This window comes from Rhizobium sp. BK098 (assembly GCF_014193155.1).
In the GTDB taxonomy this organism is placed as follows: Bacteria; Pseudomonadota; Alphaproteobacteria; order Rhizobiales; family Rhizobiaceae; genus Rhizobium.
The window spans coordinates 343,658-456,608 of sequence record NZ_JACHYY010000003.1 but is presented as its reverse complement, the minus strand read 5'-3'; the positions used below and the strand labels follow the sequence as shown (position 1 = coordinate 456,608).

General features: G+C 59.4%; 110 protein-coding genes and 3 pseudogenes (1 of these 113 only partly in view). 49 read left to right on the top strand and 64 right to left on the bottom strand.

The annotated features are described in order from the left end of the window. The 5 genes from FHT73_RS11445 to FHT73_RS11425 form a co-directional block, all read right to left on the bottom strand. Positions 1-149, bottom strand: partial view of an alpha/beta hydrolase gene (locus tag FHT73_RS11445; RefSeq protein WP_112337773.1) — the start only. It extends 715 nt beyond the left edge of the window; the window shows 149 of its 864 coding nt (coding positions 1-149); it begins with the start codon at positions 147-149; the stop codon falls past the left edge of the window. A 309-nt stretch (positions 150-458) separates the two neighbouring features. Continuing rightward, positions 459-1,289, bottom strand: coding sequence for a tryptophan 2,3-dioxygenase (gene kynA, locus FHT73_RS11440; RefSeq protein ID WP_112608942.1), 831 nt, complete (start codon positions 1,287-1,289; stop codon positions 459-461). 383 nt (positions 1,290-1,672) lie between these two features. Beyond that, positions 1,673-1,960 (bottom strand): hypothetical protein, encoded by a 288-nt coding sequence (locus FHT73_RS11435; protein ID WP_183711676.1) that lies wholly within the window; start codon positions 1,958-1,960, stop codon positions 1,673-1,675. A 104-nt stretch (positions 1,961-2,064) separates the two neighbouring features. Further along, entirely contained in the window at positions 2,065-3,450 is a 1,386-nt protein-coding gene (locus FHT73_RS11430) for an MFS transporter (protein ID WP_183711674.1), read from the bottom strand. 236 nt (positions 3,451-3,686) lie between these two features. Beyond that, positions 3,687-4,634: a dihydrodipicolinate synthase family protein gene (locus tag FHT73_RS11425; RefSeq protein WP_162711712.1), complete on the bottom strand. Its 948-nt coding sequence runs from the start codon at positions 4,632-4,634 to the stop codon at positions 3,687-3,689. 162 nt (positions 4,635-4,796) lie between these two features. Between FHT73_RS11425 and FHT73_RS11420 the strand changes: the two genes are divergently transcribed. From FHT73_RS11420 to FHT73_RS11400, 5 genes and pseudogenes are all read left to right on the top strand, one after another. After that, on the top strand, positions 4,797-5,828 hold the full coding sequence (locus tag FHT73_RS11420; protein ID WP_112608936.1) for a LacI family DNA-binding transcriptional regulator: 1,032 nt from the start codon (positions 4,797-4,799) through the stop codon (positions 5,826-5,828). A 126-nt stretch (positions 5,829-5,954) separates the two neighbouring features. Then, positions 5,955-6,449 (top strand): annotated as a pseudogene (locus FHT73_RS11415) (ABC transporter ATP-binding protein); the annotation flags it as partial. 231 nt (positions 6,450-6,680) lie between these two features. Further along, entirely contained in the window at positions 6,681-6,890 is a 210-nt protein-coding gene (locus FHT73_RS11410; RefSeq protein ID WP_112338766.1) for a cold-shock protein, read from the top strand. Between the two features lie 787 nt (positions 6,891-7,677). Further along, complete coding sequence (locus tag FHT73_RS11405; RefSeq protein ID WP_183711672.1) at positions 7,678-7,815, top strand: hypothetical protein; 138 nt, start codon at positions 7,678-7,680, stop codon at positions 7,813-7,815. 258 nt (positions 7,816-8,073) lie between these two features. Continuing rightward, positions 8,074-8,319, top strand: a complete 246-nt coding sequence (locus FHT73_RS11400) for a hypothetical protein (RefSeq protein WP_112337785.1) — start codon at positions 8,074-8,076, stop codon at positions 8,317-8,319. A 192-nt stretch (positions 8,320-8,511) separates the two neighbouring features. On the opposite strand, the gene FHT73_RS11395 is transcribed toward FHT73_RS11400, so the two are convergent. The 6 genes from FHT73_RS11395 to FHT73_RS11375 all read right to left on the bottom strand — a co-directional run bounded on the left by FHT73_RS11395 (position 8,512) and on the right by FHT73_RS11375 (position 10,508). Next, entirely contained in the window at positions 8,512-8,817 is a 306-nt protein-coding gene (locus tag FHT73_RS11395) for a YkgJ family cysteine cluster protein (protein WP_112609153.1), read from the bottom strand. A gap of 23 nt (positions 8,818-8,840) precedes the next feature. Beyond that, positions 8,841-9,128, bottom strand: a complete 288-nt coding sequence (locus tag FHT73_RS11390) for a hypothetical protein (RefSeq protein ID WP_181476323.1) — start codon at positions 9,126-9,128, stop codon at positions 8,841-8,843. Between the two features lie 117 nt (positions 9,129-9,245). Beyond that, positions 9,246-9,521, bottom strand: coding sequence for a hypothetical protein (locus FHT73_RS11385; protein WP_112337786.1), 276 nt, complete (start codon positions 9,519-9,521; stop codon positions 9,246-9,248). 93 nt (positions 9,522-9,614) lie between these two features. Continuing rightward, the gene (locus tag FHT73_RS29465; RefSeq protein ID WP_112608932.1) at positions 9,615-9,920 is read right to left on the bottom strand and encodes a DUF6481 family protein; all 306 of its coding nucleotides are present in this window, start codon (positions 9,918-9,920) and stop codon (positions 9,615-9,617) included. Between the two features lie 32 nt (positions 9,921-9,952). Further along, entirely contained in the window at positions 9,953-10,177 is a 225-nt protein-coding gene (locus FHT73_RS11380) for a hypothetical protein (RefSeq protein WP_112608930.1), read from the bottom strand. A gap of 121 nt (positions 10,178-10,298) precedes the next feature. Continuing rightward, positions 10,299-10,508 carry a cold-shock protein gene (locus FHT73_RS11375; RefSeq protein WP_025662430.1) on the bottom strand — a complete coding sequence of 70 codons (210 nt, stop codon included), beginning with the start codon at positions 10,506-10,508 and terminating at the stop codon, positions 10,299-10,301. Positions 10,509-11,153: 645 nt separating this feature from the next. Between FHT73_RS11375 and FHT73_RS11370 the strand changes: the two genes are divergently transcribed. Beyond that, positions 11,154-11,966: a tetratricopeptide repeat protein gene (locus tag FHT73_RS11370; RefSeq protein ID WP_183711670.1), complete on the top strand. Its 813-nt coding sequence runs from the start codon at positions 11,154-11,156 to the stop codon at positions 11,964-11,966. 13 nt (positions 11,967-11,979) lie between these two features. Here FHT73_RS11370 and FHT73_RS11365 read toward each other — a convergent pair whose 3' ends face one another. Further along, a complete protein-coding gene (locus tag FHT73_RS11365) occupies positions 11,980-12,699 on the bottom strand; it encodes a hypothetical protein (RefSeq protein ID WP_183711668.1) in 720 nt (239 codons plus the stop codon). Between the two features lie 182 nt (positions 12,700-12,881). Here FHT73_RS11365 and FHT73_RS11360 point away from each other — a divergent pair. Next, positions 12,882-13,264 (top strand): annotated as a pseudogene (locus FHT73_RS11360) (DDE-type integrase/transposase/recombinase); the annotation flags it as partial. Between the two features lie 523 nt (positions 13,265-13,787). Here FHT73_RS11360 and FHT73_RS11355 read toward each other — a convergent pair. Further along, complete coding sequence (locus FHT73_RS11355; protein WP_183711666.1) at positions 13,788-14,699, bottom strand: LysR family transcriptional regulator; 912 nt, start codon at positions 14,697-14,699, stop codon at positions 13,788-13,790. Positions 14,700-14,811: 112 nt separating this feature from the next. Between FHT73_RS11355 and FHT73_RS11350 the strand changes: the two genes are divergently transcribed. From FHT73_RS11350 to FHT73_RS11340, 3 genes are all read left to right on the top strand, one after another. Beyond that, entirely contained in the window at positions 14,812-16,158 is a 1,347-nt protein-coding gene (locus FHT73_RS11350; protein ID WP_112608922.1) for an amidohydrolase family protein, read from the top strand. Between the two features lie 62 nt (positions 16,159-16,220). Beyond that, on the top strand, positions 16,221-17,420 hold the full coding sequence (locus FHT73_RS11345) for an MFS transporter (RefSeq protein ID WP_183711664.1): 1,200 nt from the start codon (positions 16,221-16,223) through the stop codon (positions 17,418-17,420). Positions 17,421-17,477: 57 nt separating this feature from the next. After that, entirely contained in the window at positions 17,478-18,248 is a 771-nt protein-coding gene (locus FHT73_RS11340) for an SDR family NAD(P)-dependent oxidoreductase (protein ID WP_112608918.1), read from the top strand. Between the two features lie 127 nt (positions 18,249-18,375). Here FHT73_RS11340 and FHT73_RS29460 read toward each other — a convergent pair whose 3' ends face one another. The 11 genes and pseudogenes from FHT73_RS29460 to FHT73_RS11285 all read right to left on the bottom strand — a co-directional run bounded on the left by FHT73_RS29460 (position 18,376) and on the right by FHT73_RS11285 (position 26,817). Further along, positions 18,376-18,666, bottom strand: a complete 291-nt coding sequence (locus tag FHT73_RS29460) for a rhomboid family intramembrane serine protease (protein ID WP_246699012.1) — start codon at positions 18,664-18,666, stop codon at positions 18,376-18,378. 40 nt (positions 18,667-18,706) lie between these two features. After that, positions 18,707-19,039 (bottom strand): cytochrome C oxidase subunit IV family protein, encoded by a 333-nt coding sequence (locus FHT73_RS11330; protein WP_112339706.1) that lies wholly within the window; start codon positions 19,037-19,039, stop codon positions 18,707-18,709. A gap of 10 nt (positions 19,040-19,049) precedes the next feature. Continuing rightward, positions 19,050-19,772 (bottom strand): heme-copper oxidase subunit III family protein, encoded by a 723-nt coding sequence (locus FHT73_RS11325; RefSeq protein WP_112339712.1) that lies wholly within the window; start codon positions 19,770-19,772, stop codon positions 19,050-19,052. 12 nt (positions 19,773-19,784) lie between these two features. Further along, complete coding sequence (locus FHT73_RS11320) at positions 19,785-20,489, bottom strand: cytochrome c oxidase subunit 3 (protein WP_183711662.1); 705 nt, start codon at positions 20,487-20,489, stop codon at positions 19,785-19,787. Further along, a complete protein-coding gene (locus tag FHT73_RS11315; protein ID WP_112413021.1) occupies positions 20,486-22,264 on the bottom strand; it encodes a cytochrome c oxidase subunit I in 1,779 nt (592 codons plus the stop codon). Before FHT73_RS11315 ends, FHT73_RS11320 begins: the two co-directional genes overlap by 4 nt. A 55-nt stretch (positions 22,265-22,319) precedes the next feature. After that, positions 22,320-23,135 (bottom strand): cytochrome c oxidase subunit II, encoded by an 816-nt coding sequence (locus tag FHT73_RS11310; protein ID WP_112339703.1) that lies wholly within the window; start codon positions 23,133-23,135, stop codon positions 22,320-22,322. Positions 23,136-23,371: 236 nt separating this feature from the next. Next, a complete protein-coding gene (locus FHT73_RS11305) occupies positions 23,372-23,758 on the bottom strand; it encodes a cytochrome c family protein (protein ID WP_112608910.1) in 387 nt (128 codons plus the stop codon). 102 nt (positions 23,759-23,860) lie between these two features. Next, a complete protein-coding gene (locus FHT73_RS11300) occupies positions 23,861-24,673 on the bottom strand; it encodes a DUF2189 domain-containing protein (RefSeq protein WP_183711660.1) in 813 nt (270 codons plus the stop codon). Between the two features lie 383 nt (positions 24,674-25,056). Then, positions 25,057-25,759 (bottom strand): annotated as a pseudogene (locus tag FHT73_RS11295) (IS6 family transposase). Between the two features lie 12 nt (positions 25,760-25,771). Then, the gene (locus FHT73_RS11290) at positions 25,772-25,951 is read right to left on the bottom strand and encodes a DUF4102 domain-containing protein (protein ID WP_183711658.1); all 180 of its coding nucleotides are present in this window, start codon (positions 25,949-25,951) and stop codon (positions 25,772-25,774) included. Between the two features lie 137 nt (positions 25,952-26,088). Continuing rightward, the gene (locus FHT73_RS11285) at positions 26,089-26,817 is read right to left on the bottom strand and encodes a GntR family transcriptional regulator (protein ID WP_183711656.1); all 729 of its coding nucleotides are present in this window, start codon (positions 26,815-26,817) and stop codon (positions 26,089-26,091) included. Between the two features lie 183 nt (positions 26,818-27,000). On the opposite strand from FHT73_RS11285, the gene FHT73_RS11280 reads away from it, so the two are divergent. The 5 genes from FHT73_RS11280 (at position 27,001) to FHT73_RS11260 (ending at position 31,922) form a co-directional block, all read left to right on the top strand. Beyond that, positions 27,001-27,987 (top strand): ABC transporter substrate-binding protein, encoded by a 987-nt coding sequence (locus FHT73_RS11280; protein ID WP_112608904.1) that lies wholly within the window; start codon positions 27,001-27,003, stop codon positions 27,985-27,987. An 89-nt stretch (positions 27,988-28,076) separates the two neighbouring features. Further along, positions 28,077-28,856 carry an ABC transporter ATP-binding protein gene (locus tag FHT73_RS11275; RefSeq protein ID WP_112608902.1) on the top strand — a complete coding sequence of 260 codons (780 nt, stop codon included), beginning with the start codon at positions 28,077-28,079 and terminating at the stop codon, positions 28,854-28,856. A 7-nt stretch (positions 28,857-28,863) separates the two neighbouring features. Further along, positions 28,864-29,787, top strand: a complete 924-nt coding sequence (locus tag FHT73_RS11270; RefSeq protein ID WP_112608900.1) for an ABC transporter permease — start codon at positions 28,864-28,866, stop codon at positions 29,785-29,787. Between the two features lie 19 nt (positions 29,788-29,806). Beyond that, complete coding sequence (kynU, locus tag FHT73_RS11265) at positions 29,807-31,054, top strand: kynureninase (RefSeq protein ID WP_112608898.1); 1,248 nt, start codon at positions 29,807-29,809, stop codon at positions 31,052-31,054. Positions 31,055-31,091: 37 nt separating this feature from the next. Further along, positions 31,092-31,922, top strand: coding sequence for an alpha/beta hydrolase (locus FHT73_RS11260; protein WP_112608896.1), 831 nt, complete (start codon positions 31,092-31,094; stop codon positions 31,920-31,922). 62 nt (positions 31,923-31,984) lie between these two features. Here the strand turns inward: FHT73_RS11260 and FHT73_RS11255 are convergent, their stop codons facing one another. From FHT73_RS11255 to uxuA, 3 genes are all read right to left on the bottom strand, one after another. Beyond that, complete coding sequence (locus tag FHT73_RS11255) at positions 31,985-32,416, bottom strand: glyoxalase/bleomycin resistance/extradiol dioxygenase family protein (protein ID WP_112608894.1); 432 nt, start codon at positions 32,414-32,416, stop codon at positions 31,985-31,987. A gap of 156 nt (positions 32,417-32,572) precedes the next feature. After that, positions 32,573-34,645: a bifunctional diguanylate cyclase/phosphodiesterase gene (locus FHT73_RS11250; protein WP_112608892.1), complete on the bottom strand. Its 2,073-nt coding sequence runs from the start codon at positions 34,643-34,645 to the stop codon at positions 32,573-32,575. A gap of 186 nt (positions 34,646-34,831) precedes the next feature. After that, positions 34,832-36,010: a mannonate dehydratase gene (gene uxuA / locus FHT73_RS11245; protein WP_183711654.1), complete on the bottom strand. Its 1,179-nt coding sequence runs from the start codon at positions 36,008-36,010 to the stop codon at positions 34,832-34,834. Between the two features lie 115 nt (positions 36,011-36,125). Here uxuA and FHT73_RS11240 point away from each other — a divergent pair, with 115 nt between their 5' ends. The 9 genes from FHT73_RS11240 to FHT73_RS11200 all read left to right on the top strand — a co-directional run bounded on the left by FHT73_RS11240 (position 36,126) and on the right by FHT73_RS11200 (position 49,965). After that, positions 36,126-36,827, top strand: coding sequence for an FCD domain-containing protein (locus FHT73_RS11240; protein WP_183711652.1), 702 nt, complete (start codon positions 36,126-36,128; stop codon positions 36,825-36,827). Positions 36,828-36,855: 28 nt separating this feature from the next. Continuing rightward, positions 36,856-39,324, top strand: a complete 2,469-nt coding sequence (locus FHT73_RS11235; protein WP_183711650.1) for a glycoside hydrolase family 2 protein — start codon at positions 36,856-36,858, stop codon at positions 39,322-39,324. 175 nt (positions 39,325-39,499) lie between these two features. After that, the gene (locus FHT73_RS11230; protein ID WP_183711648.1) at positions 39,500-42,760 is read left to right on the top strand and encodes a cellobiose phosphorylase; all 3,261 of its coding nucleotides are present in this window, start codon (positions 39,500-39,502) and stop codon (positions 42,758-42,760) included. Between the two features lie 153 nt (positions 42,761-42,913). Further along, positions 42,914-43,570, top strand: a complete 657-nt coding sequence (locus FHT73_RS11225) for a DUF2161 family putative PD-(D/E)XK-type phosphodiesterase (RefSeq protein WP_183711646.1) — start codon at positions 42,914-42,916, stop codon at positions 43,568-43,570. Between the two features lie 262 nt (positions 43,571-43,832). Beyond that, positions 43,833-45,335 carry a DegQ family serine endoprotease gene (locus FHT73_RS11220; RefSeq protein WP_183711644.1) on the top strand — a complete coding sequence of 501 codons (1,503 nt, stop codon included), beginning with the start codon at positions 43,833-43,835 and terminating at the stop codon, positions 45,333-45,335. Positions 45,336-45,613: 278 nt separating this feature from the next. Next, positions 45,614-46,243 carry a DnaJ domain-containing protein gene (locus tag FHT73_RS11215; RefSeq protein WP_183711642.1) on the top strand — a complete coding sequence of 210 codons (630 nt, stop codon included), beginning with the start codon at positions 45,614-45,616 and terminating at the stop codon, positions 46,241-46,243. Between the two features lie 227 nt (positions 46,244-46,470). Beyond that, complete coding sequence (locus FHT73_RS11210; RefSeq protein ID WP_183711634.1) at positions 46,471-47,967, top strand: lipopolysaccharide biosynthesis protein; 1,497 nt, start codon at positions 46,471-46,473, stop codon at positions 47,965-47,967. Between the two features lie 72 nt (positions 47,968-48,039). After that, complete coding sequence (locus tag FHT73_RS11205; RefSeq protein WP_183711632.1) at positions 48,040-48,855, top strand: galactosyl transferase; 816 nt, start codon at positions 48,040-48,042, stop codon at positions 48,853-48,855. A 39-nt stretch (positions 48,856-48,894) separates the two neighbouring features. After that, complete coding sequence (locus FHT73_RS11200) at positions 48,895-49,965, top strand: acyltransferase (RefSeq protein WP_183711630.1); 1,071 nt, start codon at positions 48,895-48,897, stop codon at positions 49,963-49,965. A gap of 13 nt (positions 49,966-49,978) precedes the next feature. Here the strand turns inward: FHT73_RS11200 and FHT73_RS11195 are convergent, their stop codons facing one another. Continuing rightward, positions 49,979-51,307, bottom strand: a complete 1,329-nt coding sequence (locus FHT73_RS11195) for a PLP-dependent aminotransferase family protein (RefSeq protein WP_183711628.1) — start codon at positions 51,305-51,307, stop codon at positions 49,979-49,981. A gap of 101 nt (positions 51,308-51,408) precedes the next feature. Here FHT73_RS11195 and FHT73_RS11190 point away from each other — a divergent pair, with 101 nt between their 5' ends. From FHT73_RS11190 to FHT73_RS11170, 5 genes are all read left to right on the top strand, one after another. Further along, a complete protein-coding gene (locus FHT73_RS11190) occupies positions 51,409-52,386 on the top strand; it encodes a nitrate ABC transporter substrate-binding protein (protein ID WP_183711627.1) in 978 nt (325 codons plus the stop codon). 46 nt (positions 52,387-52,432) lie between these two features. Then, positions 52,433-53,323, top strand: a complete 891-nt coding sequence (locus FHT73_RS11185) for an ABC transporter substrate-binding protein (protein WP_183711625.1) — start codon at positions 52,433-52,435, stop codon at positions 53,321-53,323. Next, positions 53,320-54,264: an amino acid ABC transporter permease gene (locus FHT73_RS11180; RefSeq protein ID WP_183711623.1), complete on the top strand. Its 945-nt coding sequence runs from the start codon at positions 53,320-53,322 to the stop codon at positions 54,262-54,264. Before FHT73_RS11185 ends, FHT73_RS11180 begins: the two co-directional genes overlap by 4 nt. Before the next feature lie 8 nt (positions 54,265-54,272). Continuing rightward, complete coding sequence (locus tag FHT73_RS11175; RefSeq protein WP_183711841.1) at positions 54,273-55,052, top strand: amino acid ABC transporter ATP-binding protein; 780 nt, start codon at positions 54,273-54,275, stop codon at positions 55,050-55,052. A 75-nt stretch (positions 55,053-55,127) separates the two neighbouring features. Then, entirely contained in the window at positions 55,128-56,309 is a 1,182-nt protein-coding gene (locus FHT73_RS11170) for a M20 aminoacylase family protein (protein WP_183711621.1), read from the top strand. 173 nt (positions 56,310-56,482) lie between these two features. On the opposite strand, the gene FHT73_RS11165 is transcribed toward FHT73_RS11170, so the two are convergent. Both FHT73_RS11165 and FHT73_RS11160 read right to left on the bottom strand, forming a co-directional pair. Then, the gene (locus tag FHT73_RS11165; RefSeq protein WP_015343350.1) at positions 56,483-56,659 is read right to left on the bottom strand and encodes a hypothetical protein; all 177 of its coding nucleotides are present in this window, start codon (positions 56,657-56,659) and stop codon (positions 56,483-56,485) included. 155 nt (positions 56,660-56,814) lie between these two features. Continuing rightward, positions 56,815-57,825 carry a LysR substrate-binding domain-containing protein gene (locus FHT73_RS11160; RefSeq protein WP_112608872.1) on the bottom strand — a complete coding sequence of 337 codons (1,011 nt, stop codon included), beginning with the start codon at positions 57,823-57,825 and terminating at the stop codon, positions 56,815-56,817. A gap of 341 nt (positions 57,826-58,166) precedes the next feature. Here FHT73_RS11160 and katG point away from each other — a divergent pair, with 341 nt between their 5' ends. Continuing rightward, positions 58,167-60,365, top strand: coding sequence for a catalase/peroxidase HPI (katG, locus tag FHT73_RS11155; RefSeq protein ID WP_112608870.1), 2,199 nt, complete (start codon positions 58,167-58,169; stop codon positions 60,363-60,365). Between the two features lie 43 nt (positions 60,366-60,408). Here katG and FHT73_RS11150 read toward each other — a convergent pair whose 3' ends face one another. The 4 genes from FHT73_RS11150 to FHT73_RS11135 form a co-directional block, all read right to left on the bottom strand. Further along, positions 60,409-61,434 (bottom strand): acyltransferase, encoded by a 1,026-nt coding sequence (locus tag FHT73_RS11150; RefSeq protein ID WP_183711619.1) that lies wholly within the window; start codon positions 61,432-61,434, stop codon positions 60,409-60,411. Positions 61,435-61,729: 295 nt separating this feature from the next. Then, positions 61,730-62,737, bottom strand: a complete 1,008-nt coding sequence (locus tag FHT73_RS11145) for an aldo/keto reductase (protein ID WP_183711617.1) — start codon at positions 62,735-62,737, stop codon at positions 61,730-61,732. Between the two features lie 181 nt (positions 62,738-62,918). Further along, on the bottom strand, positions 62,919-63,224 hold the full coding sequence (locus FHT73_RS11140) for a zinc ribbon domain-containing protein YjdM (protein ID WP_183711615.1): 306 nt from the start codon (positions 63,222-63,224) through the stop codon (positions 62,919-62,921). Between the two features lie 164 nt (positions 63,225-63,388). Next, the gene (locus FHT73_RS11135) at positions 63,389-64,306 is read right to left on the bottom strand and encodes an alpha/beta hydrolase (protein ID WP_183711614.1); all 918 of its coding nucleotides are present in this window, start codon (positions 64,304-64,306) and stop codon (positions 63,389-63,391) included. 61 nt (positions 64,307-64,367) lie between these two features. Between FHT73_RS11135 and FHT73_RS11130 the strand changes: the two genes are divergently transcribed. After that, a complete protein-coding gene (locus FHT73_RS11130) occupies positions 64,368-65,006 on the top strand; it encodes a TetR/AcrR family transcriptional regulator (RefSeq protein WP_183711612.1) in 639 nt (212 codons plus the stop codon). Here the strand turns inward: FHT73_RS11130 and FHT73_RS11125 are convergent. The 6 genes from FHT73_RS11125 to FHT73_RS11100 form a co-directional block, all read right to left on the bottom strand. Next, positions 64,982-65,560: a hypothetical protein gene (locus tag FHT73_RS11125; RefSeq protein ID WP_183711610.1), complete on the bottom strand. Its 579-nt coding sequence runs from the start codon at positions 65,558-65,560 to the stop codon at positions 64,982-64,984. The two genes, FHT73_RS11130 and FHT73_RS11125, sit on opposite strands and share 25 nt — an antisense overlap. A 247-nt stretch (positions 65,561-65,807) precedes the next feature. Then, complete coding sequence (locus FHT73_RS11120) at positions 65,808-66,158, bottom strand: ribbon-helix-helix domain-containing protein (protein WP_183711603.1); 351 nt, start codon at positions 66,156-66,158, stop codon at positions 65,808-65,810. Between the two features lie 20 nt (positions 66,159-66,178). After that, positions 66,179-66,775 (bottom strand): DJ-1/PfpI family protein, encoded by a 597-nt coding sequence (locus tag FHT73_RS11115; RefSeq protein ID WP_183711601.1) that lies wholly within the window; start codon positions 66,773-66,775, stop codon positions 66,179-66,181. Positions 66,776-66,870: 95 nt separating this feature from the next. Then, positions 66,871-67,263, bottom strand: a complete 393-nt coding sequence (locus tag FHT73_RS11110) for a DUF779 domain-containing protein (RefSeq protein ID WP_112399541.1) — start codon at positions 67,261-67,263, stop codon at positions 66,871-66,873. An 80-nt stretch (positions 67,264-67,343) separates the two neighbouring features. After that, entirely contained in the window at positions 67,344-68,852 is a 1,509-nt protein-coding gene (gene adh, locus FHT73_RS11105) for an aldehyde dehydrogenase (protein WP_183711599.1), read from the bottom strand. 154 nt (positions 68,853-69,006) lie between these two features. Beyond that, complete coding sequence (locus tag FHT73_RS11100; RefSeq protein ID WP_183711597.1) at positions 69,007-69,960, bottom strand: GAF domain-containing protein; 954 nt, start codon at positions 69,958-69,960, stop codon at positions 69,007-69,009. 358 nt (positions 69,961-70,318) lie between these two features. Here FHT73_RS11100 and FHT73_RS11095 point away from each other — a divergent pair, with 358 nt between their 5' ends. The 4 genes from FHT73_RS11095 (at position 70,319) to FHT73_RS11080 (ending at position 73,964) form a co-directional block, all read left to right on the top strand. Then, positions 70,319-71,260 carry a phosphatase PAP2 family protein gene (locus tag FHT73_RS11095; RefSeq protein ID WP_183711595.1) on the top strand — a complete coding sequence of 314 codons (942 nt, stop codon included), beginning with the start codon at positions 70,319-70,321 and terminating at the stop codon, positions 71,258-71,260. Positions 71,261-71,437: 177 nt separating this feature from the next. Further along, complete coding sequence (locus FHT73_RS11090) at positions 71,438-71,692, top strand: hypothetical protein (protein ID WP_112335769.1); 255 nt, start codon at positions 71,438-71,440, stop codon at positions 71,690-71,692. 230 nt (positions 71,693-71,922) lie between these two features. Further along, a complete protein-coding gene (locus tag FHT73_RS11085; RefSeq protein ID WP_183711585.1) occupies positions 71,923-72,342 on the top strand; it encodes a thiol-disulfide oxidoreductase DCC family protein in 420 nt (139 codons plus the stop codon). After that, positions 72,339-73,964 (top strand): SDR family oxidoreductase, encoded by a 1,626-nt coding sequence (locus FHT73_RS11080; protein WP_246712087.1) that lies wholly within the window; start codon positions 72,339-72,341, stop codon positions 73,962-73,964. Before FHT73_RS11085 ends, FHT73_RS11080 begins: the two co-directional genes overlap by 4 nt. Before the next feature lie 108 nt (positions 73,965-74,072). Here FHT73_RS11080 and FHT73_RS11075 read toward each other — a convergent pair whose 3' ends face one another. Further along, the gene (locus FHT73_RS11075; protein WP_183711581.1) at positions 74,073-74,567 is read right to left on the bottom strand and encodes a GNAT family protein; all 495 of its coding nucleotides are present in this window, start codon (positions 74,565-74,567) and stop codon (positions 74,073-74,075) included. A 2-nt stretch (positions 74,568-74,569) separates the two neighbouring features. Beyond that, positions 74,570-75,643, bottom strand: coding sequence for a serine hydrolase (locus tag FHT73_RS11070; protein ID WP_183711579.1), 1,074 nt, complete (start codon positions 75,641-75,643; stop codon positions 74,570-74,572). Between the two features lie 687 nt (positions 75,644-76,330). On the opposite strand from FHT73_RS11070, the gene FHT73_RS11065 reads away from it, so the two are divergent. Genes FHT73_RS11065 through FHT73_RS11055 form a run of 3 tightly spaced genes read left to right on the top strand, consistent with a single transcriptional unit; the run spans position 76,331 to position 79,575 of the window. Next, complete coding sequence (locus tag FHT73_RS11065; RefSeq protein ID WP_183711577.1) at positions 76,331-77,812, top strand: DUF4173 domain-containing protein; 1,482 nt, start codon at positions 76,331-76,333, stop codon at positions 77,810-77,812. A 45-nt stretch (positions 77,813-77,857) separates the two neighbouring features. After that, on the top strand, positions 77,858-78,562 hold the full coding sequence (locus FHT73_RS11060) for a response regulator transcription factor (protein WP_183711576.1): 705 nt from the start codon (positions 77,858-77,860) through the stop codon (positions 78,560-78,562). After that, positions 78,562-79,575: a HAMP domain-containing sensor histidine kinase gene (locus FHT73_RS11055; RefSeq protein ID WP_183711574.1), complete on the top strand. Its 1,014-nt coding sequence runs from the start codon at positions 78,562-78,564 to the stop codon at positions 79,573-79,575. The genes FHT73_RS11060 and FHT73_RS11055 overlap by 1 nt, the downstream gene beginning before the upstream one ends. A 90-nt stretch (positions 79,576-79,665) precedes the next feature. On the opposite strand, the gene FHT73_RS11050 is transcribed toward FHT73_RS11055, so the two are convergent. The 3 genes from FHT73_RS11050 to FHT73_RS11040 all read right to left on the bottom strand — a co-directional run bounded on the left by FHT73_RS11050 (position 79,666) and on the right by FHT73_RS11040 (position 84,166). Further along, positions 79,666-83,061 (bottom strand): acyl-[ACP]--phospholipid O-acyltransferase, encoded by a 3,396-nt coding sequence (locus tag FHT73_RS11050; RefSeq protein ID WP_183711572.1) that lies wholly within the window; start codon positions 83,059-83,061, stop codon positions 79,666-79,668. 90 nt (positions 83,062-83,151) lie between these two features. Then, on the bottom strand, positions 83,152-83,433 hold the full coding sequence (locus FHT73_RS11045; protein WP_112335778.1) for a YiaA/YiaB family inner membrane protein: 282 nt from the start codon (positions 83,431-83,433) through the stop codon (positions 83,152-83,154). Positions 83,434-83,476: 43 nt separating this feature from the next. Further along, the gene (locus FHT73_RS11040) at positions 83,477-84,166 is read right to left on the bottom strand and encodes a PspA/IM30 family protein (protein WP_183711570.1); all 690 of its coding nucleotides are present in this window, start codon (positions 84,164-84,166) and stop codon (positions 83,477-83,479) included. A gap of 111 nt (positions 84,167-84,277) precedes the next feature. On the opposite strand from FHT73_RS11040, the gene FHT73_RS11035 reads away from it, so the two are divergent. After that, a complete protein-coding gene (locus FHT73_RS11035) occupies positions 84,278-84,886 on the top strand; it encodes a TetR-like C-terminal domain-containing protein (protein WP_112608826.1) in 609 nt (202 codons plus the stop codon). A 15-nt stretch (positions 84,887-84,901) separates the two neighbouring features. On the opposite strand, the gene FHT73_RS11030 is transcribed toward FHT73_RS11035, so the two are convergent. The 5 genes from FHT73_RS11030 to FHT73_RS11010 all read right to left on the bottom strand — a co-directional run bounded on the left by FHT73_RS11030 (position 84,902) and on the right by FHT73_RS11010 (position 88,551). Further along, positions 84,902-85,648: a polysaccharide deacetylase family protein gene (locus FHT73_RS11030; protein WP_246699008.1), complete on the bottom strand. Its 747-nt coding sequence runs from the start codon at positions 85,646-85,648 to the stop codon at positions 84,902-84,904. 339 nt (positions 85,649-85,987) lie between these two features. Then, on the bottom strand, positions 85,988-86,248 hold the full coding sequence (gene minE, locus FHT73_RS11025; protein ID WP_015343376.1) for a cell division topological specificity factor MinE: 261 nt from the start codon (positions 86,246-86,248) through the stop codon (positions 85,988-85,990). Further along, positions 86,245-87,060 carry a septum site-determining protein MinD gene (gene minD, locus FHT73_RS11020; protein ID WP_095437032.1) on the bottom strand — a complete coding sequence of 272 codons (816 nt, stop codon included), beginning with the start codon at positions 87,058-87,060 and terminating at the stop codon, positions 86,245-86,247. Before minD ends, minE begins: the two co-directional genes overlap by 4 nt. A 29-nt stretch (positions 87,061-87,089) precedes the next feature. Then, on the bottom strand, positions 87,090-87,821 hold the full coding sequence (minC, locus tag FHT73_RS11015; protein ID WP_183711568.1) for a septum site-determining protein MinC: 732 nt from the start codon (positions 87,819-87,821) through the stop codon (positions 87,090-87,092). A 313-nt stretch (positions 87,822-88,134) separates the two neighbouring features. Next, entirely contained in the window at positions 88,135-88,551 is a 417-nt protein-coding gene (locus tag FHT73_RS11010; protein ID WP_183711566.1) for an organic hydroperoxide resistance protein, read from the bottom strand. A gap of 217 nt (positions 88,552-88,768) precedes the next feature. Between FHT73_RS11010 and FHT73_RS11005 the strand changes: the two genes are divergently transcribed. Further along, entirely contained in the window at positions 88,769-88,957 is a 189-nt protein-coding gene (locus FHT73_RS11005) for a hypothetical protein (protein WP_183711564.1), read from the top strand. A gap of 51 nt (positions 88,958-89,008) precedes the next feature. Here FHT73_RS11005 and FHT73_RS11000 read toward each other — a convergent pair whose 3' ends face one another. From FHT73_RS11000 to FHT73_RS10990, 3 genes are all read right to left on the bottom strand, one after another. After that, positions 89,009-90,331: a HAMP domain-containing sensor histidine kinase gene (locus tag FHT73_RS11000; protein WP_183711562.1), complete on the bottom strand. Its 1,323-nt coding sequence runs from the start codon at positions 90,329-90,331 to the stop codon at positions 89,009-89,011. Next, the gene (locus FHT73_RS10995; RefSeq protein ID WP_183711560.1) at positions 90,328-91,068 is read right to left on the bottom strand and encodes a response regulator; all 741 of its coding nucleotides are present in this window, start codon (positions 91,066-91,068) and stop codon (positions 90,328-90,330) included. Before FHT73_RS10995 ends, FHT73_RS11000 begins: the two co-directional genes overlap by 4 nt. Positions 91,069-91,181: 113 nt before the next feature. Beyond that, positions 91,182-92,234, bottom strand: a complete 1,053-nt coding sequence (locus FHT73_RS10990; protein ID WP_112608816.1) for an alpha/beta hydrolase — start codon at positions 92,232-92,234, stop codon at positions 91,182-91,184. Between the two features lie 359 nt (positions 92,235-92,593). Between FHT73_RS10990 and FHT73_RS10985 the strand changes: the two genes are divergently transcribed. The 3 genes from FHT73_RS10985 to FHT73_RS10975 all read left to right on the top strand — a co-directional run bounded on the left by FHT73_RS10985 (position 92,594) and on the right by FHT73_RS10975 (position 95,885). Continuing rightward, positions 92,594-94,366, top strand: coding sequence for a cytochrome c biogenesis protein DipZ (locus FHT73_RS10985; protein ID WP_183711558.1), 1,773 nt, complete (start codon positions 92,594-92,596; stop codon positions 94,364-94,366). A gap of 49 nt (positions 94,367-94,415) precedes the next feature. After that, positions 94,416-95,174: an alpha/beta hydrolase gene (locus FHT73_RS10980; protein ID WP_183711556.1), complete on the top strand. Its 759-nt coding sequence runs from the start codon at positions 94,416-94,418 to the stop codon at positions 95,172-95,174. Positions 95,175-95,390: 216 nt separating this feature from the next. Beyond that, positions 95,391-95,885, top strand: coding sequence for a cytochrome b/b6 domain-containing protein (locus tag FHT73_RS10975; RefSeq protein WP_112608810.1), 495 nt, complete (start codon positions 95,391-95,393; stop codon positions 95,883-95,885). Between the two features lie 20 nt (positions 95,886-95,905). Here the strand turns inward: FHT73_RS10975 and solA are convergent, their stop codons facing one another. The 6 genes from solA to FHT73_RS10945 form a co-directional block, all read right to left on the bottom strand. Next, positions 95,906-97,054 carry an N-methyl-L-tryptophan oxidase gene (gene solA, locus FHT73_RS10970; protein ID WP_183711554.1) on the bottom strand — a complete coding sequence of 383 codons (1,149 nt, stop codon included), beginning with the start codon at positions 97,052-97,054 and terminating at the stop codon, positions 95,906-95,908. 1 nt (position 97,055) lies between these two features. Continuing rightward, the gene (gene hutH, locus FHT73_RS10965) at positions 97,056-98,561 is read right to left on the bottom strand and encodes a histidine ammonia-lyase (protein ID WP_183711552.1); all 1,506 of its coding nucleotides are present in this window, start codon (positions 98,559-98,561) and stop codon (positions 97,056-97,058) included. After that, on the bottom strand, positions 98,558-99,334 hold the full coding sequence (locus tag FHT73_RS10960) for an ATP-binding cassette domain-containing protein (protein WP_015343389.1): 777 nt from the start codon (positions 99,332-99,334) through the stop codon (positions 98,558-98,560). The genes hutH and FHT73_RS10960 overlap by 4 nt, the downstream gene beginning before the upstream one ends. 22 nt (positions 99,335-99,356) lie before the next feature. Further along, positions 99,357-100,061, bottom strand: coding sequence for an ABC transporter permease subunit (locus tag FHT73_RS10955; protein ID WP_015343390.1), 705 nt, complete (start codon positions 100,059-100,061; stop codon positions 99,357-99,359). 10 nt (positions 100,062-100,071) lie between these two features. Then, the gene (locus FHT73_RS10950; RefSeq protein WP_041678241.1) at positions 100,072-100,797 is read right to left on the bottom strand and encodes an ABC transporter permease subunit; all 726 of its coding nucleotides are present in this window, start codon (positions 100,795-100,797) and stop codon (positions 100,072-100,074) included. Positions 100,798-100,897: 100 nt separating this feature from the next. Continuing rightward, positions 100,898-101,737 (bottom strand): transporter substrate-binding domain-containing protein, encoded by an 840-nt coding sequence (locus FHT73_RS10945; protein ID WP_183711550.1) that lies wholly within the window; start codon positions 101,735-101,737, stop codon positions 100,898-100,900. Positions 101,738-101,930: 193 nt separating this feature from the next. On the opposite strand from FHT73_RS10945, the gene hutC reads away from it, so the two are divergent. Further along, positions 101,931-102,686: a histidine utilization repressor gene (gene hutC / locus FHT73_RS10940; RefSeq protein ID WP_183711548.1), complete on the top strand. Its 756-nt coding sequence runs from the start codon at positions 101,931-101,933 to the stop codon at positions 102,684-102,686. A gap of 87 nt (positions 102,687-102,773) precedes the next feature. Here the strand turns inward: hutC and FHT73_RS10935 are convergent, their stop codons facing one another. Beyond that, positions 102,774-103,121, bottom strand: a complete 348-nt coding sequence (locus FHT73_RS10935) for a hypothetical protein (RefSeq protein ID WP_183711546.1) — start codon at positions 103,119-103,121, stop codon at positions 102,774-102,776. Between the two features lie 186 nt (positions 103,122-103,307). Then, a complete protein-coding gene (locus tag FHT73_RS10930; protein WP_015343394.1) occupies positions 103,308-103,745 on the bottom strand; it encodes an Lrp/AsnC family transcriptional regulator in 438 nt (145 codons plus the stop codon). A 141-nt stretch (positions 103,746-103,886) separates the two neighbouring features. On the opposite strand from FHT73_RS10930, the gene FHT73_RS10925 reads away from it, so the two are divergent. Further along, positions 103,887-104,936 carry an ornithine cyclodeaminase gene (locus tag FHT73_RS10925; protein WP_015343395.1) on the top strand — a complete coding sequence of 350 codons (1,050 nt, stop codon included), beginning with the start codon at positions 103,887-103,889 and terminating at the stop codon, positions 104,934-104,936. A gap of 69 nt (positions 104,937-105,005) precedes the next feature. Here FHT73_RS10925 and FHT73_RS10920 read toward each other — a convergent pair whose 3' ends face one another. Continuing rightward, positions 105,006-105,314 carry a hypothetical protein gene (locus tag FHT73_RS10920; protein WP_183711544.1) on the bottom strand — a complete coding sequence of 103 codons (309 nt, stop codon included), beginning with the start codon at positions 105,312-105,314 and terminating at the stop codon, positions 105,006-105,008. A gap of 178 nt (positions 105,315-105,492) precedes the next feature. Here FHT73_RS10920 and FHT73_RS10915 point away from each other — a divergent pair, with 178 nt between their 5' ends. Beyond that, the gene (locus tag FHT73_RS10915; RefSeq protein WP_183711542.1) at positions 105,493-107,289 is read left to right on the top strand and encodes a PAS domain S-box protein; all 1,797 of its coding nucleotides are present in this window, start codon (positions 105,493-105,495) and stop codon (positions 107,287-107,289) included. A 29-nt stretch (positions 107,290-107,318) separates the two neighbouring features. Here FHT73_RS10915 and FHT73_RS10910 read toward each other — a convergent pair whose 3' ends face one another. After that, entirely contained in the window at positions 107,319-107,783 is a 465-nt protein-coding gene (locus FHT73_RS10910; protein WP_015343397.1) for an Lrp/AsnC family transcriptional regulator, read from the bottom strand. A 126-nt stretch (positions 107,784-107,909) separates the two neighbouring features. On the opposite strand from FHT73_RS10910, the gene alr reads away from it, so the two are divergent. Together alr and FHT73_RS10900 are read left to right on the top strand one after the other, a co-directional pair. Beyond that, a complete protein-coding gene (gene alr / locus FHT73_RS10905; RefSeq protein ID WP_183711540.1) occupies positions 107,910-109,043 on the top strand; it encodes an alanine racemase in 1,134 nt (377 codons plus the stop codon). A 31-nt stretch (positions 109,044-109,074) separates the two neighbouring features. Continuing rightward, positions 109,075-110,325, top strand: a complete 1,251-nt coding sequence (locus tag FHT73_RS10900) for a D-amino acid dehydrogenase (RefSeq protein ID WP_183711538.1) — start codon at positions 109,075-109,077, stop codon at positions 110,323-110,325. A 467-nt stretch (positions 110,326-110,792) separates the two neighbouring features. On the opposite strand, the gene FHT73_RS10895 is transcribed toward FHT73_RS10900, so the two are convergent. Next, on the bottom strand, positions 110,793-111,989 hold the full coding sequence (locus FHT73_RS10895) for an MFS transporter (protein ID WP_112608796.1): 1,197 nt from the start codon (positions 111,987-111,989) through the stop codon (positions 110,793-110,795). 119 nt (positions 111,990-112,108) lie between these two features. Between FHT73_RS10895 and FHT73_RS10890 the strand changes: the two genes are divergently transcribed. Then, positions 112,109-112,945 (top strand): helix-turn-helix transcriptional regulator, encoded by an 837-nt coding sequence (locus tag FHT73_RS10890; protein ID WP_112608794.1) that lies wholly within the window; start codon positions 112,109-112,111, stop codon positions 112,943-112,945. The last annotated feature ends 6 nt before the right edge of the window (positions 112,946-112,951 follow it).

The window sequence follows — 112,951 nt, the reverse complement described above, 5'->3', positions numbered from 1 at the left end:
GGAGACAAGAGGTCTGCGACATGGCCCCAAGTCATATGCGTTCGCGGATGGCCGTGCAGCAACAGCAATGGCGGCCCGTTGCCGCCGTAGCGGACGCGTAAAAGGCCGGGGCCGACGTCGATATAATCCAGTGTCATTCCGCTGAACAAATCCCGCCTCCCTCGAATATTCGCTCCTTGCTCCTTACGTTTGCGGCATCGGATTGTTCCAACTTTACCCGTTACGCCGATTTTCCGCGGAAAACTCCGATTCGGTCGAACGGCGACCTTTCATATCAAGGCGAGGCTCGCACAATTAATTCTACTTTAATTTGTCAATAGAAGTAGACACATCACGACCTCAGCTTTCTGCTTACCTTTTGAAAATTGGGCGATGGTCGCAGACCGCGTGCATAGACGATAACCATGCACGACGTGAAGCTGCACGTTTCGACAACGCCGGCCAGGCTTCCAGCCACGCTAAAGTTCAGTGCGCACGCGCCACAATTCCGGGAAGAGTTCCACCTCCAGCATCCGCTTCAGATACGAGGTCCCGGCTGTTCCGCCTGTCCCGCGCTTGAAACCGATCACGCGCTCGACCGTGGTAACATGGTTGAAGCGCCAGCGCCGGAAATAGTCTTCGAAGTCGACCAGCTTCTCGCCGACTTCGTAGGCTTCCCAGTATCGCGACGGGTCGCGATAGACCGTCACCCAAACGGCCATAACACCCTCGTCGAATTGCCATGCCTGACGCAAGTCCCGCTTCAGCACCTCCTGCGGCATGGGCAGGCCGGTACGCGCCAGCCGGCGCAACACTTCATCATAGAGCGAGGGACGCGCAAGTTCGGCTTCCAGCATCTCCAGAATATCAGGCCGATGTTCGTGCGGCTTCAGCATTGCGAGATTCCGGTTTCCGGCCGCATATTCGATCAACCGGTATTGCCATGACTGGAAGCCGGACGACTGGCCGAGATCGTCGCGGAAGCGCGTATATTCCGATGGCGTCATGGTCCTCAAGACATCCCATGCGGAATTCAACTGCTCGAAAATCCGAGCCACACGGGATAGCATTTTCAACGCTTCCTGCGTTTGATCGGCTGCGATCATCTTCCTGGCTGCCTGGATCTCGTATAGTGCAAGTTTCATCCACAATTCGGACGTCTGATGCTGGATGATGAAGAGCATTTCATCATGCGCCGATGAGAGCGGGAGCTGTGCCGTCAGAATCCGATCGATCTGCAAATAGTCGCCGTAGGACATGCGCTGCCGGAAATCCATCTCGGCGCCATCTTTCGAAGGATCATAGGTCATTCTGGCTTTCCTCCTCCCGGACATGAAATTCGGGAGGACCTCCCGATATGAAGCGAAGCGTCGTCGCCGGTGCCATTGTACAATTTTGTTCGTGAATCGGCAGGCGCGACGTTGCTTTTAGCATATGCGCGGCGAACACCGCGCAGCTTTTGCGAGGTGTTTGAGGTTACCCTTGCCCGCAGTCTGAACTCCGGCTTGTACCCGCCCGGCAGCCAACCATCAGACTTTGCAAATCCATACGACAAGGGCGCCTGCTGTCGCAGACGCCGTCATGCCTTCGAACTGCGGTGCCTTTCAGAGCCGGTTCAGGCGATATCGCCGGTGCTCGGCTTTAGGTTGCGCGACGGTTTGGTCATGAGACTACCACTCCCGTCGAGCTGCGATCACCAGCGATAGTAGCGGTGATGGCGATGGTGGTGACGATGCTTGTACCAACCGTGATGATGGCCGCGCCAGTAGTGGCTCCGGTAGCTGCGGTGCGATTTCCAGTGGTGATGCCGGGGATGTCGCGACCCGTGCCAGTGGCGACGATGATCATAACGGACCGTTTGAACAGATGATTGGACCTCTGGCTTCGTCATGTTCATCATCGGTGCAGCCGACGCGGCACCCGCACCGATCAACAGGCCGACAGCCAGAAATGCGGCAAGCAGATTGTTAAAGATTTTCATAGCGAACCTCCATCAGTGCCATCATCCTGAAGTCAAGCGGCTGAACGGAGCATGAATGCCTGCAGCTCCCGCGTTCATCAGAAGGAACAGGTAATGCAGCGGGATTAGGGAGAGAGTTCTTCCAGCGTCCGGCCTTTGGTTTCCACGGCGAATACGGCGGTGACAAGTGCGCCGAGCAGCAAAATTGCAGCGAATGTCATAAATACGTACTGGATACCCATCGACGAGAGCAGGAAACCCGTCACGATCGGGCCTGCCGAGGATCCTAGGCGAAGCCACGCACTTCCGGCACCCGTCCCGATTGCCCGCAGGCGCGTAGGATAGATTTCTGCGGAGTAAAGATACAGCGAGAAGGTGACCGTCTGGACGATCGCATAGGCAAGACCTGCCAGCACCAATACCTGTATGGCGGATGTCGCTCCGAGCCATGCGAGGATGGCAAGCGGGACGGGAGCGATGAGCAATGCTCCCGTATACCAGCGCTTGCGGCCTACCCTATCGATGAGCAGCGCGCAGATAACCGCTGCAACAACGCCACCCACCGATGTCGCGAACCCATAGAATATGCTGGTTTCAAGCGGCAGGTTGAAGGTCTGACGATAAAGGGTGGGCAACCAGCTAATTGTGCCGTTGGCGACCAGATAGGCGCTGAACCACATGGCCCAGATGGATAGCGTGCGCTTGAGATAGATGCCTTGGAAAAGTTCCCGCCAGTCGGATGGCTTGCGCACAGGCACTGCGGCATGTTTCGGCTCGGGAAGCGTCTTGCCTGCGGCACGGGCGCTGTCTTCGAGCTTGGTGACGATGCGATCGGCTTCCTCGTAACGCCCGTTGGCAACGAGCCAGCGGGGTGACTCGGTGAGGAGCCAGCGCAGCGGGATCATCAATACAGCCGGGATCAGGCCGACGACGAACATGGCCTTCCAACCATAGAGCGGCACCATGAAATAGCCGATCAGGCCCGCACCGACGAGGCCGAGCAGGAACATCACTTCGTAGAGAAGAAAGAAACGCCCGCGGCCCTTCGAGCCGATCAGCTCATTGATGTAGGCGCTGGCGACCGGAACTTCGCCACCGGTGCCCACACCCTGAACGAAGCGAAACGCCATCATCGTCGCCGCGCCGGCTGCAAAGAGACAGGCGATGTCCATGCTGACGAAAAGCAGGATAGTGAAGAGAAGAACCTTCAATCGACCGATCTTTTCGGCTAGCCAGCCGAACAGGACGGCGCCAATCAGTTGCCCCAGATATCCCATCGACAGGATCATGCCCGTCTGGCCGGGTGTCAGGCCCCATTCGTGCACGAGTACCGGCATGGCGTAGGCAATGGCGATAACGGTGTAACCGTCGAAGAATGTCGCGGCGCCGACGATATTGCGAGCCCAGAACACTTCTCGGGTGACGGGCAACCGCTCCAACCGCGCACTTATGTCGGCTTGCGGATCGATGACATGCGCAACCGGCGCCGTCATTCGCTGTTCGATATTCATTTCATCCTCCCTCTGCCCGGTCTCCGGCTCCCCGACCAGGCATTGACCTACGTATTGAACATCTTGCCTCGGCTGCCGCTCAGCCCGCAGGCGGTGATCCGAAGCTGCGGTCCTCTACGGGCGAAGCAACTTTCTGGCGCATCACAACCGCCGCCTTTAGAGAGCGTCGCTCCCCGACGCATCTGCAGTCTCCCCCTCGAATACGCCTCCGCCGATTGACGGCAGAGGCGTGTTTTTTATTCGGCCGCCAAAAGCTGCCCGACACGACCGATGCCCGCCGCGTCGAAAGCGGCGAAGATTTCAGCCTCGGCCTTTTCCCCGAGGTTCTTCAGCGGCTCGCGGATCGTGGCATGATCGAGCACGCCGCGATGGACGAGGCCAAGCTTGAGGGCGACGGTGCCTTCCATATGCGAACCCCGGTGATAAACGGCGCGGGTAACCGGCAGCAGGCGCTCGAAGATCTTGCGGGCTTCCGGATAATCCTGCGCCTTGCCCGCCCGAATGAGATCTATGAGCAGCTCCGGTGCGATGTTGCCGTAGCCGACGAGCAGGCCGTCGACGTCGAACATGGTCGGCAAGAGCCATTCGTCGTGGCAGCTCAGGATCTGCAAGTTCGGATTGGCCTTCTTCAATTCTGGAATTTCCACATACCAGCGCTTCATGTTGCGAACGCCGTTCTTGGTCGCAACGACCCCCTCCTGGGTCGCAATTGCGAGCTGCGTATCCAGATCGTAGGAGGCCTTGGTGGCATCCGGATATTGGAACAGGATGCACTGCAGACCGGACTCTTGCCAGATCGCCTTATAGCGATCCTGCGGCGCGCCCTTCTGGAAGCCAAAACGCAGCCAGCCATGGTTTGGATAGACAAGAGCCCCCGTGGCGCCCGCGGCCTTGCATTTCTTTGCCTCTTCGGCGGCAACCTTGGTGCCCTCGCCCGTAATGCCGGCGATGATCGGAATTTCGCCGTTCACGGCCTCGACGTAGGTACGGATCAGCTTGAGGCGTTCCTCTTCGGTCAGGAATGTGCCTTCGCCGGCGTGGCCGAGGATGACGAGGCTCTTTATGCCGTCCATCGATGCAAGCCACTTCGCAATCCGAGCGTTCGCCGCATAGTCGACTTCACCGTCGCGGGTGAATGCGGTCACCGGTGCGGGGCTCAAGCCCCTGAGGTCCATTGGGTGCATGGGTAGTCTCCTCCTTGTCGTCGCTGTCCGGTTCACAATCAGCAACGGGATCGTTAATGGGAACGTTCCCACTATCGTTTCCGATTTCTCTGGAGTCAACAGGATTTTTCAGGCATCATCAGATCCATACGTAGATCACACTCGCCGGCACGGAAATTCCGAATGAATTCAATAGTGGAAGACAACGCTCGCCAGTCGCGCATAACGATTCTCGACGTCGCGGCGGCGGCCGGCGTTTCGAAGTCGACAGTGTCGCGAATTTTGGATGAACGCCTGCCGCGCTCGGACAGCGAAACAGCCAGGCGCGTCAGAAAGATTGCCGAGGAACTCGGTTACGTCAGAGATGTTTCTGCAGCCAGTCTTCGTCGCGGCAACACCATGACGGTCGGTATTATCGTACCGAGGCTCACGGACACCGTTATGGCGATGCTCTACGAATCCCTTGCAAAAGCCTGCAGCAGGACCGGGCGGTTCGCCATCGTCGCGACTACGGACGACAGAGCGAAAGCAGATCGCCTCGCTGCGGAGTCACTTCTGAAGCGAGGCGTCGATGGACTCATTTTATCGACGGCGCGCGACGACGATGACTTTCCCGACATATTAGCCGCAAGGGGGGTGCCGACGGTTTTGGCACTTAGAACCGATGGCCATAGTCTTTCGTCGATCGGCGACGACCGGCTTGGGGGATATCTCGCCACGCGGCACCTGCTCGATCTTGGTCATCGGAGGATCGGAGTCATTGCGGGTCCCTCCTATGCCTCCAGCGCGCGGACCCGTGTGGAAGGCTATCGCCAGGCCATGACTGAAATGGGACTGGCGATCGATCCACCCCTGATCGTCCCGTCGACCTTCGGAATTGAATCCGGAGCGGAAGCCGCCGAGAAAATCATGCACCTGCCGCAGGCGCCGACGGCAATATTTGCGGTAAACGACAACACAGCCATCGGTGCATTATCGGGCCTGATGCGTATGGGTCTGTCGGTCCCGGGCGACGTCTCGCTGGTCGGCTACAACGATATTCCGATCGTCAGCCACCTTTCTACGCCGCTGACCACCTTGCGAGTGCCCTTCGAGCAGATTGCTGCAAATGCGCTCGATTTGTTGGGAGGCGAGGCTATACCGCCGGATGATCGCATTCGGGTGTCGGCCCCGACACTCATCCCCAGGAAGTCGACGCGATCCATCGTTCTCTAGCAGTTGATAGGGTTAGAACCAACGCCCATGAAGCAGCAAGGATGAACTCGCAATGGCTGTCGGACATACCCCGCCCGCCTCTTCGCAAGAACTTGCACCCGTCCAGCGCGGGCAGCCATCATCAGTCAGGGCGCCTTGCCGCCGCTGACCGAGGTGCTGCATTCGGCGCTTTTCCTTGCTATCGTCGTCACCGCCTGGACCTTCGACGTTAGCTTTCCGATCATCGTGGCCTTCGTCGTCTTGCTATACAGGCTGCAGCCACATGTGCGCGCCTTGCAGCAGGCACGGAGCCAGATGCAAGGCTGGAGCGGGTCGCTCGAGCAAGTCCGCTGGCTGCTTGACGCCTCCGACAAACCGCAGCCACCGGCCGGGGATCTGCCGGCTCCCAGACTGAACCGCGAAATAAAATTCGATAAGGTAAGCTTTCGCTATCCTGGCTCCAACGCGCGGCCTGTGGTGCTGCGATCCGCCAGTTTCGAGATTGGCCATGGCCGCTCCACTGCCCTGATCGGCCGATCGGGAGCGGGAAAGACGACGATCGTGAACCTCCTTTGCCGTTTTGTCGAACCTGACGAAGGCGAGATCCTGATCGATGGATTGCCGCTCAGCCGCATCGATCCCAGCGGCGACCATTTCTGGTCTGGGGGAAATAGCACGTGGCTTGGATGCGCACCGTCGATTTCCGCATTATCCATTGTAAAATCAAAAATTGAGCGTATATATAGGGCATCGACCATTGCTTGTGACGTCGTTCAAGAGCCCCGCGCTCCCGTCGGATCTCCTCTCAAATAATCGATCTTAGCCCGCAAAGCATCGCGGGCGCCACAACGATTGCTTTGAAAGGACATCGTTATGAATACTGGTACTGTGAAGTGGTTTAATTCCGTCAAGGGCTTCGGCTTCATTCAGCCTGATAACGGCAGCACGGACGTGTTTGTCCATATCTCTGCTGTCGAGCGTGCGGGAATGCGCTCGCTTTCGGACGGCCAGAAGATCAGCTACGACATCGTGCAGGACCGCAAGTCCGGCAAGAGCTCCGCTGACAACCTTCAGGCGGCATGAATTCGTCATTCGCTCCGCTGACCACGGATGTACTGGCAGCTGAGCCGAATGACTGTGAAAGGTCGGGTCCATGCCCGGCCTTTTGTTTTTCTGGGAATTGAGCTTGGAATGGTATTTGCCATAGCTCCGATGACAGGATCGTTTTCGAGATCTTGTAATGCGATAACGCGATAACATCGAACTGCAAGATACGAGGTTCCGCCTTAGCGCTGGAAGCTCGCGGCACCGCATCCTACAGTTTGCGCTTATACAGTGCGAATTTCTACACGTCAGTGAAGACAATATCGATGTCACGACTTCGACTGCGCCTAGATCCGGCGCAATGAGCATTGCAGCCGGTGCGATCGGTTCGCACCGCGCAGTAGAAGGGCAGCAGCCTGTCCAAGCGGCGAGACAGGCGCGTCCTAGACGTGAACAGCCGTGTCATAGGAATCGCCGCCCCGGTGGGCGGCCTTGCCCAAACAAAAGGAGGACGCGATGTCTTCCAACGAATATTCCGCATGCGTTTCACGAAACCTGGTTCGAACGAGTGCGTTCGGATATCGTGATCACGCGGATCTTTGCATGCTCCTGGAAACTGCCGTCGGCCGAGGCGCCGAGCGAAAGCTGCCTTTAGCAAGCATGACGGTGTTTCCCAATTTCGGCACCGTTTGGAAAATCTGCACGCCAACGGCCCGGCAGGACGTTATCTCCTCCCGCGTGAGTTAAGCGGTATCAGAAGAAACGCCAATCCAAATTTAAGCAGTTAAGCAGCGCCGATACTTATTCGAGCGCCGAGGAGAAAACGATGGCTAAGGGCCAAATGCGCAGCAACCGCGAGATCCGCAAGCCCAAGAAAGACAAAACACCAGAAGTGGCACCCGCCCCATCTGGCGCACAAGTTAAACTTGCAAGCCGCGCCCCAGCAAATCTGAACAAGAAATAGCACGCTGGCGCGCCATTAAGCGGGCGCGCTGTCGTACACAATATTTGAGGAACCAATGATAAATCATACCCCCAGACAATCTGCGGAAAAGCTTTTTCGCGTGCCCCGCGCCGAAGCAGGATCAAACGCCGAAAAGCTAATGAACCTTCGAGAGAGAATGCAGCGCCGCAGACGCGAGCTCAGAGAGACCGAGCGCGACATCAGAGACGCTGCGCGGGTAGAAGGTCAGCCCCCTTACCGAACCCGGAGGACAACGACGTGATCAGTTTCGATTACACGGACGGAGCGGGGGTTTATGCGGGCAAAGCGACACGCGGACGCAGCGGACTTCGTTACAGACGTTTCGAAACGGCAGCCGAAGCGCTCCGCTTCGCGGTCGAAGACATGCCTGGCGCGCAGCAGCGAGGATCTCTGTTGGAAGTAAATGAGGCGCGTTTCGACCACAATCAAATCCGGGCGCTCTACGACGCGCCAGATTACCCGCTTTCCCGGCGAAGCAAATGAAAAAGGCAGCATCCTAACTTTTCGGCTGGTGAAGTCAGGCCTTCCGAATGGATCTACCGGAGCCTGGAAAGGCCCGTAGCCTACTGATTTTCAATGAGAGACGGGCCACCCCCGTCGCGCTTGGCGGCGGCTAAGCGAGCCTGAGCCAGCTCCGTCACGAATACACGCACCAGTTCGGTCTACCATCATACGCTAGAAGCCGACTTTTGCGCGCGCTATCGTGCATGCTTCATCACCCGGAACACAAGCTCGACAAACGTCTGGCCGCACCTCGTACACGAGACAGGATGTGTTGATCCCGACCTCACCCGACAGTGCCGAACATCGCGAGCCCTCGCAACGCATGCCGCGCTGATCAGCTTCAACATAGTGGGGGGGTATCAAAGCCAGGTCATCGTCAGCTTCCGTCGTGAACCTTGGCCATTCAGATGAAAAGGAGCAGCATGCTCCGCAGGTTTGGCAATCAATCTCAGCGGTGGATGGTACGCCTGCCGTCAGGTCGCAGGGCGAATTTACCTGGGTCACTTGTGCTTGAGAAGCCAGAGCTTTCCCGCCATGGTGATCGCGCGTGGCGAATGTGCCTCTCCATCCGTTCCGTCGAGATTCCTGAGCAGGTCGAGTTCCGTAAGCCGCTCCACCGTTGTCGTGGTGGCCGACTTCACTTTGATCGGACGCTCTTCAAATCGATCCGACCTTGCGTAGGTAACGACGGCGTTAAGATGAGTCCAAGACCTGCCATCCGTAGAATGCAGGTCTCCACTTCTCGCGAGCTTCAGGGCTTGCACCTGAGACGGCGTCAGCGATGCCACAATGGCTCGTGAATTGGCCTCGACTTTATCTTTAGGACTCAGAAGCGATCTCCTTTGGTCGGCCGACATGATTTTCTCCTTCAATATCACAAAAACGAAGCCCTTTTCGCCGCCTGATCAAGCCCGGTCGTAGGTGAAGGAGGTCAGAAGGGTCGTCACAAAGTTGCTGGCTCGTTCCTTGACCAGCACTTCCGTCCATTCATCAGTGCCGCGGAGCCTTAGATCCGTATAGATGCTATCGACGGCCGCTTCTTCGATGCGCTTGATGTGCGTGTTGAACGCTGCTTCACCCTCGGTGCGATACATGTCACGGATGACCATGCGCAGGATTTCCTGGATCGCGATTTGCCAGGCCGTGTTGATCGCCTGCAGCTCTTTTGTATCAGTGGTCACAGTCGCTCCTAAAGCATAAGTGATTTCGACGCGGATGCATCAGTCCTACGTAGGCGATAAAGACCGTTGATCGGACGGAAGGCGCCTGAGGGCCTATGCTTGCCTGGCTTTACGATTGGCATAGCGCCTGTCTCGCTCGGCCTTGCGAGCGGCGTCGGCGACCGCCTGCTCGTTTGCTGCCTCGGCCTCTAGCTGACTACGCTCCACAAGTTTTAGACGGTCCCGTTCAATACGGCGGCCTTCACGAGCTTTGACAAGCAAGACCCGCTCGGCCTGCCTTGCAAGTCGAGAAGGCTCGGCTGCCGTTTTCGCGGCCCGGTAAGCTTGGAGAAGGGATGCTTTGGCGCCGGCGGCAGCTGACCGTCGGTCGGCGAGTTCGTTGTTTCTGTGGTATGTCAAATCCGTATCCTAAGGGCAGCAGGCGGTGATGATCAGCCTGCCTTTGCTCGTTTGGCGACCAGGGTGGATGTTGCCGACGCCTGCTCGGCTTGTTCCTTCGCGAGGCGCGCTTCTCGAAGCCGCAAGGTCTTGGCATTGCGTGCTTGCGCAGCCGACTCGAGCTCCTCCAGCGCGCTATTCTTGGCAAAAAACTCCCCCTGGACATTGCCGAAGGCGATCTCGGCCTGCTGGCGAGATTTACTGTATGTCTCTGTCATTGGGTTCCTCGATGTCGGCAACGGGCCGAAATGAAAAGGCCAGGCGAACTGCCTGGCCTCAGATGATAGCGTGCTTCCGGCAATGCCAGTACATCCGTGGTCAAAGAGAAGCCGATATCACTTAAGCAGCCTGAAGATTGGTGGCCGACATCTTGCCCGACTTCATGTCGCGCTCAAGCTCGAAGCCGATCTTCTGGCCTTCGACGAGTTCGCGCATTCCGGCGCGCTCGACTGCCGAGATGTGAACGAAGGCGTCAGCGCCGCCGTTGTCAGGCTGAATGAAGCCGAAGCCCTTGGTGGAGTTGAACCATTTTACTGTGCCAGTGGTCATGATGAACCCTTTCAAAGCATAGAGTAAGGAACTGCGGAGCGGATGCCACGCAGTCAAAGACCGACTATTTTTGAAAGAAAAGTTCGCTTAGAGCACGGGGGCGATCGTGCGGTAGACAAAGCTCGGCAAGCAAAAGATCGATAATCATTCTATACGGGCTTAGGGGTACGACGTCAACGTTTAGTTTTTTCCGGATGAACATTACCTGCTTTGGTTGTATTGTATCAGGCATAGCCACTCGGCACCAAACGATCGCTCCCTTGTTATAGGCATGCCCTCGCCCTTAGAGCGTCGTGGTGTCCTGGGTGATGTCGACGTGCCGGTTGTAGACGCCGATCGACCAGTCGAGCACGCCCGGCACCTTCCAGCGAGGATAGCCTGAGGCAGGCGATGTTCATGTTGACAACATGGGATCTGGAACGACTGGCCGAGGCAGTCCGACCGGAAGCGGTCGACGCCATGCTCATGACGCATATTCACGCCGAACAGACCGGCCATCAGAGAAATTACCGATCTCGAAAAATGGTCGGAATCTTAGCGTTAAGTCCCAAGCGACAGAATTTGTGTGGCGCGCCGTTTAGTCTGCACTTATGACTGCGATATCGGCCGCTTTTCCGGGCGGCAGCGGATAAAGGCGAGCGGGGCATGCGTACTGCGACGGTCGAAAATCAGGTGCGGCAAATCGTGGCTGATTTCAATGCAGGTCGTTTCAGCCAAGCGAAGTCCTTGTGTGAGACAGGCTTGCAGAAGGATCGGAGCGACCCGACCCTTAACCACCTTTTCGCGGCGATTTTGTTCGCCACCGGCGATGCTGCAAGGGCGAACATCCACGTTGAAATTAGTTTGGCGGGCATGCCTGATAACGCACCCGGCCAACTGCTTGCCGGCCGTATCGCGCGATCGTTGGGAGATTTCAACCGAGCTATATTTCACCTTGGTCGCGCCGCCATATTATCTGCGAATGTCGAAATCCTTCTTGAGCAGGCTCGCACCTTCGATGCCGCAGGAGATCGAAGCCGGGCAGTCGGCGCTTGGAGGGCATTAAATCGTGCCAACCCTGCTTCTCCGGAGGCTGCCGCACGCCTCGGTCGGATACTTTTTGAAGACGGATCGCCCGATGACGCGGCTGCAGTCTTGGAGGGTGTAGCGGCAATCGACAGGTCTCCCTCGATGTGGTTTGACTTGGGCTTGGTGCGGCAAGACTTGCACGACTTGGCGGGCGCCGCTGAAGCTTATCGCAAAGCGCTGGAACAGCGGCCTGACGACGCCGAGGCAGCCGTCAATCTAGGCATCGTGTTGCAGGACATGGGCGATATGGACGACGCGATCGCGGCTTATCGGACGGCCTACAGCCTGAGGCCCGATACATTGGGCGCAATCGCCATGTCGCTAACTTCGGCACCGCGAGGCCAGCTATGGTTGGATCGACAGGCGTTGCAGCGAACGCTCAAATCTTAGATGCAGCTCACATTCAAGCCGATTCTGGCGCTACGCGCGGGCGCTTTACGCGAAAGCGCTTTCGGTAGACTCCGGGATTGGCGAGAACCTCGGCGACGGTATTCTCGTAGGCAGTCTTATGCGTCCCATCGAAATATTCAAAGATCAGATCGGGAGCTGCGCGCGGGACCGGAAAGCATTGTGCAATCGGGGTGCCCTTTGGCAGGACGCCTGAAAAATGAGGATCGGTCCAGATTGCCGGGAAGTTGATTCCCGCATCATAAAAGCGATCCGAATCCACGACACCCGTCAACAAACGGAAGGGAAGCTCGTTGCGATTGGCCGGGTGCATGGCAAAAAGTGACCAGCCCTCCTCCAGTTCGATCGTCCAAAAGCTGTTGAATTTCACCGCTGCCAACCCGTTGGAAAACGGCGCGCCAGCAAGCTGCTCAGCAACATGAAAGCTGAGTGGTGATCGCGGATGACCTTCCGTCGAGGGTTCTGGGATACCCCAATCCCATGCGAACACATCGCTTCGAACGGTTACGTCGCACGGGAGCAGAATCATAAAACCATGGGACATGGCGTCAACAAACGGAGGGCACTGCTTTACGGTTCGAATTTCCCGGCCATGAATCTCGGAATGCGCCTTCGCGGGCATGGCACGGAGCCAGTCCGGCAGAATGCTGCGAGCTGGAACGGGGCGAGGCAGATGGTCGACAAGCGCAGGATCACAGCGAAACACGACACGCATTGGATTGCCTCGAGACGTTAACGAAGAAGTTCTGCTCAAATGTCGAAAAACTCAACGATAACAGAACCTAGAACTGCCTGTCATGCAAGTGGGTTTGGAAGGAGAACTCGCAGTCCTCGCAACCGATCGAAACGGCATCGTAACGTTAACCTGTCGGCGATTGGCCGGTACGATTTTGCGGCATGCGCCAACGCTCTCGTGATCTCCCTTATCGCCGCCACCGTTTCCCAGCTGAAGTGATTGGCCACGCCGTCAGGCTCTATTTTCGGTTCTCGCTCAGTCTGCGCATGGTCGAGGATTTGCTGGCGGCACGTAGGATCATTGTCTCGCATCAGACTGTGCGCCTGTGGACGGAGAAATTCGGTCGGCACCTTGCCGACGAAATCCGCAGGCGATCCGCCAGTCGGCTTGGCGAAAATGATACCTCGATGAAGTTGTGATTGCGATCGGCGGAAAGAAAAGCTGGCGTTGCCGGGCTGTCGATCAGGATGGTTTCGTTCTCGACGTGCTGATGCAGAGCCGCTGCAATACCAAGGCCAACAAGCGGCTGATGCGAAAGCTTCTTAACCATCAATCGGGTACGTGAGGATCGTGTTTGGGTTCGAGGATATATGATACGCGGAACGATAGGCTTGTATCGGGTGCCCCCTCGGCGGGGGACATACAAATTACCCAAAGTCAAAGCCATTCGCTTGCGCAAGGCGTACCTTGCTCAATCGGCATGTCGGTCAAAATTCAGGAAGATTCACCACAGGGTGGCGTAGCCGATCATGGGCCTGATCCGCTCAATAGCAGATTTCTAAAAAAGTACAGCAAAAAGTAGCAAGAATATGGGCGACCCACACGCTCGTTTTCAGATATGCGTGTAAAATCTGCAACACCAACGTTAAGCAATTGAATAAAATTGTTTCGCCTTGAAGGGATTCGAACCCGTGGCCTGCTGACGTAGCTGCCTAATTATGGAATGAGGATGAGTGTGAGGAAGCGATTTTCGCGCACAGCCGCATTTTGACGATCAGTTGCCAAAGGAGGTAGTCCTCCACCTGGTATTCAGGTTCAGAAACCGATTGGCGATATAGGCTATCTGCCTAATGCTCAAGTTCGTTAGTGATGTCGACGCAGAAATCGACAAATGCGCGCACCTTTGCTGGTGGATGCTTGCGCGCTGGATGGAAAGCGAAAAGCGGGAAGCGCTCACCATGCCAGTCAGGAAAGAGATCAATCAGCGATCCTCTCGCCAACGCCTGCCTAATGCCCCAGCCGATCACCTGAGCAATACCGGTTCCCGCGAGGCATTCATCGAGCATCGTCTTCGGGTCGGTGAACGTCAGCGGTCCTGTCGTCGAAACATCGATGGTCTCGCTTCTCCGGATGAATTCCCATTCGAACGGCTTCCTGGTATAGGGGTCAAGAAACTGCAGGCATCGATGAGTGATAAGGTCCCGGGGATGCTCTGGATGGCCGTAGCGCTCCAGGTAGCCAGGCGAGGCCACAGTCAGGATCGGCGCTTCTATCAGTTTGCGCGCAATCAAAGTGGCAAAACGCGGCTGCCCGAACCGGATTGCAAGGTCGATCCCCTCGGCAACAAGATCGCCGACATGCTCTCTGGTTACGAACTCGATCGAAAGGTCCGGGTGACGTTCGCAAAAGGTACCAAGGCGGCCTGCAAGAACGAGTGGCAGAAAGAAGGGATCGATGTCCACTTTAAGCCGACCGCGTACCGCTGATGCCGAGCCGGAGGCGATCAGTGCGGCATCTTCAATCGCATTGAGGTGCGGCTTGACCTCTTCGTAAAACCGCTGGCCCTCGTCGGTTAACGTCACCGAGCGCGTCGTTCGATCGAGCAGCCTTACCCCAAGGCGCCCTTCCAGGCGACTGATTGCCCGACTGACGCCGGAATCGGTGATGCCGATCAGTTCGGCAGCTCTCACGAAGCTGCCGCCCTCGACGACGGCGGCCAGTACGCTAACCCCCGACAGGATGCGCGTATCGAACGGCATATCATCACTCCTGATTATTTGTCAGGAAGTATCTGACATAAGCGCACTTCATTCAAGGATGCCTCGGGGCGATAACGGTCCTGCCAGATTAGAATCTTGAAAGGACCAAATCATGCGTAACCCTAAACACCGCACCCTCTTCAAAGGGGGCACCATCCTGACGATGGACAAGAAGGCTCCCCATTTTGGAATCGGCGATTTGCTTGTCGACGGCGACAGAATAGCAGCCATCGGAGCGAACATCGCCGTGGATGATGCGGCTGTCATAGACGCTTCGAACAGTATCGTCATGCCCGGTTTGGTCGACGCCCATCACCACATGTGGCTCGGCGTCATGCGCCGCATGATGCCCAATGTGGACGACCTGTTTGCCTATATTGATTTCATCGCGGAAGGGCTGGGCGCCCATCATCGTCCGCTCGATATGTATCTCAGCACCAGGCTCACGGCGCTTGCCTGCCTCGACGCTGGCATCACGACCGTCATCGACGCGTGCCATTCCTCGCGTAGCCCGGAGCACACCGACGCAGCCCTCGATGCCCTCAGGGACAGCGGCATCCGCGCCTTGCACATGGTGGGTGCTGCTATGGACAAGAAGGCCTCGTCTGCGCACTTGCCGGAGGATCTGAAACGGCTGGCAGGCAAGTGGAACCAAGGCGGCAGCCTTGTGCATGTCGGGCTATTCGGCCAACTCAATCTCGACTGGTGGAAAGTGGCCCATAGCCTCGACATGCGCATCCTGACCGAGTTCATCGGCGATTTGGCCAAGCTCGGACCGGAATTCGCGGAGAAGGGCGTGCTTGGTCCACACAACATCTTCAATCATTGCACACGAATCCCGCAAGAAACGTGGCGTCTGTTTGCTGACGCGGGCGTCAACGTCACCATCAATCCGCGCTCGGATGCGCTGTTCGGCTTCGATGACGATAGTTTTGCCTATCAACAAGCCATCGATCATGGACTAACCCCGGCCATCGGCATCGACCTCGACACTGCATTCGGCAGCGACATGTTCGGTGAGATGCACGCCCTCTTCACGCAGCAGCGATCGGCCATGCGCTATCGCAAGTTCCGCGGTGAAGACAATGTGCCGTCGCCGATCACTGTCGAACGCGTCCTTGAGGCGGCAACCGTCAACGGCGCCGGCGCCGCCGGGCTCGACGGTGTGGTCGGTTCACTGGCACCCGGAAAGCAAGCCGACATCATCATGGTGCGCGCCGACAGTGTCGCCGTCCTACCGGTCAACAATGTCGTCGGTACGGTGGTCCAGGCGGTGGAGCGGTCGGATATCGACACGGTCATGGTCGCAGGCGAGATCCGCAAACGAAGCGGAAAGCTTATCGGCACCGATCTCATCAAACTGGCGGCGGACGTCACTGCCTCGCGCGACTACCTGCTGGAAAAGAGCGGCCATCGCCTGGACCAGATCGGCGCATCCATCCCGACAAAAGTGGCTTGAGCCGGAGCCGCCGCTTCAGGGCCGCGGCCTTCACCCACACATTATCCAGAATGGAGGCTGTCATGCCAGCATCTCTCTTCAACGGTGCGGCCGAACCCAAGGCTGACACCACATACCTTTCCCGCCCCGCCCCCGGCATTATCGGTGCGCTCTTCTGTGGCTATCTCGCAGTTGGGCTACCGCTTCCGGTTATCCCCCTCTTTATCCACGACAAGATCGACTTCAACAGTCTCGTCGTTGGCGTGGTCATCGGCATTCAATTCCTGGCGACTGTACTTAGCCGCGGCTACGCGGGACACCTGACCGACCTCCACGGCGGCAAGCATTCGGCATTGCGGGGTGCTGCGATCAGCGCAACCGCGGGCGCGCTCTATCTGGCAGCCGCTATGCCTGTGCTTTCGGCTAATATCAGCCTTGCACTTATCTTTGTCGGCCGGCTGATCGCAGGTCTGGGGGAGAGCCTCTTTGTCACCGGCTGTGTCTCATGGTCAATTGCTTCAGTAGGGCCGCAGCGTGCAGGCATGTCGATGTCCTGGACCGGCATCGCAATGCTTGCGGCTCTGGCTATCGGCGCGCCGATCGGTATGGGGCTTTATCGGGCCTGGGGTCTGGAGACCGCGATGATGGCGTGCGTTCTGGCGCCAGCGGTCGCCGGTGTCATCGCCCTCCGCGAGCATCCTTATGCTACCCCTCCCGGCCCTCGCCTGCCCTTCCACAAGGTGATCAGTCAAATCTGGCGCGAAGGAGCCGGGCTGATGCTGCAGGGTGTGGGTCTCTCCGGGCTGACCGCTTTCGCATCACTCTATTTCGCTGCCCGCCACTGGGACAATGCGGGATTCGTGATGACTGCATTCGGTGTCGGCTTCATCTTCGTACGGGTTGTCTTCGGCTCACTGCCCGACAAGGTGAGTGGGTATCGCGTCGCACTCTGGTCTTTGGTGATCGAGGCAACCGGCCAATTGATCATATGGACAGCGTCAAGTGAGACAGCGGCGCTTGCCGGCGCGCTGATTACGGGTCTCGGTTGCGCCCTGATCTTTCCGGCTCTTGGTGTGGAAGCCTTGAAGCGGGTGCCTCCTGCTAACAGAGGCAGTGCCATGGGCGCTTTCGTGGCTTTTCTCGACATCGCCTATGGCGTCTCAGGCCCTGTCAGCGGTGCCATTGCAGCAGAATTTGGTTATGCATCTGTCTACTTGTTCGGCGCAACCTGCGCTATCATTGGCGCTGTGCTCGTTCGCACCGCCCGCTTTTCGAAAGCCTAACCATCGTTCAATATTTCCGGCGAGAGAAATTCGCCGTTCACATAAAGGAGGCTGGTCATGTCCCGCATCTTTGTTACCGGTTCGTCCACCGGCCTTGGCCTCATGGCGGCTGGGCTTTTAGCCGAGCAAGGTCATCAAGTTGTGCTGCATGCCCGAAACACCGCACGTGCCGAAGATGCCCGCCGCGCCCTGCCCCAGGCTGAAACTGTCGTCATCGGCGATCTCGAGACTGTCGCGGGCGCAAAGGAAGTCGCGGCGAGCGTCAACGCGCTTGGCCGGTTCGACGCGGTCATCCACAACGCCGCTGTCGGATACCGGGAGGCCCACCATCTCACCACCGAGGGCCTGCCGCATGTCTTCGCCATCAATACGCTGTCAGCCTATATTTTTACTGCACTGATCGACCGCCCCAAGCGGCTCGTCTACCTGTCTTCCGGCATGCACCATCATGCAGACGCCAACCTCAACGACATTCTCTGGAAAAAGCGTCGGTGGAATGGATCTGAGGCCTACGCGGAAAGCAAGCTGCATGACGCGATGCTTGCCTTTGCTGTCGCGCGCCGCTGGAAGGACGTGTTCTCGAATGCGCTGGAGCCGGGGTGGGTGCCAACCAAGATGGGAGGCGCTGGCGCGCCCGACGACATGGCGCAGGCGCATCTGACCCAGGCTTGGTTGGCAGCCGGTGAGGACCCAAGAGCGGATGTCACGGGAGAATACTTCTATCATCTGAAGCGTCGAACCGCGAACCCGCAGGCTCATGATCCAGCGCTTCAAGACCGCCTCATCGCAATCTGCGAGGAGATCTCAGGCGTGACTCTGCCGAAATAATTCATCGTCGGTCTTTTAGATCTTCTAAAATCTATCGGAACTCGCATGCCGCGCCTCACTGCGGGAGGGACCACCGCATCTTCCTCGCTCCCAACTGCGCCGCCGAGATGAGCCGCATAATCGATATTCATGCCACCGGCGGTCTGGCCGGCGCGGCAGGATGGAAGTACGAGATCCGTATCGCGCCTATCCGCAAGGCCTCAGGCAGCGGCCCCGACGGAAAATGAAAGTTTGCCACGATGACGGCCGCAAACAGGCCGATAATCCCGCCCGATGCCCCGACGCCGAGCATGTTGTCTGGGTTGATCAGAAGCGATGCCGCCGAGCCGCCAATCGCGCTCACGCAAAATAGAACGGCAAACCGGCGCCAGCCGATCAGGCGCTCAAGCAGAATCCCGGCCCGCCATAAGGCGAGCATTTGATGCCCTGTTTCAGGGATGGCTGGATGGTGCCAGAGCTTACGGACCAGGCCCCAAAAAGGCAAGTCGGGTGAGGACCGTGTAGTGCGATTCCGACACCATCAAAGCAGTGAAGACAAGCACGAAGACCGGGGGAAGCAAGATGGCGTAGATCAATGCCAGCCGCTCCCAAGCCATATGCATGAAAATGGCAACGATCAAACCCGCTTTCAGGATCATGAACAAAAGGATCAGGAACCATCTGAGATAGCTCTGAATGCCGAGATAATCGACGAGATAGGAGAAGGTACTGAGGACGAAAAGCAGTCCCCAGACGACCATGTAAAGCTTTATTGGATGCTGCTGTCCGGAATGTGCTTGTCCCTGCGCCATGATGCCATCCTCACCACAGATAGAAGAATGCAAAGATGAATACCCAGACCAGATCGACGAAGTGCCAGTATAGTCCCATGATCTCGACGATCTCGTAATTGCCTTTGCGGCTGGTGAAGAACCCGCGCCTTTCTTGGTCGAAGTCTCCTCGCCACACCTTGCGTGCGATGATCAGAAGGAAAAGCACCCCGATCGAGACGTGGGTGCCGTGAAAGCCCGTGATCATGAAAAAGGATGAGCCGAACTGCGCCGCACCCCACGGGTTTCCCCAGGGCCGCACCCCTTCCGTGATCAGTTTGGTCCATTCGAATGCCTGCATTCCGACGAATGTCGTTCCGAAGGCCGCCGTCGCCAACATCAGCGCGGCGGTTTTGCGACGATCGTGGCGGTAACCGAAGTTGACGGCCATGGCCATCGTGCCGCTGCTGCTGATGAGGACGAACGTCATGATGGCGATCAGGATCAGTGGAATTTGCGTGCCTCCGATCGTCAGGGCGAAAACCTCGCTGGGATTAGGCCAGGGGACGATGGTCGACATGCGCGCCGTCATATAGGCCAGCAGAAAGCAGCCAAAGATGAAGGTGTCGCTCAGGAGGAAGATCCACATCATCGCCTTGCCCCAGGAGACGTTTTTGAACGCCCGCTGGTCCGACGACAGATCAGCCGCCACGCCGCGCAGTCCCATGGGCTGCAGAAGTGGATCGTTTGCCGGTCGTTCTATGGATTCGGTCATCATCGAAGCTCCTCAAGTGACCAATTGACGGCAGAGATCGACAAAACTATTTGCCCAGCCCGCGAAGAGCGCAAAAAGGATCAGCCAGACAACGAGCATGAAATGCCAATAGATGGCGCAGAGATCCACGCTCAGGCTGACTTTTGCCCGCACACGGCTGGTCCGGGCGCGGATTGTCGTCCGTCCGAGCACGAAAAGTCCGCCCAGAATGTGGAGGCCATGCAATCCTGTAATCATATAGAAGAAGCTGTTTGATGGGTTGTCCGCGAGCACATAGCCTGCCGACACCAGTTGCCGCCACGCCAGAACCTGTCCGCCGAGAAAGAGGACAGCCAACACGAACGCCACGGCAAGCGCCGTGTTCAGCACGTCGCCGCGGTCAAGACGGGCTTCGGTTTTTGCCCATTGCAGCGCGACGCTACTGGCGGCAAGGGTGGCGGTATTGACCCAAAGCACGCGCGGGATTGGAATACTCCACCAGTCGGAGCCGCTGAGACGGATAAGATAGGCGCTGACAAGGAGCGTGAACAAGGCGCCGACGACAGCAAGAAAGATGCCGAGACCGACTTTCGCCGCAGTCGCCGGTGATCCGCGCATCTCCGGCGCATCGCCCGCCAGCCCTGCTTCCAGCCAGGGTTTCGAGGTCAGCCGCTGCCCTGCCATCCACCAGATGATGATGCCGGCGATGCCGGCCATGAAGATGAGAATGGCGCTCATGACGACGCCCCTTCGGACAATCCGCCCGAAGCCGGCTGGTTCTGCGGCAGGAAGTCCTGACTTGCTCCGGGGACACTGTAATCATAAGGCCAGCGGTAGACGATCGGCAACTCCTTACCCCAATTGCCATGAACGGGCGGCGTTTGCGGTGTCTGCCATTCCAACGTCGTCGCGCGCCATGGATTGCCGCCCGCTTGCCTGCCCCAGCGAAGGCTCCAGGCGAGATTAAACAGGAACACAAGCTGCGCAGCCCCCACGATCAACGCAGCAACGGTGATGAACATGTTCAGCGTGTGCGCCGACGGCGGAATGAAAGCCGTTTCGCCAAGCTCGTAATAGCGGCGCGGAACGCCCATCAGGCCGAGATAGTGCATCGGGAAGAAGATTGCATAGGCGCCGAGAAAGGTTATCCAGAAGTGGATATGCCCCATCGTCACGTTAAGCATGCGCCCCGTGATTTTCGGATACCAATGGTGGATTGCACCGAAGATCACCAGGATCGGCGCTACCCCCATCACCATGTGGAAATGGGCAACGACGAACATGGTATCGGACAGCGGTACGTCGACGACGACATTGCCAAGAAAGAGACCTGTCAACCCACCATTGATGAATGTGACGATGAAGGCGAGGGCAAACAGCATCGGCAATGTCAGATGGATATTGCCGCGCCAAAGCGTCAATACCCAGTTATAGACCTTGATGGCGGTCGGGATGGCGATAATCAACGTCGTGGTCGCGAAAAAGAACCCGAAGTTCGGGTTCATGCCGCTGACATACATATGATGTGCCCATACGACAAAGCTTAGCGCTGCGATGATGACGATCGCCCAGACCATCATCCGGTAGCCGAAAATGTTCTTGCGCGCATGCGTGCTGATCAGGTCCGAGACGATACCGAAGGCCGGAAGCGCGACGATATAGACTTCGGGGTGACCGAAGAACCAGAATAGATGCTGGAAAAGGATAGGGCTGCCACCCCCTTGCTTCAACTGTTCGCCCATCTCGACGATAGCGGGCATGAAGAAACTCGTGCCGAGCAAGCGGTCAAACAGCATCATGACGGCGGCGACGAAGAGCGCAGGGAAGGCGAGCAGCGCCATGACGGTGGCGGTGAATATACCCCATACCGTCAAGGGCATTCGCATCAGCGTCATGCCACGGGCGCGACCCTGCAGCACCGTGACTACATAGTTGAGCCCACCCATCGTAAAGCCGATGATGAACAGGATCAACGATGACAACATCAAGATGATGCCCCAATCGCGCCCTCCTGGCGTCCCAGATAGAAGTGCCTGCGGCGGATATAGCGTCCAGCCGGCACCCGTTGGTCCGCCGGGCGCGAAAAAGCCGATGACCAGCACGATGACCGCGAGCAGATAAAGCCAGTAGCTCAGCATGTTCGCATAGGGGAATACCATGTCACGTGCACCGAGCATCAAGGGGATCAGATAGTTTCCGAAGCCGCCGAGGAACAGAGCCGTCAGCAGATAGATCACCATGATCATGCCGTGCATGGTGATGAACTGATAATAATGCTCTGAGTCGATGAAAGAAAAATAGCCAGGAAACCCGAGCTGCAGCCGCATCAACCAGGACAGCACCAGCGCCACCATGCCGATCGAGATGGCGGTTAGCCCGTACTGAATGGCGATGATCTTGGCATCCTGACTGAAGACGTATCTCGTCCACCAGCTTTTCGGGTGATAAAGCTCCACATCCTCGACTTCAGCGGGCCGGATGACCTGCTCGGTGCCGGATCCAATATCGACCATATCACATCCTCCCTATTCCCTCCGATACAGCTTTTCCCTTCAAGCATGCACGGCATTACTTGACCGCCGGCTTTTCCGCCGATGCCAGCGATTGCGAGAAAGTCTGCTGTTGCTGCAGCCAGGCTTGATAGGCGACCTCGGTTTCGACAACGACCGTGCCGCGCATCTGCGGATGGCCGACGCCGCAAAGTTCCGAGCAGAGAACTTCAAATGTTCCAGTCCGTGTCGGCGTGAACCAGTAGTAGGTGACCGTGCCCGGGATCATGTCCATCTTGCCGCGGAACTGCGGCACGTAGAAATCGTGAATGACGTCGATCGAGCGCAGGAGCAATTTGACCGGCTTTCCGACGGGTAGGTGCAACTCGCCACCTTGGATGATGACATCGTCCATTCCCGCGGGATCGTTCTTGTCCAAACCGAGCGGGTTGTCAGCACTAACGTTGCGCGTATCAGCCCGCCCGAGGCGGCCGTTCGCGCCCGGCAGCCGGAAACTCCATTGCCATTGCTGCCCGACGACTTCGACTGCGCTGGCCTCGGCTGGGACCGTCACGAACTGTTTCCAAACGATCAGGCCCGGCGCGAGCATCGCAGCCACGCCAATTGCGGTTCCCCCGGCAAGCCACCATTCCAACCGCTTGTTTTCCGGTTGATATGCCGCTTGGTTTCCGGGGCGATGTCTGAAACGGAGGATGCAATAAGCAATAAACAACACCACCGCCGCGAAAACGAAGCCGGTGATCCAGAAGGTGATGACCATCGTATTGTCGATGTAGCTCCAGTTCGACGCTATCGGCGTCCACCACCAAGGGCTCAGCAGATGGAACGTGATTGATCCCACCACCAGCAGAACGAGAACCACGACGACAGCCATTGTCGCCTCCCTGACCCGGCCGCGAATATTTCCATAATCCCATCGCGAGACATTTTAGTATTATCTCATGAAGAGGTCAGGTGGGCAATTGCGGCAACGACAGCGGTTAATCTTGGCAAACCGTATCAGGCCCAAAGACGCCGCGCGAACAGATCGGCGGGTGTCAAATCGCGGAATCGAATTTCGCCGATCCAACCGGCGACGCAGAAGACAACTCGTCCACACTTGGCATCTGGTTATTTGGAATATTGCTTCAGATAGGCGATCAGATTAGTAATCTCGGTATCGTCCTTAAGCCCGATGAAGGTCATTTTCGTGCCTTTGACCTTCACTTTGGGATCGTGCAAATAGTCGCGGAGCGATGTCTCGCTCCAAACGAGGCCGTCTTTACCTGCCTGCTGCATTGCCGGCGAATACGCGAAATTCGGATGTGTTCCGGCCGTTCTGCCGAACAGGCCATTCAGCGAAGGTCCGATCTTGTTCTGGTCCGTTTCAACTATATGGCAAATGGCGCATTTCTTGAAAACAATAGCTCCTGCCGTCGCATCGCCCTCCTGCGCGAGAGCGCCAAGCGGGGCGGCAATGGCAAGAAGCAGACAGATCGGAAGAAAACGCCAAGACATGGTAATCCTCACTCTCTTCATCGCTATTCCAAACGACGCGACTCCCATCGGATAGGTCGTAATGGCTTGGAAGATGATCCGGGGGAAGTTTCCTTTGTGAATTCAAGACATGCGGTTCGGATAGGCGGCAATCAATTTCCGATACAGGTGCCAAGTTGAATGCCCGAGGATGGGCATGACGACCGCAAGGCCGACAAAAATCGGGATCGTGCCGACGACGAGCAGCGCCGCGACGATCAATCCCCAAAGCGCAACAGGTCCTGGATTGGCAAGCGTGGCGCGTATGCTCGCATTTACGGCTGCGGTTGCGCCGACATCCCGGTCGAGCAGCAGCGGAAAGGTCACCACAGTCGTCGCTAACGCAATTATTGCGAAAACGAAACCGGCCAAGTTTCCCCAAAATATAAGGGAGAGACCTCGAGACGTGGTCAGCACATCTAGCAGGAAGCCGGAGACCGAGGTCAGACCGGCGTTGCCGAAGGTCAGGGTGTAGATGTGCTGCGCGACAAATAACCAAGCGATGAAAAGCGCGAACAGCATAAAGCCCACGGCAATGATCGATGGCAGTGCCGGAGAGCGGCCGACCTCCAGCGCGTGATACCATGAACTATCCAGTCCCTGTTCGCGGCGTCGACTGATTTCATAAAGGCCAAGGGCCGCAATCGGGCCAACCAGCGCAAAGCCGGACATCAAGGGATAAAGCAACGGCATCAGGTTAGCGCCGGAGCTCCTCATGATCAGGAAAACGCCTGTGATCGGATATATAAGACAGAGAAAAACGTAATGTGAGGGCTTTTCTCTGAAATCATTAAACCCCAATCTCAGCGCATCGATAAGATCCCCGATCCTTATCTTCCGCACTTCCGGACGCGCAAATTCGCCGCTCGCACCGGCCATGACGTGAAATGCCACCATAACATCTCTCCTCCTGCACCACATACCGGCTGGCGCTGCAAAGACGTCCGGCGAATTTTATCTACAATCAAACCGCAACCGGCTAACGTAAGTTTATCAAATCTTATCGCTTTTGTCGCCTATTCTTTAAATTATGAAATTAGATACTATTCATTCATGATGCCAAATGATCGACGATTTTGAACTTCAGTACATGGAAGACAATATTCGCCTGCGGCTGTCAGATATCGCCCTTTGTCCGTCCGGTAATCGGCTCCTCCTATTCACCGACGTAACCGGGTAAGCAACCTGTTGAGCAAAGCAGGCGTCTCACCGCACGCCTTGGCCAACGCGCGGTGAGCCAGGTTAAATCCGCGAGATAGTCCCTTTGCGAAATACCTGTATCAGGCTGCAGCGCCGGTAACGGCCTTCCAATGTGCAATAGCCCTGAGGCGATGCAGATGGCTGGCGAGGGCTGAGTGTTTCGAGTGAGGCGGAACGAAGAGATTTCGGACCGCCGAAAAGACGGACAGGAATCTTTGCAACTCGCCCGGCGACCGAAATCCCTGCATGACCGCTCTCGTTTTCGCAAAGGTAGATGCGAGTTCTCGGCGCGATCGTTCAGGCCTTGTGCGATCGATGCTCGACTGTCGGCATAACCTGGCGTCGTGCTGCACCATAGGAGCGCAGCTTGTCAGTGACCATGCGCTTTGGAGGGCATCCCTGCTTTTTCATCAACCGGACAAGAAGACGCTTGGCAGCCTTGGTGTTATGTCGGCTCTGGACGATCTCGTCGAGATCGTAGCCATCCTGATCGACGGCGCGCCACAGCCAGTGTTTTCTCCCGCCAATCGTCACGACGACTTCGTCGAGACACCACACATCGCTGGCGCTCGGCGATTTCCGCCGGAAACGGCCGGCATAGTCCGGGCCGAACTTTCTCGCCCAGCATCAAACCGTCTCATAAGAAACGACGATGCCGCGCTCCAGCAGCGTCTCTTCCACCAGCCGCAGGCTCAGCGGAAATCGCGCGTATAGCCAGACTGCATGGCCAATCACAGCGGGCGGAAAACGATGACGCTTATAACTGACACTGGCTTGGATCATGGCTGCCGATTATCAGCCAAGGGCTTCAGCTACCGTTAACCTCGCATCACCGATGAATATCTTAACGCCGGTGGGAGCGATGCGAAGACCGAAGCCGGAAAGCTCGCTATCCCAAACGTGGTAGCGTTCATGATCGGGTCGAGCCGCGTCAACGATGCGCTTGGTCAAAAGCACGGTGCCGCGCCTGCCCATTTAGCGCCCTCCAAGACTTTGAACAGGATACCACCGTGGCCGAAAACTGCAGGATATTGGTAGCGCCCAATCGGCGAACGTGTCAAGCTAACCAATTGATATGGTAGTTCTATTTAGTGGAATTTGATATAATGGAGTTACCCGTCCTTATCCTCCGAGCGGATATAAACCTGCAGCGTATAGCCGATATGCTCGGTCATCAGAGCGCGTGCACGCTCGATATCGCGGTCGAGGGCGGCGTCCATCAGGGCCGTATGATGCTCGATCGCCATGGCGTCCTGCAGGGCGGCGGCGGCTTGTTCGTAGCCGATGGAGAGGCCGGCGGCCGCGCGCTGCGTCGGTGCCAGACCGAGAAAACGATGGTGGCGGCGAAGCTGATCCGCGATGGTGGACCGGAAGCGCTGAAGCCAGTTCGATGTCGCAGCACTGACAAGTGCTGCATGAAAGGCATTGTGCTTCTCGTCCCATTCGTCCGCCATTTCGTCGGAGGAGGCCCCGAGCACGATCTTGCAGCGTGACAGGCGGTAATGCGCCGTCACAACAGCCGATTCCCAATCCGGCCCGCCCTTCTCGATCGATTCCATGAAAAGCGGCAGTTCCACGATCATACGTGCCCGCGTCAGATCCTCCAGTTCGGCACGTGATACGGGGGCGACCGCAAAGCCGCGATTGCTGACCGCGGTAACCAGCTTTTCAGCTTCCAGCCGCGACAGCGCCTCGCGCAGCGGCGTCCAGCCGACGCCGTAGGTGTCCCGAAGCATGCTCAACCTTAACGATGCACCCGGCCTTAACCTGGTATTGAGGATGTCGCGCCGCAACAGCCAGTAAGCCGCCTCCGTCTTGCTTAGGGCATCCGTGTCTTGCATGATCCTCGTCCCAGTCCCCTTAGGCTCGGATTATATATAAAATCATTTTCTGCCGAAATTATATATAAAACCTCTCTATCGTGAATATCATATATCGTAAATTGACAGTCTTGCGGCAGTCGCTATGATCCCTCGTCAAGAGAGCCGATGGAACACGGCTCCTTGTCTATCCGGGAGGAAAATATGCTGAGATCTACATCTAAATGGCTCTCCGGCCTCGTCGTTGCCGGCGCGTTCGTTGCCAGTGTTGCGACGGCATCGGCCGAACCGATCAAGATCGCAATCGCCAATTTTGGCGAACATCCGCAGCTCAATGCTTCGATCGCCGGCTTCAAGAAGGCACTCGCCGACAACGGCTTCGTCGAAGGCAAGGATGTCGTCTACTCCGAGAGCAATACGAGCTTCGACGCCTCGCTCGTTCCGCAAATGATCGCCAAGCTGCAGTCCGAACATCCGAAGCTGATATACACGGTCACGACGCCAGTGTCGCAGATCGCCAAGAAGGCGCTCGCCGGCTCCGGCATTCCGATCGTCTTTACTGCCGTCACCGATCCCGTCGCCGCCAAGCTCGTACCGTCCTGGGATGCAGGCGACGTCGGCATCACCGGCTCAAGCGATTTGCAGGACATCTCCGCGATCCTGACCTTTACCAAGAAGCTGCTTCCGAATGCCAAGCGTATCGGCATTCCCTACAATCCGGGCGAAGCCAACGACGTGGCGCTGCTCGACAAGGTCAAAGCGGCCGCTCCGGCAGCCGGCTTCGAAGTGGTTCCCGTCGGTGTCGACAATGTCAATGACATCCAGCAGCGCATCGCATCGCTCGCGGGCAAGGCGGATGTCATCTACACGCCCGCTTCCAACCTGTTGCAGCCGGCAATCCCCGCCGTTGCCGCCGCCGCCCGCCAGGCACAGATCCCGATCGTCAACTCCGACGACGCGGCTGTTCGCAACGGCGTCGTTCCGGCAAGCTTTGCTGTCAACTACGAGCAGGTTGGCGAAAACGCTGGCAAGATCGCCGCGCAAATCCTCAAGGGTGCCGATCCGAAGACGATCAAGCCCTCCGTCCCAGCGTATAAGGACCACGCGCCGCTGATCAACAAGAGCGTGTTGAAAGCCTTCGGTGCCGAGGTTCCGGCTTCGCTTGCCGATTGCAATTGCTTCACGAAGTGATAGGCGGCATCCTCTACTGCATAATTCCTTTCCATGGCGGCGTCAGGGATGCCGCCATTTCATAACCCTATACTGCAGGGGAGGCACGGATGCTGGATATCAAATCCGCGCGCAAGGTTTTCTATAAAGGCCAGCCCGACGAGAAGGTCGCGCTCAATGGCCTGACGCTCTCCCTCAAGACAGGCGAATTCGGCGTCGTGATCGGCTCCAACGGCGCCGGCAAGAGCAGCATGCTGAATGCGATTTCGGGCGCTCTCAGCCTCGATTCCGGTCAGATCCTCATCAACGGCAACGACGTCACCGGCATGCCGGTCCACAAGCGCGCCGCGCGGCTTGCGCGCGTGTTCCAGGACCCGATGAAGGGCACCGCCGCCAGCATGACGGTCGGCGAGAACATGCTTCTCGCGGAACTGCGCGGCAAGAGCAGAGGATTTCGTCCCGGCCTGAATGCCGCCCGCCTCGCCGCCTACAAGGAGCGCCTGGCCGTGCTTGGTCTCGGCCTCGAAAACCGGCTGGACACCAAGGTCGAGCTGCTTTCGGGCGGCCAGCGCCAATCGCTATCCCTCATCATGGCAGTCGGCGGTTCGCCCGACGTGCTTTTGCTGGATGAACATACGGCAGCACTCGATCCGCGCACCGCCGATATCGTCATGCAGGCAACGGTGCGCACGGTCGAGGCGCTCAAGCTGACGACATTGATGGTGACGCACAACATGCAGCACGCCGTCGATTTCGGCGACAGCATCATCATGCTCGATGCCGGCCGCGTCCATCTCGAAATTACCGGGGATGGCAAGCGACGCATCACAGTACCCGAGCTGATCGGCCACTTTGCCGTCAAGACCGACCGCATGCTGCTGGTGAGCTGAGATCATGATGGACTTCATTCAGACAACCGTTTCGAGCTTCGTCTCGCTCATCCCGGTCACACTAGCCCAGAGCTTCATCCTGAGCTTCGTCGTCCTCGGCATCATGATCCCGTTCCGGATGCTGAGCTTTCCGGATCTGACCAGTGAAGGCGCGTTTCCGCTCGGCGGCTGTGTCTGCGGTATTCTGCTTGCTGCGGGCGTCACACCGCCGCTGGCGATCGCCGTTGCTTTCGTCGTCGGCCTTGCCGCCGGCTGCTGCACGGCCTTCATTCACCTGCGCTTCCGCATTCATACGCTGCTCGCCGGCATCCTGATGTCGACGATGCTTTATAGCGTCAATCTCGGGATCATGGGCAAATCGAACCTCTCCGTCTTCGGCTCGCCGACTGTGTTCGACTGGGTACCTTTCACGACGCCGGGCTTTCCCGCAAGCAAGATCGTCATCGCCGGCCTGCTGGCCATTATCGTGTTGATCGCCCTCAATCTCTATTTCAAGACGGAAAAGGGCACAGCCATGCGTGCCGTTGGCTCCAATCCCGACATGGCCGAGGCGCAGGGCATCAATGTCTGGGCGGCCACCATCGGCGGCGTCGGCATCGCCAGCGCCTTTTCAGCCGCAAGCGGTGCACTGATGGTCCAGTCGCAGGGCTTTGCCGATGTCAACATGGGTATCGGCATCCTGATCAACGGTCTTGCCGCGCTCATGATCGGCGAAGCCTTTACCGGCAAGCAGACCGTGTTGCGTCAGCTACTGGCGCCGTTCGTCGGCTCCATCATCTACTATCAGCTGGTGTCGCTGTGCCTTGCCGCCGGCATGCCGCCGCCGAACCTGAAGCTCGCAACCGGCCTGTTCGTGCTGATCATGCTGGCGCTGCCGAGCATCCGCCGCAGCCGCGGCGGAGCTGCCGCCCGAGAAACCATTCGCGAATAGATTACGAGGCAACGACATCATGGATAGCCTTCCCGATCTCGCCGCCGTCGAGGCCATGGACGAGGCCGACCCGCTGCGCGTCTTCCGCAGCCGCTTTGCCCTGCCCGCCGGCGTCATCTATCTCGACGGCAATTCGCTCGGTGCAGCCTCGCACGAGGTCTTTGCCGAAGTGCGCCAGGCCGCCATGGAAGAATGGGGCAACGGCCTGATCCGTAGCTGGAACAGCGCCGGATGGTTTCATCTGCCGCTGGAGCTCGGCGACCGCGTCGGCCGGCTGATCGGCGCCGCCGAAGGCCAGACCGTGGTCACCGACTCCACCTCGATCAATATCTACAAAACGCTTCATGCGGCGCTCGCAATGCGACCAGGCCGCAACGTGATCGTGGCAGAGGGCGACAGTTTCCCGACCGATATCTACATGGCCGAAGGCGTCCTTTCGACGCGCCCCGGCATCACGCTCCGCCTTGAGGGCCGTGATGCCAGCACCATCGAGGAGCTGATCGACGACAGCGTCGCCGTCGTGCTCGTCAATCACGTCAACTACAAGAGCGGCGAGCTGCGCGACATGGTGGCGCTGACGAAGCGCATCCAGGCGGCGGGTGCGCTCGTCATCTGGGATCTGTGCCACAGCGCCGGCGCTCTGCCGGTCGATCTCGACGGTGCGAATGCCGATTTTGCCGTCGGCTGCACTTACAAATATCTGAATGGCGGCCCGGGGGCGCCGGCCTTCATCTATGCGGCGAAGCGTCATCACGCATCGATCGTTCAGCCGCTCAGCGGCTGGTGGAGCCACGCTCGCCCCTTTGCCTTCGAACAGAACTTCGACGGCGATGCCGGCATCAAGCGTTTCCTCTGCGGCACCCAGCCAATCCTGTCGCTTCGGGCTCTAAAAGGGGCGCTCTCCATCTGGGACGAGGTGGACATGGAAGTCTTGCGCCGGAAGAGCATAGCGCTGACCGATCTCTTCATCCGCTTGGTCGAAACCAAATGCGGCCAATATGGTGTCGAGCTCGAGACGACGCGCGACAGCGAAAAGCGCGGCAGTCAGGTGTCCTTCATCCATAGCAACGCCTATGAAGTCATGCAGGCGCTGATCGAGCGCGGCGTTATCGGCGACTTCCGCGCCCCGTCGACATTGCGCTTCGGCTTCACGCCGCTCTATGTCTCATATCGCGACGTATGGCGTGCTGTGACGGTGCTCGAGGAAATCCTGAGCAGCGGATCATGGAAGGACGCACGCTTTGCGGTGCGCGCGGCCGTAACCTGATCTATAGGCGTCGTTAGCTGGAGAGAGGAAGCTGAACATGAGCTATTTCCGGGTCACCGATTGGGACGCCGCCTATACCAACGGCGCTTATATCGTCGACGGCGATCAATGGCCGGCCGCCTGGGTCGAACCGGCTAAGTCTTTCCGCGACAGGCTAACAACCGCGGGACGCGCAAAACTCGATCTGGCCTATGGTCCTGCGGAGCGCAATCGCTTCGATCTCTTTCTGCCCGAAGGCCAGCCGCAGGGATTGGTGGTTTTCGTCCATGGCGGTTACTGGCTGCAACTGGACAAAAGCTACTGGTCGCACCTGGCGGCCGGCTCGATTGCCAGAGGATACGCGGTCGCGATCCCGTCTTACACGCTTTGCCCGGAAAATCGCATCGCCGGGATCGGCAAGGAGATTGCCGCCGCGATCACGAAAGCAGCCGAGCTCGTCGGTGGCCCTATCGTTTTGACTGGCCACTCGGCCGGCGGTCAGCTCGTTGCCCGCATGATGACGACGACATCGCCGCTCGGTGAGACAATCCGCAAACGCATTCGCCACATCCTTGCCATTTCCGGGCTTCACGACCTGCGGCCGATCATGAGGCGCAGCATGAACGAGCAGCTTCGCATCGATGATGCGGAGGCAAAGGCCGAAAGCCCGGCGCTTCTGGAGCCGGTCGAAACCGTCCGCCTCACCTGCTGGGTTGGAGGTGCCGAACGCGCCGAATTCGTCCGCCAGAATGCGCTGCTTGCCAATATCTGGACAGGACTTGGCGCTGCCGCTGAGGTGGTGGTGGAGCCCGACAAGCATCACTATTCAATTCTGGATGGCCTGATGGAGGCCGAACATCCGCTGACGCGGGCCTTGCTCGCCGAATAACGTCTTCGCAGCCGGACAAAAGAGGTGCCCTCGGCGCCACAAACACCGAGGGCATCATGTCGTCAGCCGTTGACCGGTGCATTCATCGCCCAGGCGACGCCGAAGGGATCACGGAGCTGGCCCCAGCGATCGCCCCAGAACATCACCTGCGGTTCGACGACCACTTCGGCGCCGGCATCGACGGCACGCTGCCACCAGAAATCGAGGTCATCGACGACGAGCTGCATCGTGAAGGACTGCGGCTTTTCCAGCGCATGGCCATATTCCGGAAAAGCGTCGCCGAGCATGACCGAACTGCCGTTGATATAGAGATGGATGTGCATGGTCCGGCCCTTTTCATCGACCGGATACATGAAGGCCTGTTCGGCACCGAAAGCGCGCTTGTAGAATTCGGCGGCCTTCACAGCGCCGTCGACAGTCAGATAGGCTACGACGCCGCCGCGAACCGGCACGCGTGGCTGCTGGGACTGCGTCTGATCTGCTGCATCGGTCATGTTCGTCTCCTTGGGAACGGTTCTAGGTGTCATGCCCTTTCGATGGGCTGTTCCAAGGACGTTGGCCGATCATCCTTCCCGACAACCGGCGCCGAATTTTTTCGATTATTCTCGCGCGCCCGTCCCAGACTTCCGCGACCATCCATACGCTGGCATTCAGGCGCGCATAAGCCGGGCGGGACGGGCTTCGTTTAAAATTCGCGCCAAGGCATCCTCGCGTGACATTGGTCGCCCGAGCAGGAAACCCTGCACTTCGTGATAGCCTTCGGCCCGCAATTTCGCCAATTGCGCCTCCGTCTCGATGCCTTCGGCCAAGGTCACCGCATTGAAGCCGGAGGCAATACCGACAACAGCCCGCACGATGGCAAGATTGCCGGGATCGGCATCCATGCCGGCGACGAAACTGCGGTCGAGCTTGATCTTGTCGAAAGAGAAGGAGCGCAGATAGCTGAGCGAGGAATAGCCCGTGCCGAAATCGTCGATCGCGATGCGAATGCCAAGCTCTTTGAGGGCACGCAGCAGCGACAGGCTTTGCTCGACCTCGGAAAGCAGGATGGATTCCGTGACCTCGATCTCCAGGCGTCCGGGGCAGAGACCTGTTTCGCTCAACGCCGAGACGACCGTGGCCAGCAGGCTCGCATGCCGGAACTGATAGACGGACAGGTTGATGGCCGCTTTCAGATGTTCCGGCCACTCCATGGCGGTCCGGCAAGCTTCCCGCAGCACCCAGTCTCCGATCGGAACGATCATCCCCGTTTCCTCGGCGACGGGGATGAATTCCGCCGGCGCGATGAGCCCCCGCTTGGGATGGCGCCAGCGGATCAGAGCTTCGAAGCCGGAAAGAGCGTCTCCGTCCAGCCGGATGATCGGCTGGTAATGGAGCTCGAATTCGTCGTTCTGCAACGCCTCACGAAGCTCCAGCGTGAGCTGATGGCGCCGTTCAGCTTCAAGCCGCATCTCCGTCTGGTAGAAGCGATAGGTTGAGCGGCCACTTGCCTTGGCGGCATAGAGCGCCAGATCTGCGTCCCGCATCAGCACATCAGCATCGTTGCCGTGCTCCGGCGCCATGGCAATACCGATGCTGCAGGTCACATGTTCCCGGACGCCATCGAGATCGAAGGGTGCCGAGAGCGATTGCAACAGCAGATCGGCGAAGCGCCGGGCTCGCCCGGCATCCGTCATCCGCAAAACCAGCGCGAACTCGTCGCCGCCCAGGCGCGCGACCAGATCGCTCCTCTCGGCAAGCTGCTGGAGGCGTTCGGCAACCTGGCGCAGGAGCATGTCACCGGCGGCATGGCCCTTGCTGTCGTTGATATGCTTGAAATGATCGACATCGATGTAGAGCAGCGCGATTGGCTTTTCCGGCCTCGCAGCCGCCACCTGCCGCACGATGCTCTCGGAAAAGAATGCTCTGTTCGGAAGGCCGGTCAGGGAATCATGCATGGCAAGATGCGCAAGCCGCGCCTCGACGCTGCGCTCCTCGGTCACATCCTGGGAAATGCCGAGAACATAGCGCGGCGCTTGCCCTGACGGGGCGGGAAGCGCCCGCTTCGCTGTCTTCAGAATACGCAACATGCCATCCACAGTGTGAATGGTTTCCTCGAAGTAGACGGTTTCGGCGGTTTCGAAGGCAAGCTTGTCCTGCTCCCGGAAAAGCGCCGTCTGTTCATCGGAGAATATCGCCCGATCCGACTTGCCGATCACATCTTGTGCTGCGTGCCCAGCGATAGCGCCGCACGCCTCATTGAAGAGAATATAACGGCCGTCCCGCTCCATATCCTTGACGAAGACGCCGACGGGGAGATTGTCGACGATGCTGTCGAGCAGCGACTGGGTGGCATCGACCTGCCGCCGTGCCGCATTAACCTCGGTACGGTCCTGCACGATCGCCAGGATTGCTATCTTGCCGTCGAAGCGGATCTCCCGCCCATAGGTAAGAACCTCGAATGTATCGCCATCCGCCTTCAGATGCGTCCAGCGCTGCGCCGTCTCGATGTCGGTGCGGTGGTGCACGGCATCCAGCATCCGCTCGCGCTCCATAGATGGCCTGATATCGAGCACGGTCATGACCGCGAAATCCGCGTCGCCATAGCCATAGAGGTCGCGGGCCGCATCGTTGACGATCAGAAACTTCAACGTCTGCGGATCATAGACCCACATCGGCGACGGATGTGTCTTGAAAAGCGACCGAAAATCGTCGTTCGGGGCGTCGGGCCAAACGGAATTCATAGGAAGGTCGACCTTGCCAATTCGAGTTTGAAGATTAGCGAATTGGACATTGATAGACGAAAAAACTAAATAAAATCAAAATAGTAACGAGATTAAACTTTAGGCAAAAGCCTATCGAATATGCAACGACAGGCTTTACTCCCTTCGCCCCGTTTCATCGATATGGGACCGCAAATGCCGTGAGGTTCAAAGCCCCGCCTTATCGATCGCATGGATGACGCCGTGCAGCTCGCCAAGACCTTTCAGGCGGCCGATGAGGGAATAGCCGGGATTGGTCGGCTTATCGATATCATCGCCGATCAGATGTCCGTGGTCTGGCCGCATCGGGATCACATGATCCTCCCGGCCTTCTTTGCGGCGCCGCGCCTCCTCCGTGAGCAATGTACGCAGGATGGCATAGATATCGCTGCGCCCCTCCAGATGCGAAGCCTCCACGAAGGAGCCATCCTCTTCGATCGCAACGTCGCGCAGATGCGCGAAATTGATGCGGGAGGCAAATTCGCGCGCGATCGCCAGCACATCATTGTCGGCACGAGAGCCGAGAGAACCGACGCAGAGCGTCAAACCATTGGCGTCATGATCGACATTGCCGAGGATGCGGCGCAGATCCGCTGCCGTTGAGACGACGCGCGGCAGGCCGAAGAGCGAAATCGGCGGATCGTCGGGATGAATGGCGAGCCGGGCGCCGAATTCGGCTGCAACCGGCACGACCTCTTGCAGAAAAGCGTCGAGATTGGCCTGGAGATCTTCTGCCGTCATTCCGTTGAAGAGGGTGATGGCGGAACGGATGGCTTCGCGGCCATAGCTGTCCTCGCCGCCGGGAAGACCGGCGATAATGTTATTCTCCAGCCGTTGCACGGCCTCCGGCGAGAGCCCCTTCAGCCGCTCCTCGGCACGCCGCAGCAGGTCCGGCGTATAATTTTCTTCCGCACCCTTCCTGCGCAGGACGAACGCGTCATAGGCAACGAACTCCGCCATGTCGAAACGCAATGCGAGCGCTGTGGTCGGCATCTCGAAGCGCAGATCCGTACGCGTCCAGTCGACAACCGGCATGAAATTGTAGCAGATCGTCTTGATGCCAGAGCGCGCCAGATTGGCGAGACTATCTTTCCAGACACTAATCGCGGCCTTTGCCCTTGCCCCGCCGAGCTTGATGGCGCTTGGAACCGGGATCGATTCACAGACGCTCCAGCGCAGCCCGGCGGCTTCCACCAGCGCCTTTCGCGCCTCGATTTCGGCCGGCGCCCAGACGCGCGAATGCGAGACCTCATGAAGTGCCGTGACGATGCCTGTGGCGCCAGCCTGGCGCGCGTGCAAGAGCGGAACGAGATCCTTCGGACCGAACCAACGCCAGCAGCTTTCCATATGACATCTCCTCTATTTGTCGGTCAAAATACCGCTGAAAGGCGAAATGTCCACCATATCATGCCGCTTGACACCCATTATTGACCAACAATATGCTTTCAACAATGGAGGAGAAATGGTGGTGGATACCGCTGATATCGAGGATAGAGGTTCGGCGGTCGATCAGATCGTCGACGCACTGCGGCGGCTGATGCGCGAGCGCAATCTCGGTCTCGGAGACGCTCTGCCCTCGGAGGCGGAACTTGCTTCCATGTTCAATGCCAGCCGCAATACGGTGCGCGAAGCGATCCGCATCCTGAAGGCCTATGGCATTGTCGAAAGCCGCCAGAAGGTCGGCGCGGTGATTACGGACCGCCGCCAGCAGGCGCTTATGGACCTCTTCTCCTTCGCTATCGACATCTCGGCAGAAAGCTTTCTCGATATCCAGGGCTTTCGTCGCCTCATCGAGGTCAATCTCAGCGATCTTCTGTTCGAAACTCTCGACGAAACCGCCATCGACAGGCTGCGCTCCATCAACGACGCGATGAAGGCCGCATCGACATTGGCCGCGGCGGCGGAACTTGATTTCAGATTTCATGCCGCCCTTGTCGGCTTCGCCGGCAATCAAACCCTGTCACAAGTCTATGGCATTCTGCAGCCATTGTTGCAGCGGCTGATGGAGGCCGGAAAGCGCTCACGCGAGGCGGTCGACAACGCCTATCACGAGCATCGCGCCATCATCGAAGCGTTGGAACAACGGGATCGAATCGCCTACGCCTATCACATGAACCGCCACCTGCAGGCGGGCCTGCAATTCATCGCGCCAAAGGCTGTTTGAGGCATCCCTTTCATCACGGACATATGACATGAAAAGACAGACGCTCGACACCGGCTGGACCATCTCGCGCCTTCGCGCGCCATCCAGTGCACCGGCCCTGCCCAATTCGATCCCCGCGACGGTGCCGGGCAACGTGCATCTCGACTTGATGGCAGCGCAGCTGATCACCGACCCCTATCTCGACGTCAACGAGATCTCGCAGGATTGGATCGGTCGCGCCGCCTGGCGTTACCGGCTGGCCTTTGATTGGAATGGCGAGGACGCCGAGCGCATCGATCTTTCCTGCCTTGGCCTCGACACCGCAGCACGCCTGGAACTGAACGGCAGTTTGCTCGGCGAAACCCGGAACATGCATCGCAGCTACCGCTTCGACATAGGCGATCACCTGAAAAGCGGCCGCAACGAGTTGATCGTCGATTTCCAATCCGCCTATGAACATGGCGAGGAGGTCCGCAAACAGCTCGGCAGCGCCGCCGATATTCCCCAGAATTATCCCGGTCCGAGCAATCTCATCCGCAAGATGGCCTGCAATTTCGGCTGGGACTGGGGTCCGACGATCGTCACCGCGGGCATCTGGAAACCAATCGTTATCGAGAGCTGGTCGAAGGCCCGTCTCCGCAGCATCCGGCCAGAAATCACCCTGCAAGGCAGCCAGGGCGTCGCGCGCCTGCATGTCGAGATCGAATGGGCCGACAAGGGCACGGACAGCGTGGCACTCGTGCTCTCCATCGGCGGCAAGCGCGCGGAAGTGCGTGTCGCGCAAGGCGAGACCCACGCGCTGATCGAGTGCCGGATCGACAACCCGCAGGTCTGGTGGCCGCATGGCATGGGCGGTCAGCCGCTTTACGATCTCGACCTACAGCTGCTCGGCTCGGACGGTGCGGCGCTCGACGGCTGGAAGCGGCGCGTCGGCTTCCGCTCCGCGCGGCTGGATACGACACCGGACGAGATTGGCTCCGCCTTCACGCTCGTCGTCAACGACGTCCCGGTCTTTGCGCGCGGCGCCAACTGGATCCCCGATGATTGCTTCCTGCCGCGCGTGACGCGCGAGCGCTATCGCGAGCGGATCGCCCAGGCCCGCGATGCCAATATGAACATGCTGCGCGTCTGGGGCGGCGGCATCTATGAGACCGATACGTTCTACGAGGAATGCGATGCCGCCGGCATCATGGTCTGGCAGGATTTCCTCTTTGCCTGCGCCACCTATCCCGAAGAAGAGCCGGTCTACAGCGAGATCGAGGCGGAAGCGCGCGAGGCGATCGCAAGGCTCATGCCCTACGCCTCTCTGGTGATCTGGAACGGCAATAACGAGAATATCTGGGGCTATTTCGACTGGGGCTGGCAAGACGTGCTCGGCAACCGCCCCTGGGGCGCCGGCTACTATCTCGACCTCCTGCCGAAGCTGGTGGCCGAGATCGATCCCACCCGACCCTATTGGCCGGGCAGCCCCTATTCCGGCTCCATGGAGATCGCGCCGAACGCGGACGAACATGGCTGCAAGCACATCTGGGATGTCTGGAACGAGGTGGGCTACGCGACCTACCGCAACTATATCCCGCGCTTCTGCTCCGAATTCGGCTGGCAGGCTCCGCCGACATTCGCAACCCTTGCCCAATCCGTTCGCGAGAAGGATCGCGCACCGGCTTCTCCTGCCGTCCTGCATCACCAAAAGGCAACCGGCGGCAATGACAAGCTTCTACAAGGGTTGGAAGGCTGGTTTCCCCGGCCACAAAATTTCGACGATTGGCTCTTCGTCACGCAGCTGAACCAGGCGCGCGCGATCAGCTTCGGCATCGACCATATGCGCTCGCATCGGCCAACCTGTATGGGCACCATCGTCTGGCAGCTTAACGATTGCTGGCCGGTCACCTCCTGGGCGGCAAACGATGGCGCTGGCCGGAAGAAACCGCTCTGGTATGCCTTGAAGCATAGCTATGCGCCGCATCTCCTTACCATCCAGCCGCGCGGTGATGGCTTGGCTGCGGTCGCCGTCAATGACGCAACGCTGTTCTGGCGCGTGCCCTTCACAGTCGAGCGCTTCGATTTCACCGGCAAGCTGCTCGCCCGTCATCACGTCTGGCGCATCCTGTGCGATCGTTTCGAAAATACGGATATCGAGATCCCGGCCGAGGTCGCGACCCCAAGCGATCCGCGCCGCGAATATCTGCGCGCCCGCCTCGGCGATGCCGAAGCGTGGTGGTTCTTCGAGAAGGACATGGAGCTGCAATATCCGCAGCCGCGCTTTGACGTCGAGACCGTCCAGACGACGGACAGTGTTGCAGTCACCATCACGGCGCAGTCGTTCCTGCGGGATGTCTGCCTGTTCGTCGATCGCATCAATCCGAATGCCGAGGTCGACGACATGCTCGTCAATCTCGCGCCCGGCGAAAGCAGGACGTTCCAGACCAAAGGCATTTCCAAGGAAGCCTTCGACGATGCCGATCTTTCGTCAATCCTTCGCACGGCCAACCAGGTTGCGGAGCTTCCACATCACTGAAACCGCGCCTCCGTACGCGAAAAGATCCGGCGCGTTGCGCCGGATCTAGGCCTATATTTTCCGTATGCCGTCACAAAAGATTGCGCTGGTGAATGGCGAATTGCCTCCTATGATCGGACGGCGCCTTGTGATCTAGTGCTCCTCATCCGATCCATGAATCAGCGAGATCACGCTTATGTCCTCGGACACCAATCGCAGCTTTCAGACGCCCCGCCGCGAAGAACTTGGCCTCATCACCCTCAACAATACCGCCGGTCTTTCGGCTTCGGCCCTGCCGAACGGCACGCTGTTTTCGATCGACTTTGCCGACCAGCAGGGCGGCGTCATGATCAATCAGGTCCTCGGTTCGCCCGTCTATGGCGGTATCGGACGGCTCTATCTGCGCATCGGCGGTGCGAAGCCGGCGACTGCGGAAATCGTCGGGCCAAAGGCTGCCGTGCAATTCGGCCATGGCAGAAACGGTTTTTCCTGGAGCGGCGAGACGGCCGGTGTGAAGCATACGGTCAGCCTGCGGCTGCACCCGAATAAGACCGCATGGTTCTGGCAGGTTTCGCTGGAAAACAGCACCAATGCGACGCTTTCGGCCGACCTCGTTCTCGTTCAGGATGTCGGCCTCGGCGATCGCGGCTTCCTGATGAACAGCGAAGCCTATGCCTCGCAATATATCGATCACCACATTGCCGATCATAGCGCCTTCGGCCCTGTCATCATGGTCAGGCAGAACCTCAAGCAGGGCGGCGGGCGAAATCCTTGGCTGGCGCAGGGCTGCCTCGAAGGTGCGGCGGCCTACGCGACCGATGCAATCCAGCTCCTCGTGCCGTCCAAGGGCAATGATGGCGTCATGGTGCCGGACTTTGGCACCAGCCTGCCCAGCGCGCGCCGCCAGCACGAAGTCGCCTGCCCGACAATACAGTCGAAGCCGCTTTCCCTGGCAGCAGGTGCCGCCGCCGCGACGACCTTCTTCGGCCTCTTCGTTGCCGATCATCCGGCCGCTTCCAGTGACGCTGATCTTGCCAATCTCGATAGCCTGCCGGCGCTTCAAAGTGAGCTGGCAGCGGAGACGATATCAGTTGGACAACCAGTGCGCAGCCTCGTGCAGGACGCGCCGCTTGCCGAAAGCGACGATCTGGATCAAGCCGCGATCAATACGCTCTACCCCCAGCGTATGCTGGAAGAACACGCCGACGGGAAGCTGCTTTCCTTCTTCGTGCCCGACGGGCCGCATAACAGGCACATCGTGCTGCGCGAAAAGGAGCGGCAGGTAGCGCGCCGCCATGGCGCCATCGTCCGCAGCGGCCAGAACATGCTGCTCGATGACCAGACACTGGCCGCCACCTGCTGGATGCAGGGCATCTTCGCCGCGCAGCTGACCATCGGCAACACGTCTTTCCACAAGCTGTTTTCGGTCTCGCGCGATCCCTACAATCTGACCCGGTCGAGCGGCCTGCGCATGCTCGTTGATCTCGGCGATGGCTGGCGCCTGCTTGGCGTGCCCGCCGCCTTCGAGATGGGCTTGAGCGATACGCGTTGGATCTACCGCCTTCCCGGCCGAACCATCACTGTATCGGCAATCGCCTCCGGCGACGACCCGGCGATGCAATGGAGCGTTTCCGTAGAGGGCGCCGCCTGCCGCTTCCTCGTATTTGGCCATATCGTGCTTGGCGAACGTGATTACGAAGCCGTGGCGAACATCGCAGTCGATGCGGCCGCCAAGCGCATCTCTTTCCGGCCGCAGCCGTCCTGGCTGTGGGACCGGTATCCGAAGGCTGGATACCATCTCGTCACCTCGACCCCGGATGCGTTCGAAGCCGTTGGCGGCGATGAGCTGCTCTATAGCGACGGCGCCACCCGCAACGGCCCGTTCATCGCCCTTAAATCGCATCCGACGAAGGAGTTGCGCTTTGCCGTCACCGGCTCGATGACCGATGCGCAGGCGGCCGAGGCGCTTGCTACGCGCTATGCCACCGGTGTGGAAAGCGAAGAGATGCTGGCGCCGGCGCGCCGCTTCTGGAGCCATGTGACGCGGGGCGCGCGCATCGAGGGTGATGGCCGAGATGTGGCGGCGCAGGCCGTGATGCTGCCCTGGATCGCGCATGACGCCATTATCCATCTGAGCGTGCCGCATGGGCTCGAGCAATATACGGGGGCTGCCTGGGGCACGCGCGACGTCTGCCAGGGGCCAATCGAATTTCTGCTTGCCTACGAGCATGACGAAGAAGTCCGGAAGATCCTTACCACACTCTTTTCCGAGCAATACCGCGATCGCGGCGACTGGCCGCAATGGTTCATGCTGGAGCCCTACGCCAATATCCGCGCCGGCGAGGCGCATGGCGATATCGTCGTCTGGCCGCTGAAGGCGCTCTGCGATTACATCGAGGCGACCGGCGACATCGCCTTTCTTGCCAAAACTGTGCCGTGGCGCGCCGACGACACCATGCAGCTGACTTCCGAACATGCAACGATATCCGATCACATCGAAAAGCTGCTGGACACCGTGCGCGGCCGCTTCGTGCCGGGCACGAGCCTCATCCGCTACGGCGAGGGCGACTGGAACGACAGTTTGCAGCCGGCCGATCCGCACCTGCGCGACTGGATGGTTAGCAGCTGGACCGTATCACTTCTGTACGAACAGCTGGTGCGCTACGCCAACATCCTGACGCTCGCCAGCCGCAATGAGGAAGCGCAGTCGCTACAGGCGACCGCCGCCGCCATGCGCGCCGATTTCAACCGTCTCCTGATGCGTGACGGCATCGTTGCAGGCTACGGCGTCTTCGATCCGAGCCATGACGGCGTCGAGTTGCTGCTGCATCCGGAGGACACGCGAACTGGCCTGCATTATTCGCTGATCGCGATGACGCAGCCGATGATCGGCGGCCTGTTCACGCCCGATCAGCGCCACGCCCATATGAAGCTCATCCGTGAGAACCTGCTGTTCCCGGATGGCGTGCGGCTGATGGAAAAGCCGGCAACATACTCCGGTGGTCCGGAGAAGCTCTTCCGGCGGGCCGAATCCTCCTCCTTCTTCGGCCGCGAAATCGGGCTCATGTATGTGCATGCGCATCTGCGCTACTGCGAGGCCTTGGCGCTCGAAGACGATGCGGAAGCGGTATGGGCGGCACTCGCGCTCGCCAATCCGATTGCCGTCAGCGGCAGGGTGGAACATGCGTCTCTGCGCCAGCGCAACACCTATTTCAGCAGCAGCGATGCGGCCTTCGACGACCGCTATCAAGCATCTGCGGAATGGGCGCGCGTCAAGGCGGGCGATATCGCCGTCGATGGCGGTTGGCGCATCTATTCGAGCGGCCCCGGCCTTTACACTAAGAGCCTGATCGGCAACGTCTTCGGCTTCAAGCGGCAATTCGGCGAGCGTATCCACAAGCCGTTGTTGCCGGCCTCGATCGGCGCCTGTGAGGTCAAGCTGGATTTCAAGGCGTGAGCCGGTCGTGAAAAGAAAAGGGGTCGCATCAGCGGCCCTTTTTCAACCGGTGATAGTTGGCTTCGCCGCAGGAGCTGCCCCCGCACCTCTATCGACCTTCTGGTTAACCGAATCGGCTAATCTCGTGCGGATGTGCAAAGCCCGGAGGCGGATTTGGAAACGGCGCTCTATCTCCCTATCAAGTCATTTCTCGAAGCCGCCGGCTATGCGGTGAAAGGCGAGATTGGCGGCTGCGACCTTGTCGGCCTGACTGATGGCGAGCCGCCCGTCGTCGTCATCTGCGAACTGAAGATGACCTTCAACCTCGAACTCGTCTTGCAGGCGGTGGATCGCGCCGCTGCCAGCGACGAGGTCTGGATCGCCGCCCGCGTCTCGGTAAAGGGCAAGGGTCGGGAGGGCGATCGTCGGTTCCGCGATCTTTGCCGAAGGTTAGGCTTCGGCATGCTCACCGTCTCCGACAGCGACCTAGTCGATATCGTCGTCAGTCCCGTCGCGCCGATGCCCCGCAAGAATGCACGGCGCAGATCGCGCCTTGTCGACGAGCATCGTCGGCGCAAGGGCGACCCCGCTCTTGGCGGCAGCACCCGCAAGCCAATCATGACCGCCTATCGCCAGCAGGCCCTTGCCTGCGCCGCCGCTATTGAAAACGGCGTGCAACGCCCGAAGGATATGCGCGAAGCGGCACCGAAGGCGCCACAAATTCTGAGAGATAATGTCTATGGCTGGTTCGAGCGCATCGACCGCGGCATCTACGCGCTGACGGAGCTTGGAACAGAAGCCCTCAAGCGTTGGCCGGCAGCGCAGCTTTAAATATGGAAAAATTCCGGCCGACCAACATTAAATTCATGTAATATCTTAAAATTTTGCAATAAAAACATGATCAATATTTAATTTGTAAAAGTTTCTCGGCGGATCATATTAACACCAAGCGCCAATTCAAATCTATACTTTGCTTCCCGCAGTAAAAACGGGAAACAAAGTCGCTCGCAAAATTGACGCGGAACCAATCACAGCTCGTCCCCGGTATGGACGAGCCGCCAAACCGCCAACGATCTCGCAAGGGACTTTCGCCATGCCTTCTCTTCTCCGCAAACATCGCACAGCCGCCATCGTCGGTGCCGCTATCATCGTCGGCGCCGGCGCATTGCCTTTTGCCTTCAGCACATCCGCAACCGTCGCCTCGGCCGCCGAACCGGCCGGCATCATCGCACCCGGCGGCTCCTTCGCGCCGATCGTCGATGCCGACAAGCCGGCCGTCGTCACCGTCACCACCACCATGAAGGCGACCGATACCAGCGCCGACGGCAGCAATTCGCCGATGGACGAGCAGTTCCGGCAATTCTTCGAAAACCAGGGTATCCCCTTCCCGAAGCAGATGCCGCGTCAGCAGCAGAGCCAGCGCGCCATGGCGCTCGGTTCCGGCTTCATCATCAGCCCGGATGGAGTCATTGTCACCAACAACCACGTCATTCAAAACGCCGTCGACATCAAGGTGACGCTTGATGATGGCACGGAGCTGCCGGCCAAATTGCTGGGCGCAGATGCCAAATCCGACCTTGCCGTTCTGAAGATCAACGCGCCGAAGCCGCTGGCGACCATCGCCTGGGGTGACTCCGACAAGCTGAAGCTTGGTGACCAGATTCTCGCCATAGGCAATCCCTTCGGCATCGGCACGACCGTCACAGCTGGCATCGTCTCGGCGCGCGGCCGCGACCTGCACAGCGGCCCCTATGACGACTTCATCCAGATCGATGCCCCCATCAACCACGGCAATTCCGGCGGGCCGCTGGTCGACCGCGAAGGCAATGTCGTCGGCATCAACACCGCCATCTACTCGCCGAACGGCGGCAGCGTCGGTGTGGGCTTTGCCATTCCCTCTGCCGAGGCCAAGGCGATCGTCGCGAAGCTCGAGAAGAACGGCTCGATCGATCACGGCTATCTGGGTGTCGCCATCCAACCGGTGACCTCGGATATCGCCAATGCCATGGGCCTCTCGCAGACCCAGGGTGCGCTCGTTGCCAGCGTCAATGACGATACGCCAGCCGCACGCGCCGGCATCAAGAGCGGCGACATCGTCACCGCCGTCGGCAACGAGAGCGTGAAGACGCCGAAGGATCTGTCGCGGCTGGTCGCCGATCTCTCTCCCGGCGACAAGCGTTCCATCACTCTGTGGCGCGACGGCAAGAGCATGGACGTCAATGTCACCATCGGCGGCAATGACGGCAATAAGCAGGCTGCCAACGACGCTGGCGACGGCAAGGTCCAGCCCTCCAACCAACCGAGCATTGGCGTCGGCCTTGCCAACCTCACACCGGATGTGCGTGAGCAGTTGAACCTGCCGCATGGCGTCGAGGGCGCCGTCGTTGCCAGCGTCAATCCCGAGAAGCCCGCCGCCGCGGCCGGCATCCAAACCGGCGACATTATCGTCTCGGTCAACGATCAGCCGGTCCACAACGCCCATGAGGTGCAGACGGCCGTTGCCAAAGCCGGCAAGGATGGCCGCAAGTCCGTCCTGCTCCTGATCGAGCGCGACGGTAACAAGACCTTCGTCGCCGTGCCGTTCTCGGCCGCTTAAAAAATCCGGAGCATTGAATGATCGGCCCGCCTCCAGCAACGGAGCGGGCCGAATTTGTCTTGTTTCGCCGTCTCCACGTGGCCTATGTCCTGAACGCCGCCTTTCCACAACGGAAACCTTTCCGTTTTTGACACCTGACTCTTTTTGTCCAAACTCTGCCTTTGTGATGGTACAAATAGCGCCGGAGCTGATTGAAACGATCGGGCGGGAAGTTTAAACCGCTCCGGCGATATCAGCGGCTAGGCCTAAAACAGGAATAAGTGGCGGCAGGAGTTGGAGTGACTGATCCCTACGATATTCTCGGCGTTACGCGCGATGCGGGCGAAGAGCAGATCAAGGCAGCTTACCGCAAGCGCGCGAAGGCAGCCCATCCGGATTCCGGCGGCGATACCGAGGCTTTCGCGCGGTTGCAAAAGGCCTACGAGCTTCTTCTCGACCCCGTACGGCGCAAGGTGTTCGACGATACCGGCTATGATGTCGAGCTGACCGATGCCGTCGACCTGCAGGCACTGGTCGCGATCGAAAAGCTGATTACCGAGGTCGTGCTTGACGAACGGGAACCTGGTACCTTCGATCCGGTCGCCAAGATGCGCGCGAGCCTTCTGGAAGAAATTCGCAAGGCGAATTTCAGCAAGAGCGAGCTCGAGCGACACTCCAATCGCATCGGCCTTCATTTAGAGCGGCTGGGCAAGCGTCCGGGCAAAGACGTAGTCGGCCACATGCTGCGCGCCCGCATCAAAGCGATCGCCACCGCCATCAGCGAAACGGAAGCAAAGATCGGCGCCACCGAACGCGCCTGCGACATGCTCGAAGGCTATCTTTACGAGATGAACGAGCCTCAGGAAGAAGCGGAAACGGCTGCCGAGATCGAATGGGACGAGCCAAGGGTCCGCTCGGCCGCGCAGTAGAAGCTCACTTTTTCACTACTCGGAAGAGGCAAATTTCGCGTTTGCCTTGATCGCCACATCACTTTCAGCAACGCAATGTTGCAATGCAACAATTTTCCCTGGACAAATCGAGGGGCTGGCCTAGATCATGCATCCAGCGCGCCGTCCTGCTTCATCGGGCGACGGCGAAGCGGCAATGGCGGGCGCCGTGTTTCCGGCATTCGCCGAAGGTCTAAAAACGGCGAGGTATGCGTTTGCTGGCTTCCGAAGCGGATGAAGTCGTCTTTGAACATCTGAGCGAGAATCGATCGCGGGCCGCATTGAGAGGCGCCTTCTGGTCGGCGCTGGACACGTTGATCCCAACGGCGCTCAACAGCCTGGTCTTCGTCGTCACCTCGCGTTTTCTTCTGCCCCAGGATTTCGGCCTGGTCGCGCTCGCCTTCGCCATCGTCAGTTTCGCTTCCGGTTTCGGCCCGACGGCCTTCGGCGAGGCGTTGATCCAGCAGAAATCCATTCGGCGCAGCCACCTCGATACTGTCTTCTGGCTATCCTTCGCCTCCGCGGCGATCCTCTATGCCGCGCTGTTTCTGCTTTCCCCGTTTCTCGCCCATTGGGTCGGACATGACAACATCGTCAAGCTGCTGCTGATCATCGGCCTGAAAATCTTCTTCGACATGATGATCATCGTGCCAAACGCCCTGATCGGCCGCACGATGTCCTTCCATCTCGCAGCTGCCCGCACGGCGATCGCCACCACCGTTTCGGCGACGATCTGTCTTGCGCTGATCTTCGCCGGTTTCGGGCTATGGGCGCTTGCAATTGCCCAGATCGCAGCTCCCGCTGCTGCCTGTATTGCCGCATTCTGGGGCGCAAGATGGCTGCCGGGTTTCCGTATCAAGCTCTCGAGCCTGCGCGAATTGCTGCATTACGGCATCTTCGCCTCGGGCAACCGATTCCTCCAGACCATGAATCTCGACCAGCTGATCATCGGCACGCTGGTAAGCCCGGCCGCTCTCGGAATCTATAATTTCGCTCGGCGGCTCTACGAAATGCTCAACAATGTCGTTGCGGGCGGGCTGAATTCGGTCAGCCACGTGCTGCTCTCCTCGCTGCAGCACGATAAGGACAAGGTGCGCGAAGCCTTCCTCATGGCGACCTTCGGCTGCTCGCTGGTGTCTTTCCCGGCCTTCATGGGGCTTGCGGCGGTCGCCGACGATGCCATTCCGCTGATCTTCGGACCGCACTGGGCCGCCGCCATCTGGCCGGTTCGTTTCTTCTGCGTCATCGGCCTGATGGCCGGTATCGGCATCATCCAGGCCTCCCTGATCACCAGCCAGGGCAGATCCGACTGGTGGTTCTACTATCAGCTGGTGCGCAACGTCGTCTCGATCCTCACCGTGCTCATTCTTCACCAATACGGGGTGACAACGGTCGTATTTGGTCTCATGCTCGGAGTAGTGATGCTCTGGCCGGTGACGCTGTGGATGGTGTCGCGATTGATCGGTCTCAGCATCGCGGAATATTTCGGTCAGTTCCTGAGACCCATCGCCGCTTATCTCGGCATGCTTGTCGCCGTGCTGGCAATCTCGTCGGCCCTAGTCAACCAACCGCTGGCAGAACGCCTTATCTGTGAAGTCCTAGTCGGTGGCCTCGCCTATTCGGCCCTCATCCTTCTCCTATGCAGAGAAAGGGTCCTCTTCCTCGTGCGAACGACGCTGCAAGGCCGTCGCGCGAAGGCACAGTAGCAGTCGTCGCGAACAAGGACGGAAAAGGCTCATTCCATCTCGCGATAGAATACCAAGTCGGAAAGGCGGCTCATGACACTGGTTACGTTCATCATTCCCGTTCGCCATCAGGCCAATTCCAATGATTGGCCGGCGCTGAAACGGCGGCTGTCGCAAACGATCGCATCGATCGCCGGGCAGTCCAACAAAAACTGGCGCGGCGTTGTCGTCGCCAATGAAGGCGCCGATCTGCCGGATCTGCCGCCGAATTTTACGGCAGAACGCGTGACCTTCCCGCCAAACCAGCTGCATGACATCAACGGCGCCGATCGCGAGAAGGTCTATGATGCATTCCGGCTGGACAAGGGCCGCCGCGTCCTGAGCGGCATGCTATCCGCGCGGGATACCCGTTTCTTCATGATCGTCGACGACGATGATTTCGTCAGCGCCAACATCGTGGATTTCGCGGCTGGAAATAGCGATGCCAACGGCTGGAAAATCAACCGAGGCTATCTTTGGAACGAAGGCGGCAGACTGCTTATGCATCACAACGACTTCGCCAATTATTGCGGTACGTCGCTGATCATTCGCTCCGATCTCTATCGCTTGCCGGCGACCTTCGAGGATGCGGAGATCGATTATATCAAATCCATGCTCGGCAGCCACGTGCGCATCGGCAAGCTGCTGGCCGACGCCGGCTCTCCGCTCGGCTCGCTGCCCTTCCGCGGCGCGATCTATCGGGTCGGCCATGCCGGCGCCCACAGTAAATCCTCCAATCTCATCAGGACCCATTTCCTCAACCGGTCGGTGCTGACAAGTCCGCGCCAGTTGCTGGGCAACCTTTCGCGGGTGCGCCCGCTCGATCGCAACCTCAGAAACGAGTTCTTCGGCGCGCGCGCCGCCGGATAGCGTAAGCGCAATCCTTTCCGCCCAACGAGGTTTCGACCAATGCCGGCTGATGCAACGAGACACAGATATGCCGCCCTGGATGCAATGCGCGGCCTGGCGGCATTCGCCGTTGTCGTCTATCACCTCGACAGGCCCTATGCGCCTTCGGCCTATATCGCGGTCGATTTTTTCTTCGTGCTCAGCGGCTTCGTGATTGCCAGGGCCTATGGTGAAAAACTCGCGAGCGGCATGACCGTGCTGGCCTTCATGAAGGCTCGCTACGCGCGTCTCTATCCGCTCTTTCTCATCGGCAGCGTCTACGGCCTTGTGCAATTGCTGCTGCACTGGCAGGCATCCGGTGTCGGACGGGCCGATCTTGCCGCGAGCATGCTTACGACCATATTCATGCTGCCTTCGCCGAGTTTTCTGACGCGGTCGGCGGGCGACATCTTGGCGCTTTATCCGCTGAATGGCCCCGCCTGGTCGCTGTTTTGGGAGCTGCTGGTCAATCTCATATTCGCGCTCGTGCTGTTCAGATTGAAAACGCGGAGCTTGATCCTCATAGCCACTGCATCTCTGGCGCTGCTGATCGGCTCCGTCTTCCTGCACAAATCGCTCGATCTTGGCTGGGAATGGCATTCGGTGGACGGCGGCTTTGCCCGCGTCTTCTTTTCCTTCACGCTCGGAATGATCATCTACCGGCTTCGAAACAGCACCGCGATTGGCTGGACCATGAACAGCTATGCCGCCCTGCTGCCCATTGCGGTGATCTTAATCTTGCTGTTTCTCCCCACCTATTCGCTGAAATATGCGCTTGTTTTCTGCATCCTGATCTCGCCGCTCATCGTCCTTGCCGGCACAATGCTGGAACTGCCGGAGAAGCTGCAACGGCTCGGTATCTTTCTCGGCTACCTCTCCTATCCCATCTATATGTGCCATCGCGGCTTCACTGAGATTTACGGGCATCTGATGCGCGATACCCACTTGCCGCAGCCCGTCTACATCGCGATCTATCTCGTCGCGATTTCCATCATCGCCCTCATCTCGGCCAAGCTGGCGGAAATCCTGGTTCGCTATATCGGCGCCTCGAAAGGCGCTCACAAAGGCATCGAAGCCAGCCAACGCGGCTGACTATCTCCGGAGATCACGTGTGGACGGCGGCAAGTGCGATGGCATCGGCAACCTCGTCACACCGCTCCGAAAGATTGGCCGTCGCGACGCGCAAGTGGCTGCTGGGCAGGATTGAGAACTTGGCACCGGGATGTACGGCAATGCCCCGAGCGGCAAGGGTCACCATTGCGAAGGGCTCCGAGGAGACCGGCACCCAGGCACATAATCCCTCTCCGTGCCACGCATCGACGCCGCGTTCGCGAAGCGCATCGATGAGTCCTGCGCGGCGTTCCCGATAGGTCCTGCGGGCATGATCCAGGCACGATGCCGTCGCCGGATCGCGCAGCAGCCAGGCAGCCGCCGCCTGCAGGATACGGCTGGTCCAGCCGGAACTAAAGCTGCGATAGGACTGGATCTGGTCGATGATCGCCCGTGAGCTCGACAATACGGCGAGGCGCAGGTCCGGCCCGTGCGTCTTCGAGTAAGACAGAATATGGAGGACCCGATCCGGAAAGAGAAGTCCCATCGAATGACGTGGTGCCGTCGAGATATCGGCAATGCCATCGTCCTCGACGATCAGCGTATCCTTGTCGCGAAGGATCTCCGTGAGGCTTGCCATGCGTGCCGGGCTCACGCTCTGGCCGGTGACGGAATGGATGCGCGGCTGGAAGATGAAAGCGACCGGGCGATATTTTAGCGCTTCCTCCAGCGAGGCCGGCAGCGGCCCCTCCTCGTCGCATTTCACCGGAATGATACGGGCGCCCCGATCCTCGAGAATATCGAGAAGCCGCATGCCCGTCGGATCTTCGATCGCAACGGCAGCACCCGGCATGACGAGGGCGTTGATCAGGGTGTAGACGGCATTATAGCCGCCATTGGTCGCCAGGAACGCCTCCGGCTCATAAGGCCATGTCTTCCTGACCTCGCGCTCAAGCTCCGGCAGGATGCGGCTGCGCTCGTAGCTGTTGAGATTTTCGGCCGAGGCGCCATAGGCCATCGCCGCCTCCAGCTTTGGCAGCAGGCGAACATCGGGAACGGCTGCTGTCAGATTGAGGGCGTCGGAACCGTAATCGCCGACACTTGCTAACCGCGCCGGCTTGGCGACGAAGCGGTCGCCGCTGACCCATGTGCCATTCCTGCCGCGTCCGCTGATGATCTTCTGACGTCTGAGTTCGCTCCAGGCTTCCGACAGGGTTGCCGGGCTTACCCCAAGCGCAAAGGCCAGGTCGCGGATCGGCGGCAGCTTGGTTCCAACAGGCAACACACCGGCTCGGATGAGCGCGCTCGTCTCAAGCGCGATGCCGCGGATGGTTCGATCGCTCAATTTCGAAGCAAGCCAATTCGCATCCCGCTCTTCGCTCATTTCTGACACCATTTTTAATGTTCAATAACGTAATAACATTTGATCGACTTATATTGAACATTTACTCGTTGAGAAAACAAGTTTTCCCGCGAGTGAATTTCATGCCCCTTACTCTCCGCCTTGCCCTCCGCGACTGGGACTACATGACCCCTCTGGTCCTGGGTGATGTCTCCTCCCCGAAACTCGACATCAAGGTGGATCGGGTCGGCACGCTGGTCTCGCATGTTGGGAAGAGCGACGCCTATGACGCGGCGGAAACCTCCTTCAGCCGCTACACGCAGATGCGCATCGACGGCGACGAGAGCGTGGTCGGCATACCGAACTTCATCATGCGCGGCTTCCGCCATCGCTGCGTCATCACGACCAAGGAAAGCCCGATCACGAGCTTCGCCCAATTGGCCGGCAAGCGTATCGGCGTCACCGGCTGGCGCGACTCCGGCAACACCTGGACGCGGGCGGCGCTGCGCCGCGAAGGCGTCGGCGTCGAAGGTGCCATGTGGTATGCCGGTCGCCTCACCGAAGCGCATCCGATCACCGATCGCCTCGACGGCTTCGGCCGCCCCGGCCGCATCGAGGCGGCACCCGGCGAAAGGCCGATGGTGGACCTGCTGAAGGAAGGGCTGCTTGACGCGATCTTCACGCCCTTCATGCCGGACGGCTATTTCGCCGGCAACTCCGGCTTCCGCCAGCTCCTGCCCGATTTCCGCGCGGTCGAGCATCGCTATTTTGCCGATGTGGGCTATGTACCGGGGATGCACCTGATCGGCCTGAAGGCTGAGATCGTCGCCGAGCATCCCTGGGTCATTGCCGAATTGAGCAGGTTGATCGACGAATCGCAGCGCATGTGGCTCAGCAAGCGGCGCAAATATGCCGAAACCACGCCCTTCATGCTCGACGAACTGTTGAAATCGGCAACCGAGCTGCCCGAAGGGTGGGATGCGAGCGGCTTTGCCGCCAACCGCAAGATGATCGCCGATTTCGCCGAGGAGCTGCATGTGCAGGGCATCCTGCCGCGACTGATGACGCCGGAGGAACTCTTCCCGTTCGACGTCGACGGCGGCCGGACGAGCGCTGCCTGACCATCGACTGAAAAATCAGAGACACAAAGCAAAAAGGGGAATGAACATGTCGCTGAAGAAAATGACCTACCTCGCCCTGGCAAGCCTGATGATGTCGGGCGCCGCCTTCGCCGAAGATGCGAGCCTGCCGAAACTTTCGGTCAACAAGGACCTGCAAGCCAAGCTGCCGGAAGCGATCCGCACATCGGGCAAAATGATCTCCGTCAACAACGGCTCTTTCCCTCCCTATGAAATCGTCACCGGCACCAAGCTGACCGGCGCCAGCGCCGATCTGACCGACGCGATCGGCGAGGTGCTTGGCGTGAAGATCGAGCATGAAAGCGTCAGCGGCCTGCCCGCCATCCTCGCGGGCATCAATTCCGGCCGCTATCAGTTTGCCTTCGGGCCGATCGGCGATTTCAAGAGCCGCGAGGAAGCCAACGACTTCGTCGACTGGGTGCAGGAATTCGTCGTCTTCGCCGTCCAGAAGGGCAATCCGAAGGGGATTACCTCGCTCGACAGCGCCTGCGGCCAGCGCATCGCCGTCATGGCCGGCGGATCGGCCGAAAAGGTGATCCAGGTTCAGGCCGAGAAGTGCAAGACCGACGGTAAGGGTGCAATTGAAGTCCAATCCTTCACCGACCAGCCAAGCTCGATCCTCGCCGTCCGCTCCAAGCGCTCCGACGCCTTCTTCTCCTCGCAAGCCCCGCTCACCTATTTCGTCTCTCAGGCGAACGGCCAGCTCGAATTAACGGGCGTCGGCCAGAAAAACGGTTTCGAGGATCTCTATCAGGGCGCCGTCGTCCCGAAAGGCTCGCCACTCGGCCCAATTCTGAAGGATGCCGTCAAACTTCTCATGGACAACGGTACTTACGCCGCCATCATGAAAAAATGGGGCCTTGAGAATAACATGATCAAGGAACCGGGTATCAATCTTGGCGGGACATTGCCGAAATGAGTAGGAACGCCGGAAACATCGCATCGCCTTCAGGCGATGCGGGGGAACGGGATGTGGCAAATGCCCACACACCGTTCCCGAAGGGTCGTGTGGCAGCCTGGATCGTTACCCTTGCGATCGCAGCCTATTGGGCCTGGTCGGTCGCCCACAATGAAAACTTCGGCTGGCATGTCGTCGCCCAGTACTTCTTCGACCCCGTCGTCATCAGCGGCCTCTATGTCTCGCTCGGGCTGACCGTCGTCGCCATGGTGCTCGGCATCGTCTTCGGCCTGTTGCTGGCGATTGCCCGCATGTCGAAGGACACCCTGGCAAGCACGCTCGCCTCCCTGTTCATCTGGTTCTTCCGCGGCACGCCGCTGCTCGTGCAGCTGATCTTCTGGTACAATCTTTCTACACTCTTCCCGACGCTATCGATCGGCATCCCATTCGGCCCGACCTTCGTCAGCTGGGACACGAATTCCGTCATCAGCCCGATGACGGCTGCCATCGCCGGCCTTGCTCTGAACGAAGCCGCCTACATGGCCGAAATCATCCGTGGCGGCCTGCTTTCGGTCGATAGAGGCCAGTTCGAGACCGCCGAAGCCTTCGGCATGACGAGAAGCCGGGCTCTGCGCCGCATCATCATCCCGCAGGCCATGCGCTCCATCGTGCCGCCAACGGGTAATCAGTTGATCAGCATGATCAAGGCGACCTCGCTCGTCAGCGTCATCGCCATGGCCGATCTGCTTTATTCCGTGCAGTCGATTTATAACCGCACCTTTGAGGTCGTCCCGATGCTGCTCGTCGCCGTCATCTGGTATCTGCTGATTACTTCGGTGCTGAATATCGGCCAGAGCTATATCGAGCGCTACTATAGCCGCGCCGACCGCCGCACCAGCGGGACGAAGGTGGCAGCGGACAGCTCGCCCCCGCTCGTGCCAGCGCGGGAGGCAGGCCAATGAACGCTCCCATGAACTCAGTCGTCAGCGTCAGCCCACTGGTACAGGCGCGCAATGTCCACAAGTCCTTCGAACATCTCGAAGTCCTGAAAGGTATCGACCTCGATGTGACGCCCGGCGAAGTGGTCGTCATCCTCGGGCCGTCCGGTTCCGGCAAGTCCACTTTCCTGCGCTGCATCAACCATCTGGAATCGATCAATCGCGGCTCGATTGAAGTCGATGGCGAGCAGATCGGCTATCGGCTGAACAAGGGACGGCTGGTCAAGCTCTCCAACCATGCGATCGCGCTGCAGCGGCGCAAGATCGGCATGGTGTTCCAGCAGTTCAATCTCTATCCGCATATGACAGCGCTGCAGAATGTCATTGAGGCGCCGATCGGCATTCATGGCGAAAGCCGCAAGCAGGCAACCGAGAATGCGCTGGCATTGCTCGACCGCGTTGGCTTGTCGGCCAAGGCTCACAACTACCCCCGGCAACTCTCCGGTGGCCAGCAGCAGCGCGTCGCGATTGCAAGAGCGCTGGCGATCAAGCCAAAGCTGATGCTCTTCGACGAACCGACTTCGGCGCTCGATCCGGAATTGGTCGGCGAAGTGCTTGCCACCATGCGCGACCTTGCAAAACAGGGCCTCACGATGATCGTCGTCACCCACGAGATCGGCTTTGCCCGCGAAGCGGCCGACCGCGTCGTTTTCATGGATGGCGGCAAGATCGTGGAACAGGGCAAGCCCGAGGATGTGATTGGCAATCCGCAGCATCCCCGCACCAGAAGCTTCCTGTCGCGCTTCATCTAGCGCGACAGCTCCATCATCAGTGCAGCCTGTACGCTTTCTGGCGGAAAGCGGCTCAAGCGAACCATTGGAACAGCCATGACCCTCGACAACGATTTCGCCCGCCTCTCGGATTTCGAGCCGATGAAGGCCGAACTGGCCGGCATCCGCCAGCATCTGCACGCCAATCCCGAGCTATCCTTCGAAGAGGCGGAAACCGCGCGCTTCGTCGCCGAAAAGCTGGAAGCCTGGGGTTACGAGGTTACCCGTAATGTCGGCGGTCATGGCGTCGTCGCGCGCATGACTGTTGGGGCCGGCAAGAAGAGCATCGCGATCCGCGCCGATATGGACGCCCTGCCGATCACCGAGCAGACCGGCGCCGCTTACGCCAGCAAGACGCCGGGCAAGATGCATGCCTGCGGACACGACGGGCACACCACCATATTGCTCGGAGCGGCCGAATATCTCGCTCGCACCCGCCGCTTTAACGGCACCGTGAACCTGATCTTCCAACCGGCTGAGGAGGCGGGCGCTGTCAGCGGCGCTCCCGCGATGATCAAGGATGGCCTGTTCGAACGCTTTCCCTTCGACGTCATTTACGGGCTGCACAATCATCCGGGTGCTGCGGAGGGCACCTGGCTATTGCGCTCCGGCCCGCTGATGGCGGCCGCCGACACAGTTGAGATTACCATCATAGGCAAAGGCGGCCATGCCTCGCGCCCGCATCTGACCATCGACCCGGTGGTTGTCGCCTGCAACCTCGTCGTCAGTCTGCAGACAATCGTCGCCCGCAGCGTCGACCCGACCCAGACAGCGGTTGTCACCGTCGGCGCCATCCATGCCGGCGAAGTATCGAACGTCATTCCCGAAAGTGCGAAGATGCTGCTCACGGTCCGTTCTTTCGATCCGAAGGTGCGCGAGCTGCTTGAGGCGCGCATCCGCAAGCTGACAGCGTCGATTGCGGAGGGTTATGGCGCAAGTGTCGAGATCGACTACGTCTATGGCCATCCGGTCGTCGTCAACTCGGAGAAGGAAACGGAATTCGCGCGGATGGTCGCCGAGGAACTTGTCGGCGCTGAGAAGGTCACCACCTGCGGCCTTATCCCCGGCAGCGAGGATTTCTCGCATTACCTGGAGCACAAGCCCGGCAGCTTCCTACGCCTCGGCAACGGCGTGAACTCGGCCATCCTCCACAGCGCCAAGTATGATTTCGCCGATGAAAGCCTCACCGTCGGTGCCGCTATGTGGGCGCGTCTGACCGAGCGTTATCTCGACGCCTGAACCGGTTCTTATCTGGATCGCAAGGCGGAGCTGGCGACGCCACGATAAACAGCAGCCCTGGCAACAAGCCGGGGCTGATCCGTTTTCTGGATGTCATGGAAAAAAGCGGAATGCGATGCTTTCAATAGCGCCGCTAGACCCGCGGCGCAGTGCGATTCCTGCCTTTATAAATACTACTTATCGAAGGATCCGAGACTATCGCCCGTTGCAGGCGCTGTATTTGCAGGCGTTTCAGTTCCCAGCCCGGCTTCCAGCTGCCCATTCTGAGTCTGCATTACCCGCCATTCATTTTCGAGGCGATCAATCACATACGTAGGAATTTCATTTCTTACGTTTTCAAACTCTTGCATCACGACCTCCATTGCCATGCGTTACTGGCATGACATGGAGGAGTTTCTTTGTAAATCAAGGCATTAAACTATTTAAACGATTAAAATATTTTCAATCGTTTGAAATATCGCCTTCTGTGGAAAAGATTCCAACAGCGTTAATGCGCGATGGGAGCCTACCGCTGCGAAGCGGGGTCATTGACGGCAGCAAAGCCGGGGTGGCGAGCAGCCGACGGTTGCAATCGGCCATCAAACTCCAGATCCTGCGCGCGTCCGATCGAATCATGTTGTTCGCGCATGGCGTCGGCCGCCTCGCGCACCACTTCGGAAATCTGCAGGAGCTGTTTGGCGAGAGGGCTCGTCCTGCGCCAGATCATGCCGATGGTGCGCGAGGGCTGCGGGCTTTGGAAGCGCACGGTCGACACCGAGGCCGAGCGGGTTTCCACCGCCACGGCCATCTCCGGTATCAAAGTGACGCCGATGCCGGCGCTGACCATCTGCACCAGCGTCGACAGCGAGCTGCCATCCATCAGTTCCCGCGGCAAAGCTGAATGGATGTTACAGAAGGAAAGCGCCTGGTCGCGAAAGCAGTGCCCCTCTTCCAAAAGCAGCAGCCGCATTTCGCGAAGCGCCTCGCGGTTGGGAACCGGCTTGCCTTCGTCCTCGCTCGGTCGCACCAACACGAAGTTTTCCGCAAACAGCGGCACTTCCGTCAGAGATGTCTCAGAGACGGGCAGAGCGACGATCGCCGTATCCAGCCTCCCCTCCTCCAACTCTTCGACCAGCTTCGACGTCAAAGTCTCGCGCACATGGATATCCAACCCGTCATAGATGCGGGAGAGATTGCCGATGATGCTCGGCAGCAGATAGGGCGCGACCGTGGGGATGATGCCGATGCGCAACCGGCCCACCGGCTGATCGCGCGACGCACGGGCAAGATCTCCCAGCTCATCGACAGAGCGCAGGATGTCGCGGACGCGGATCGCGAAGGCCTCGCCGAAATTGGTCAGCCGGACCTGTCTTGCGCCTCTTTCGAAGAGGTTCGTGCCGAGCTGCTCCTCCAGCTCCTTGATCTGCATCGACAAGGCGGGCTGAGAGATCGAGCATAGATCGGCGGCACGTCCGAAGTGGCCGAGCCGAGCCAGCGCTTCGAAATAGCGAAGCTGTTTGAGCGTGAAGTTTGCCATAAGTCTATCTTATCGCGCCAATCAGGAAATCCAACTTAAATTAATGGAAAGCCTTGGCTATAGTGCCGCAGCAAAGATGAGATGCGGCCGCCTGTCATACGAAGCTCATAATGAGAGCATTGACTGCGTTCAGTTCATCGATGCACGGACCGGTCGGAAGGCAGGGGATCCAAGCTTTGCCTGCTTCCACGTCTCCGTTTCACGCGAGGCCAGAATGACGAGAGATTCATGCGTCTGACATGTCGCTGCCATACCAGTTTTGGAACCGGGCCATTTCCCGGCGGGCTGGCAAAGCTCCTTCTCCGGTCGTCACAAATCAAATCATCGTAAGGGAGAGTATCATGGATACAAAAGTCGAGACTGCCGGCAAATGTCCGTTTCCGCATGGGAACACGAGCGTTTCCGCACGTTCGAACCGGGACTGGTGGCCGAATCAGCTGAACCTCAAGATCCTTCATCAGAACTCCGCGCTGTCCAGCCCGATGGGCAAGGCATTCAACTATGCCGAAGAGTTCAAGAAGCTCGATCTGGAGGCCCTGAAGAAGGACCTCACCGCCCTGATGACGGATTCGCAGGAGTGGTGGCCGGCCGACTTCGGTCACTACGGTCCGCTCTTCATCCGCATGGCCTGGCATAGCGCCGGCACCTACCGCACGGGCGACGGCCGCGGCGGCGCCTCCTCCGGCACGCAGCGTTTCGCTCCGCTCAACAGCTGGCCGGATAACGTCAACCTCGACAAGGCTCGCCGTCTCCTTTGGCCGATCAAGCAGAAATACGGCAACAGCATCTCCTGGGCCGACCTGCTGGTCCTGACCGGTAACGTCGCGCTGGAATCCATGGGCTTCAAGACCTTCGGCTTCGGCGGTGGTCGCGAAGATGTCTGGGAGCCGGAAGAGGACATTTACTGGGGCGCGGAAGATACCTGGCTCGGCGACAAGCGCTACAGCGGCGATCGCGATCTGGAAAACCCGCTCGCAGCCGTGCAGATGGGTCTCATCTACGTCAATCCTGAGGGACCGAACGGCAATCCGGACCCGCTTGCAGCCGCTCGCGACATCCGCGAAACCTTCGCCCGCATGGCAATGAACGACGAAGAAACTGTCGCCCTCATTGCCGGCGGTCACACCTTCGGCAAGACCCATGGTGCCGGTGACGCAGCCCATGTCGGCCCCGAGCCGGAAGCAGCCGGCATCGAAGAACAGGGCCTCGGCTGGAAGAACAGCTTCGGCACTGGCAAGGGCGGCGACACGATCGGCAGCGGTCTCGAAGTCACCTGGACCTCGACGCCGACCAAGTGGAGCAACAACTTCTTCTGGAACCTGTTTGGCTATGAATGGGAACTGACGAAGAGCCCGGCGGGCGCGCATCAGTGGGTGCCGAAGCATGGCGCCGGCGCCGGCTCGATCCCGGACGCGCATGACAAGTCCAAGCGTCACGCTCCTGCCATGCTGACCACCGACCTCGCCCTGCGCTTCGATCCGGCTTATGAGAAGATTTCCCGCCGCTTCTTCGAAAATCCGGATGAGTTCGCCGATGCCTTTGCTCGCGCATGGTTCAAGCTGACCCATCGCGATATGGGCCCGCGCGTGCGCTATCTCGGCCCGGAAGTGCCGAGCGAAGAGCTCATCTGGCAGGATCCGATCCCGGCTGCCGGTCCCGTATCGATCGAGCCCAGCGATGTCGCCGCCCTCAAGGCGGAGATTGCTGCATCGGGTCTCACCATCCCGCAGCTGGTTTCGACCGCCTGGGCTTCGGCTTCGACCTTCCGCGGCTCAGACAAGCGCGGCGGTGCAAACGGCGCTCGCATCCGTCTTGCTCCACAGAAGGACTGGGAGGCTAACCAGCCGGCACAGCTCGCTTCCGTGCTGGCAACGCTCGAAGGCATCCAGAAGAAGTTCAACGATGCCCAGACCGGCGGCAAGACTGTATCGATTGCCGATCTGATCGTTCTCGGCGGCTCGGTCGCTATCGAACAGGCTGCAAAGAAGGCCGGCCATGACGTGGTCGTACCCTTCGCTCCGGGCCGCACCGATGCGACGCAGGAACAAACCGATGTCGAGGCCTTCGCCGTTCTCGAGCCGATCGTCGACGGCTTCCGCAACTATCAGCGGCAGGCCTACACCGTCTCTTCCGAAGAGCTGCTGATCGACAAGGCACAGCTTCTGACGCTGACGGCGCCGGAAATGACCGCCCTCATCGGCGGCCTGCGTGTGCTGAATGCCAATGTCGGCCAGAGCCAGCACGGCGTCTTCACCAAGCGTCCGGAAACCCTGACCAACGACTTCTTCGTGAATCTGCTCGACATGGGCACGGAGTGGAAGGCCGTTTCGGATGCCAAGGACGTCTTCGAAGGCCGCGACCGCGCAACCGGCGACGTGAAGTGGACCGCGACACGCGCCGATCTCGTTTTCGGCTCCAACTCGCAACTGCGCGCGATCGCCGAAGTCTACGGCCAGTCCGATGCCGAGAAGAAGTTCGTCCAGGACTTCGTTGCGGCATGGACCAAGGTCATGAACGCCGACCGCTTCGACATCGCTTGATGCTGAAAATATCGGGCGCGATCAAAGGTGATCGCGCCCTTTTTCAACCGCCTTCAGAAACGGCATTTGGCCGTTTGCTTCTTTCGAACCACGCATTCAATCCCGTGCGTGCGGGCTGCTCGATCAGATAGTAGCTAAGCAACCCAAGGCATATGGCTATGACCAGCGCAGGCAGTTCGGCTAAGAGACCTTGCCGAGCCAGCACGTAAAACGGCTGCTGCCATAGATATATTGAGAACGACATCCGCCCAAGTCGCCGAATAATGGAGCCTTCAAATAAAATCCTGGAAAAGCGAGTGGCGCTCTCGATCGAACACACGCTGATCGCCAGCAACAGGGTTTTAACGCCGAAAAATAGCCAGGCGACATCGGCGAACAAGCGCGCAGCCAAGCCGCAGAAAAATATCAAAGGTACCAACCATTCCAGGGGTAATCCGCGGCTTCGCTGCCCGATCAGCAGGAACAACCCAGCTGAAATCAAAATTGGCGCTGCCGCCACCTGGCTCGACCAAAAAACGATAAATGGATTTTGCCCGTAAACGTCATATTGCAAAATGCCGGTGGCAAGTGCGGTAAGACCAAGCAACAAGAGGGAAAACCCCACGAACCTGTTACCGGCACCACACAATGAAAAGGCTAGCAGCCCAAGCAGGAGGTAGCTGTGCTCTTCCACGCATAATGACCAAATGTGATCGAATATCGAGACGAAGGTGTGACTGGTAATTATGAAGTAGTTTAACGTGAAAGAAAGGGCGGCGAGGACAGCCGCAAGGTCGGGCGCAAGCGACGTTGACGAGAAGATCGCCGTATTCACCAAAACAAATATAAACAAAGTTGGATAGACGCGGCTGAAACGCCGAAGGAAGAAAGTGCCCAAAGGCATCTCCCTGACGAAAAGGATCTCGGCCATAAGGCGTCCGGAGAGCACGAAAAATAGATCCACACCGGCGGATCCAAGACCGGGCATGTACTTGTCGCCGCCGAAATGGCCCATCAATACCAGAAAGACGGCGAGTCCACGCCATCCATCAAGGGCCGGAATATAGGTCGGTCTTCCTGCTTCTGACATCGGTAACCGTCGGCTGCGCTATCGAACCGCTACCGTAAGGCGTCAATATTAATGAAATTACTTTAAGTACTATCGAAAGTAAGCACAGCGCCAACATTTGAAGTAATGCGATTTCATTACGAATACGTCTCAAACATGCACTCGTGAGATTGAATAATGATCGTGTGACAATCGGCAACGCTTCTAGCGGCCACTCCTCCGCACATCGAATCGTCCTCTTGCTCCGGCGCCATGCTTCCGGACGCAATTGGAAGCATCGAACACCGGCTGCAATGCATCGCTTGCAGGCTGCAGCTCAATCGACGCAGCACAGGGGCGCGGCGTTGTGCAACGGTAGCGGCAGGGTCATGACGGGATTGGGAATCGTAAGCGCATCCAGTGTCGCCGTCTGCTCGGGCGAGAGCTGGACATCGAGTGCGCCGATATCCTCATTGAGTTGTTCCAGCGTATGAACGCCGATAATCGTCGAAGATACGCCAAGGCGTCCCATTGCCCAGGCAAGAGCGACGCGTGCGGTCGTCGTACCGAGCTCGTCGGCGACGCGGAATAAGGCGTCCACGATTTCAAGATCCTGCTCATCGGGCCTTTGCGCCAATTGCGCCGCATGCCCCCGTCTCATGCCCGCATTATTGGCAGGCTTATATTTGCCGCTGATGAGACCGCCACTCAAGGGCGAATGCGAGACGACGCCAAGCCCCAATCCTGTTGCCAGCGGAATGAGCTCGTTTTCAAACAGCCTTGCTGCAAGCGAATATTCGATCTGCAGACCGATGAACCGAGCCCAGCCGTTGGATTGCGCCAGGAGGTGCGCATGCGCCACCTTCCAGGCAGGGGCATCGGAAATGCCGAAGTAACGCAATTTTCCGGACTGAACGAGATCGTGGAGCGCCGCCAGTATGTCTTCCAGAGGCGCCTGGATATCCCAATTATCAAGCCAATAAAGGTCGAGATAATCGGTGCGCAGCCGTCGAAGGGCCTGCTCGAAACCGGCTATCACGGCCTTGCGGCCAGGTGTTTCACCATCCCATTCGACATTGAATTTGCCAGCAATGACAAGATCGCCACGTCTGATCGAATTCTGGGCGATATAGGTGCCGACAACCGTCTGGCCGCCCGCTTTGACCGCTCCGTTGCCAGTATCGAGGTAGTTGCCACCGAGTTCGAGATAGCGCGCCAGAACTGCAGCAGGCTGGTTTTCACGGGATGGCCAGGCGCCCCCCGTATCAAAAGTCATGGTTCCGAGCGCAAGCGGACTGACGCGCAACTCCGAGCGGCCGAGTGCGGCATAGTCTTCGAGATGCATGCATAATCCCCCAGCCGGTCTGCAGCCGCTACATAACTTTCCACATCATGTAAGTGCATCAAGCAAGGGAGATAAGCACCAATTTACAATTTTACAATTCGGAAATCCGGATAATCGGCGCGACACCGTTCAATTTTGCAACCGCATATCACGAAAGGAACAATTCCTCCGCCGCCACGGTCTAGCGCTTGCGTATGAACTCGGTGCGGAGAACCAAACCCTTGATCCCGTCGTAACGGCAATCGACCTCTTCAGGATTGTCGGTCAGTCGAATGGACTTGATAACCGTGCCTTGCTTCAAGGTCTGGTTGGCGCCTTTCACTTTCAGATCCTTGATGAGGGTAACCGAGTCGCCATCGGCAAGCACGTTACCGCTTGCATCAAGTACGATGAGGCCTGTTGCGGCAGTTGCGGCAGCCATCTCTGCGGCGGGCCGCCACTCGCCGGTCACTTCGTCATAGACATATTCGTCATTTTGGCCGGTCATTCCAAACTCCACTTCACGGTTTTTTCAAATATTCCGGAGCCGACAAATGCCTGGCTTCCATCTCAATCATGATCCAAAAACGGCGTCTATCCGAGACGATCAGCCTATGCAATACAGGCAGCCGCGCAAAGCGACAGCCCTGAGGCGGGCCTAACCTTCCAGTTTCACGCCGAGACCGACCAGGGATTGCGGCCCTCGCGAAGCCACGACAGCGTGTCGACCCAGAAACTCTCCTTGTAGCTATCGTGAAACAGGCCAAAATGACCGGTCCTGTCGCGGCCAAGGTCAATAGGATGCAGATGCACCAGGATGGATTGCGCACCCGTATAATAGTTCAGCGTGCGGCGAACCGCCGGCACCGTGCCAAGTTCATCGTCCGAAACCGCAATCGCGAGGATCGGCGCCCGGACCGCGGCCATTCGCCGAAGAGCATCCTGCCTCTCTGCCGCTGGATGGCTGCGCTCGAACCGAGGACCACGAAAGCTCCACTCATTTGCTACCCCCTTCGGCAGATCCTCCAGCCAGCCAAGTCGGCGACCGGGAAAATAGCCGCAGAGCGCAGTGATTGCGGGCATGGCGACATGCCATTTGAAAAAGAGGGCAGCACGGCAGTGCGGCAGGTAATCGCCCCACCAGGCATATTGGGCGCCGACTGTCAGCATCCTGTCTATCATAGGAGCATGTTCGGCCAGTCCCGGCAGGAAACCGCCGACGCTATGGCCGACCACCATCAATGGGCCGCTGCGACGATAGCCGGCCATCCATTGAAGTGCGGCATCGAAATCCCGCTCACCCCAATCCCGCCAGCGATAGCGGGATCCACGCAGCCGTTGCGGCCGCGATAGCCCGATACCGCGATAATCATAGGTCAGGACATCGAACCCATGCCCAGCCAGAAATTGCGCGTAGCGGTGATAGTAGCGCGCAAGCACGCCCGTGGCCGCGTTGATGATCACGCTGCCTTCCGGCTTAGCCGTCTCCGCCAGCCAGAGATGACCGCCGAGAACGACGTCGTCGGCACATGAAATGGAAATCGGCGTGCTGCGCGGTCCCGAGGATGATGGAATGTGTTGCTCGTTCATGGGACGGAGGATGAGGCCACCGCCGCATTGTGTATATTCACTACCCGGTATACATTGAGTCATGAAAAACAGCTCGCAGCCGACACGCGAACGCATACTTGAGGCGGCCGGAAAACTCTTCCATCGTGATGGCATCCGCGCGATCAGTGTCGATGCCATCGCCGAAAAGGCAGGCATCACCAAGCGTACCCTCTACTATCATTTCCGCAGCAAGGACGACCTGATCGCCGCCCATCTGCAGGCGCGCGACGAGCCGAACCTCGTCCTCTTCAAACGCTGGTTCGAGGAAACGAAAGGCGATACAGCCGAGAAGGTTGCCGGCATTTTTCGCCATCTGGCACAATCGGCGCGTAGCGCCAAATGGAAGGGCTGCGGGTTCCTGCGCACCTCGGTCGAGCTCATCAACCTTCCCGGCCATCCGGCTCTGGTGGCTGCCCGCGCCCATAAGAAGCGCGTCGAGGATTGGCTTGCTTCAACCTTTATGGAAGCCGGAGGCGGCAATGATGCCCGGCCGCTCGCGCGCCAGATCATGCTGCTCCTCGACGGTTCATTTGCCGTGGTCCTGCTCCATCGCGATCCGAGCTATATGGAAACTGCAGCGGATGCGGCAGCCGAGCTCGTCAAAAGTCGTCTGACGGCACCGCCAGAACTCGATTCCGCGACTGACAAACCATGTCAGTTGAACGAAAGCAGGCCGTAGAGATTGCCAGCAGCTGCATCGATCTGGATAGCCTGATCCGATCCGGTTCCACTCGCCTCGTCCTTTTCTTTCTTCGCCCGCCTTTCGAGGGCTTTCGTGACCTTGTCGTTGCTGTCGCCATCTTGAGCGCTCTCGATAACGTCTTCGATCGACAGGCCAAGCTTATCGAGGCCGAGCTGCCTTTCAAGCGCATGAAACACCGCCATGCCCCCAGCCTGCACCTTTATCTCGCCATAGACCTTTTTCATCGCTGCAACAAACTCGTCCATGGAGGAATAGTCGCTTCGTTCGACCCCCAGAGCCCTGCCTGTCCGCTCGATAAGATCAAGCTTCTGCTTCGCGATGCTGTCCTTGCTCATGCTGAACATGGCTTCCGAAACTTTCGATTGAGCTTGAGTGGGCTGCTTGGAAACGGCCACCTTATTCGTCAGGCCGGTCGCCACCGCAATGAGGCCATCGGCGGCGGATGGAGGCTGCTCCGATATTGTCGAGCCCTTATTCAATTGCTGGAGAATGGCCAAAGCCGCCGAAGGCACATTTGAAATCGATGTCATCGCTTATCCTCAAGCGCCACAGCCTCTCCCTCATGGAAGCCTGACGCAAAGCTCTATGCCTCATGCGATAGTCGATGGTTCAATTACTACCAGAAGTTAGTTAAGGTTTGAATAACCCAGGATACGCCTCGCCGCGAAACATTCCCTATAAGTTGTATGCCGCCATAAGAATTATTGCCGACGCGACGGCCACCACGAAACCGGCCGTGCGACGATTTCCGGATGCCGCGCTGCCGCATCGATAGGATCAATGATACTTCAGACGCTCGCGGCCAAGAATGGCGGGCGCGTCGACGCTAGCGATCGGCTGGGAGAGATCGCTCGAAATGTCGCCGGCCAATTGCAAGTCGAGATAGCGTGCGCAGCAGACCCGCAGGAACGAGGTGAAATTGCCGAGATCATGGCCGGCATCGATCGATTCATGGTGCAGCTTGGTAATCAGCTGCACCACGTTCATGCCGTCACGCCGGGCGATTTCCTCCAGCTTCGACCAGAAGAAGTTTTCCAGTCTGACGCTGGTCACCATACCGTCGATGCGTAGGGAGCGCGTGGTGCTTTCCCATAGCCTGGCATCGGCCTTGATGAACAATTCGCACATGCACGCCTCCCCTTTCAGCTTCAAGCAGCATTGGCTTCCGACAATGCGCTCGCATCGAGCATAGCCATGAATTGCCGCAACCATGCCGGATGCGCCGGCCAGGCCGGTGCGGTGACGAGATTACCGTCGGCAACCGCGTCATTGATGGCAATATCGGCATAGGTGCCGCCGGCAAGCTCCACGTCGGGACGGCAGGCGGGATAGGCCGAGCAGGTGCGTCCCTTGAGGACACCGGCCGCTGCCAACAGTTGCGCACCGTGGCAGATGGCGGCAACCGGCTTGTCTGCCCCGAAGAAATGCTGAACGGCCTTAATGACCTCTGGATTCAGGCGCAGATATTCCGGCGCGCGACCGCCCGGAATGACAAGTGCGTCGTAATCCTCAGCCCGGATACTGGCGAAGGTCGCGTTCAATGCGAAATTGTGGCCGCGCTTCTCGGAATAGGTCTGATCACCTTCGAAATCATGAATGGCCGTTGCCACGGTCTCGCCGGCATTCTTGCCGGGGCAGACGGCATGAACCGTATAGCCGCAGACAAGCAGCGTCTGGAACGGCACCATGGTCTCGTAGTCCTCGGTGAAATCACCGGTGATCATCAAAATCTTTGCTGCTGGCATCGTCGTCCTCCCTCAAAAACCAACGGACGGCAGTCTAGCAAAGCGCCTGCGGTTGTGGGTATTAGGCCAATACTACACACCGTTTATGACCCTGCCTATTGCGCCGGCGCACGGCTGATGTCCGGGACTGAGCAGGCTTCGCTACCGCCGAACAGGCGCGAGCGGGTCAGAAATCGCTTCTCCCGCCCATTGTCGAGCGAGAACATGCCGCCGCGCCCCGGCACGACGTCGATGATGAGCTGCGTATGCTTCCACGCCTCGAACTGGCTGCCGCTGATGTAGACCGGCACGCCGCCGATCTCGCCGAGTTTGACATCGTTGTCGCCGATCATGAATTCGCCTGCCGGATAGCACATCGGCGAAGAGCCGTCGCAGCAGCCACCCGACTGATGGAACAGGATATCGGGATGGTCCTGCTGTATCTCGCGGATAAGCTCGAGCGCCTTATCGGTCGCCAGCACCCGCGGCTCCGATCCACTGTCGTCCATTATGATCCTCCATCACCCCCTGAAAATGCCGGAAGGCTCCGGGCCGCAGCCGGGAGCCTTGCTCGCTTGGTTGGGAGAACTCAGAAGAAGCCGAGTGCCTTCGGGCTGTAGCTCACCAGCATGTTCTTGGTCTGCTGGTAGTGATCGAGCATCATCTTGTGCGTCTCGCGCCCGATGCCCGATTGTTTATAGCCGCCGAAGGCAGCGTGCGCCGGATAGGCATGGTAGCAATTCGTCCAGACGCGGCCAGCCTGGATCTCCCGGCCGAAGCGATAAGCGCGATTGCCGTCGCGGGTCCATACGCCGGCGCCGAGGCCGTAGAGCGTGTCGTTGGCGATTTCGAGCGCTTCTTTCTCATCCTTGAAGGTCGTGACCGATACGACCGGGCCGAAGATCTCCTCCTGGAAGACCCGCATCTTGTTATGCCCCTTGAAGATGGTCGGCTTGACGTAATAGCCGCTCGACAGCTCGCCGCCGAGATCGGCGCGACCGCCGCCCGTCAGCACTTCGGCGCCTTCCTGTTTGCCGATATCGAGATAGGAGAGGATCTTCTCCATCTGCTCGCTCGATGCCTGGGCGCCGATCATGGTTGCGGCATCAAGCGGATTGCCCTGCTTGATGGCTTCCACGCGCTTGACAGCACGCTCCATGAAGCGGTCGTAGACCGATTCCTGGATCAGCGCTCGGCTCGGGCATGTGCAGACCTCGCCTTGGTTAAGCGCGAACATCGCAAAGCCTTCGAGCGCCTTGTCGAAGAAATCGTCGTCCTCGGCGGCGACATCGGCAAAGAAGATGTTCGGCGACTTGCCGCCGAGTTCGAGCGTGACGGGGATCAGGTTCTGGCTGGCATATTGCATGATCAGCCGGCCTGTCGTCGTCTCGCCGGTAAAGGCGATCTTGGCGATGCGTGGGCTCGTTGCCAGCGGTTTGCCGGCCTCCAGGCCGAAGCCATTGACGATGTTGAGCACGCCCGGCGGCAGGAGATCGCCAACCAGCTCAGCCCAGATCAGAAGCGAGGCCGGTGTCTGCTCGGCAGGCTTGATGACGACGCAATTGCCGGCGGCGAGCGCCGGCGCAAGCTTCCAGGCAGCCATCAGGATCGGGAAGTTCCAGGGAATGATCTGGCCGACGACGCCGAGCGGCTCATGGAAATGATAGGCGACGGTATCGTGGTCGATTTCGCCGATCGAGCCTTCCTGGGCGCGAATGCAGGAAGCGAAGTAGCGGAAGTGATCGATGGCGAGCGGAATGTCGGCCGCCATGGTCTCGCGGATCGGCTTGCCATTGTCCCAGCTTTCCGCCTGCGCCAGCACTTCCAGCTTGTCTTCCATGCGCTGGGCGATCTTCATCAGGATATTGGAGCGCTCGGTCGTGGAGGTCCGGCCCCATTTGTCTTTCGCCGCGTGAGCGGCGTCGAGGGCCGCGTTGATGTCCTTTTCGTCGGAGCGCGGTATCTCGCAGATCTTGCCGCCGGTGATCGGCGTCAAGTTGTCGAAGTACCTTCCGGCAATCGGCTCGCGCCACTCGCCGCCAATATAGTTGCCATATTTCAGCTTGAACGGAGATTCCACGATCTTTTGATGCAGCATGCCATCCTCCCTTGGTCGGCAGGTTCGATGAGCGAACCGATGGGAGAAGTCTGCGGCCACATCGCGGCCGGCGATAGAGGTGGCTTGCCGTGCTGCAGCGCACAGTGTCGCAACTCTGCGACATCCGCCGGATCGAATGCGCGTTGACGGCACTTCAGTGCAGATTGAGCCGGTTCATCTTCCGATGCAGCGTCGAGCGGCTCATGCCGAGCGCCGTGGCCGCCTGGGAGACATTGCCGTTGGCGCGTGAAAGAGCCCTGAGCAAGGCGGCGCGCTCTGCCTCAATCAGATCCTCGCCCGCGCCCCCTTGCTGCTCGCGAAGAACATCGGAGGCCGGAATGCCCGCGGCAATGCGATGATCGTCGAGCTTCAATGCAAGGCGGGCCGCGCGGGTCGCACCGAGCACGAGGTCGTTGCGGTCAACCGCCAGCAGCGCCGAAGTGGATGCGATATCCGTCGGCACCATGACAAAGCGAGCACCGGCAAAGGCGCTGCGGAAAAGATTGAGCTCGATGCGCACTGCCGCGTCGCGCACCGTCTGCGACAGGATCGCCAGCGTCCCGTCGCTCACATCGTCGCGGCAGCTCGAAATGTCGAGTGCCCCGGCAAGCTGGCCGCGATGATCGCGGATCGGCGCCGTGGTGCAGCTGAGATTGATGTTGGAGCAGAAAAAGTGCTGGTCTCGGAAGATCGCAACGGCCCGCTCGTCGGCAAGCGCAGTCCCGATGCCGTTGGTACCGATACTCGCTTCCGTCCAGACAGAACCGGTCCATAGGCCGAGATCATGGAACTCCTTATCGTCGCCGACGGCGCCGCGGCGTTCCAGCGCGATACCGTTGCGATCGGTCAGAAGCAGGCAGCAGCCGGCCTTGCCGACCGCGAGAAACAGGCGATCCAACTCATTGGCAGCTTCGGCAACCAACCGGTCCGATCGCTCCAGCGCCGTTTGAAATTCCTGGCTAGTCAAGCGCATCGGCAGACGCTTCTCCTCCGGCGCAAGACGATGCATGACCATGCACCGTCGCCAGGAGGCAACAACCGAAGAACTCGCCGCCGCCGATTGCGCCGACGCGTAAACCTGATCCGCATGTGCGGAATAGTCGTGCATTTGGCTCCTCCCACCGAACGCTAACCCAATTGTCGCTAAAAATGGCCAATGAAGCAATCCTCCCGGCGACTTTCGTTCAAGGTAGCCGGAAGTAGCGACCATCTCATTGATAAAAGTTCTTTTTGGGCACTGCTCATCCCTTCAGCCACGACTTTGCAATTCGGGTCGTCGAAATCGGCTGGCGATGCCCGGCTTTCGCTTTGTCGTCCCGACAACCGGGATCCGGCCTGCCCATCGAGATCTTTCAGGCGGCTGTCAGTGTGTTGCGGTAGCAGCTTTCCAAGGGAAAAGGAGCGAAAGGCGATTGGTGGCCCGGCTCCACAAGAGGCTGTTTCGACAGCAACGGAAAGTCGGCTTTATGCGGGCATGGCAACGACGCCGAGAGGCTGTAAAAGATGCGCTGGCGAGCTCCGCCGACACCGGTCGCAGACGAATGGCCGGCGGCCTTCGCTGCTTCTTCAACACACCGACCATCAAGCCCCCTGCAAATCGTGCTTTTCTCGAGCGCCCGATCGTCATCATCGCCATTTTCCTCGCGCTGTCATTGCTCGTCATGTGGACGGCCGATTATCCCTTGGGCATCTGGATGAAGTCTTTTCCCGCGCAGTTGCGAGGGACGGCGAGGTGGATCAGCAGCCTCGGCACCGGGCTTCTTGTGCTCTCATTCAGCGGAGCGCTGCTGATTTTTGCGATCCTCGCGCCTGCGCACAAACTGCGGAAATCCATGCGAACAGGGGCAGATCTCATCGCGACTGCGGCTGCCTTCGTCTTCCTGGCGGTCGCCGGCGGCGGCATTGTCGATTCGCTCGCCAAGAACATCATCGGTCGCGCCAGGCCGGAACTCCTGGATATGAACGGCGCCTTTTTCTTTCGCCCCTTCGCCTTCCATGCCGACTTCGCCTCCTTTCCTTCCGGACATTCGGCAACGGCCGGCGCCATGGCGATGTCGCTGGCGCTCGTCTTCCCCCGCCTTCGCCCCGTCTTCATGCCGATCGGTATCCTGATCTGCCTGTCGCGCCAATGGGTTGGCGCGCATTGGGCAAGCGACACGCTGATGGGCTGGGGTGTCGGCGTCGCTTTTGCCCTATGGCTGGCGCACGCATTCGCGCGACGGCGCCTCCTCTTCGCCTATGATTCCAATGGCCGCTTGTGTCCTGGGGAACAATACAAGGCAGTTCTCGCCGTTCTGCGCGCTTTGATCCGGCGCATGCCCTTCATCGGCAAGAAAACCCTGCCTGCGGCAAAATCGTGCCCGGCTCAGGCTGGCCTTGCATCCCGAGCCTTTGAAATTCGATCCTGATCCCGCAGCGGGTGCAGCTCTCCTGCATCGCCTGTCCACTTCGGCGCCGCCGAAGCCACCAGCCTTTCGCATCCGAATGCAAAATCATCGCTATGCAGCGACGGATTTGCCACTCGCCGCCGTTTAAGCGCTGAAGGGATAACAGCTTGAAGCTCTTCAAGGACGAATGAGGACATCATGAAAAAGATCATTTTGCTGACTTTCGCCGCAATCGCCTGCCTTGCCGCCATTTCACCGGCTGAGGCTCGCGACGGGTGCGGTATCGGCTGGCATCGCGGGCCGTACGGTTATTGCCGCCCGAATGGACGGCCTGTGGTCGTCGTGCCGGCGGTTCCGGCCTATGGCATCTTCTATCCTGGCCGTGGCTATTGGGATGGACATCGCTATTGGGTGCATCGCGAGTGGTGGCATGGTGGCTGGCGTTATCGCTAAGCTACTCTTCCGCGATGCGCGCGGCCCGGTCTAGCAGATCGGGCCGCATGCCAACCGACAGATCGATCGGCCTGCTTTTTTCGATCCTTCCGCAGCCTAGCCCTGCGATATAAACTTCACGGTCGTTTGCCGGTTTGACATGGCAGCCCACGGAAACGTGCAATTGACGGCCGCGATGCAACTGGTCAAAGCTGTGGCGAGACCGGTTTACGGAAAAAGACGCCGCCAGCATGAACAAAAGCACCATCAGCGACCATCAAGGGCCGATCATCGTCTTCGACGCCATGTGCGTCCTGTGTACCGCCAACGCCCAGTTCGTGCTTCGTCACGACCATCTTGGTCGTTTCCGTCTTGCCTCCATGCAGAATGAAACCGGCATCGCGCTCTATCGCCGCTGCGGCATGGATCCCGCCGATCCCGACAGCCTCATCATCGTCGACGGCGCAAAGGTATTGCGCGACAGCGACGCAGTGCTGGCCATTTATGCCGGCCTCGGCTGGCCCTGGAAAGCGATTTCCGTGCTGCGCATCATACCCCGCATGCTGCGCGATCCGATCTACCTCTGGCTTGCGCGCAATCGCTATCGCATCTTCGGCAAACGGGAGACATGCTGGCTTCCGACACCCGAGCAGGCGAGCCGCATCCTTTGAAAAGAATCCTCGTTCTCGGCGGCTATGGCGGATTCGGCGCGCGGCTGTCGCGGCGCCTTGCCAGCGACGGCTTCGAGGTTCTGGTCGCCGGACGCAATCTCGAAGCCGCGAAAGCGCTCGCCGCTCGATTGCCCCATGCGATTGGTCTGCAAGCCGATCGAAAGGGCGATATCTCTGCGATACTCGGCGAGCACGGGCCCTTTCTGTTGATCGATGCGGCAGGTCCCTTCCAGCAAAGTGATGACAGAGTTCCGCGAGCCTGCATGGAGGCCGGCATCCACTACTTCGATCTTGCCGACGCGCGCGATTTCGTCGGCGCGATTAGATGCCTCGATGAACGGGCGAAGGCTGCCGGCGTCGCCGTCATCTCGGGGGCGTCGAGCGTGCCGGCGCTTTCCAGCGCCGTGGTGGCGGACCTTGCCAAGGACATGGACGAGGTTCGTTCGATAGAAATGTCGATCAGCGCCTCCAACCGCGCGACCGCAGGCGCCTCGGTCACATCGGCGATCCTGAGTTATGTCGGCAGGCCGGTGCGGCTTTGGCGCGGCCGGCGCTGGCAAGACGCGATGGGCTGGCACATGCTGAAGCGCGAAACCTATGCCATTGCCGGCCGCCGCCCCCTGCACCGGTTGGTGGCGCTGGCCGACGTGCCGGATCACGACCTGCTGGTCGAAAGCTTTGCCGAGCGTCCCAGTGTCATCTTCCGGGCGGGGCCGGAATTCGCCTTTCAGACTTTGGCACTCTGGCTGCTGTCCTGGCCAGTTGCCTGGGGTTGGTTGACATCGCTCAAGAAGATCAGTCGCTTTCTGCTGCCGCTGCAACGCCTGACAGCGAGACTTGGCACGGCGCGCTCGGCTATGACGATCGAGATCAAGGGCATTGAGCAAGGCGCCATGAAGGCTCGCCGCTGGACCCTGATTGCCGAAAATGGCCACGGCGTGGAAATTCCCACGCTTCCGGCGCAGTTGCTGGCGCGGGCCTTGCGCGACGGCCGTCTTCTACCCGGCGCCCGTCACGCCGGCGGGCTCCTGTCGCTTGAGGATTTCCGGACCTTGTTTCGCGATCTGGCAATCACCGAGGAAATGACGGAAGCACCCTATACGCCGCTCTATCAGCGTGTCATGGGTCCTGCTTTCGCGCATCTTTCCGAGCCGGTACGTGCGATGCACCATGTCTTCGGCGATGGCGGCGCCGAAGGAGAGGCAGTCGTCACCCGCGGGCGTTCTCCTCTTGCCCGGCTGGTCGCGAAAATATTCGGCTTTCCCGCTGCCGGAAAGCACGCGCTGCATGTCTCCTTCGAGGAAAACAACGGCATCGAAGAATGGACGCGGGATTTTTCCGGCCGGCGCTTCCGCAGCCATTTGAGCGAAGAGAATGGCCACCTCGTCGAACGCTTCGGCCCCTTCCGCTTTGCATTCGATCTTCCTATCCGTGGCAACGGACTCAGCATGGCGATGCGACACTGGTCGTTCCTGCGCATTCCGCTACCGCTCTTTCTGGCGCCCCAAAGCGTCGCTCATGAATGGCCGGAGGACGACTGCTTCCACTTCGATGTTCCGATTGCCCTGCCGTTCATCGGCCCCGTCGTTCATTATCGAGGCTGGCTGAGGCGGATTGATTGATAATGCAAGACCGACTGACGAACCGGCCAGGAGACCGACTAAGGGCTAGTTCTGCCGGTCGCCAGCCAAGCAGCCGAACATGCGGAAATCGTGGAAGGCCTCTTTGAATCACGCCTTCTGCCGCAGCGTGCCCTCATATTGAAAGCCCGCTTTTTCCAGAACCCGGTCGGACGCGGTGTTTCCCGGCAATGTCCAGGCTTCGATGCGATTGAGCGAGAAGACATCAAAGCCACATTGAACGATGGCACGCGCGGCTTCGCTCATCAGCCCCTTGCCCCAGGCGGAGGGATGCAGTTCATAGCCCAGTTCTGCGCATCTGGCATGCTTATCGAAGCTGTTGAAGCGAATGGCTCCGAGCAATTGGCCGGAAACCCGATCCTCGATGATCCATGAGCAACCCGTTCCCTTGGGAAAGATTTTGATCATCCATCGCAGAGAGCGCTCGATCTGCGCCATTTTCGGCGCATCAACCCAGTTCGAGAACCGTGTGACCTCCGGAATTGAAATCAGCGCATGGAAATCGTCGCGGTCGTCCATGCTTGCTTCTCGAAGCCGCAGCCGCTCGGTGACGAGTGTGGGAAACTCGGCTTTTGAAGGCGCCATCTTCATGCTTTCAGCAGATTGGCAAGGATGATCTCGCGCCAGACGCGGGTGGGCGTAATCCAGGCATCCCAGGAATTATACTTGCCGGAATAGATGACAGCGGCGATACCCGCATCGGGCATCAGCCAGAGCCTTTGCCCGCCATTGCCGAAGCCCGCATACCACGACCGCTGACCGTCAAACGCCGGCACCGGTGCATCGCCTGAGAACCACAATCTGCCATAGCTCAAACCGTCCCCGGTCGAAATCGCCGGCGCGAGGGATTGCGCGATCCACTCTTCCGAGACGATCCTTTTCCCGTTCCACGCGCCATTCTGCACGAAAAGCATCCCGATCTTCAGCAAGTCCGGAGCAGTCAGGCGTAACCCGGATGCAGGCGACGCCACGCCATCACGCCCGGCGTTCCAATGGAATTTGGCAATCCCCAGCGGTTCGAAGAGAACCTCTCGCGCGAAATCGGGCAGACGCTTGCCCGTGCCGCGCTCGATGATAGCACCCACAAGCGCGACGCTGCCGCCGGAATAAATCCAGCGCGTTCCCGGCTCTGCGATCACCGGACGTTCCAGGACGAAACGATATCGGTCCGGAGCATTCTCCATCGCAATTTCGCTGTTCAGCGGGTCGGTATAGGGACGATCCTCGTCCCACTCCATCCCCAGCGTCATCGTCAGCGCGTGGGCAATGGCGATCTTGGCGCGCGCAGGATCTTGGGCGAGATCGCCGTATTCCGGGAACTGTTCATAAAGCGATGCATTCGGCGGCGGCACCAATCCTCTATCGAGTGCAATGCCATAAAGAAGGCCGGCAATGCTCTTGGTGACCGAACGAAGATCGTGCAGCGTATCCGCGTCGAAGGCGACATCCCCGAGCGGATCTCCCCAATTTTCGTCGGAGCCGATGGCGTAATATTCCAGGCATACACGCCCGGAACGAGCGGCAAGCACGACATGCAGATCGCGCAGCAAGCCGGATTCGATGCCGGCTTCAAACTTACGGCGGAGCTCTGGATCAAAACCCATGGCCTGCAAGGTTCCGCGATCAGGTGACGAGGATGAATTGCCCTGCGTGATGACCATGCAATCTCCACCCTTCGCTCAACGACCGTCAGGGAAAGCTACAATCAAAGCGCGCATGCAGCAAGGCGACGATGCAGCAATTTGGCATCCATATTGGCCGGTCTTTCGATCAGCCCTGCCCCATCTTCAGGTCCGTTTGCGTCTCATCGCAAATGTGGTGCCTTCCTTTTTCTGACGAGAATCCCGGTCGCGGCTGAAGGCCGCTTCCGAGATTCCCGGCTGTCGTCAGGGGTGAGTACGACAGCCGGGTCAAGAAATCGATTTTCACACCGGCAATCCATAGGCGGACTGGAAGCTGGGAAACACAGGATTAAACTCCACAAGTGACTGCCCCATTTTGAGACATATTTCACGCAACGCTAAATTTGCCTCGTCCAGTATGGCCTCGTCGGCGGCAACTCTTTTCAGATCTCATACAAGCGCGATGATCTGAACGTTCCGACTTGCCCAATTTTCCTGAAGAGCTCCTCAGCTTCTGCACAAATTCTGCAAAGGCGGACGCCATCGTCGCGCCATGAACAACACGCCCGAGACAATCGCAATTCCACCCGCCCGCCTGCCACGCAGTCTTCTCAAGGAAGGCTGGTGGCTGGAGGACGATCGTCAGCCGCCAGCCGATCCGCCGGTTCAGGAAGCCAGGATCATACCCTTCGCCTTGGCCGAACATCCCTCACGGAGCCGATACCGATGAGCCTATCCGATACACTTGCCCTCCCCGCAAACGCCACAAGCAGTCCCTATCGCAAACTCCTCACATTCATTTCCCTTATCGCCCTGGCCGACATTCTTCTCTTCGACGAGGTGCCGGGTGTTAATCTCTTTCTCTTCGCCAATGCCGTTGCCGCCGGTCTGATGATTTCCTCCAGAAGAAGGCAATCGATTCCAAAGATCGCAGCCTTTGTGATCCTTTGCCTCGTTGCATCAGCGCCACTTGTCGAGACCGCATCCTGGATGGGCATCATCACCAGCCTGATTGGGCTTTGCCTGATATCGCTGGGTGTTGGCGGATTGCTCCCAGGGCAATCGACGCGCTTACCATTGGCGCTGCTCCGTTTCCTGCTGGATCTGCCGGTTCGGCCCTTCCGCCAGGCGAGCTATCGCTGGCTGCGGCGGCTGCAGAAGCCAGCGCCGGACGGTGTTCGACATCATCTGCGCGGCTGGATCATGCCGCTCGCGTTTGCCGCCGGCTTTCTTGCTCTTTTCGCGATGGCCAATCCGCTGATCGAAAAGACGCTGCGCAGCATCGACCTCACTTTCCTGCTGCAACTGCTGAGCATGTGGCGCATCGGTTTCTGGCTCGTCATCGCAATCTTCCTCTCCACGCTGCTTCATCCACGCCTGAGGCGCCGCCGTCACCATCGCGAAGGGGGCGCAGCGATCACCACCAGGATTGAAGATGGACTGTTCGGCCATGCCGCATTGCTGCGCTCGCTTCTGGTCTTCAACGCGCTGTTTGCCGTGCAGACACTACTCGATCTCACCTATCTCTGGGGCGGCGCCAGCCTGCCCGATGGCATGAGCCATGCCGAATACGCCCATCGCGGCGCCTATCCATTGATACTCACCGCAATCCTTGCCGCCGTCTTCGTGCTTGCCGCCATGCGGCGCGGCGGACCGGGCGACAGAAGCCCCCTGCTTCGCCGCCTGGTACTTCTCTGGATCGCGCAGAATATCCTGCTTTGCCTTTCCTCCATTCTGCGGCTCGATCTCTATGTCGAAGTCTATTCGCTGACAGAGCTGCGCGTTGCGGCCGGCATCTGGATGGGCTTGGTCGCAGCCGGCCTCTTCCTCATCCTCCTGCGCATCCTGCTGGATCGCTCCAACGAGTGGTTGATCGCGTTAAGCTCCGCGATGCTGGTTCTTACACTCTATGCCGCCGCATTCGCCGACATTCCCGCCTTCATCGCCCGCTTCAACGTTGCCCATAGCCGCGAAATATCGGGCGAAGGCGTCGTTCTCGATCTCGATTATCTCTCGACGCTTGGCCCTGCCGCCATTCCGGCACTCGACACCTATCTGGCATCGCTGCCTGCCGACGTGAATGCTCGCAAGGTGCGCGAAGCACTATTATGGCAGCATGTCAGACGCTCGCACGATTGGCGGAGCTGGACCTATCGCGATGCTCGTCTCGATGCTTACCTCAAAAATGATGCGACCCTTGTCAGATGAGGCCGAAACGAAGACAAAGAGCAGAATAACCAGAACAGGCACTACATGGCACCGCGCATCCTCGTCGCCGACGACGAACCGAATATCCGCGACGTGATCTGCTTCGCGCTCGACCGCGCCGGCATGAAGACGACGACCGCGCGCAACGGCACAGAGGCCATGATGGCCTTTCACAAAGGCGGTCTCGATCTGATCGTCCTCGATGTTGGCATGCCCGACATGGATGGGCTGGAAGTCTGCCGCCGCATTCGCAAGGCATCGAACCTTCCGATCCTCTTCCTTTCGGCGCGCGACGAAGAAATCGACAGGATTCTGGGTCTGGAGATCGGCGGCGACGATTATGTCACCAAACCCTTCAGTCCGCGCGAGCTGGTTGCCCGGGTCCGCGCCATCTTGAAGCGAAGCGGCCATGGCTCGGAGCCGGATGCGGCCAATGGCTCCGTGTCCGCGGGATCTCTGCGGCTCAATCGCGGTAGCCGCACCGCCAGTTTCGCCGATGTGCCGCTCACCTTGACGGCGCTCGAATTCTCGATCCTCGAGACGCTGCTCTCGCGCCCCGAGATCGTCTTCAGCCGCGATCAACTGATGGAAGCGGCCTATGGCGCTGACATGCAGGTCGCCGACCGCACCATAGACAGCCATATCCGCAATCTCCGTGCCAAGCTTTCGGCGGTTGGCGGCAAGGGCATCATCGCCACGGTGCACGGCGTCGGCTTTAAACTGACATCGGCTACAGAAGGAAACGCTTGATGCGTACGCCGCGGGTGAAGTCGAAATGGCGGCCGCCGCTCGCCCTCATCGTCTACGCGGTGCTTCTGACCGTGATGATGCTGCCGATGCTCACGATCATCTGGTTTCGCGCCGTGCGCGCCGCCTCCGGCGCCATGGCGCCGGCGGAGATCGCCACCCTCGCCGCCGTTCTGATCCTTACCCTCATCGTCGCCTACGTACTGACGCGCACGCTGACTACGCCGATCAATGCCCTGATTGCCCGAACCGAGGAGATCGCTCGCGGCGGACGCTCGGCGATCCGGCCACTCGAAATCTACGGCACGCGCGAAGTCGCGACCCTTTCACAGAGCTTTCTCGATCTCGCCGGCAAGCTGGTCGATCATTCCGATTATGTGCGCTCCTTTGCCACCCATGTTTCGCACGAACTGAAATCGCCCTTGACCTCGATCAAGGGAGCGGCGGAACTGCTGCGTGATGATGACGACCAAAATCCGATGAGCCACGAGCAGCGCAGCCGCTTCCTCGGAAACATCATCGCCGACACCGAACGGCTGGATCGGCTGTTGTCGCGACTGCGGGAGCTGGCAAAGGCCGAGCTTCCATCCCAACAGGGCTCCAGCAGCCTTCGCGATATCATTGCCCAGTTGGAGATGCAATTTCGCCAATTGACGATCATCTCTGAAGGCAGCGCCGACGAGACGCTGGCTTTGCCCGGCGAGGCAGCCGGCATTATTTTCGCCAATCTGGCGGAAAATGCCGTTCAGAACGGCGCGACAGACCTTGCAATCAACGCAAGCGGCGAAGGGCGGGGGATATCGATCCAAATTCGCGACAATGGTCGCGGCATTGCCGATGGCAATCGGGATCGCATCTTCGAGCCCTTCTTCTCGACGCGCCGGGACGATGGCGGCACCGGCATGGGCCTTGGCATCGTCCGCGCGATGCTCGCTTCCCACGGAGGCAGCATCGAATTGCTTGAGAGCAGCAAGGATGGCACAGCATTTCAGATCATCCTTCCCATTGCCGCCTAAAACGGCGCACTCCGCCATGAGCCGCCGGCGACAAAAAAAGGCGGCCGAAGGCTGAAACCATCGGCCGCACCACTATTTCGAGATGGGAGCCTACGCTGCCTCTGACTGCGCTTGAGCTTCCAAAGCCATCGCACGCGCGGTGACAAAATCGACCTTGCCGGAACCGAGGACAGGCACCTTGCCGACGGTCACTTCGGCGGGAACCATCATTTCCGTGGCACCCTTCGATTTGGCGAAGGCCAGGAAATCGCTTCTAGTCGCACCCGGCGCATCGGTCAGGAGCACGAGGCGCTCGCCCTTCTTGGCATCGGGTACGGACGAGACAACGCTGAGGGCACCCGGCCAGAGCTGTGCCGCAAGTGTTTCTACAGCAGCAAGCGAGATCATCTCGCCGCCGATCTTGGCGAAGCGCTTGGCTCGGCCGCGGATCTTGACGAAACCTTCCTCATCGATGGTGACGATGTCGCCCGTATCGTGCCAACCTTCAGACAGCGGTTCGAGAACGCCGGGATTGTCGGCGCGCAGGTAGCCGGCCATGACGTTGGCGCCACGGATGAGAAGGCGGCCGCCCTCATCGATGCCGGCAACCGGCTCGAGCTTCCATTCCATGCCCGGCATGATCTTGCCGACCGTTCCGGTGCGGTTGTACATCGGCGTGTTCAGCGAGATCACCGGGGCGGCCTCGGTCACGCCATAGCCTTCCAGGATGCGCAGGCCGAATTTCTCCATATAGACCTCGCGGGTCGATGCCTTCACCGGCTCGGCGCCCGAGAAGATGTAGCGGATCGATCTCATGTCATAGGGATGAGCGGTGCGGGCGTAGCCGTTCAGGAATGTATCCGTGCCGAAGACGATGGTGGCGTTGGAGACGTAGATCAGCTCCGGCACGATGCGATAGTGCAGCGGCGAGGGATAGAAAAACACCGGCACGCCCGAGACCAGCGGCAGGATCGTGCCTGCCGTCAGGCCGAAGGAGTGGAACATCGGCAGGACGTTGAACACCTTGTCGCCGGGGTGGAAGTCGATGCGCGAGGCGGCCTGGGCGGCATTCGAGAGGACATTACGGTGCGTCAGCACCACGCCTTTGGGCGCGCCTTCCGAACCGGAGGTGAAGAGGATGACGGCCGGATCATCGGCGCCACGTTTCACCAGTGGCCGATATTTGCGCATGAGGCCGACGATCTTGTCGAAGAAGGTGATCTGCGTGCGCAGTTCATCCAGCCAGACAAAGGCAACATGCTTTTCGAGCTCCTCGACCACCGGGCCGAGTTTGGCCTGCGTGATGAAAGCGCGCGAGCTGAGCACATGCTTGACCTCCGCTGTCCGGCAGGCGGAGAGGATATTCGCAGCGCCAGCCGTGAAGTTCAGCATGGCCGGAACCTTGCCCGCCGACATGACACCGAGCACGGTTGCAGCCGTACCGTTGGCGTTCGGCAGCATCACGCCGAGCGTCTTCTCGTTCGGGAACATCTTTCTAAACTTCGCACCCAGCACCGCAGCGCCTGTCAGGAGCTTGGCATAGGAGAGCTTGCCGGCGATCGGGTCCTCGACGGCGAGCTTCTTGCCGCCATATTCATGGGCGCTGTCAATTACACGGCCGAGGACTGTATTGTTGGTGTCGGCGGTGCGGAACATCAGCGTCGACATGATCTGGTAGAGGGCAGCGCCGGCGGCGATACGGCGCTTCCTGCCCTTGAGCTCGGCGGGAACATTGAGCTTAACCGGCTCGAGGATCGTCACCTTGACCTTGGGGAAGAGACGGCGGCGAACATGGCTCGAGGTCAGGTAGGAGGCGTAGCTCTTTTCCAGTCCGTCAATGCGGACGGGAACGATCATCGTACCGGTCTTGTCGGCGACCATGGCAGCACCGTCATAGACCTTCATCAGCGTGCCGGTGACGGTCAGGCGCCCCTCGGGGAAGATGCCGACCGGGCTGCCGTCCTGGATGACCTTGATCAGCGAGCGCGTCGCCATCGGCTTGGTCGGGTCGAGCGGCAGGAACTTGCACATCTTCAAAAGCGGCCGCATCCACCACTTCTTGGCGAAGGCATAGTCGATGGCGAAGACAGGCTCTTCCTCGGTGATGGCAAGCGCGAGTGCGCCGTCCAGCAGGCTCACATGGTTGAGCGCGATGATCGGCGCGGGGCCCGCCTTGCGTATGTTTTCCAGACCTTCGACTTCAAGCCGCATGAAGGCGCGGAAGATGATGGAGATCAGATCGCGGAAGGCGTTGGTCGGCAGCATTTTCAGCATCAACCAGGCAATCGCGATGTTGAGCACTGAGATGCTGAGAATGATGACCGGGATCGACAGACCCACGGCTTGAAGCACGGCCACAAGCGCCAAGCCCACAGCGATAAAGAGCGCGGAGAGCACATTCGATGCGCCAATGACGCGGGCGCGGCGATCCTCATTCGCCCAGCTCTGCATGGCCGAGAAGGTCGGAACGGCCAGGAAAGCACCGCCGATCGCCATGCCGGCCAGATCGATGGCGACACGGATCGTTTTCGGTCCGGCGAAGAAGGCAAGAATGGTTTCAGCATGGCTGGTTGATTGCAGACCCCACAGGTTCCAGCCGAGATCGAGGCCGAAGAGAGCGACGATCAGCATGCCGATGGGCGCCGGCAAAAGCACGATGCGGCCGGCCGCCATCCATCCGGCAATGGCTGAGCCGATGGCAACCGATATGGCGAAGATCGCAAGATAAGCTGGAACGACGATTTCCGAGCCGCCGAGAATGTCCGTGACCATGACCGGCAGCATCGACATGATGAAGGCGCCGACGAACCAGAACCAGCAGTTCATCAGCGACGCCCGCCAGATGCGGCTATCGGCGCGAAGCTCGTTGACCAGCCTGTAGCTGGAGCGCATGACATTGGTGTCGACGACGAGATCGGGTGCCTTGGAGCCGGTCGCAGGAATCATGCGGGCGGCAAACCAGCAGAGGATCGAAAGCCCCATCATCATCGGCCCGAAGATCCAGACATTCTCGCCCTCGCGGAAGGCGACGGCCGCGACCATCGTACCGGTGAGAATGGCGATGAAGGTGCCGCCCTCGATCCAGGCGTTGGCCTTGGGGAGATCCCGGTTTGCCAGATGATCGGGCAGGATGCCGTATTTGATCGGCCCGAAGAGCGAGGAAATGACGCCGAAGCCGAAGAGGGCGAGCATCAGGATCCAGATCGAGGAGAAGGCGATGCCGACCACCGAAATCGCCGCCACCAGGAGTTCGCAGCGCTTCAAAAGCTCCGCCATCCTGGCCTTGTCGTATTTGTCGGCAAGCTCACCGGCAATCGCCGACAGGAGCAGGAACGGCACGATGAAGATGCCGCCGGCGAGTGTGACCAGCGCCGCGCCCTCCGTCGCCATCTGCGCGAGAATAACGAAAACCAGAGTCTGCTTTAAGAAATTATCGTTGAAGGCAGTCAGGAATTGCGTCCAGAACAGCGGCGCGAACTTCCTCGATCTCATCAGGTGCGTTTGCATGGCGTATCCCTCATTCGGCCAACAGGACGCCACAGAGTTGTTACGCAAAGGTTGAGCGCGGATACAACTCTATGGCGTCGTTAATAAAGATTAGTCCTGACCGTCACGATTGAACTTAACCAGAAGCTTTTCCGTACGGGCATCTTCTACCTTGCGGATCAGCTTGTCAGCCTCGCTGTTGTCACGAACGGTCTTAGTGACGTTGACCGCCGTCTGCACCAGCATCAGAATGCCCATGGCGAGATAGCCTTTGCCCCAGAGATCGATCGGCATCATGTAAAGGCCGACGAGGAGCATGAAAGCCGCTGCGGCAAAAGAGATGTAGGAGAAGCTGACCCAAGCCTGGGAATGTTTCTGGAAGCTGTCGTTCATGATCGTATCCTCTCAATTATCCGATGTGTTTGATGTCTTCGTTTCAGGCTGCTGAATTCAAGCGTTGGCGCAGGCGGGCAAGTACGTCGTCGGCAGAAGGGCCGAGCGGTGCGCCGCAGCCGGCATTGGCGAGTTCTTCGATGATATGGGCCTGCCGGCTCGTGGCATCCATTTCCTTCATAGTCGAGGCTGCGATCTCGCAGCGGCTCTGGTAGGCTTGAAGACGGGCGAGCGTCTCCTCGGCGTCATCGAGCGTCGCCAGGCCGCAATTGTCGTCGCAGGCGGCATTGAGCTTCTGTGTCTGCTCGGTAGCCCGCGCCAGGCGCTCGCCGCGCTGCAATTCCTGCAGCCGTGCTTCCGATGTGCGAACGGTTGCCTTGAGTTTGCCGATCGTCTGAGTGAATTGCGCCTGGGCCTCCTCGGAAGCATCCCGCTCGGCTTCGAGCTGGGCGATCGCCTCGGCCGCCTCCCGCGCAAGTTCGTCGCTTCCCCTCTGGAGGGCGGCAACGGCGCGCGTTTCCAGGTCCGCAATGCGGCCGATGATCGCTGCGTGCCGGTTCTTTTCCTGCTCATTCTGCGCGACGGCAATTGCCACGGCCCGCCGTGCCGACTGGATGGCGCTGGCCGCCTCGCGGATCTGCTGCGCCAGCAAGGGTACCGCATTGCGATCGATGAACGCCTGTTCCGCATCATAGGCCCGACCGCGAATGAGCGTCAGAATTGAATTGAACATTTGTCGTCTCCCGTTTATGAACGATGTTCACAAAACGATATATGCCAGAATCATGAACGTTGTTCAAGAACAATTTTGAACAACGTTCAAAAAATCGAATTGGAAGAGTGAGTGGCCAGAAAAACCCTGGAAAAGCGCGAGGATCTGAAGCAGCGGCTGATCGAGGCGGCGCGCAATCGCATCGCTGCAGACGGGCTCTCGAACCTGAGGGCGCGCGATGTCACGCAGGATGTAGGCTGCGCTCTCGGAGGTCTTTACACTGTCTTTGCCGATCTCGACGACCTCGTCATTCACGTCAATTCGGCAACGCTGAAGGCGCTTGAGGCATCGCTGGCGCTGACGGAGGTTCGGGATCACACACCGACAGACCGGCTGCGCAATCTCGCACGCGGTTATCTGCGCTTTGCAGTTACCCATCGCAATCTATGGAAGGCGCTCTTCGACCATCGGCCTCCGGATGACCGCCCCAGCCCCGAATGGCATCTCGAAGAGCACATGTTCCTGATGGGCGTCATTGCCGAGCCGCTCGCAGAATTGCAGCCGAACATGTCGGAGACGGCGCGCGCGATCAGGGCGAGAACGCTGTTCGGCGCTGTGCATGGCGTCGTCAGCATCAGCCTGGAGGGGCGTTTCGTCGGCTTGCCGATCGAAAGCCTGGAACAGGAGCTCGACGATTTCATCCTGACGGTCGCAGCCGGGGCCGCCGCACGACAAGGCTAGCCGGATTTATGGTTTTTACTGTTTCGAGGGCGCGTAATTCCGGATATCGCCGAAAGCGTAGCCGCGATTCCTCAGCTTGCGGATCAGCGACTGCAGGTTTTCGCGCCCGTTGAACTGATCCTGAAACATCTCGTCATGCATGAGAAGGATCATCTTGCCCCGCTGCGTGAAGCGACCATACTGAAAGAGGTGATCGATCTCATTGACGAGATGGTCCACCGATTGAACCGGCTTGCCGTCGTCGCTGTGTACCCACTCGAAATCCCAGCCGTAGAGATAGAATCCCGCTTCGGCGACGAGCTCGTAATCCAGCCATTCGCGCTCCCATTGGGCAACGTTGATGGATAGATCCTCCCTCGATACGGTCGGAAGCCGAAAGACGTCCCTGCCCGGCAATCGCGCATTGACGATCGGCGTCAGACCGAGCACTTCATTGGCATGAAGCATGTCGGCGACGACGGCCTGGGTGTTGGAATAGTATCGTCTGTAGCGATTATTGGCGTGGCTGTAGCTGTGATTGCCGACGGTTACCAGCGGCATAGCTTTGGCTTCTGCCAAGAGATCGCGCCCGGCAGGAATGGTTTCGACATGCTGGCCGACCATGAACATGGCGGCGGGGACATTTTCCTGGCTCAGCACGGAAAGAATGTTCTTCGTTCCAGGCAAAGGCCCATCATCGAATGTCAGAAAGATCGTCCCGTCCGCCGCGCGAGCGGAGACGGCGCAGGCCGCAGCCAGGATGCCGGCGAGCAGCCATCTCAAGACCGCGTTCCTTCGATGATTCAATGCGCACAAGCCAGCCGCCCCCCGTATCGTCGCCGCAAACTGGCACATCGCATGGAACAAGAACGGCGCCGCGAGCACGACAAAAGCAAAGGGCGCTCTACCCATTTCTGGGGAGCGCCCTTGCTTTTTAACCCGGACAGCGAACGCCGGCTCGACACAGAAATGTCAGCGCGACAGGCCATCGATACAGGTGATGAGGCGCAAATAATCGCGAATCGCACCCTTTGCAAGAGCCGGCTGCGAAAATTTTAGCTTTTCTGCCACACGAGAGTTCCATGTGACAGAATTCGCACATTTGACGGGCGCGATCCTTCGTCAAGCGGCCTTCAAGGTCGCATCGCGCGGGATCTCCACGTCGATCTCCAGCATGGAGACGTCCTTATCGCGATCCATCTTCACCTGTACCTTGTCGCGATCGACCTGCACATGCTTGGCGATGACGGCGAGGATTTCCTCTCTCAGCACGGATACGAGATCCGAGCCCACGGAGGCGCGTTCGTGGGCAAGAAGGATCTGCAGGCGCTCGCGCGCCATCGGTGCAGATCTCTGCTTGCGGAACAGTCCGAAAATGCTCATGCGGCCCTCCTTGCGAAGATTTTGCCGAAGATACCCCGCTTCTCGCCGGGGATGGTGATCGGCACCTGCTCGCCGGCAAGGCGGCGTGCGGCGTCGAAATAGGCAAGCGACGGTGCACAGCGCGCATCGGCAAGCGTGACCGGCGAGCCGAGGTTGGAGGCGCGCAGAACGTCGGTGCTTTCCGGAATGATGCCGAGCAGCGGAATGGAGAGGATCTCCAGCACGTCGTCGACCTTCAGCATGTCGCCGCGTTCGGCGCGGCCGGCGTCGAAGCGGGTCAGCAGCAGATGCTTTTCCATGCGCTCGCCGCGCTCGGCCTTCAGCGTCTTGGAGTCCAACAGGCCGATGATGCGGTCGGAATCGCGCACCGAGGAAACTTCCGGATTGGTGACGACGACGGCGACGTCGGCATGACGCATGGCAAGGGTGGCGCCGCGCTCGATACCGGCCGGGCTGTCGCAGATGACCCAATCGAAATAGTTCTTGAGCTCGTTGATGACGCGCTCGACACCCTCGGGCGTCAGATTGTCCTTGTCGCGCGTCTGCGAGGCCGGCAGGAGGAAGAGCGTCTCCAGCCGCTTATCGCGAATCAGCGCCTGCGGCAGCTTGGCGTCGCCATGAATGACGTTGACGAGGTCATAGACCACGCGGCGTTCCGCCCCCATGACCAGATCGAGATTGCGCAGACCGACATCGAAATCGACGACGACGACCTTTTCGTTTCTCTGTGCCAGAGCCGCCCCCAATGCGGCCGTCGAAGTCGTCTTTCCAACTCCGCCCTTGCCTGATGTGACGACGATTACCTTGCCCATCTTGCTCTCCTGTTTTGGCCGGCTTCGGCTCAGATTAGTTTTTCGGCCATGATCGTTTCACCATCCAGCCAGAGCTGGACGGCCTGTCCCCTGAGGCCGGGTGATATGTCTTCGGCCATCTTGTAAATGCCATCGATCGCCAAAAGCTCGGCCTCGAGCTTGCGGCAGAAGATTCGCGCCGAGGCGTTGCCGATCGAGCCTGCCATGGCGCGGCCGCGCAGGGCGCCGTAGATGTGGACCGATCCACCCGCGATGACTTCCGCGCCGGACGCCACGGAACCGATGACCGTGACATCGCCTTCTGGAAAGATCACCGACTGCCCCGAACGCACCGGCTCGCGGATGATCAGCGACTGCGTGACCGGCCGGACTTCCGGCGGCGGCGCCTTGGGCTCGCTGTTGCGGCGCTCCACGACCGGCTCGGCCTCGGAGACTTCGAAATCGGCAGCCGGACGCCCGCCCTTCAGGATCGGCGGCATGCCAGACCCGGCGATCGACGGGCGACCGCCCTCGATGCCCATGATGCTGACATTGCGGGCCGAAAGCTCAGCGATCAGCTCCTTGAGCTGCGCCTTGTCGATCGGCAGGTCGGTGATATCGAGCACGACCGGCCGCCCCAGAAAGAAGCCGGCCGAACGGGCTGCGAGGTCGTCAAGCCTGATCAACCACTGGTCCAGCGGAAGATCCGGCGAAAGCATGACCGCAAGAAAGGAGCGGCCCTTGATACGGATCGAACGAGCGTCTGTTAGCACTTTGGTCATCTATGTGAATAAATCGTTGATCCTGTGTACCGCTCATATGGTTAACAAATGGTTAATACGGGGCTCCATCGGAGCCCGATCCGCCCCACAAAGCGGCGATGCTCGCGAGTGCCGAAGGCTCGTTGGAGCTGGGATCGTAGACGCATGGAGCGGCGAAAATCGCAGCTCCTGCAAGGAGAAGAATGATTGGTCTCATGAGATTCTCCAGGCGCAAAGCAGAAACTGCCTTGCTGATTATTCGACGCGGAAAAATTAACGATTCGGCGCGCTGCACCTTCCGGGGCAGCGCGCAATATCGATGCGTGGGCGATTCTCAGGCGAGCTTCAGCTCGACATTGATGTTGCCGCGAGTGGCCTTCGAATAGGGGCAGGTCTGGTGGGCTTCTTCGACCAGCGTGCGTGCGAGCTCCGGCTCAATGCCGGGCATGCTGACGGTGAGCCGTGCCTGCAGGAAGTAAGCGCCTTCGGTCATGCCCAGGTCCACTTCGGCATCGACGGCGAGATCGGCCGGCAGCTTGATCTTTCGCTTGCCGGCAGCGAGGCCCATGGCGCCAATGAAGCAGGCCGACCAGCCGGCTGCGAAGAGCTGCTCGGGATTGGTACCGGAATGGGCGCTACCGGGAGGCGAAAGCTTGACGTCAAGCTGATTGTCATCGCTGCGGGCCGAGCCGTCGCGGCCACCGATGGTGTGGGTCTTGGCGGTGTAGAGAACCTTGTCGATCTTGGTCATGGAACACTCCTTTGTTGCGTTGCCCGCTATGTTGTGGCGTTGGGCAACGTCTGTTGACGGAGTTGTTTTTGATGGATCGACGTATCCGGCATGTTTCCGGAAAAGCCGGAAGTGTCACAAAACGTAGGCCTTAACGGACCGGATACAAATGCTTACAAAGATCCTGGTAAGTGGAAGTGGAATAAAAAGGGCGGATAGGGAATCGGGGACACGCCTGATGCAAAACGAGACCAGACAACATTTCGAGACACGCGATCTCGACGGAGACGCGGAGAAGATTCAGATGGAGGCATATAAAGTTATTTCCAAAGAGGATGCCAAGCGAATCCCCAGAGAACGAATCCTGCTTTGGCTGGCGCTGGCTGTAGTCCTCTTGCTATTAGCGTGGCTGTTTGGGTGGATGTAGCTGCCGTCGAGCTGACGAAAGACCCGCTACCCATGTTCTTTCCGCGAGCTCTCAGGAAATAACGACTTCTGCCGCCAGGCCACCGCCTTCGCGGTTATAGAGCCTGACGGAGCCGCCAAGCGTCTGGGCGAGCTGCTGGGCAATCGCCAGGCCAAGGCCGGTACCGCCGGTGTTGCGGTTGCGCGATTGCTCCAGCCGGAAGAAGGGCTGCATGGCCGCCTCTATCTGGTCTTGCGGAATGCCGGGACCGCGATCGAGGACGGTGATCGCAATCTGGCCCGTGTCCCGCCGCTCCACGGCGATTTCCGCCGTTCCGGCAAATTTCAGGGCGTTGTCGATGAAATTGGTGAGGATACGTCGTAGCGCATGCGGCTTCGTCGTCGCCGTGCCCTGGATGAGGCCGAGAATCTCGACGGATTTGCCGGTGTCCTGATAATCGTAGCTGATGCTTTCGATGAAGGAGGCAAGGTCGATGCGCGCGCTTTTCTCGCCGTTGCCATGGGCGCTGCGCGCATAGGCGATCCCGTCCTGCACCAGACGCTCGATCTCGCCGAGGTCCTGCAGCAGCTTGGTCTTCTCGGGCGAATCATCGGCAATATCGGCGCGCAGGCGCATGCGGGTGATCGGCGTCTGCAGATCGTGCGAGATGGCGGCGAGGATCTGCACGCGCTCTTCGAGATAATGCGCAATTCGATCCCGCATGGCGTTGAAGGCTCTTGCGGCATGTGCCACTTCGCTCGGCCCTCGGTCGCTCAAGGCCGGGCTCTTCTTGTTGGGATCGAGCGCATCGGCCGCAGCAGCAAGCTCGGCGAGCGGACGCGTGGCCTGTCGGACGGCAAACCAGGTACAAAGGACGATCAACAGCATCTGGACAACGAAGACATAAGGCAGCCAGGCCGCGATCGGCATGACACCCTTTGGCGTAACATCGATCGTCAGCGGGCTGCCATCGCTCAGATTGAGATGTGCCTGCAGCCGCGAGATGGGTCCCGGTATTGCTTCCATGTGGATCGGAAACCGATGGCCGACTGCATCCTCTATCTTGGCGGCGATCTCCGCGCCATGGGCGGACGTATCAGGCACGCCGGGCAGGCCATTGCCTAATTCGAAATTGTAATTGCCGCGGCTCAGCCAATCGACGAAATTCGCTCTCTCATCGGCCGGCAACCGGTCGAGCACCGCGATCGAGGTCGCAACGTCGTTTTCCAGCGTGCCGAGCATGACGGCTTTTGCCGACATGTAGCGCTCGATATAGAGCACGCTGAAGGACAGGCCGTAGGCGATCGCGAGCCCCGCCAGGAGGATCAGCGAAATGCGTGCACGCAGGGTGCTAGGCCACCATGACGGGCGACCTGAAAGGTCGATCACAGTCATGGGCGAAGCTCCGCAATTTCCACCGGCACGGAGAAGACATAACCTTCGCTGCGCACCGTCTTGATATACATCGGCTCCCGCGCGTCATCCCCCAGTCGCTGGCGGAGACGGCTGACAAGCAGGTCGATGGAACGATCGAAGAGGTCGGCATCGCGGCCTTGTGTCAGATTCAGAAGCTGATCACGATTGAGCACCCGCTGCGGGTGATCGATGAAGACGCGCAGCAGGCGGTATTCCGCGCCGCTGAGTGTGATCTCCGTGCCGTCCTTGTCCAGCAGATGACGCCCGACCGTGTCTAGCCGCCAATCACCGAAGACCAGCATCTGGCCGGCTTCGCTGATCTGTAGATTGGGAGGCAGCATGCGGGTGCGGCGCAGAACCGCCTTGATGCGGGCAAGCAGCTCGCGGGCGGCGAAAGGCTTCGCCAGATAATCGTCCGCGCCCATTTCGAGGCCGAGAATGCGGTCCATCTCGTCGCTGCGCGCCGTCAGCATGAGAATAGGTGTCGCCTTGTGCTTTCCAGCACGAAGCTCGCGACACAGCACCAGCCCGTCGTCGCCCGGCATCATCACGTCGAGCACGATCAGATCGACCGAATTGGCCTCGAGAAAACTGCGCATCTGGCGGCCATCGGCAGCCGTCGTCGCTCTTAGCCCATTCTTCTTCAAGTAGCTCGACACCAGCTCGCGGATTTCCCGATCGTCATCAACGATCAGGATATGGTCGACATGATCCATCTTGATTTCCCACTCATCATCGTAAGCATCAAGCTACGAATATTCATCCCTTATGGCGCCAACGGCTGAGGGCGACAGCTTACGCCGGCGCCCTCCTGCACGCTACCGCCGAACTAGAAACGATCAACATCTATCACAGCCTGGGCGAAGGCTTGCGGTGCTTCCTGGGGAAGATTGTGGCCGATGCCGCCGGTGATCGTGCGATGCTCATACTTGCCCGAGAACTTGCCGCGATAGGCCGCGGGTTCCGGATGCGGCGCGCCGTTGGCGTCACCTTCCATGGTGATGGTCGGGATCGAAATCACCGGGCCAACGGCGAGCTTCTTTTCATAAGCATCGAACTTCGCCTCGCCTTCGACGAGACCAAGCCGCCAGCGATAATTGTGAATGACGATATCGACATGGTCCGGATTGTCGAAAGCGGCAGCCGACCGATCGAAAGTAGTGTCATCAAAGGCCCATTGCGGCGAGGCGGTTTGCCAGATCAGCTTTGCGAAATCATGGCGGTTTTCCTGGTAGCCGAGGCGGCCGCGCTCGGTGGCGAAATAGAACTGGTACCACCAGGCAAGCTCTGCCTTTGGCGGCAGCGGCTTGCGGTTGACTTCCTGGCTGCCGATGAGATAGCCGCTGACCGAAACCAGCGCCTTGCAGCGTTCCGGCCAGAGAGCCGCCATGATATCGGCGGTGCGGCCACCCCAGTCGTAACCGGCAACGACGACCTTTTCGATCTTCAGCGCATCAAGAAGCGCAATCATATCGACGGCAAGTGCTGCCTGCTGACCGTTGCGCGGCGTGTCCTTCGAAAGGAAACGAGTGGTTCCGTAGCCGCGAAGATAGGGAATGATGACGCGATAGCCGGCATCTGCCAAAAGCGGCGCGACATCGACGAAGCTGTAAATGTCATAGGGCCAGCCGTGCAGCAGCAGCACGACGGGGCCGTTGGCCGGACCGGCTTCGGCGTAACCGACATTGAGCACACCGGCTTTGATCTGCTTCAGCGCGTCGAAAGACGTGTGGGTGCCGGCCTTAACGACGGGCAGGGTCAATGTGGAAGCCTTTGTTTCCTGCGCACCGGCGATTGCAGGCAGACCGAATTCAGCGGCGGCAACAGCGATGGCGGCCATGCCAAAAAAGCGGCGGCGGGTGTGGTTGATTTCCTCGGACATCTGTCTCTCCTGTGGATTGGATCGTGAACCCTAGAAAGCCAGCCACATGTATCTCCGATGTGTCGCAGGCAGCGGCCTTTTGAATATCTGTGTAGCTTCAGGCCGCACAGATACAGTCTGATACAATCCACGTTCTTTGACAGACGAAGCGCTGCCGGTGCCTGAGAGATCGGCAAAATCGCGGCCGCACCGATCAGTTTGTATCGCAATGTATCGAAGCCGGAGACATCGACGTTTCGGTACATTCTCGCAGTCAACCAGACACATTCGAGATACGTCGCCACCGACAGATAGCGTCACTGCTGAGCACGGCACGTCGCCATTCGCAGCTAGCCAACCGTTTCTAAAGGAACAAGACGATGACGCTTCTCATCATTGCCTATCTCGGCGGTGCGCTGACGATCCTCAGTCCGTGCATCCTGCCCATCCTCCCCTTCGTCTTTGCCCGCGCCGGACAGCCCTTCGTCCGAAGCACGCTGCCCATGCTGGCTGGCATGGCGCTCACCTTTGCAGTTGTCGCGACCCTTGCCGCGGTCGGCGGCGCCTGGGCGATCCGTGCCAATGAATATGGTCGCCTCGCGGCAATCGTGCTGCTCGGCCTCTTCGGCCTGAGCCTGATTTCACCCCGCATAGCGACAGCGCTTTCGCGGCCAGCCGTCAATCTCGGCAACAACCTGCTGAACGCCGCTGACGCTCAACGCGCTACGTCGAGCGTCCGAAGCTCCTTCGTACTCGGCATTGCGACTGGACTGCTCTGGGCACCTTGCGCCGGCCCGATCCTCGGGCTGGTCCTGACAGGCGCGGCCTTGAAGGGCGCCAATCTGCAGACGACCTTCCTGCTGCTTGCCTATGGCGCCGGTGCCGCGACCTCGCTTGCCATTGCTCTCTTTGCCGGCGGCAAGATCTTTGCCCGCATGAAGCAGTCCCTCGGCGTCAGCGAACGCATTCGCCAGGTCGCAGGCGCGGCTGTTCTGGCCGGCGTTGCCGCCATCGCGCTCGGCCTCGATACCGGCCTGCTCGCCCGCCTCTCCTATGCAAGCACCGGCTCCTTCGAACAGGCTTTGCTCGAGAAGCTGCACCCCAAGACCTCAGCCCCGGAGACCGAGGTTGCCAGCAACAGTGCCATGAAGGTTGCCACAGACGCGGCACGTCCATTCCACAGCGATCTTCCGATCGAAGGCCCCGCCCCCTCGCTCGACGGCGCCGTCACATGGCTGAACTCTGAGCCGCTGACGACGGCCGGACTTCGCGGCAAGGTCGTCCTCGTCGACTTCTGGACCTATTCCTGCATCAACTGCATCCGCACTATCCCCTATGTTCGTGCCTGGGCGGAAAAGTATAAGGATCAGGGTCTCGTCGTGATCGGCGTCCACGCTCCGGAATTCGCCTTCGAAAAGAACGTAGACAACGTCAAGAAGGCGATCGCCGACTTTAAGATCGGCTATCCGGTCGCAATCGACAACGACTATCGCATCTGGCGCGCCTTCGAGAACAATTACTGGCCGGCCCATTACCTGATCGATGCCAAGGGGCAGGTCCGCTACCAGCACTTCGGCGAAGGCAATTATCGCCAAACGGAACAGGCAATCCAGGACCTTCTTCGCGAAGCAGGCAGCAATATGGCCCAAAACGGCCCGGTCGTTCCGGATGCGAAGGGCGCGGAAGCAAGCCCCGACCTTGGCCATATCCGCTCCGGCGAAACCTATGTCGGCTACAACCAGGCAACAGGTTTCGTCTCCCCTGAAGGCCTTAAGGCCGACACCGCCGCCGACTATTCCGTTGCCAATCCCGGCCTCAACCAATGGGGACTGGCCGGCATCTGGACAGTCGGGTCCGAGCAGGCGACGCTCAACAAGGCAGGCGGCGGCATCAGCTATCGCTTCAGCGCCCGCGACCTGCATCTCGTCCTTGGTCCCTCGGCGGACGGAAAACCGATCCGTTTCCAGGTGACTGTGGATGGGAAGGCGCCCGGCGCCGACCACGGCTCCGATATCGATGCCGACGGCAACGGCACCGTGACTGCCACCAAGCTCTACCAACTCGTCCGCCAGTCCGGTGACGTCACCGCACACAACTTCGAGATCCGTTTCCTCGATCCCGGGGTGCAGGCCTACGCCTTCACCTTCGGCTGAAACTTCCCCCTTACCCCAAGCATGAACCTCAACACACAGGAGTTACATCATGAAGATCCGTTTTCTTTCCATCGCCGCCCTCGGGCTTGCCGCAAGTACTTTTGTCTTCGCGGTGCAGGCAGCCGAGATCAAGAATATCGTCATCGTCCACGGCGCTCTGGCTGACGGTTCAGGATGGCGCAAGACCGCCGACATCCTTGAAAAGGACGGCTTTAACGTCACGGTCGTGCAGGAACCGATCACCTCGCTTGCCGACGATGTCGCCGCCACCAATCGCGTGCTCGACCTTCAGAACGGCCCGAGCCTGCTCGTCGGTCACAGCTATGGCGGCATGGTCATCACCGAAGCGGGCAATCGCCCGGATGTCGCGGGCCTTGTCTATGTCGCCGCACTTCAGCCGGACAAGGGCGAAAGCCTGATCAGCCTTGCGAGCTCGAAGCCTGCAGGCAGCATGAACATCCGCGAAACCAAAGACGGCCAATATCTTTATCTCGACCCCGCGACATTCGCCGCCGACTTTGCAGCCGACCTGCCGAAGGATGAAGCCAGCTTCCTGGCGAAATCGCAGGTCTTTGCATCAAAGGCCGCCTTCACCGCCAAAGTTGGCGATCCTGCCTGGAAGGCGAAGAAGAGCTGGGCCATCGTCGCAACCAATGACCGTTCCATCAATCCCGAGCTCGAGCGCGACATGGCAAAGCGCGCCGGCAGCGACGTGACCGAAATCAAGGCAAGCCATGCCGTCTTCGCCTCGCAGCCGGAAAAGGTGGCCGCCGTGATCGAGAAGGCGGCCAAGGACGCCGGCAAGTAAGGCAATCCGAGCGGCGGCTTCATGAACGAGGGGCCGCCGCCTATCCCTATGCGGGATCGCAGCGGCTGGCTTCGATGCCCGGGCCTAGAGGCAATAAAAGAGATCGAACCCCGGCTTGATGTGGACAGGTAATGAAATTTCATTGCGGGAGGCACGTTCAGGTTCCCGTTAGAATCATGTCCTACCTTTAGAATAATTCCAATCTAAGGAGGCACGATGTCTGCAAGATCCGCCTATTCCGTTCCGCAACGCGTCCTTCATTGGCTCATGGCGCTGCTGATCTTCTTCAATCTCTTGTTTCCGGATGGGATGAATGCATGGCGGCGTCTTATTCGTCATGGCCAGGTGCCGACGCCAGCCGACATCTCCAGCGCCAATATTCACGCCTATGCCGGCATTGCCATACTGCTGCTCGCCATCGTGCGTCTCGTACTCAAATTTTCATCGGAAGCTCCCGCAATGCCGGACGGCCAGCCCGTGATTGTGCATTACGTCGCCAGCGTGACGCATGTCCTGCTTTACGCATTGATTTTCGCGATGCCGCTCTCGGGAATGGCGGCCTATTATCTCGGCGTCGACACGGCCGCTTTCCTGCATGGCGGCCCGATCAAGGCGGTCCTGTGGACAGTCGTCGTCCTTCACATATTCGGCGCGCTCGTTCAGCACTTCTATTTCAGATCGAACGTTCTGCGCCGCATGACGGTCGGCTAGAATGCCGAACCCGCGGCGATCTATGCCGCTTTGCCGCCAAAGTGCCTTTTGAAAGAGAAGAGGTCAGTCGGCAACGCACTGCCCCCTTCAAGCGCGAGATCCGCCAGGATCTCGCCGATCACGCTCGTAAACTTGAAGCCATGGCCGGAACAGGCCGACGAGACAACCACATTCGGCTGTCCGGGCACCCTATCGATGAGAAAATCCTCGCTCGGCAGCATGGTATAGCGGCAGGTGGTCGCGCGCCCGCGAAATGAGGCTGCATTCGGTAGCCGCTTGCGAGCAAAATTGTCGAGCAGATCGGTGTCGGTATCATTCACCGGCGGATTAGGAAGGGTCGGGTCAATCGGCTCACGGAAATGCGCATGGCGGCCGATCTTCACACCATCCACGCCGATGGCCGGGAAGCCGAAATAGGAACCTTCCGCTCCTTCATCGCGCAGGAAGCATGGCATGCGTTGCGGTTCGGCAACGAAGCCATCCCTCGGCTGATACCAGGCAACCACCTGCCGGATCGGCTGCGCATGCGCCTTCAGCTGCGGCACAAGCTCGGCAATCCACGCGCCGGTTGCGACGATCACCTTGCGGGCGCGATATCGCCCAGTTGAGGAAACGACGGTCACGCCCGTATCGTCTGGCTCGATCGCGATGACGCGCTCGCCGAAATGCAGGACGGCACCGTCTTCGGCCGCAAGCTTCAAATAGCCCATGATCGCCGCTTCAGGCCTGACATAGCCGCCCTGAGGATCGAGCAGGCCGACCTCCCCGTCGTCCAGCGCGAAAGCCGGAAAGCGGCGTTTCATGGCGTCGCGATCGAGTATCTCATGCGGCAGGTCGTGCATGTCGCAGGAAGCGCGCGTGCCGCTGACGATCTTGCTGTCGGGCGTGCCGATCTGCAGGACACCTGTCACCGTCAGGATTTCGGCCCGCAGCCTTGCCTCCAGCGAGCGCCAGTTTTGATAGGCACGCTTCAGCAAGGGAACATAGGACGGATCTTCGAAGTAGCCGAGACGGATCAGGCGGCTGTCGCCATGCGAGGAGCTGAGGGAATGGGCGGGGAAATGCGCCTCGATCCCGATCGCCTTTGCACCGCGCGCCGCGGCGAAAGACAAGGCTGCACTTCCCATCGCGCCGAGGCCGACGATGGCAAGGTCGAATTGGGCAGTCATTTCATGCTCCAGTTTGGTTTTCCGCAGGCGGCGCGGTCTTGGCGATCATGGCACGCAAGGCTTCCATATCCGCATTCAAGGGACGATCGTCGCCATAAACGGGCACGCATGAACGGACAGCTGCGTGGATGCGCTCCGTTCCTGGCGCTCTGGCACCCTTCGAAACGAGGAAATCATGTGCCTGCGCCGCCGCCATCAGCTCGATGGCCAGGATATATTCGGCATTGTCGAGGATGGCGAGCAGCTTGTTGGCCGCCGCGGTCGGATGGGCCAGGAAGTCTTCCTGGAGACCGGAGGTCAGGCCGCCGTCGAGCGATGCCGGTGCGGCGAGCCGCCGGTTGTCGTTGCTCAGCGCCGCTGCCGTGTATTGCGCGATCATGAAACCGGAATGGCTGCCGGCGTCGCTCGCAAGAAACGGTGGCAGGCCGCTGACCAGCGGATTGACGAGGCGATCCGTCCGGCGTTCGCTCATCGCGGCGATCTGTGCAACCGCGATTGCCAGACTATCGGCTGCCTGCCCAAGAGCGGGCGCCACAGCATGCGCCTCGGAAGAGATAACCGGCTGCTCCGGCGTACCTGAAACAGCCGGATTATCCGTGACCGAGGCGAGTTCCTGATCGACGATATCAGCCGTCTGCTCGAAGACATCCCAGGCCGCGCCATGGGCGTGGGGGACCGACCTCAAGCTCAGCGCATCCTGCGTCCGCCGGCCGAGGGCAGCCGCAACGAGACCGCTGCCATGCAGGCGGTTGCGCAAGCTGCGCCCGACCTTGGCGATGCCAGCCGATGGGCGCAGCGCCAGTACCTTCTCATCAAAAGCCGCCATCTGGCAGCCAACGGCTTCCAAGGTCAGCGCGGCGATGGCATCGGCCCAATCGAGCAGGTGCTCGGCACGGGAAACGGCAAGCGCCGACAATCCCGTGGCGCAGGCCGTGCCATTGACGAGGCTCAAGCCCTCTTTGGCGCCAAGCACCAAGGGACTCAAGCCGATTGCCGCGAGCGCCTCGGCACCGCTCATCGACTTGCCTTTCACGACAGCCCTGCCCTCGCCGATCAGGACGAGCGCGGTATGGGCATTGTGCGTGAGATAGCCGGCTGAACCTTTGGACGGGACTTCCGGAATGCAGTCATGTTCGAGAAACGCGGCCAGATACCTGACGATCTCTGGTCGCACGCCGGAATGGCCATGGGCGAAATTGGCGATCTGCGCTGATATGATCGAACGTACCTCGCGCGCCGGCAAGAGCGGACCGACACCGCAGGCGTGGCTGAGGATGATATTGCGCGACAGCCGGCTCTGTGAATCGCGATCGACCACCGTATCGGAAAGCGCACCGACGCCGGTATTGACGCCATAGGCGCGAACGCCCGTTTCCACGATACGCTCTACGATGCGGCTTGCCTGAACAACGCGCTCCCAGGCAGCATCGGAGAGAGACAAGGGTTCACCGGCACCGACACAGGCGACGTCGCGCCAGGATAGCGGCCTATCGATCGTAACGGTCATTGTCCGTTTCCGAAATGACCGATGAACTGGCGAAAGGCCGGCGAGGCGCCGCCGCCGAACATCTCATCCGGCGTGCCGGTGCTTTCGACAAGCCCTTCCTTCATGAAGACGACGCGGTTGGAGACATTGCGGGCGAAGCTCATCTCGTGGGTGACGACCAGCATGGTCATGCCTTCCTCGGCAAGGGCGCGCATGACGCGCAGCACTTCGCCGACGAGTTCCGGATCAAGCGCCGAGGTCGGCTCGTCGAACAGCATAACCTTCGGCTTCATGGCCAACGCACGGGCAATTGCCGCGCGCTGCTGCTGGCCGCCGGAGAGATGCGCGGGATAGGCATGACGCTTGTCAGCAATGCCGACCTTCTCCAGAAGCGCTTCGGCCTCGGCAATGCATTCCGAGCGTGAGCGCTTTAGAACATGCACTGGCCCTTCGATGACATTCTGCAGGATCGTCATGTGGGACCAGAGATTGAAGCTCTGGAAGACCATGCCGAGTTCGGAGCGAATATGATCCACCTGCTTATGGCTCGCTGGGTAGCTCTTGCCATTCTTATGGATCATGCGAATCTGCTCGCCATCCACCCAGATCTCGCCATCCGTGGCGATTTCGAGGAGGTTGATACAGCGAAGGAAAGTCGATTTGCCCGAGCCGGAAGCGCCGAGCAGCGAAATCACATCGCCATCCTGAGCATCGAGGGAAATGCCGCGCAAGACTTCATGAGTACCGAAGCTCTTGCGGATGTTGCGGACGGAAAGTCGGGTGACACCTGGCATGATTTGCCTGCTCCAGTAAGCTTTAGGCCTTCAGCGCCGGCGGTATCGCGCGGCGATGGCGGGACAGAGAATATTCCAGCAGGGCCATGGCCTGCAGAATGATGAAATTCAGCACGAGATAGATGATCGCGGCACAGATGAAGACTTCCATCGTGCGATAGGTCTGCGAAATCAGCCGCTGGGCAACGCCCGTGACCTCCCATACCGTGACGAGGCTCGCAAGCGCCGTCGACTTCATCATCAGCACGATCTCGGTCGAATAGGCCGGCAGCGCATGCCTAAAGGCGATCGGTGCGATGATGCGGCGCACGAGCAGGAAGCCGGACATGCCGATCGAACGCGCGGCTTCGATCTCCTTCGGCGAAACGGCGCGGATGCCGCCGCGAAAGATCTCGGCCGAATAGCCGGCAGTGCAAAGCGCCAGCGACAGGATCGCGCAAACGACGGGCTCGCGCAGGAACGGCCAGAGGAACGAATAGCGGATGATGGAGAATTGCGCCAAGCCATAGAAGACCAGGAACATCTGGATCAACAGCGGCGAGCCGCGAAACACGAAAATGTAGCCCTTGGCGAACCCGGAGAGGATCGGATTGCCGCTGACGCGCATGGCAACGATGACGAGAGCGAGAAGGCCGCCACAGAGGATCGACAGGGAGAAGAGCAGCAGCGTCATCGGCACCGCCTTCAGCAGCGTGACCATCGTGCTCGAAAGAAAAACGAAATCCATGCCGTCCTCCTCAAGCCTGGCCAATCGTCGCAGCCGGCATGCTGCGATTGGCGTGACGTTCGGCCTTGTTGAAGATGCGGTCCGACAGACTGGTCAGGACCAGATAGAGAATGCCGCCGGCGATGAAGAAGAGGAAATATTGACGGGTAGAGCCGGCTGCAACCTGACTGGTGCGCATCAGCTCCGCAAGGCCGGTCACCGAAATCAAAGCGGAATCCTTGAGGCTGAGCTGCCAGACATTGCCGAGCCCGGGAATGGCAAAGCGGAAGACTTGCGGAATGATGATGCGGCGCAGGCGCAGGCCGCGATGCATGCCTATGGCAGACGCGGCCTCAAGCTCGCCCTTGGAAATGGCAAGATAGGCGCCGCGGAACACCTCGGCCTGATAGGCGCCGGAAATGATGCCGACGGCAAGAGCACCCGCGGCAAAGGACGGCAGACCGAGAAAGCCTTCATAGCCCAGCCATTTGCCGATCGACGTTACCGCCGACGAGCCGCCGAAATAGATCAGATAGATGATCAGAAGCTCAGGAACGCCGCGAAAGACTGTCGTGTAGATATTGCCGAGCGTCTTCAGCACCAGGCTTCCGGAGAGTTTCGCGAAGGCTATAACCGCGCCCAGAACGGCGCCGATGGCCAAGGCGGTTGCCGTGACGGCAAGCGTCATCAAGGCGGCAACAAGCAGCAGCGCGCCCCATCCGTTCGAGCCGAAGCCCAGCAATTGCAAGCTTGCCATAGATCCAATCCCCGTCCGTGGCAGTTTCAGGCGTCAGGATATCATATGGTCTCCGGCCGCAAAGCCGGAGACCGATGAAAACGACCCAAGGCCGCGCTCATCAATTCGGGCTGACGTCGACCTTGAACCACTTCATCGACAGGGTCTTGATGGTACCGTCGGCAAGCGCGGACTTGATTGCCTCATTGAACTTGTCGCGCAGATCAGTATCGGCTTGGCGGATGCCGAGGCCTTCGCCCTCACCCCAGATGGAGCCGGCGATTTCCGGGCCGGTGAAGGCGAGCGAATCATTGGCGCTGGCAAAGGCGTTCGCGAAGTAGACGGCGTCATCGAAGCCGAGATCGATACGGCCGTTCTGCAGATCGAGATCGCGGTCGGCGCCGGTCTTGTATTCGCGGATCGTGGCGATCGAGCCGAAATTGTCATAGACGAACTTGGCATAGACGGTTGCAGCCTGGATGCCGATCGTCTTGCCCTTGAAGGCTTCCTTCAACACGTCGATTTCTTTGACGCCGGTCTGGCCGGGGGTCATCTTGATCGTGGTGCCGGTGCCGGCGGCGTTGGCAAGCGGGCTGTCCTTGGCGGTCGCAAAAGCAGCGGGTGTCGCGGCGTAAGGAATGGTGAAGCCGATGACCTGCTTGCGCTCGTCGGTGATCGACAGAGCATCCATGATGACGTCGAACTTGCCGGCGTTCAGCGCCGGGATCATGCCGTCCCAGTCGGAAGCAACGAGCTTGCAATCGATCTTGGCTCGTTCGCACAGAACCTTGGCAAGCTCCGGCTCGAACCCGCCGAGCGTGCCGTCGGCGTTCGTCATGTTCCACGGCGCGTAGGCACCTTCCAGGGTGATCGTTGCCGTCTTCCAGTCCTTGGCGAATGCAGGCGCGGCGAAAGCGGCGGCAGCTACGACGCCTGACAAGAGAATTGCACTGAATTTCATTGTATTGAGCTCCTCTGAGGTTGAAACAGGCCTTGCAGCACTTCCTACCGATCTTCGCCGGCTTGCCCGCTTTCCCAATTAATTTTTAGGATTGATTGCGAGGTTGTATAGGGTACCATATGAGATAATTTATGATATGCAAGTAGGAAAGTTGTTTTCGAGGCAGATTCACGCGGTGCAAAGGGAATAGGCAATGAAGCGTTCCGGCGAGATGAAACGCGAACTGGCGGAAAATGATACCGCACCTCTCTATGCCGGCGTCAAGCAGATGATACTCGACCGCATTCATAGCGGTGAGTGGCCGCCGAAATATCGCGTTCCCTCCGAAAATGAATTAGTGGTCGAGCTTGGCGTCAGCAAGATGACGGCCAATCGTGCGCTGCGAGAACTGGCCAATGAAGGCGAGCTTGTTCGCATCCAGGGCGTGGGCTCCTTCGTCGCCGAGCGCAAGGGAGCCTCCGCCCTCTTCGAGGTCCGCAACATCGCCGAGGAGATCGCCGAACGCGGTCATTCCCATCAAGCAAGCGTAATCGTACTGGCCCAGGAGGCCGCCTCGCCCGACGTAGCCGATGCGCTGGAACTCGACATCGGATCGCCGGCTTTTCATTCGCTGATCGTGCATAGCGAGAACGGCGTGCCGGTACAGATCGAGGACCGGCATGTCCATCCGGACGCCGCGCCCGATTACCTGCAGCAGGATTTTACCGAGATGACACCGAATGCCTACCTTTCGGCCGTTGCCCCGCTCAGCGGCTCGGAACATGTCGTCGAAGCCGTCATGCCGCAAGCCTGGGAATGCAAGCTGCTGACGATCCTGAAGACCGAACCCTGCCTGACGATCTGGAGGCGCACATGGTCGGCGCGCGGCATCGTGTCCACGGCGCGGCTAGTTTATCCGGGACATCGCTATCGGCTGGAGAGCCAAAGCGGCAAACCATCCGAGCGTTAGTTGTATATGGAACATATGACATCCATGCGCTCTGAAATAGTGCCGGAGGATGTGCGAGGTTCGCTAGGCCCGTCAGAGTCCGGCAAATTACGATAGCTGCAGGATGCATTCCATAAATAGGGCGCCCGAAAGCAGGCCCGCTACGGTGGCAAGCACTTTCAAGATCGCGCGCTCGATCCGTAGGCACTTTTGCGGCAGGATCAGCGCTAGCGCCTCGCTCGCGGCTGCGACCAATATGCACACAAGAGCGATGATACGCCGGTCTCCCGGGTATGCCATGACAAACAGAAATCCCAGAAGGCCGAATGGAAGGACACTGTCGATGCTCGCCATTGCCATCAGCGGATACTTCGTCCCGACCGGAACGACTGTCGTCACGACGATTAGGCCGAGCACGATCCAGGCAAGGGCGTGGGCGAGCAGAGTAAGTTCCATACGAAAATCATAACAATAAGGCGCGAGTTTTCAAGGGACGAGATTCCCCCGCCTGCGCCTCCGTTCGGCGCCGGAAGAGCCCCATAATCAGGAATTGCATCCGCAATGGCCGGCATCGCGATTGGCAGACTCCGCCGTATGGGATGTATCGACGACGCGGTTTACGACAACCGCCAGCGATGCCCTTCAGAGACTGCTCAGCAACAGGCTGGTCTCGCTGTTTGCGACGCCGTCGATCATCCGCACTTCGCGCAAGACCCGATCGAAATCCGACAGGCTTGTCGCGCGGATATTGGCGACGAGATCCCAATTGCCGTTCGTCGTATGCAGCGAATAGATTTCCGGCAGGCCGCGCAGCTTGCGGATGACCTGCGTCGTCGATTTCCCCACGACTTCGATCATCATGACGGCATGCACGGTCTGCTCCTCATAGTCTTCCCGGACCCTTACGGTGAAGCCGAGCAGCGTGCCGGTCTCAATTAGCCGGTCCAGCCTGTTCTGCACCGTGCCACGCGCGACGCCCAGAACATCAGACAGTTTGGAGAGCGAAGCCCGCCCGTCGGCGCGCAGATGAGCGATGATACGCCGGTCGAGATCATCGGGAATATACTTGGCAAGCGTCATCGCAGATCCTGATCTTGTATAATCTGTCAAAAATCCTGGGCAATTTGTATAAACCCATACCAGAACTGACACAGTTTTGCGATTTCAGTCAATCGATCCGCTTGATACCCTAGGGAAATGATTTTTATCGAGGATACGAGAATGTCCGCACCGCTCCCATCGGAAAGAGCTTTCATTCCCTTCGTCAGCGTCGAGAACATGATGCGGCTCGTCCATCACATCGGCATCGAAACCGTGCTCATCGAACTCACGGACGCTATCGAAGCGGACTTCCGCCGCTGGGACCTTTTCGACAAGACGCCCCGCGTCGCTTCCCATTCGCATGACGGCGTCATCGAGTTGATGCCCACCTCGGATGGCGCCGTCTACAGCTTCAAATATGTCAACGGCCATCCGAAGAATATGGCGCAGGGACTGCAGACGGTGACAGCCTTCGGCCTGCTTGCAGAAGTCTCGACCGGATATCCGGTGCTTCTGACGGAAATGACGCTGCTGACGGCGCTGCGCACGGCGGCCACCTCGGCGATGGCGGCCAAACATCTGGCACCGGCCAATTCGCGGCGCCTCACCCTGATCGGCAATGGCGCACAGGCGGAATTCCAGGCGCTGGCGATGAAGGCGGTCCTCGGCATCGAGGAAGTCCGCCTCTACGACATTGATCCGAGAGCAACCGAAAAGACCGTCCGCAATCTCGCCAGAACAGGCCTGCGTCTGGTGCCCTGCACCTCGGCTCAGGCTGCCATCGAAGGCGCCGATATCATCACGACGTGCACGGCCGACAAGCAATTCGCGACCATTCTGACAGACAATATGGTCGGCGCCGGCGTCCACATCAACGCCATCGGTGGCGATTGCCCCGGCAAGACGGAGCTCCACCGCGACATCCTGCTGCGCTCCGACACCTTTGTCGAATATCCGCCGCAGACCCGCATCGAAGGCGAAATCCAGCAGATGGGCGCGGACTATCCGGTCACCGAACTCTGGCAGGTCGTCAGCGGCCGGGCACCGGGCCGCAGCAGCGACGGGCAAATCACGCTCTTCGACAGCGTCGGCTTCGCGATCGAGGATTTTTCCGCTCTGCGCTATGTCCGCGAAAAGCTGGCCGGCACGGACTATTTCCAGAAGCTCGATATCATCGCCGATCCAGACGATCCGCGCGACCTCTTCGGCATGCTGCTACGGGCAGCCTGAGGCAACTCAAAGAAAGAGCGCGAAAATGATCTGATCTCCCGCACTGAAAGGGAAGCTCATCCCGGGACATCAGATCAATACAATCCGCTCCCGCCATTGACTGCGCTTAGAGGTGGCGGAACAGCTGGCAAGCGACTTTGCCCACGACAGGCGAGCGACCGCGCCCTGGAGCGGCTGGCTGGCCGTAACCGCACGTGCTTTGATAAACGCCACATATCCCCAGCAAGCCGTGCGTTCTGGCTCGTGAAAAAATGTGCCGAAACGCGTGCGCTCCCGAATTTCTGATAGCCAACTCGAAGCAAGCGTCAAATTGACACCCAGCCAAGACGAGAGTTTATGGCGCTCCCTTTGAATGCCCCAGATATTCGTAGCGGACATTCACTTATCTCACTTAAAATACATCGAAATCAGCAATTTTCTCCCTGCACTTTGTGAGGGAGAATATGCTATGAATTCGCAAGCATCGGGGAGACCCGGCAATTCTTGCGAACTGCAGTCGCTAACGAGAGGATGCATTCTGAACATCGTGCCCGAACTGGCTAGACAACCGAACGAAATGGCTGACCTTATCTCCGGCTTCGATTGGGCAGCCACTAGTCTTGGGCCTAGGTCGGAATGGCCCGCATGCCTTAAAGCTGCCGTCGATATCATGCTCCCCGCCCAAGCTCAGATCGTCATGTTCTGGGGCGAGGACTTTATTGCACTTTACAACGACGCCTATGCGCCGACGATAGGCGACAAGCATCCTCGCGCACTCGGCCGGCCTGCGCGGGAAAACTGGGCCGAACTCTGGAGCGACCTCGAACCGCTTCTTCGCTCGGTTCTTCATGACGGCATGGCAGTCGTCGCCAAGGACCGGCCCTTCTATATCGAGCGCTACGGATATCCCGAAACGGTTTATTTCGACATTTCCTATTCGCCCGTCCGTGATGCGGACGGCCGGGCGCTCGGTGTCTTCTGCATCGTCAACGAAACGACGGAACGGGTTCGCACGGAGCAGGCGCTGCGTGAAAGTGAAGAGCTGTTTCGCGCCGTCATCTCGCAATCGACGACAGGGTTTGCCCAGTGCGAACTTGATGGCCGTTTCGTCCGGGTGAATGAGCGTTTCTGCGAAATTGTGGGCTACTCCGAGAACGAGCTTCTCGGCATGCGGACCTATGACATCACCTATGCTGACGATTTGCACGAGACTACCCGCCTGTTCGAAACGATGATGGCGACGGGAGAAAGCTTCGAGATTGAAAAGCGCTATGTTCGCAAGGATGGTAGCCTCGTCTGGGTTGCAAACTCCGTTTCCGGCTTGAAAGACAGTTCGGGACGCATCCAGCGGGCCGCCGCGATCGTCACCGATATCAGTGAACGCAAGCGTGCACAGGAGGTAGAGCGGCAGCTGGCGGCTATTGTCGCCTCATCGGACGACGCCATCCTCAGCATCGATCTCAATATGATCATCACGAGCTGGAATAGCGGTGCGGAAAGGCTCTATGGACAATCGGCCGAAGAGGCCATCGGTCAGTCCGTGATGATGCTCGTTCCGGAGGACCGCAGTGACGAAGAGCCGGCGATTCTGGCGCGGATCCGTTCGGGCCAAAAGGTAGAGCCTTACGAAACCAAGCGACGCAACAAGAACGGCGAGCTTGTCGATGTTCTCCTTAGCGTTTCGCCGATCTATGACGTCTATGGCAGGATCGTGGGGGCTTCGAAGACTGCTCATGACATCAGCGCCAAGAAGGAGGCCGAGCGCCTGCAGACGGTGCTGGTGGGCGAGCTCAATCATCGTGTCAAGAATGTGCTCGCAACCGTCATGGCCATTGCACGCCAGACATTGGGAAGAGATGACGTCGACAAGGCATCCGTTGAGACCTTCGAGGCAAGGCTCTCCTCAATGGCGCGTGCTCACGATTTGCTGATCCATGGCAAATGGGAGCAGGCCGAATTGACTGAAATCATAGCCCAGGCATTGTCGCCCTATCCGAAGGACCGGTTCGAAATCTCCGGCCCTGCCATCAAGCTTGCGCCGCGGGCTGTTGTTTCCATCTCGCTCGCCCTGCATGAGCTTGCGACGAATGCGGCCAAGTATGGCGCGCTTTCGGTGCCTGATGGACGCATTGCCATTACTTGGTCGCTGGAAAGCGGCGGGGCCGAACGCCTCAAGTTGCGGTGGCAGGAAGCGGGAGGACCAACCGTAGCACCTCCAACCCGGAGGGGTTTCGGCTCCCGCTTGATAGAAAGTCTGCTGGCGGCAGAATTGAACGGCAAGGTCCGAATGAGTTACGAACCGAGCGGCTTGATCTGCGAAGTGGATGCTGCAGCCGGCATCGGCTGGGATCAGGATCGCGGAACGGCGGAATAAGGTCCTTCCTGCGCCGAGCTGACATCGGCTCAACGCAGCCCCTTCGGCCGCGTCGCAAGCACGTTGCGGATCGAGAAGCTCGAATGGATTCGCAGCACTCCCGGCATGGTCGACAGGATATCCTTATGGATACGTTCGAAGTCGCCGGGATTGGCGACTTCGACACGCAGCAGATAGTCGGAGCCGCCTGTCATCAAAAAGCATTCCTTGATCTCGGGATGTTTGCGCACCGCCGCCTCGAAACGATCGAGATGCTCCTCCGTTTGCCGCTCGAGTGTGATGTTGATGATGACGGCGATCGATGCCTCCGCCTGCGACGTGTCCACCAGCGCCGTGTAACCGCGGATTACCCCGGCCTGCTCCATCAATTTGATGCGCCGCAGGCAGGCCGATGGCGATAGTCCCACTTCGCTTGCCAGCTTCGCATTGCTGACACGGGCATCAAGTCGAAGCAGGCGGAGAATATTGCGGTCGATGGCGTCGAGAGCGGCCATGTGGATTCTTTCAAAAAATCGCAGATCATTTCAATATCTGTGCAATTACACAATAATCAATCACTGTTTGGCGAACAATTTCACGATCCTTTCAATAATCTGCCTTTGAAGAAGTGAGGGGCGGACATGGACGGCGGTATTGTGGATTCTCGGACGCCAAAGTTGGCGATGGATAGTGGAGCATGTGGCTATCTGACGATCGATCTGGCCGCGCTATGCCGAAATTACGACAAGCTATCCACCATCGTCGCGCCAGCGAAGACAGCTGCCGTCGTCAAGGCCGATTCTTATGGACTCGGTGCCAATCAAGTCTCGAAAGTGCTCTACGGGCGGGGGTGCCGGCATTTCTTCGTCGCCCATTTCATCGAGGCACTGCGGCTGCGCCCGCAACTCCCTGGCGATGCGACGATTTTTGTACTGAACGGCCTGTTGCCCGGCAACGAGGCTACCTGCGCCGATGGCGGCATCGTGCCTGTCACCAATTCGCTCGATCAGTTGCAGCAATGGTCGCAGACGGCACGCTCTCTTCAGCGCAGGCTCCCGGCGGTTCTGCAATTCGATACCGGCATGTCGCGGCTTGGCATACCGCCGGAAGACAGAAGCGCCGTCGCAACTCACCTGCAGGCGCCCGACGACATCGACATTCTCTTCATCATGAGTCACCTCGCCTCTGCGGATGAGGCGAGCAGCGGACAGAACGCCGATCAGCTTGCCGAAATGCGTCGCGTCGCAGCGGAGTTTCCGCAGTACGATGTTTCGTTCGCAAACTCGGGCGGCATCTTTCTTGGCGGAGATTTCCATGGCGTACTGGCGCGCCCGGGGATCGCCCTTTATGGCGGCGCTCCGACCGGTGGCGTTGCCAACCCCATGGAGACCGTCGTTCGGCTCGATGTCGCAGTCGTACAGATGCGAACCGTTCCGGAGGGCGCGCGGGTCGGCTATGGCGGCGTGCATGTGACGAAGGGCCGGACCCGGCTCGCGACGATCGCCGCCGGCTATGCCGATGGCCTGCCGCGCAGCCTCAGCGATCGCGGCGCGGTCTATTACAACGGCGTTCGCCTGCCGATCGTCGGCCGCGTCTCGATGGACAGCACGACAATCGATATCAGCGCCCTGCCCGAGGGTGCACTCTCTTTCGGCAGCATGGTGGAAGTTCTTGGAGATCATCAGACCGTGGATGATCTTGCGCGCGACGCCGGCTTGATTTCCTATGAAATCCTGACCAGTCTCGGCCATCGCTTCCACCGTCAATATCGCTGACCTCCCCATCTCTCAAGTCTCTGAGGACATCATGAAAGTCGTCGTTCTGGGTGCCGGCATCATCGGCGTGACGTCAGCCTATCAGCTCGCCAAGGCGGGCCACGAAGTCACAGTCATCGACCGGCAGCAGGGGCCAGCGTTGGAAACTAGCTTCGCCAATGCCGGGGAAGTCTCTTTCGGCTACTGCTCGCCCTGGGCGGCACCCGGCATCCCCATGAAGGCGATCAAGTGGCTGTTCATGCACCACGCGCCGCTGATCTTGCGCCCGAAGGTCGATGGCGCCATGCTTTCATGGCTCGTCAAGATGCTGTCGAACTGCACGTCGGAACGCTATGCGATCAATAAGAGCCGGATGCTGCGCCTTGCCGATTACAGCCGCATTTCGCTCGCTCAGCTTCGCGAAGAAACGGGCATTGCCTATGACGAACGCATGCAGGGCACGCTGCAGCTCTTCCGCACGCAACAACAGCTCGATGCATCCGCCAAGGACGTCAAGGCCCTGGCAGCCGACGGCATCCCCTATAAAGTGCTCGATCCCGACGGCTGCGTCAGCGTTGAACCGGCTCTCCGGCATGTCCGCGGCAAGATCGTCGGTGGCCTGCTGACGCCGAAGGACGAAACCGGCGACTGCTTTAAATTCACCAATGCGCTTGCGGCGAAGGCAATCGAGCTCGGCGTAAAGTTCCAGTACGGCACGACGATCAAGGGCCTCGACGTTCAGGAGGAGCAGGCGCGCGCCGTCATGACCGACCGTGGGCGCTTGAACGCCGATGCGATCGTTGTCGCGCTCGGCAGCTATTCCCCGCTTTTGCTGAAGCCGCTGGGCATCAGCCTCTCCGTCTATCCCGTCAAGGGCTATTCGCTGACGATCCCGATCACCGATGCCTCGCGCGCGCCGGAATCGACGGTCATGGACGAAACCTACAAGATCGCCATTACCCGCCTCGGCGATCGCATCCGCGTCGGCGGCATGGCAGAGATATCCGGCTATACGAACGATCTCGGCCTTGCCCGGCGCCAGACGCTCGAGCATTCCGTCACCGACCTCTTCCCCGGTGGCGATGTTGCCAAGGCTTCCTTCTGGTCTGGCCTACGGCCGATGACGCCGGATGGCACGCCGGTCATCGGACCGACGAAAATCAAGGGACTATTCCTCAATACCGGCCACGGCACGCTCGGATGGACCATGAGCTCCGGCTCGGCGCGCGTCATCAGCGATCTCGTCAGCGGCCGCAAGCCTGATATCGACGCGACGGACCTCGCCGTCAGCCGCTACGCCTAATTAGACACGTCTCATCCGCAAACTCTTGGAGCATGACGGTCATCTTGCAGACGAATTAAAGTGACCTTGCGGAAATTTGCGCAGAAGACTTCGAGGTTTGGAACCGCATGGGCATTAAGCCGGGGATGTGAGTTGCGTCCCTGGTTCTTGAGTACGGCAGCTGTGAGACAATCCCCTCTCCCCGCCTGCGGGGAGAGGGTTAGGGTGAGGGGCTGTTAGCCAAGGCGGCAACTGCCCGATCATGTCGCTGTTCTAAAAGCGATGCTGTCAGTTCTGGAAACCGTTGTTCTGCATGCAATAGGTCGGTTTGCCAAGACCGTGGAGAAACACTCGGCTGGAGTTCCTTCGATGCGCCACACATCATAACTCGCCACCAAGTCGATAGTCTGCGGCCCCTCACCCCAGCCCTCTCCCCGCATGCGGGGAGAGGGAGTCTATAATGCCTGCGCTCGCCGCTACATTATCGATTAGTGCCGGGGGATTCGTGGCAGGAAGATCGTGAACAGGCCGAGCAAGGGCAGATACGAGCAGAGCGTGTAGACGAAGGGAATGCCATGCGTGTCGGCAAAATCTCCGAGCGCCGCAGCCCCCAATCCACCCGCGCCGAAGGCGAAGCCGAAGAAGATGCCGCCGATCAGCCCGACGCGGCCGGGGATCAGCTCCTGAGCAAAGACCACGATCGCGGGGAAGGCCGAGGCCAGCACGAGGCCGATGACGACTGTCAGGACGCAGGTCCAGAACAGGTTCGCATAGGGCATCAGCAGCGCAAACGGAATGACACCGAGGATCGAGAACCAGATCACGAAACGCGCGCCAAAGCGATCGCCCACCGGGCCGCCCATGATCGTTCCGGCGGCGACGGAACCGAGGAAGAGGAACAGCATCAGCTGCGCGTCGCGGACATCGAGATGAAACTTGTCGATGACGTAGAAGGTGAAATAGCTGGATATGCTCGCCATGTAGACATTCTTCGTCGCCGTCAACAGGATGAGAATGGCAAGCGCCCACATCGCCTTGCTACGCGCGATCGGCAAGGCGCGGCTCGGCGCTGGACGGGCAGACTGCTGGCGGCGGTGATTGATGAACCAATTGCCGACCCAGCTCAGAACGATGAACCCGATCACCGCGAGCACCGAAAGCCAGGCGACGCTCTTCTGGCCGTGTTGCAGGACGAAGAAAGCGGCAATCAGCGGCCCGATTGCCGAGCCGGCATTGCCGCCGAGCTGGAACAGCGACTGCGCCAGGCCATGACGACCGCCCGACGCCAGCCGGGCAACGCGCGATGCCTCCGGATGGAAGACGGCCGAACCGAAGCCGATCAGGCTTGCAGCGATCAGGAGCACGCCGAAACTGCCGGCATAGCCAAGCAGCAGCAGGCCTGCAAAGGTGCTGACCATGCCCACCGGCAGCGAATAGGGCATCGGCCATTTGTCAGTGACGATACCGACTACCGGCTGCAGCAGCGATGCGGTGATCTGGAACATCATCGTCAGCAGGCCGATCTGCACGAAATCGAGCGCGTAATTCTCTCTGAACATCGGGTAGAGCGATGTCAAAAGCGACTGCATCGTATCGTTCAGCATATGACACGTGCTGACGGCCATGACGACCGACATCGTCGTCTTCTGATATCGGGCCTGCGTGCCCAAGACTTCCGCAACCATCGGGGTAATCCTTCCTGTGCCGGCAGATTTGCCAAGCATATGACTTGATCCGCCTTTAGCACGGCTTGCGTGTGTCCTTCTTTCGTGTTCTGGTCCAATAGTTTCTCGATTGGGCCAAAATGGAAAAGCTTTCGAAACAGTTGCTGGCAACCCTCGCCGACGATCATGTGCAGAACATGCGCTGGATGGAGGATTCGCCCGCGGATATCCTCGTCCATAGTGCCGAGCCGCCGCAGGGCTATACCGTTCCGTGGCACCGCCACCGCCGCACGCAGCTGCTGTGCATCTTCGCCGGCGTCGCCCTGATCATGACGGCGCGCGGCCGCTGGATGGTGCCGCCCGGCCATGCCCTTTTCATCCCCGTTGGACTGGAACATTCGATCGAAATCCTGAGCGATGTCAGCATGAAATCCGTCTACGTGACGCCGCGCAGCCAGCCGCCAAAGGATGAGGCCCCGCGCGTCGTGGAAGTGACGGACCTCGCCCGCAGCCTGCTGTTGGAGGCCATTAGGCTGCGAGAGGCACCCCTCAGTCATCGAAAGGCAAGGCTGGTCCTGTCGCTTCTCGTCGAGGAGATCGCGACGCTACCGGAACGGCCCCTCGGTCTCCCCTTTCCGTCCGACCGTCGGATGGCCGCGCTCTGCCGCGACTATCTGTCCACTCCATCGCCCAACGCCAGATTGGACGATTGGGCGGAGAAGCTTTCTGTGAGCCGCCGGACGTTCACACGGCAGTTCCGCAAGGAAACCGGCATCAGCTTCACCACATGGAGACAACAAGCGAGCGTTTTCGCCTGCCTGCCACAGCTTGCCGAGGGCCAACCGGTTACCAATGTCGCACTCGAAGCAGGCTACGAAAGCGTGGCGGCATTCACCACCATGTTCCGCCGCATGCTCGGCACCTCGCCGCGCAGCTATATGGCCGGCCGCTGGACCTTTGAGCGGCAATCGGCGTGAAGCTCC

What these genes read in the sequence shown, in the direction of transcription:
- FHT73_RS11060 (WP_183711576.1), top strand. Translation starts at nt 77,858, where the DNA reads ATGGCACCGCGCATCCTCGTCGCCGACGACGAACCGAATATCCGCGAC.
- kynU (WP_112608898.1), top strand. Translation starts at nt 29,807, where the DNA reads ATGGATAGCCTTCCCGATCTCGCCGCCGTCGAGGCCATGGACGAGGCC.
- kynA (WP_112608942.1), bottom strand. Translation starts at nt 1,289, where the DNA reads ATGACCTATGATCCTTCGAAAGATGGCGCCGAGATGGATTTCCGGCAG.
- FHT73_RS11305 (WP_112608910.1), bottom strand. Translation starts at nt 23,758, where the DNA reads ATGTCTTGGCGTTTTCTTCCGATCTGTCTGCTTCTTGCCATTGCCGCC.
- FHT73_RS11270 (WP_112608900.1), top strand. Translation starts at nt 28,864, where the DNA reads ATGGACTTCATTCAGACAACCGTTTCGAGCTTCGTCTCGCTCATCCCG.
- FHT73_RS10945 (WP_183711550.1), bottom strand. Translation starts at nt 101,737, where the DNA reads ATGAAATTCAGTGCAATTCTCTTGTCAGGCGTCGTAGCTGCCGCCGCT.
- FHT73_RS11410 (WP_112338766.1), top strand. Translation starts at nt 6,681, where the DNA reads ATGAATACTGGTACTGTGAAGTGGTTTAATTCCGTCAAGGGCTTCGGC.
- FHT73_RS11345 (WP_183711664.1), top strand. Translation starts at nt 16,221, where the DNA reads ATGCCAGCATCTCTCTTCAACGGTGCGGCCGAACCCAAGGCTGACACC.
- FHT73_RS11200 (WP_183711630.1), top strand. Translation starts at nt 48,895, where the DNA reads ATGCCGGCTGATGCAACGAGACACAGATATGCCGCCCTGGATGCAATG.
- FHT73_RS11185 (WP_183711625.1), top strand. Translation starts at nt 52,433, where the DNA reads ATGTCGCTGAAGAAAATGACCTACCTCGCCCTGGCAAGCCTGATGATG.
- FHT73_RS10930 (WP_015343394.1), bottom strand. Translation starts at nt 103,745, where the DNA reads ATGACGCTTGCCAAGTATATTCCCGATGATCTCGACCGGCGTATCATC.
- FHT73_RS11420 (WP_112608936.1), top strand. Translation starts at nt 4,797, where the DNA reads ATGAATTCAATAGTGGAAGACAACGCTCGCCAGTCGCGCATAACGATT.
- alr (WP_183711540.1), top strand. Translation starts at nt 107,910, where the DNA reads ATGGACGGCGGTATTGTGGATTCTCGGACGCCAAAGTTGGCGATGGAT.
- FHT73_RS11100 (WP_183711597.1), bottom strand. Translation starts at nt 69,960, where the DNA reads ATGCACGACTATTCCGCACATGCGGATCAGGTTTACGCGTCGGCGCAA.
- FHT73_RS11405 (WP_183711672.1), top strand. Translation starts at nt 7,678, where the DNA reads ATGGCTAAGGGCCAAATGCGCAGCAACCGCGAGATCCGCAAGCCCAAG.
- FHT73_RS11150 (WP_183711619.1), bottom strand. Translation starts at nt 61,434, where the DNA reads ATGTCAGAAGCAGGAAGACCGACCTATATTCCGGCCCTTGATGGATGG.
- FHT73_RS11285 (WP_183711656.1), bottom strand. Translation starts at nt 26,817, where the DNA reads ATGCAAGACACGGATGCCCTAAGCAAGACGGAGGCGGCTTACTGGCTG.
- FHT73_RS11125 (WP_183711610.1), bottom strand. Translation starts at nt 65,560, where the DNA reads ATGACATCGATTTCAAATGTGCCTTCGGCGGCTTTGGCCATTCTCCAG.
- FHT73_RS11290 (WP_183711658.1), bottom strand. Translation starts at nt 25,951, where the DNA reads ATGGGCAGGCGCGGCACCGTGCTTTTGACCAAGCGCATCGTTGACGCG.
- FHT73_RS10890 (WP_112608794.1), top strand. Translation starts at nt 112,109, where the DNA reads ATGGAAAAGCTTTCGAAACAGTTGCTGGCAACCCTCGCCGACGATCAT.
- FHT73_RS10990 (WP_112608816.1), bottom strand. Translation starts at nt 92,234, where the DNA reads ATGTCCGAGGAAATCAACCACACCCGCCGCCGCTTTTTTGGCATGGCC.
- FHT73_RS11110 (WP_112399541.1), bottom strand. Translation starts at nt 67,263, where the DNA reads ATGGACGACAGTGGATCGGAGCCGCGGGTGCTGGCGACCGATAAGGCG.
- FHT73_RS11230 (WP_183711648.1), top strand. Translation starts at nt 39,500, where the DNA reads ATGTCCTCGGACACCAATCGCAGCTTTCAGACGCCCCGCCGCGAAGAA.
- FHT73_RS11000 (WP_183711562.1), bottom strand. Translation starts at nt 90,331, where the DNA reads ATGACTGTGATCGACCTTTCAGGTCGCCCGTCATGGTGGCCTAGCACC.
- FHT73_RS10925 (WP_015343395.1), top strand. Translation starts at nt 103,887, where the DNA reads ATGTCCGCACCGCTCCCATCGGAAAGAGCTTTCATTCCCTTCGTCAGC.
- FHT73_RS11240 (WP_183711652.1), top strand. Translation starts at nt 36,126, where the DNA reads ATGGTGGTGGATACCGCTGATATCGAGGATAGAGGTTCGGCGGTCGAT.
- FHT73_RS11165 (WP_015343350.1), bottom strand. Translation starts at nt 56,659, where the DNA reads ATGCAAGAGTTTGAAAACGTAAGAAATGAAATTCCTACGTATGTGATT.
- FHT73_RS11325 (WP_112339712.1), bottom strand. Translation starts at nt 19,772, where the DNA reads ATGACCGAATCCATAGAACGACCGGCAAACGATCCACTTCTGCAGCCC.
- FHT73_RS11355 (WP_183711666.1), bottom strand. Translation starts at nt 14,699, where the DNA reads ATGCCGTTCGATACGCGCATCCTGTCGGGGGTTAGCGTACTGGCCGCC.
- FHT73_RS11050 (WP_183711572.1), bottom strand. Translation starts at nt 83,061, where the DNA reads ATGCAAACGCACCTGATGAGATCGAGGAAGTTCGCGCCGCTGTTCTGG.
- FHT73_RS10980 (WP_183711556.1), top strand. Translation starts at nt 94,416, where the DNA reads ATGAAGATCCGTTTTCTTTCCATCGCCGCCCTCGGGCTTGCCGCAAGT.
- FHT73_RS11195 (WP_183711628.1), bottom strand. Translation starts at nt 51,307, where the DNA reads ATGAGCGAAGAGCGGGATGCGAATTGGCTTGCTTCGAAATTGAGCGAT.
- FHT73_RS10935 (WP_183711546.1), bottom strand. Translation starts at nt 103,121, where the DNA reads ATGGAACTTACTCTGCTCGCCCACGCCCTTGCCTGGATCGTGCTCGGC.
- FHT73_RS11095 (WP_183711595.1), top strand. Translation starts at nt 70,319, where the DNA reads ATGCGGGCATGGCAACGACGCCGAGAGGCTGTAAAAGATGCGCTGGCG.
- FHT73_RS11005 (WP_183711564.1), top strand. Translation starts at nt 88,769, where the DNA reads ATGCAAAACGAGACCAGACAACATTTCGAGACACGCGATCTCGACGGA.
- FHT73_RS10955 (WP_015343390.1), bottom strand. Translation starts at nt 100,061, where the DNA reads ATGGATTTCGTTTTTCTTTCGAGCACGATGGTCACGCTGCTGAAGGCG.
- FHT73_RS10975 (WP_112608810.1), top strand. Translation starts at nt 95,391, where the DNA reads ATGTCTGCAAGATCCGCCTATTCCGTTCCGCAACGCGTCCTTCATTGG.
- solA (WP_183711554.1), bottom strand. Translation starts at nt 97,054, where the DNA reads ATGACTGCCCAATTCGACCTTGCCATCGTCGGCCTCGGCGCGATGGGA.
- FHT73_RS11375 (WP_025662430.1), bottom strand. Translation starts at nt 10,508, where the DNA reads ATGACCACTGGCACAGTAAAATGGTTCAACTCCACCAAGGGCTTCGGC.
- adh (WP_183711599.1), bottom strand. Translation starts at nt 68,852, where the DNA reads ATGCTGCATCAAAAGATCGTGGAATCTCCGTTCAAGCTGAAATATGGC.
- FHT73_RS29460 (WP_246699012.1), bottom strand. Translation starts at nt 18,666, where the DNA reads ATGCTCGCCTTATGGCGGGCCGGGATTCTGCTTGAGCGCCTGATCGGC.
- FHT73_RS11310 (WP_112339703.1), bottom strand. Translation starts at nt 23,135, where the DNA reads ATGGCTGTCGTCGTGGTTCTCGTTCTGCTGGTGGTGGGATCAATCACG.
- FHT73_RS11170 (WP_183711621.1), top strand. Translation starts at nt 55,128, where the DNA reads ATGACCCTCGACAACGATTTCGCCCGCCTCTCGGATTTCGAGCCGATG.
- FHT73_RS11045 (WP_112335778.1), bottom strand. Translation starts at nt 83,433, where the DNA reads ATGAACGACAGCTTCCAGAAACATTCCCAGGCTTGGGTCAGCTTCTCC.
- FHT73_RS11140 (WP_183711615.1), bottom strand. Translation starts at nt 63,224, where the DNA reads ATGACCGGCCAAAATGACGAATATGTCTATGACGAAGTGACCGGCGAG.
- FHT73_RS11280 (WP_112608904.1), top strand. Translation starts at nt 27,001, where the DNA reads ATGCTGAGATCTACATCTAAATGGCTCTCCGGCCTCGTCGTTGCCGGC.
- FHT73_RS11330 (WP_112339706.1), bottom strand. Translation starts at nt 19,039, where the DNA reads ATGGCGCAGGGACAAGCACATTCCGGACAGCAGCATCCAATAAAGCTT.
- katG (WP_112608870.1), top strand. Translation starts at nt 58,167, where the DNA reads ATGGATACAAAAGTCGAGACTGCCGGCAAATGTCCGTTTCCGCATGGG.
- FHT73_RS11220 (WP_183711644.1), top strand. Translation starts at nt 43,833, where the DNA reads ATGCCTTCTCTTCTCCGCAAACATCGCACAGCCGCCATCGTCGGTGCC.
- FHT73_RS11435 (WP_183711676.1), bottom strand. Translation starts at nt 1,960, where the DNA reads ATGAAAATCTTTAACAATCTGCTTGCCGCATTTCTGGCTGTCGGCCTG.
- minD (WP_095437032.1), bottom strand. Translation starts at nt 87,060, where the DNA reads ATGGGCAAGGTAATCGTCGTCACATCAGGCAAGGGCGGAGTTGGAAAG.
- FHT73_RS11210 (WP_183711634.1), top strand. Translation starts at nt 46,471, where the DNA reads ATGCGTTTGCTGGCTTCCGAAGCGGATGAAGTCGTCTTTGAACATCTG.
- FHT73_RS10910 (WP_015343397.1), bottom strand. Translation starts at nt 107,783, where the DNA reads ATGGCCGCTCTCGACGCCATCGACCGCAATATTCTCCGCCTGCTTCGA.
- FHT73_RS11380 (WP_112608930.1), bottom strand. Translation starts at nt 10,177, where the DNA reads ATGACAGAGACATACAGTAAATCTCGCCAGCAGGCCGAGATCGCCTTC.
- FHT73_RS11070 (WP_183711579.1), bottom strand. Translation starts at nt 75,643, where the DNA reads ATGGTCATCACGCAGGGCAATTCATCCTCGTCACCTGATCGCGGAACC.
- FHT73_RS11040 (WP_183711570.1), bottom strand. Translation starts at nt 84,166, where the DNA reads ATGTTCAATTCAATTCTGACGCTCATTCGCGGTCGGGCCTATGATGCG.
- FHT73_RS11370 (WP_183711670.1), top strand. Translation starts at nt 11,154, where the DNA reads ATGCGTACTGCGACGGTCGAAAATCAGGTGCGGCAAATCGTGGCTGAT.
- FHT73_RS11065 (WP_183711577.1), top strand. Translation starts at nt 76,331, where the DNA reads ATGAGCCTATCCGATACACTTGCCCTCCCCGCAAACGCCACAAGCAGT.
- FHT73_RS10895 (WP_112608796.1), bottom strand. Translation starts at nt 111,989, where the DNA reads ATGGTTGCGGAAGTCTTGGGCACGCAGGCCCGATATCAGAAGACGACG.
- FHT73_RS10985 (WP_183711558.1), top strand. Translation starts at nt 92,594, where the DNA reads ATGACGCTTCTCATCATTGCCTATCTCGGCGGTGCGCTGACGATCCTC.
- minE (WP_015343376.1), bottom strand. Translation starts at nt 86,248, where the DNA reads ATGAGCATTTTCGGACTGTTCCGCAAGCAGAGATCTGCACCGATGGCG.
- FHT73_RS11315 (WP_112413021.1), bottom strand. Translation starts at nt 22,264, where the DNA reads ATGGTCGATATTGGATCCGGCACCGAGCAGGTCATCCGGCCCGCTGAA.
- FHT73_RS10995 (WP_183711560.1), bottom strand. Translation starts at nt 91,068, where the DNA reads ATGGATCATGTCGACCATATCCTGATCGTTGATGACGATCGGGAAATC.
- FHT73_RS11275 (WP_112608902.1), top strand. Translation starts at nt 28,077, where the DNA reads ATGCTGGATATCAAATCCGCGCGCAAGGTTTTCTATAAAGGCCAGCCC.
- FHT73_RS11340 (WP_112608918.1), top strand. Translation starts at nt 17,478, where the DNA reads ATGTCCCGCATCTTTGTTACCGGTTCGTCCACCGGCCTTGGCCTCATG.
- FHT73_RS11145 (WP_183711617.1), bottom strand. Translation starts at nt 62,737, where the DNA reads ATGCATCTCGAAGACTATGCCGCACTCGGCCGCTCGGAGTTGCGCGTC.
- FHT73_RS11430 (WP_183711674.1), bottom strand. Translation starts at nt 3,450, where the DNA reads ATGAATATCGAACAGCGAATGACGGCGCCGGTTGCGCATGTCATCGAT.
- FHT73_RS11425 (WP_162711712.1), bottom strand. Translation starts at nt 4,634, where the DNA reads ATGCACCCAATGGACCTCAGGGGCTTGAGCCCCGCACCGGTGACCGCA.
- FHT73_RS11175 (WP_183711841.1), top strand. Translation starts at nt 54,273, where the DNA reads ATGAACTCAGTCGTCAGCGTCAGCCCACTGGTACAGGCGCGCAATGTC.
- FHT73_RS11205 (WP_183711632.1), top strand. Translation starts at nt 48,040, where the DNA reads ATGACACTGGTTACGTTCATCATTCCCGTTCGCCATCAGGCCAATTCC.
- minC (WP_183711568.1), bottom strand. Translation starts at nt 87,821, where the DNA reads ATGACCAAAGTGCTAACAGACGCTCGTTCGATCCGTATCAAGGGCCGC.
- FHT73_RS11350 (WP_112608922.1), top strand. Translation starts at nt 14,812, where the DNA reads ATGCGTAACCCTAAACACCGCACCCTCTTCAAAGGGGGCACCATCCTG.
- FHT73_RS11300 (WP_183711660.1), bottom strand. Translation starts at nt 24,673, where the DNA reads ATGGTGGCATTTCACGTCATGGCCGGTGCGAGCGGCGAATTTGCGCGT.
- FHT73_RS11160 (WP_112608872.1), bottom strand. Translation starts at nt 57,825, where the DNA reads ATGGCAAACTTCACGCTCAAACAGCTTCGCTATTTCGAAGCGCTGGCT.
- FHT73_RS11235 (WP_183711650.1), top strand. Translation starts at nt 36,856, where the DNA reads ATGAAAAGACAGACGCTCGACACCGGCTGGACCATCTCGCGCCTTCGC.
- FHT73_RS10920 (WP_183711544.1), bottom strand. Translation starts at nt 105,314, where the DNA reads ATGTCCGCTACGAATATCTGGGGCATTCAAAGGGAGCGCCATAAACTC.
- FHT73_RS10900 (WP_183711538.1), top strand. Translation starts at nt 109,075, where the DNA reads ATGAAAGTCGTCGTTCTGGGTGCCGGCATCATCGGCGTGACGTCAGCC.
- FHT73_RS11120 (WP_183711603.1), bottom strand. Translation starts at nt 66,158, where the DNA reads ATGTGCGAATTGTTCATCAAGGCCGATGCCAGGCTATGGGAAAGCACC.
- FHT73_RS11085 (WP_183711585.1), top strand. Translation starts at nt 71,923, where the DNA reads ATGAACAAAAGCACCATCAGCGACCATCAAGGGCCGATCATCGTCTTC.
- FHT73_RS11255 (WP_112608894.1), bottom strand. Translation starts at nt 32,416, where the DNA reads ATGACCGATGCAGCAGATCAGACGCAGTCCCAGCAGCCACGCGTGCCG.
- FHT73_RS11260 (WP_112608896.1), top strand. Translation starts at nt 31,092, where the DNA reads ATGAGCTATTTCCGGGTCACCGATTGGGACGCCGCCTATACCAACGGC.
- FHT73_RS11075 (WP_183711581.1), bottom strand. Translation starts at nt 74,567, where the DNA reads ATGGCGCCTTCAAAAGCCGAGTTTCCCACACTCGTCACCGAGCGGCTG.
- FHT73_RS11250 (WP_112608892.1), bottom strand. Translation starts at nt 34,645, where the DNA reads ATGAATTCCGTTTGGCCCGACGCCCCGAACGACGATTTTCGGTCGCTT.
- hutH (WP_183711552.1), bottom strand. Translation starts at nt 98,561, where the DNA reads ATGACCGTTACGATCGATAGGCCGCTATCCTGGCGCGACGTCGCCTGT.
- FHT73_RS11190 (WP_183711627.1), top strand. Translation starts at nt 51,409, where the DNA reads ATGCCCCTTACTCTCCGCCTTGCCCTCCGCGACTGGGACTACATGACC.
- FHT73_RS11320 (WP_183711662.1), bottom strand. Translation starts at nt 20,489, where the DNA reads ATGAGCGCCATTCTCATCTTCATGGCCGGCATCGCCGGCATCATCATC.
- FHT73_RS11055 (WP_183711574.1), top strand. Translation starts at nt 78,562, where the DNA reads ATGCGTACGCCGCGGGTGAAGTCGAAATGGCGGCCGCCGCTCGCCCTC.
- FHT73_RS11365 (WP_183711668.1), bottom strand. Translation starts at nt 12,699, where the DNA reads ATGCGTGTCGTGTTTCGCTGTGATCCTGCGCTTGTCGACCATCTGCCT.
- FHT73_RS10950 (WP_041678241.1), bottom strand. Translation starts at nt 100,797, where the DNA reads ATGGCAAGCTTGCAATTGCTGGGCTTCGGCTCGAACGGATGGGGCGCG.
- FHT73_RS11135 (WP_183711614.1), bottom strand. Translation starts at nt 64,306, where the DNA reads ATGAACGAGCAACACATTCCATCATCCTCGGGACCGCGCAGCACGCCG.
- FHT73_RS10915 (WP_183711542.1), top strand. Translation starts at nt 105,493, where the DNA reads ATGGCTGACCTTATCTCCGGCTTCGATTGGGCAGCCACTAGTCTTGGG.
- FHT73_RS11180 (WP_183711623.1), top strand. Translation starts at nt 53,320, where the DNA reads ATGAGTAGGAACGCCGGAAACATCGCATCGCCTTCAGGCGATGCGGGG.
- FHT73_RS11090 (WP_112335769.1), top strand. Translation starts at nt 71,438, where the DNA reads ATGAAAAAGATCATTTTGCTGACTTTCGCCGCAATCGCCTGCCTTGCC.
- FHT73_RS10960 (WP_015343389.1), bottom strand. Translation starts at nt 99,334, where the DNA reads ATGCCAGGTGTCACCCGACTTTCCGTCCGCAACATCCGCAAGAGCTTC.
- FHT73_RS11130 (WP_183711612.1), top strand. Translation starts at nt 64,368, where the DNA reads ATGAAAAACAGCTCGCAGCCGACACGCGAACGCATACTTGAGGCGGCC.
- FHT73_RS11115 (WP_183711601.1), bottom strand. Translation starts at nt 66,775, where the DNA reads ATGCCAGCAGCAAAGATTTTGATGATCACCGGTGATTTCACCGAGGAC.
- uxuA (WP_183711654.1), bottom strand. Translation starts at nt 36,010, where the DNA reads ATGGAAAGCTGCTGGCGTTGGTTCGGTCCGAAGGATCTCGTTCCGCTC.
- FHT73_RS11010 (WP_183711566.1), bottom strand. Translation starts at nt 88,551, where the DNA reads ATGACCAAGATCGACAAGGTTCTCTACACCGCCAAGACCCACACCATC.
- hutC (WP_183711548.1), top strand. Translation starts at nt 101,931, where the DNA reads ATGAAGCGTTCCGGCGAGATGAAACGCGAACTGGCGGAAAATGATACC.